This is a genomic window from Rhodococcus sp. SMB37 (genome assembly GCF_004345605.1).
Classification (GTDB): Bacteria; Actinomycetota; Actinomycetes; order Mycobacteriales; family Mycobacteriaceae; genus Rhodococcus.
Window position 1 is genome coordinate 1 of sequence record NZ_SLVY01000013.1, and the last position, 114,230, is coordinate 114,230.

The window sequence follows — 114,230 nt, forward strand, 5'->3', positions numbered from 1 at the left end:
GGTGTAGTCGACCGGGGCGGTACCGATGTCTGGGTAGTTCTCGGTCCAGCTTCCTGCGGCCGGTTTGGTGAAGTGTGGCAAGGCTCTACCTTTCGCTTTCGAACTCGATGCCGAATGTGTTGTAGGCCATGGCCAACAGGCCGTATCCGCCTACGGTGAAGATGAAGTCCATGCGCTGCTGCTCGCTGAGGTGTTCTCCGAGCGCGTTCCAGGTCTGTTCGGACAGCGCGGTGTTCTTGTGGAGTTCGTCGACTGCCGAGAGGAGGCGGTTCTCGAACTCGTCCTCAGCGGTGCCGGCCAGTGCGGCCTCGATCTCCGGGCGGGTCAGCCCGCCTTCTTCCTCTGCCATCCGGATGTGATGGCTGCGCTCGTACTCGCACTCGTACACCTGCGCTACGCGCAGGATCGTCATCTCGCGCAGCCGTGGTGACAGCGTCGACCGGAAGAGCAGGTGCACGCTGAACCCGAGGAACGCTTTTGTCAGGTCCGGGTGGCGGACGAGCGTCGCCATGGCAGTGCCGGCGTCTTCCGGATTGCGCATGTGACGGGGCATCAGCCCCTTCAGTGCGGAATCGACATGCTCGTCCCATTGGTCTGCCGGCAGCGGGGGCACTAGGGCCATGCCGAACTCCTCTTCGTTGAGAATGCCATTCTCGTTTACGAACGGTAGATTCTCACGACTCGCGGAGATAGTCAACATATGGTGGTCAAGTAGCCGTAATTGCAGGTCGTGAGGGTGGGTCCGCCGATGTCCAGGGGGTCGCCCTCCTTCCGATTGTGCAGGCCGGTCGGTTGCGGACGTAGGTCCTTGATGGAATGAGCATATTGATTCTCCGGATGCGAGAAGATAGTTTCCTTAATGTGAGAGCACCTGCGTGTGGTCGTCCATGACTCGACGCGCGCAACCGCCTGCCGAAAGAGAGGTTTCCCGTGACTGCAACCCTGCGCCCTGGTGGGCAACTTGCCAGCACCGTCTGCACTACCCGTGTGGTGGTCGTGCGTGCACCTGCGGAAGGCGTGCAGGAGATCACGTGCGGCGGAAGCCCGATGATCGCGGCTCCTCCCGGCAAGCCGGACTCCAAACCCGACGGCGACGTGGTCACCCTTCTGGGCAAGCGATACGTCGACGCCGCTGGGTCGATCGAGGTGCTGTGTACGTCACCCGGAACCGGCGAACTGTCGTACGGCGGCACCCCGATGACGATCAAGGCAGCCAAGGCGTTGCCCGCCTCCGACTGATTCGCTCGATCGCAGACTGAAGATAGGCCGGACGTGCTGCCGCAGTTGCGCAGTTCGCGGCCCCGCAACGACGGCATGAGGTGTCGACTATGGGTGGAATGAGCTTCGCGCTGAGTGAGGATCAGGAGCTGATCCGCAAATCTGTTGCCGAGTTGATGAAGAACTTCGACGACCAGTACTGGATGGAAAAGGATCTCGCGCACGAGTTCCCGACGGAGTTCTACAAGACGCTCGCCGACGGCGGCTGGATGGGCATCACGATGCCCGAGGAGTACGGCGGTCACGGTCTCGGCATCACAGAGGCCACGATCCTGCTCGAGGAGATCGCACGGTCCGGCGGTGCGATGAATGCCGCGAGCGCAATCCATCTGAACATCTTCGGGATGCAGCCCGTCGTCAAACACGGTTCGGACGAGATGAAGGCGCGCGCATTGCCTCGCATCGTCAACGGCGATCTGCACGTCTGTTTCGGCGTGACCGAACCGGGTGCCGGCCTCGATACGTCACGCATCACGACATTCGCGAAGCGCGACGGTGACCACTACGTCGTCAACGGCCGCAAGGTATGGATCTCCAAGGCTGCCGAGTCGGAGAAGATCCTGCTTCTGACGCGTACGCAGCGTTACGACGAGGTCGAGAAGAAGACCGACGGCATGACGCTGTTCCTGACCGATATCGACCGCAGCAAGATCGACATCCGTCCCATCCGGAAGATGGGGCGCAACGCGGTCACCTCCAACGAGCTGTTCATCGACAACCTCCGGATCCCGGTCGAGGACCGAATCGGTGAAGAAGGGCAGGGGTTCAAGCTGCTGCTCGACGGTCTCAATCCCGAGCGCATGTTGATCGCATCCGAAGCTCTCGGCATCGGCCGTGTCGCGCTCGACAAGGCCGTGAAGTACGGTAACGAACGCGAAGTGTTCGGGCGCCCCATCGGCATGAACCAGGGCATCCAGTTCCCCCTCGCCGATGCGCTTGCACACCTCGATGCGGCCGAACTCGTCCTGCGCAAGGCCACCTGGCTCTACGACAACGGCAAGCCGTGCGGCCGCGAGGCCAATACCGCCAAATATCTCTGTGCGGAAGCAGGTTTCGCCGCCGCGGATCGGGCACTGCAGACCCACGGCGGAATGGGCTATTCCGAGGAATACAACGTCTCGCGATACTTCCGTGAGGCACGCGTGATGCGCATCGCCCCGGTCAGCCAGGAGATGATCCTGAACTACCTGGGATCCCACACCCTCGGACTGCCGAGGAGTTACTGATGGAGGCCCCGCTCGCCGGGATCACCGTCGTGACCCTTGAACAAGCGGTCTCCGCGCCGATGTGCACTCGCGTCCTCGCCGACTTCGGTGCGCGCGTGATCAAGGTCGAGAATCCCAAGGGCGGCGATTTCGCTCGCGACTACGACGACGTCGTCAACGGAATGGCCGCGCACTTCGTCTGGGCCAACCGCGGCAAGGAATCGATCACCCTCGATCTGAAGTCCGAAGGCGGTCTCCGGGCACTCCACACACTGCTGGCGCGCGCAGACGCCCTCGTATCGAACCTTGCACCTGGAGCCATGGCGCGGCTGGGACTTTCGTCCGAGGATCTGGCCGAAAAGTATCCGGACCTGATCGCAGTCGAGATCGACGGATATGGCCCCGACGGGCCGCTGTCGCACAAGCGCGCCTACGACCTGCTCATCCAGGCCGAGTCGGGAGCGTGTTCTGTCACCGGCTTCCCCGGGCAGCCCGCGAAGCCGGGTCCGCCCGTCGCGGACATCAGCACCGGACTGTATTCGGCGCTGTCGATTCTCGCGTTGCTGTGCGGACGGGAACGCAACCGGGGTCGCGGTGGTGGACTGTCGAAGGTGTCGGTGAGCCTGTTCGACACGATGGCAGACATCATGGGCTACCCCCTGACGTACACCCGTTACTCGGGTGTCGAACAGCAACCGCTCGGAATGAGCTCGCCGGCCGTCGCGCCGTACGGTTCGTATCGCACCGCCGACGACCGGATCGTCGTACTCGGCACGACCAACGACCGTGAGTGGCAGCGTCTGGCGCGCGAGATCATCCAGCGCGACGACCTCGCCGACGACGAGCGGTTCTCGACCAACACAGGACGGTGCGAGAACCGCGCCGAGCTCGACGAGGCCATCGCCGCGTGGTGCGCACAACACCCGCTCGACCACGTACAGAAGATTGCCGACGAGGCGGGTATCGGCAATTCGCGATACAACACGCCGCGCGAGGTCATCGATCATCCGCAGCTGGCCGCCCGTAATCGTTGGCGGACTGTCGGGAGCCCGAACGGGCCCGTGGAGGCAATTCTGCCGCCACCGGTGATCGAAGGCTACGAGCCGCCGATGGCGCCGGTACCCGGCCTCGGTGAGCACACGGACGCTGTCCTCGCGGACTTCGGTCTCCGCCGCGATGAGATCGACCGCCTGCGTGAACAGGGCGCGATCGGGTCGGTGAAGTGATGATCGATATTCGACAGATGGCCGGCAAACACACTTGGAACCAGGAGAATTCGAATGCGTGAAGTGGTCATTGCTGCGGCCGTCCGGACCCCGGTAGGTAAGCGCAACGGTGGGCTGGCCGGAGTGCACCCGGCAGACCTGTCGGCGCTCGTACTCGAGGCGCTGGTCGAACGCACCGGCCTCGATCCCCAGATCGTCGACGACGTCATCTGGGGTTGCGTCTCTCAGGTGGGCGACCAGTCGAGCAACATCGGCCGCTACTCGGTGCTCGCCGCCGGATGGCCGGAGTCGATCCCCGGCACCACGATCAACCGGGCGTGCGGGTCGAGTCAGCAGTCGATCGATTTCGCGGCTCAGGCGGTGATGTCGGGGCAGCAGGACGTGGTTGTTGCCGGCGGGGTCGAGGTCATGAGCCGGGTCCCACTGGGCTCGGCGCGCGCGTCCGGGCAACCGTACGGACCCCGGGCGCTCGCGCGCTACGACGGGTTCGCGTTCAACCAGGGAATCTCCGCCGAGAAGATCGCCCAGAAGTGGGGATTCTCGCGTACTGGACTCGACGAATACTCGACGACCTCGCATGAGCGCGCCGCCGCGGCGCAGGATCGCGGGGCGTTCGAGGCGCAGATCGTGCCGGTGGTCACCGACGAGGGCACGGTCAGCGCTGACGAGGGTATCCGTCGTAGCACCACGGTCGAAAAGCTCGCGGGACTCAAGCCTGCATTTGCCGACGACGGCGTGATCCACGCCGGAAACTCGTCGCAGATTTCCGACGGCGCCGCTGCGCTGTTGGTGACCACGCCGGAGAAGGCTCGGGAGCTGGGCTTGACCCCGCTCGTCCGTTATCGGGCGGGTGCGGTGGCGGGCGCCGATCCGGTACTCATGCTCACCGGCCCGATCCCGGCTACCGAGAAGGCGCTCGGGAAGGCGGGGATCGGCCTGAAGGATGTCGGAGTCTTCGAAGTCAACGAGGCATTCGCGTCGGTTCCGCTGGCGTGGCTCGCCGAGACCGGTGCCGATCCGGAGCTGGTCAACCCCCTCGGTGGGGCGATCGCGCTCGGGCATCCGCTCGGAGGTTCCGGTGCCGTACTGATGACTCGGATGATTCATCACATGCGCGACAATGGAATTCGATACGGCCTCCAGACCATGTGCGAAGGCGGCGGAACCGCGAACGCCACCGTCGTCGAACTGGTGGGAGCGTAGGGTTTCACGCAGTGTGATCCAGTCAGGAAAATTCTCGGCCTGAGACCCTTGTCACATTCGGAAAACCGACCTAATGTGTGTTCAGTAGGTTGGGGACGTGAAGGAGAGGGGCAGCGTGCAAAGGGCGTACGACACGCTTCTCGCCAAGGGTGAGGGCCGCAGGGAGCTGATTCTCAGCGCAGCTCAGCGGTTGTTGGCGAGGAACGGGTGGCGCAGCACAAGCCTCGCTCAGATCGCACGGGCCGCGGGCATCACTCCCGCGGGCCTGCTGCATCACTTCCAGTCCAAGGACCAATTGCTGCATGCCGTGCTCGACGCGCGGGATGCAGACGATGATGCACGTGCTGATCGTTCGGGAGATCCCATCGAGCAGATCAGGGGCCTGTACTTGCGTTTCGAGAAGTCCCCTGACCTGGTCGGGATGTTTGCTGTACTCCTGATCGAGAACCTGGAGCCGGATGCTCCGCTGCACGATCGCCTACTCGTTCGACACCGGGCCGCGATCGACACGATCGAGGCGGGAATCCGGCGTGGTCAACATGCCGGACGGTATCGGATGGATGTGAACCCAGCCGTCAAAGCGGTGGAAATCGTCGCTTTCCTCAACGGAATGGAAACCTCATGGCTGCTCGATCGTTCGCTCCCGATAGCCGAGATCTTCGAGGACTTCACACAGTCGCTCGAGCAACAGCTCATGCCCACCAGCACAATCTGAGGCATCGCGTCGTCATCGTCGCACCGCGCGTGGTCGATACCGTGCGCAACGCCGGAGGTTGGCTCTACGACCAGGTCCAGGCAGGTTGGGAAGTCACCGTCCTGACCCGAGAGCATCAAGACATCCGCCCCCTCGAGATCCTCGGAGCCCGCGTCGTCGATCTCGACTCTGCTTTGGCGACGGAGAATGGTCTCGTACCCGAGGCGCTGGTGGCATCGGCCGAGCTCTACTCGTCCGACGAGCGCATCCGAGCGGGCCTGAACCGGGTACTCGAACGAGGATTGACGAAGTTCAGCATGTGGGGCGATGAGATCCCGGCAGATATCGACGCCCGGTTCTCGCCGTCGGAATACTGTATGAGCAGGGCGGCGCAGGTGTTCAAGCGGCATGCGCTCGTTGCAGCGGAAGTCCGTGAGCCCGTGATCGCACCCACCGAATCCTTCCGGACGTCCGGGTTCACCGCATCGCAGTCGGGTCGCCTCACGTCGGTCTGATGTGACCCGACCCGGTCGCACGACGGAACAAGGTTCGACAGCCCAGAAATCACAAACGTCCCGGCTCTCCGATGAGTGCCGGGACGTCGTGTCCGATCGGTCAGGCCTTCTGAAGGTCGATGACCACCTTGCCGACGGCCCTCCCGTCGCCTACAAGGCGGAGGGCATCGACGGTGTCGTCGAGTGAGTACACCGCACCGATGTGCGGCACGGCCCGTCCCGAGACGAGGAGCTCGACCAATTCTTCCTCGCCTCGCCGGTATTCGTCAGGATCCAGATCCTGGAACTGGAACCCCTGAATTCGGATACCTTTCACCAGAACGAGATTGAGCGGTATCCGAGGGATGGTCCCAGATGCGTAGCCGACGGTGACGAAGCGTCCGCCGCGGCGCAGCGACCGCAGCACCGGTTCCGACAGGTCGCCGCCGACGGGATCGACAACGACGTCCGCGCCCTCGGGAACGGCATTCTTCAGCAGGGCACGCAGATCACCCGACCGATGGTCGACGAGATGTTTCGCACCGTACGACGCCGCAACTTCCAGCTTGTCGGATGATGACGCCACTGCGACGACGGTCGCGCCGAGGACCGCTCCGAGTTGGACCGCCGCGAGGCCTACGCCACCGCCTGCGCCGAGCACGACGAGGGTTTCACCCGGCTGGAGCCGAGCCACCGACCGGAGCGTGTGATAGGCGGTCCGGTGCGCCACGCCGAACGCGGCAGCGGTGCGGTAATCCACACCGTGGGGTATCCGCTTCAGCGACGCGGCCTTTGCTGCGATCTCCTCCGCGAACGCGCCGACGATACCGGTGCCACTCACCCGATCGCCGACGGCGAGGTCGCCGACCTCGCCGGCGACCTCCTCCACGACTCCTGCGAACTCGCTACCGGGCACGAACGGTGGGGGCACGCTGATCTGGTATTTGTCGGCGACGACCAGGACATCGGGAAAATTGACCGCGGCAGCACCGACCCTGACCCGCACCTGGCCCGGTTCGAGAATGGGAGAGGGACCTACGCTGATGCGGACCACTTCGGGTTCCCCGTACTCGGAGCAGATCGCTGCGCGCATGCCCGCTACCGCCCTTGCCAGACCGGTGCGCGCTTCTCGATGAACGCGGCGGCACCTTCCTTCGCGTCGTCGCTGGTGAAGACGACGCTCTGCCAATGTCCGAGGCGCTCGTCGGCCCGTGCGGGGTCCGACTGGGCAAGACGAACGAGTTCCTTCACCGCGGACAGGCCCAACGGGGCGTTCGCCGCGACGCGTTCGGCGAATGCCATCGCGGCCGACTGGACGTCCTCCGGTTCGACGACCTGGTTGATCAGACCGAGTTCGTATCCGCGCTGCGCGCTGATCAGGTCACCGGTCAGCGTCAGCTCCATGGCGGCGGCCCGAGGAATCCGTGTCCCGATGTTCGTCCCGCCGCCGGCGGGAAACAGACCCCGTTTCACCTCGGGAAGACCGAACTTCGCAGCGGAAGAGGCGACGATGATGTCGGATCCGAGAAGGAGTTCGAGCCCGCCTCCGATCGCGGTGCCGTTGGCTGCGCCGATCACTGGAATGTCGGTCTCGCCCTTGGCCAGTCGCGCGTAGGCGGCTCCGGGGCCGGAGTCCAGACCGATCTTCTCCCCGCCGGCGAATGCCCGCAGGTCCATGCCCGAGCAGAACGCGCGGTCTCCCGTTCCGGTGAGGACCAACGCCCGGATCTGGGGATCTGCCTCCGCATCCTCGACGGCTGCACCGATTCCGTTGATCACAGCGGCGGTCAGCGCATTCCGTGCTTCGGGGCGGTCCAGACGCAAGAGGAGAACCGCGCCGTGCTGTTCTCGTACGAGTCCCTCCACCGGCGCGCTCATCCCTTGTACCCCGTCGACTCGGCGAGTTCGGCGGCCGACTTCATGAGATCGGTGATGACCGGTCCGTACGACTGCAGCTTTACGTCGTCGCCGGCGCGCTGGAATCCCTGCTCGAGGACGATGGCGAGCTTCCACTTGGCGAGGATGAGGTAGTAATCGATGTCGTCGACCTGACGGCCGGAGACCTCGGAGTAGTGGGCGAGCATCTGCGACCGGTTCGGCATACCGCTCAGGTCGACGTAGCTGACTGCGCTTTCTCCGGGAGCGTCCATGTCCTCGGGCCAGTTCATGAGCATCCAGCCGAGGTCGAGCTTCGGATCGCCGACAGTGCCCATCTCCCAGTCGACGAGGGCCGCGAGCTTCGCGGGTCCACCGTGTTCGTACATCACGTTCGCGAACTGGTAGTCGCCGTGCATCAGGCCAGGGATGTAGTCGAGCGGGCGGTGATTCTGCAGCCACTTGGTGGCGATGTCCATGCCCTCGATCTCGCGGGCCTTGATCCGCTCGAAGAATCGGGTCCAGCGGTCGACCTGCCGATCGTGGAAACCGTCCGGCCGCCCGAGGCCCTCGAGGCCCTGCGCCTTCCAATCGACCTTGGACAGCAGACCGATGCCCTCTGCAAGCTGGTAGGCGAGACCGGCTCGTGCCTTGGGGTCGTTGTCGAACGGAGCGGGCCAGCCGTCCCGGTGGTCCATCGGGGACCAGCCGTCGACGAATCCCATGAGGTAGAAGGCGCGGCCGAGCACCGAGGTGTCCTCGCATGCGGCGATCGCAGCGGTGTGGGGGACGTCGGTGCCGTCGAGGCCCTGGATGATCCGCCACTCGCGCATGATTCCGCTGTCGCGGTCGGCGGGTGCGGCCGCGGGAGGGATCCGGATGACGCTCGTGAAGTCGTCGCGGACCAGCTTGTAGATCTCGTTCTGCGTGCCGCCGGAAAGATAGGTGGCTTCGAGCGGGGCGCCCTTACCGGGCAGTCCGCGCTCGTCCATCCACTCGGCGAGTCGTTTCGTGTCGATCACAGGTTCCCCACTTCCAGTTCGAGGTATTCGGCGTACTTGGCACGGGCTTCGTCCTGCTTACGCGGAATCCACTCCGAGGGCCACAGGTCGTCGGTTGCGGTGTAGTCGCGCAAGACCTGCTTGGCGACGGTGGTCTTGTGGACCTCGGTAGGGCCGTCGGCCAGGCCCATCACGGCCGCGCCGTGGATCATCCGGAAGAACGGCATCTCGTTGGTGACGCCGAGCGCTCCGTGTACCTGCATTGCCCGCCAGGCGATGTCGTGCAGCACGGTCGGCATCACGATCTTCGCCGTCGCGATGTCCTTACGGAGCTTCTTGTAGTCGTTGTATTTGTCGATCTTCCAGGCGGTATGCAGCACGAACAGACGGAACTGTGTCAGCTGCGCGTAGGAGTCGGCGATATAGCCTTGGACGGTCTGCTTGTCGGCGAGGCGGCTGCCGGCGGTTTCACGGCTCAGCGCGCGCTCGCACATCGTGTCGAGAGCTTTCTGGGCGAGGCCGATGGTGCGCATCGCGTGGTGGATGCGGCCGCCGCCGAGGCGGGTCTGGGCGACGGCGAACGCCTGGCCTTCGCCACCGAGGAGTGCGTCGGCGGGTACTCGCACGTCCTCGTAGTGGATGAGCGCGTGGCTACCGCCGTTCATCGGTTCGCCGTACAGACCGACGTTTCGCACGATGTTGATGCCCGGGGTGTCGGCGGGCACGAGGAACATCGACATGCCCTTGTGCACCGGTACCTCGGTGTCGGTCACGGCCATCACGATCAGGAACGAGGCGGTCTTGGCGTTGGAGGAGAAGTACTTCCAGCCGTTGATGACCCAGTCGTCGCCGTCCTTGACCGCCTGGGTGCGGAACTGCGCGACGTCGGCGCCGCCCTGTGGTTCGGTCATCGAGTAGGTGGAGAAGAGTTCGCCGTCGAGCAGCGGTTGCAAGTACCTCTTCTTCTGCTCGGGAGTGCCGTAGTGCGCGATGATCTCGGCGTTGCCGGTATCGGGTGCCTGGCACCCGAAGACGATCGGTGCCCAAGACGAGCGTCCGAGGATCTCGTTGAGCAGTGCGAGTTTGAGCTGTCCGTAGCCCTGCCCGCCGAGTTCCGGGCCGAGGTGTGTGGCCCACAGGCCTTGTTCACGAACCCGCTGCTTGAGCGGATCGATGGCCTTGCGCCGAAGTCCGTCGAGGGGTACGAACTGTTCGTGCTCCCACACCAGGTCCAGGGGCTCGACCTCGTCGCGCACGAAGGCGTCGGCCCAGTCCAGTTTCTCCTGGTATTCGGGGTCGGTTTCGAAGTCCCACGCCATTGCCTGGCTCCTCTCTGATCCAAAGAATATTAATTCCGTCTTTCCAGAATGCTATTCTTACACGACTGAAGACGGTTTGGAACAGTCCGCTACGAAAGGCACCGAGTTGAAAGCCGAAGACCTTTTCCACATGGGCGTCGTGACCGACGACCTGGCCGCGACCAAGGCGGAGTTCTCGCAGCTCTTCGGATACGAATGGGGGCCGGAGGTGGGCGGTGAGGTTGCCGTGAGGCTCCCCACGGGCGATCAAGTTGTCGACCTGTTGTGCGCGTTCTCGATCACCGAACCGCGCATCGAACTCGTCCGGAGTGCAGCCGCGCCCCTGTGGGAGTCGGTCCCCGGAATCCACCACCTCGGCTACTGGTCCGACGACGTCGACGCGGATCGCGACGAGTTCGCCGGCCAGGGCTACAGCACGGAAGCGACCCGCCGAGCGCCCGACGGCAGCCTCTTCTTCGCCTTCATGCGCAGCCCATCGGGGCTCCTCCTCGAATTCGTCACCCGGGTGGCGGAACCCGGCATGTCGCAGTGCTGGGCGGCGTCGCGCTAGGCATATTGCAGGGTCGGCACAGCGGAAACCTGCCGGATCGGCACATCAAAGCTTGCAGGTCGGCACATCAACCAGGCGAACAGGGGAAAGTATGGGCAACGTAGGGATCGTGACCGGCGGCGGACGCGGCATGGGGTTTTCATGCGCGGAGCGGGTGGTCGGCACGGTCGACACACTGCTGCTCGTCGACATCGATGAAGCCTCCGCGAAGGAGGCGGCATCGCAGTTGTCGTCGGAGCGGACGGTGGTGGAGCCGTTCGTCGCCGATGTCGGTGACGCCGCGGCGCTCGGTCGGCTCGCCGATCGCGCGGCCGAGCTCGGGACGCTACGTTCCGTCGCTCATGCTGCGGGTATCTCGCCGACGATGGCCGATTGGCGGAAGATCGTGTCGGTCGATCTCGTCGGCACCGCGCTGCTGGCGGAGGCGCTCCGTCCACTCGCCACCGCAGGCACTGCAATGGTCTATTTCGCCTCCATGGCGCCGTTGATCGGGCGAATGGATCCGGAGCCGGAACTGGGTGCGGTCCTGGATGATCCGCTCGACGGGGAGCTCCTCGACAAGCTCCGTGAGATCGTCGGTGAATCGATCGAGCAACCGGGTATCGCCTACTCGTGGGCGAAGCACGGGGTGCAGCGATTCGCGCGTGCGGAGGCTGTCCGCCTCGGTGCTGCAGGGGCGCGGGCGAACTCCGTGTCGCCGGGACTGATCGATACTCCGCAGGGGCGTCAGGAGGCGGCGAGCAATCCGCGTATCGCCGACATGCAACGCGCGACGCCACTCGGACGACTCGGGCAGGCCGACGAACTCGCAACGGTCGTGGCGTTCCTGCTGTCAAACGACGCGAGCTTCGTCAACGGCATCGACGTTCTCGTCGACGGCGGTGTCATGGCAGCAATTACTGCCCAACGCGAAAAGTCCGCGACATGACCGACTCCATGGGAGTCGGGCTGCACTACGGCGGAGCCGATACGTCGATGCCGCTGGTCGACCTCGCGCGTGCCGCGGAGGCTCGCGGGTTCGAATCACTGTTCGTGCCGGAGCATTCACGTATTCCGAGTGTCGCGAAACACCCTTCCCCGGTGGCGGAGTCCTACCCGACGGCTGCTTCCGTCTGTGGGACCCGCTCGTGAGCTTGTCGTTCGTCGCCGCGGCGACCGGCCTGACCGTCGGAGCCTGCACGGCACTTCCCGGTGGGCACGACCCGATTTCCTACGCAAAGGCTGTGTCCACGCTCGATGTCATGTCGGGTGGTCGTCTCGTGCTGGGCGTCGGATTCGGGTGGAACAACGACGAGTTCGAAGATCACGGGTTCGATGCTCGCGACAAGTACGCGGTGGTCGAGGAGAAGATCGCGCTGATGAAGAACGAGATCGTGGCCTACTCGTAGGACCTCGGACGGTCCGTCTCCGGGCGCAGGCTGCGCAGGAACAGGGTGACCGCTGCACGGGTGTGCTCGTCGGGATTTTCGCGGATGATCCCGAACGATGCGAGGCGCGCCGGTGCGCCGGCCGCCATGCCGAGGAACAGTTCGGCGAGGGCATCTGGGTCGTCGGCCACGATGGAGCCGGTGGCCGCGTGCCGGCGAAGGAGTTCGGCGACCTGTCTCGTGCGCGGCCAGTACCCGGAACCGAGTGCCTTGCGGGCGATATCGGGGTAGCGGGACGCGTAGGCGACCGCTACCTGCTGGAGTTTGATCATCGACGGATCGAGGGCGCGCCGGACTGCGGTGCCGGCGATCGCGGTCAGAGCCTTCTCGAGGTCGTCGAAATCAGGTAGCTCGGGTTCGGGCCAGGGCCAGTCGCTGCGCGACATGGCCCACCCGAGTACTGACCGGAAGACGTCTTCCTTGGTGGGGAAGCGTGCGTACAGGGACGGTTTCGTGGTTCCGGCCGCGGCGGCGATGGCGTTCATCGTCGTGCCCTCGTAACCGTTTTCGAGGAACAGTCGGAGTGCTGACTCGCGAACGGCTTCGTCGAGTTTGCCCGCTTCCTCCCTGGTCGGTCGGCCGCCGCGGCGCCGACCGATGCTGTCGGTGTGTGGCACATCGTTCACCGGTGTCATAGGTGACGAGTGTGCCAAACAAAATTGCCTCTGGACATAAAACTTTCCCGATGAGTATGGTTATCCGTATTCGCTAACTATACCCACAAGTCTAGTTATCTCGGATCTTCCGAAAACTCAACGGCCGGAGGGCACAGTGACAGAAGCGACGATGCAGAAAGACGTCATCGGGACGCTGAACGCGTACTTCCAGGAACGGCGGGAACAGGTCCCCGTTCTGACTCAGCGTGCGAACGATCAGGGCATCACCGAAATCAGTTCCCGCGAGGACATCGTTCCTCTGCTCTTCCCCCACACAACCTACAAGAGTTACCCGGAATCGCTGATCGCCAAGGGTAAGTGGGAACAGATGAACCGGTGGCTCGGTTCCCTTTCCACGCGCCGGCTCGATGACGTCGACGTCTCCGGTGTCACCGATGTGGATGGTTGGATCGCCGCGCTCGAGAAGGCCGGCCACATGGTGTCGAGTTCGAGCGGAACCAGTGGAAAGGGCTCGTTCCTCAACAAGTCCATCCGCGACTTCGAGGTCAACAAGCAGAACCTGCTCGACTGCTTCGACTCGCTGGGGATGCCGCCCGAAAAGGCATGGCACGTCATCCCCGTCGGACCCGACACCGGACAGACCCAGCACGCAGCCGTGCGCGATCTGATCATCAAGTCGTTCTCCAGGTCCGATGCGCTCCCGCTCTTCGACGGGCCCGCGCCGGAAGGGTTCCATCGCTACCTGTCCCGGTTGTCGGCGGTGCGTCGCGCCATGGCCGACGGAACTGCCGCTCCTGACGACATCGCGTCGTTCGAGGCGGAAGCCGCCGAACGTGCGGCGCTCCAGGAACAGAAGCTGAACCACTACGCCGACCAGATCCTCGCGCGTCGCGATGAGAACATCCTGTTCAGCTCGCAGTTCCCGCAGCTGTACCGCCTCGTCGAAGTCCTCCGCGAGCGCGGTGTCAAGGACGGCGACATCACCGGCATCAACGGTTTGACCAGCGGTGGCGGACTCAAGGGCACGAACCTGCCCGACGATTACCAGGAACAGATCTACCGGATGCTCAACATCGCTCCGGAACGCTTCCTGCACTACTACTCCATGCAGGAACTCAACAACCGCATGTTCAAGTGCCCGGAAGAGGGCCGCTACCACGTACCGGACGCAATTGTGCTCCTGGTCCTGAACAAGGACGGCGACGCGCTTGCCGAAGCGTCGGGAAACCTCGTCGAAGGCCGGGCAGCATTCGTCGACACCACCGTCGACGGTCGCTGGGGCGGCACGATCTCCGGTGACAAGATCACGGTCGACCTCGGCCGGTGCCCGTGCGGACGTGACGGCGAGACCGTGATGCCGAACATCGTGCGGTACTCCGACCTCGGAGACGACGACAAGATCACCTGTGCCGGAACCATGGACGCATACGTCCGCGGAATCGTGGGGGAGTAGAACGCCATGACCGCAACTGCACCCGCGCGCACCAAGATCCGGGTCCCGCATTTCGTCCGAGGCAAACTCGTCTGGGGCGAGGACAACGAATATCTCTCCCGCGACTTCGGCGTTCCCTTCGTCACCCCCAAGATCGAATACAACGAACTGTTCGTCCCGCGGACCGAGCCCGGGCCCGCGTTCGACGTGCCGATCACGGAGATCATCGATTTCCTCGTCGAGACCGCCGGACAGCTCACCCTGGAGAAGAACCCCTACCTCCAGGAATCGCTCGAAATGACATTGCAGGTCAGCGCACTGCCCAGGCGGATCATCGAGAACACCTTCCAGCGGCCGGGCCAGTTCCTGACCAGGAAGTCCCTCGAGTACCGGCTCGAACGTACTTTCGGCAGCATCGACGTCCTGGACGGATGGGTCGAGAACACCGACCCCAACGGCAGTGTCAGCAAGATCCGCGCATTTCCCCCGCGACTCGTCCACATGCTCGCGGGGAACTCGCCCAGCGCGGCCATGACGTCGATCGCCGACGCGGCTCTTCTCAAGGCCGTCAACGTGTTCAAGATGCCGTCGGCCGACCCGTTCACCACCGTGGCCGTGCTGCGGACGATGGCCGACATCGGACCCGACCACCCCGTCCTGAAGTCGATCTCCGCGGTCTACTGGCGTGGCGGCGACGAGTCGGTCGAAAGTGTGCTCTACCGCTCGCAGTACTTCGACAAGCTTGTAGCGTGGGGTGGCGGCCCCGCGATCGAGAACGCGGCGAAGTACGCGGGGCCGGGATTCGGCCTGATCTCGTTCGATCCGAAGGTCTCGATGGCGATCGTCGGACGCGAGGCATTCGAATCGGAGGAGACGCTGCGGGAAGTTGCCGAACTCGCAGCGGCCGACGCGACGATCTTCAACCAGGATGCCTGTCTCGCGGCGCGACACATCTGCGTCGAAGGGGACGTCGAACAGGTCGACCGCTTCTGCGCTCTGCTGCACGAGCGTCTCGGCGTGGACCGCGATTTCGCGTCCGCGGTGGGACCGAAGCCCGACTCCGAGATCCGCGAGGCCGTCGAAGGTATGCGGTACCTCGAACCCGATTATCGCGTGTGGGGCACATTCGACGGTTCCGGACTCGTGGTCCGCTCTCCCGAGATGGTCGACTTCCACCCCAATTTCAAGACCGTCAACGTCATTCCGATCGCGAATCTGCGCGACGCCGCGTCCTACGCGACGGTGGCAACTCAGACGGTCGGTGTGTACCCGAGCCACCGCAAGGCCGAGATCCGTGATCACCTCGCGACCGCGGGCGTGCAGCGGATCGTCAAGCTCGGCGGCGCATTGCGCGGCAGCATGGGCGGCCCACACGACGGCATGTACCCACTGCACCGCATGGTGAACTGGGTGGTGGACGACGATGCCTGAGACGACACGACAGTCTGAGACGACACGCAGCGCCATTCCGATGAGGGTGCTCGGACGCTCCGGTATCAGGGTCAGCGAGTTGTGCCTCGGCACGATGACCTTCGGAACCGAATGGGGTTTCGGCACCGACGAATCGACCAGCCGGAAGATCTACGAAACCTACCGGGAAGCCGGCGGAAACTACGTCGATACCGCGAACAATTACACAAACGGTTCGAGCGAGGAGATCCTCGGGCGGCTCGTGGCGCCGGAGCGCGACTCGGTAGTCGTGAGCACCAAGTACACCTTCCCTACCGACTCCGCCGACCCCAACACGGGCGGAAATCATCGCAAGAGCTTGCGCCGCAGCGTCGAGACGAGTCTTCGCCGTCTCGGCACCGACTACATCGATCTGCTGTGGGTCCACGCGTGGGATCAGTGCACGCCGGTGGACGAGACCCTGCGGGCCCTCGACGACCTGGTGCGGTCGGGCAAGGTGCTCGCGGTCGGGGTGTCGAACACCCCGGCCTGGGTGGTATCGCAGTCCGTCGCCATCGCCGAGCTGCGCGGATGGAGTTCGTTCTGCACGATGCAGGTGGAGTATGCGCTCACGGCGCGCACTGCCGAACGCGATCTTCTGCCGATGGCGCGGGCACTGGGGATCGAGGTCTCCGCATGGAGTCCGCTCGGGCGCGGCACCCTCGCCCGACCCATGTCCGAGGAGGCCTTCGCGAAGTTACCTGCGCCCGTGCAGCGCATCCTCACGGTCACGCGGGACGTCGCCGGCGAACTCGGTGTCTCACCCGCGCGGGTCGCACTCGCATGGGTACGCAGGCAAGGGCTTATGCTGTCGATCGGTGCACGTACCGTCGACCAGATCAACGACAATCTGGCGGCATTGGACGTCGAACTCGACGACTCTCACCTGTCGCGGCTCGACGACGCATCGAGTATCCGCCTCGGTTATCCGCACGAATTCCTGCACGATCGCCGGGCGATGTTCACACCGGACGCTCTTCGGGCCTGAGCCCGGCAGCCCCGCGACTGAGGAAGGCATACACGATGGAGACCCTCGAACACTGGATCGACGGAGCCGCCGCCCCACCCCACGGCGGCGACTACCTTCCTGTGACCGACCCCGCGACCGGTCGCACAGTGCGGCAGATCGCGGACGGCGACAGCAGCGATATCGACATCGCCGTTGCTGCTGCGTCGAGGGCGACAACGGAGTGGTTGAAGACCCCGGCGCTGGCACGTGGGCGTCTGATCACCGACCTGGGCCGCGCTATTCGTGCGAACAAGTCCGAACTGGCCGAGCTCGAGGTGAGTGAGACCGGTAAGCCGCTCGCCGTCGCCTCGGGTGAAATCGAGAACTCCGCCGTGTATTTCGAGTTCTACGGTGGACTTGTCGGGATGCCCGTCGGCGAGACCCTCGACGTGGCACTCGACCAGCATGTGTTCACCAAGCGTGAGCCGTACGGCGTCATCGGCGTCATCACGCCGTGGAATGTGCCGCTCAATCAGGCGTCGCGGGCCTGTGCACCCGCGCTCGCCGCAGGCAACACGGTGGTTCTGAAGCCATCCGAGAACACCTCGGCGACCAGCGTGCGGCTCGCGGAACTCGCCACAGAGGTCGGGATTCCCGACGGCGTGGTCAACATCGTGCTCGGAAACGGACGCGACGCGGGTGCTGCGCTCGCCCAGCACCCCGGGGTCGCGAAGGTCGCGTTCACCGGGTCGGTGCCGACGGGTCGCGCTGTCGCGGGGATCGCCGCGGAACGGATCATTCCTGTGACTCTCGAACTCGGCGGCAAGTCGGCGAACATCATCTTCGCCGACGCCGATCTCGATGCCGCCGTTGCCGGGGCGCTGGCGGCGTTCACCGGGAACGCGGGGCAGGTGTGCTCCGCCGGTACCCGCCTGCTCGTGCACCGCGAAGTGCACGATGAGGTCGTACGCCGACTGGTCGGCGCTGTGGCTGCCATCCAGGTGGGACGCGACATGGGTCCGATCATCACTCGCGAACAGTTCGGGCGCGTCCAGGAATACTTCAAGGTCGCCGAATCAGAGGGCGTTCGAGCCGAGACCGGCGGCACTGTCTCGGCACTCGCCGAGGAGACCGGCGGCTTCTACATCGATCCCACCGTGTACACCGGAGTGGACAACTCGATGCGCATTGCGCGCGAAGAGATCTTCGGTCCCGTCGTCGTGGTGATCCCGTTCGACACCGACGATGACGCGGTCGCGATCGCAGATGACTCGGAGTACGGTTTGATCGCAGGTGTGTGGACCAGGGACGTGTCCCGGGCGCTCGCTGTCAGCGACCGCTTGCGCACCGGCCAGGTTTTCGTCAACACGTGGTCGACGGCATCGGTGCAGACCCCGTTCGGTGGGTGGAAGAACAGTGGCTACGGGCGCGAGAAGGGCGTCGAAGCGCTGCACCACTACGGGCAGGTCAAGTGCGTCACCGTCAAGCTCTGACCGCGCACGCGGTGCTGCTGTCCATTCTCGGAAGGAACATTTGATGACCCAGGACCCAGCGGTGAGCGGAGCGTCTGTCGACGACGCGCACCGCGCACTCTTCGACGCCGGACTCACGGTCCGCAGGGAAGTGCTCGGCGACGCCTACGTCGACGCTGCCCTCGAACGCAACGCAGGCTCGGACGGGGAGTCGTTGCAGGAGTATGTCAGCGAATTCGTCTGGGGCGGTGTATGGACGCGCGACGGTCTCGAACGCCGCGACCGATCGCTGTCGACGATCAGCATTCTCATCGCGCTCGGCCATCTCCAGGAACTGGCGACGCACGTGCGCGCGGGGCTCGGCAACGGCCTGACCCGCGAGGAGATCACCGAGACCGTCGTCCACGCGACCGCATATGTGGGTTGTCCCGCGGGTATATCGGCGATGCGGGTGGTCCAGGAAGTGCTGGTCGCCGAACTCGGCCCGCGCACCGGGGAGGGCAACGCATGACCGCCGGCCCGGAGACCTCGACGGTCAGGATCGTGCCGTTGCCCGGCAAGACGGTCGGTCACATCGGACTCGGCGCGATGGGGCGGCCCATTGCACAGAATTTCGTTGCCAGCGGGCAGTCCACGGTGGTGTTCGACGCCGATCCGATTTCTCAGGAACGGTTCCTCGACGACCACGCCGGTATCCGCGGTGCAGCGAGTCTCGCCGACTTCGCGGACTGCGACGTCGTGGTCCTGGTGCTCCCGACGAGCGACATCGTCGACGCCGTCGTGCTCTCGGACGAAGGTCTGCTGACACATCTTCGGCCCGGTAGCACGATCATCGACATGGGATCGAGCATCCCCACACGCACCCAGGCACTTGCCGAAGTGGCGGCCGCGAAGGGTATCTCTGTCGTCGACGCCCCGGTCAGTGGCGGTGTCGCGCGTGCCCGGCAGGCCGCGCTCGCCGTGATGGTCGGCGGAGATGCGGCCGCGGTCGATTCGGTGGTTCCCCTGCTGCGGGCGACGGGCAGCGACATCATCCATGTCGGTCCGGTCGGATCCGGTCACGCAGCGAAGGCTCTCAACAACCTGATGGCCGCGAACAACGTGCTCATCGCGGCGGAAGCGCTTCTCGTCGGCCGGAAGTTCGGGATCGATCCCGCCACGCTGCTGGGCGTGCTCAACGCGAGCAGCGGACGAAACCAGGCCACCGAGACGAAATTCGAGAAGTTCGTGTTGTCGCGGTCGTTCGACTCCGGGTTCGCTGCGCGCCTGATGCGCAAGGACATCGGAATTGCACTCGACCTCGCGCACGATCAGGAGATCTCACCGCTCCTCGGGGAGGCAGTGGGACGGTTGTGGAATGCGGCGGTCGACGAACTCGATCCTGCCGCAGATCAGACGGATGTGGTGAGGTATTTGGAGGAACTCCACCACGTGTCGCTGGGAGACCCGGCCGGTCACTGAGATGAAGAAAAGCCTCGCTCTCCAGGGAGCGAGGCTTTTCGGTCGGAGATAGTGCCCGGTGTGATCGCGTTGACCCGGATGCCATTTGTCGCTCAGGCCTTCAATGAGCGGTGCCACGCGAATTGTACTTCTGCAATCAGGAATGACGTTCTACAGTTGAGGTCATCCGACCTCGGCGACGCCGTCGAGCGGCCGACGTGAGAGCGAGAATCTGTGACGGGGACCGATATTCGTTTGACACCCACTGCGCATGCCCACGCGCGCCCGGATGCTCCGGCGATCGTAATGGGTGCGAGCGGCGAGACTGTGACCTACGCCCAACTCGAGGAACGGTCGGTGCGGTTCGCCCGCGCGCTCCGGGCCCGCGGGATCATGCCGGGGGATCACATCGCGATCCTGATGGAGAACAACCGGCCATTCCTCGAAATCTGCTGGGCTGCTCAGCGCTCCGGCTTGTACTACACCGCGATCAACCGGCATTTCAAGGCCGGCGAGGTACAGCACGTACTCGACGACTGCGGCGCCACCGCGCTGATCGCCGGCGACACCGTGCGAGACACCGTCGAGCAACTCGACCTCGCCAAGATCCTCGTCCGGGTCTGCGCGTTCGGCGACATGCCGGAATTCGAACGCTACGACGACGTGCTCGCCCGCGAGCAGTTCGAGCCGATCGACGAATCCGAGGGACGCGAGATGCTCTACTCGGGCGGCACCACCGGATTCCCGAAGGGCGTGCGCAAACCTCTACCCCGCACCGAATTCGGCGATCCGTCGTCGCCGCCCGTGCAGATCGCCATGGGGCTGGTGAGGGGAGGCCCACAATCGGATGTGGTCTACCTGTCGCCGGCGCCGCTGTATCACTCGTCGCCGCTGGTCTTCTCGATGTCCTGGCAACGGCTCGGCGGCACCGTCGTGGTGATGGAGAGCTTCGATCCTCGGCGCTGTCTCGAACTCATCGAGAAGCATCGCGTCACCCATGCCCAGTTCGTCCCCACGATGTTCGTTCGCATGCTCAAACTCCCCGAGTCGGAACGCTCCCGGTACGACCTGTCGAGCCTCCGCTCGGTCATCCATGCTTCCGCGCCGTGCCCGATACCGGTGAAGCGGCAGATGCTGGAGTGGTGGGGCCCGATCATCGACGAATACTATTCGGGAACAGAAGATATCGGAACATCGGTGATCACCGCCGCGGAGTGGCTCGCACATCCCGGATCCGTTGGGCGGCCCATGCAGGAATGTCACATCGTCGGTGAGGACGGCGAAGAGTTACCCGACGGGGAGGTCGGGTCGATCTACTTCGCCGGCGGCCGCCCGTTCGAATATCACAACGACCCCGAGAAGACCGCGTCCGTCACGAACGACAAAGGCTGGCGCACCCTCGGCGACATGGGATATCGCGATGAGGACGGCTACCTGTATCTCACCGATCGGGTCGCATTCATGATCATTTCCGGCGGCGTCAACATCTATCCACAGGAGACCGAGAACCTGCTCGTCACACACCCCGCCGTCGCGGACGCCGCGGTGATCGGGGTGCCCGACGACGAAATGGGTGAGTCGGTCAAAGCCGTAGTTCAGCTACTGGATCCGTCGTCGGCCGGCCCACACGTGGCTGCCGAGCTCATCTCGTTCTGCCGTGCCGAGCTCGCGTCCTACAAGTGCCCGCGCAGCATCGATTTCGTCGACGAACTCCCACGCGACCCCAACGGAAAGCTGTACAAGCGTCGGTTGCGCGACGACTACTGGGCCGGTCACGAGACCCGGGTGATCTGAAACCTGCCGGTCAGGCTCGCGCGCTGATCGCGGTGTCCAGCACACCGAGGTCGGCGCCGAGTTCGGCGACCGTGTCGCGCACGACCGAGACATCCTTCGAGATGAATTCCCCGACCGAGCTGCGGAACGCCTCGACGGACCCGCGCATTGCGACGTTCCCCATCACCTTGCACGACGAACTTCCGTGGGGAAGAGCGGAAAACAGTGCCTCCGGCGCAACGCCGAGTCGTTGCCCGAGCGCTTCGGCCTCGGCCAGGAGCCCGATCTGAGCCGCGAACAGGGCGTTGTTCACGAGCTTGACGCGCAGTCCGTTGCCGCTCGGCCCGACGTGCAGTACCGGGTCGCCGTAGGCATTCAATACCGGGACGACCGCGGCCACATCGGACTCGGGGCCGCCGACGAAGAGCGTGAGGTTGCCCGCTGCGATGTCGTGCGGACCGCCGCTCACCGCCGCATCGACGACCGCGACCGCCAGCGGTTCGGCCACCGCGACAAGATCTTCGATCGTCTTCGGGCTGATGGTGGTGTGGATGACGAGGGATGATCCCCGTGGCATCGCCTGCAGGAGTCCTCGTTCGAGGCAGACCTCGCGGACCTGGGCGTCGGTGAACACGCACACCGTCACGAGATCGACGTCGACGCCCACCTCGGAGACGTCGTCGACCGCTTTTGCTCCGGCGGCTTCGATCGCGGCGCGCGACTCGTCGGACCGTCCGAGCACCCGAACCTCGTGGCCTGCGTCGAGGAGACGCTCGACCATGGGCATGCCCATGCGGCCTGCACCGACGAACCCGACGCGGCTCATCGCTGGTATCCCATCATCTCGAGCGTAGCGTCGGCCGTGCTCAGTGACACTCCCGCGGAGGCTCCGGCATTGTCGGCGAGACTTGCAACGAGTGTGACGTCCTTTCGGAGGAGCTCACCGGCGTGCCCTGCGATCCGTTCGAGGCCGCCGGCAGAGACGACACGGCCCAGCGCGAAGCTGTTCGCCGTGCCGTGCGAGACGACCTCGCCGAGCTTGGCGGGATCGACGCCGAGCGACCTACCGAGTTCGAGGGTGCTCGCCGCAGTCGACAGGTTGGCGGTGAAGAGCAGGTTGTTGAGCAGCTTCGCGACCTGCCCGGCACCCAGGTCGCCGAGGTGGACGACGGGGTTGCCGTACGTCTCGAACACCGGCCGGGCTGCTTCGACGGTCTTGTCGTCGCCACCGAGCATGACGAGCAGTGTGCCTGCTGCGGCACCCATGCCGCCGCCGCTGACCGGTGCGTCGATGATCGACACACCCTTCTCACCGGCTACCTCGGCGAGTTCCTTACAGGTGTCGGGGTGGATGGTGCTGTGGATCGCGATGATGCCGCCGTCGCGTAGTCCTGCCAGGATCCCGTTCTCGCCGGTGATCACCGAGCGTACGTCGTCGTCGCTCACCACACACAGGCACACGAGGTCGCTCGCCTCCGCGAGTTTCGCGGGCGTGTCGGCGTATTTCGCGGCGGTGTCGGCGTACGGCGCCAACGACTCCTCCCTGCGAGCCCACAACGTCACTTCGTAGCCGGCTTCGACGATGCGGCGCGCCATGGGGCCGCCTTGGCTACCGAGACCGATGAATCCGACGCGCATCATGTGTCCTTACCCTGGTGGCCCCGCCGAGCGAGGCAGTCGTCGATGAAGTTCAGAACCGTCCGGTGGTACTCCGGCGCGGCGTTGCAGATACTGAGGTTGTGGCCTCCTCCGGCGATCCGGGCGGTGGCGACACGAGGGGACGCGGTGAACATCGCAGCGACGTCGTCGAGTGCCTGCGGGTCACTGCGCCACACCCGCTCGTACTCGGCTGTAGCGTAGTGAACGGGAACACGCACACGAGCCGCCAGCGGGGGGAAGGTCTCCGTGGGCCAGATGGCTGTGACATCGGCCTCGTAATCGGGTGTGCGAGAACCGATTGCCGCACCGCCCATGATGTCCGCCGGGTAGAGGTCCTCCGCCGGCGTCCAGATCAGTTCGCCCACGCCTTTCGCCTGAGCGTAACGCTCACGCGTGCCGAGGATCCCGACCGCGAGCGCGTGGTGTTCGCGACCGGTACCGGAAATCGCGAGGCCGAGCAGATCGTGGCCGTGGTCGTCGGTGGCCATCCGAACCGCCAGTTCGCTGCCGACCGAATGTCCCCACAGGAACAGGCCGCTCCTGCAGGCGCTCGAGCCGATAACTGCATCCACCGCGGCGTAGGTGAGGTCGGCCCGACGCTGTGAATCGCGAAGCTCTTCGGCGAACGGCCGCGAGGCGCCGTAGCCGGGACGGTCGAGTGCGAGCACCGTGTACCCGTGATGGGCAGCAGCGCGCATCATCGACAGTTCAGGGTGTCCGGGGCAGTCCCAGTAGGCGGAGAAAGCGGCACCTCCGTGAAGCGCAATGATCACCGCCCGTGGTTCGGGGGCCTCGAGGAGCACTCCCGAGATCGGGATGCCCTCGATATCGACGACGCGGGAGACGGGTGAGGAACTCCACGCGTCGCCGACACCGGCCTCCTCGATCGCTGAGGACTGTGGGGTGGTGAAAGTCATGAGTCCGTCCGAAGAAGCATCGCGCCGCCCGGAGAGAGCCCGCCGGTCGCGGCCACGGCGACACGTGCACCGGCGACTTGCCGCGGACCGCCTTCGCCGCGCAACTGTGTCACGGCCTCGTGGATCAGTCCCATGCCGTGAGTGCGCCCGTGGGACAGCTGACCACCGTGCGTGTTGAGGGGGAGGATCCCATCGCGAGCGATGTTCTTGCCGCCCGCGAGGAAATCCTTCGCTTCGCCGATGCCGCAGAATCCGAGTCCTTCGAGCCACGACAGGCAGTTGAAGCTGAAGCCGTCGTAGAGCTCGGCCACATCGACATCTTCGGGTTTCATGGATGTGCGCGACCACATGTGGGCAGACGGCCCGAGCGAATGCGGCTCGTGCGTCAGCGTGCTCTGATCCCAGTCCATTCGTTCCATGATCTGGGTACCGACGGCCTCGACGAGTACCGGAGTCTTCGGGAGGTCGCGTGCCGCGTCGACGGCCGAGACGATGACGGCGATCGAACCGTCACACGGGACGTCACAGTCGTAGAGCCCGAAAGGTGTGGTGATCGGACGGGCCGACATGTAGTCGTCCATCGTCATCGGGTCGCGATAGATCGCGGTCGGGTTCAGCGCCGCGTTGGCGCGCTGGTTGAGCGCGATCCACCCGAGCGTTTCGCGATCGGTTCCGTAGCGATGGAAATGCCGCTGCGCGTTCTGCGCGAGGGTGTGAGCGGCGGACGTGGCACCGAACGGCATGAACCAGTTCGGGGTACGCCCACCGGACGGGGGAGCGATCTCCCCGCGCTTCATCAGTTCGCTGTAGGTCGCCTCCCACAGCGTGCGGTAACACAGCACATGCCGCGCGGCCCCACTGGCGACCGCGATCATCGCGGCGATCACCGATCCGCCGGGGCCGAACGTCTCGATACCGCCGTTGTGCCACGTAGGCCGCAAGCCGAGCGCGGCTTCGACCTGCGTGATGCCACCCTCACCGAACCCGCCGACGTTTCCGCCGCCGGGATAGCTGGCGATGCCGTCGATGTCGTCCATCGTCAGACCCGCATCGGCGACCGCTCGTTCGCACGCATCGATGGTCAGGTCGATGGGTGACCGCATCAGCCGCCGGCCGATGTCGGACATGCCGATACCGGTGAGCGCGACCTTGTCCTCGTACTTGTCCTGCGTGGCCGGGGGACGCACGTGGAAACGGAACTCGCCCGGCTCGATCTCCTCCTGGGGGAGGGGCGAGAGTTCGCCCTGCTCCTGTGCCGGACGGAAGAGCGGAAGCCACACGTCCGCGTCCTGTTGGAAGACGACTTCCATGCGCATGCCGAGTTCGAGCGTCTCGGGGTCGCACTCGACGATGTTGGTCGTGAGCCGGACCCGAGGGTCTTCCTCGATCGCAACCTGTGCGACGACATACGGCGCCGGCATACCGGGCACTGCGAAGCGATGGTTGACCGTGAACCCCGCGAGGGTTGCGAAACCCGATACCTCTCGGACACCCATCCGGTGCTCCCGGCAGTACCGGCAGACCGGTTGCGGCGGATGGATGAGAGCCGAGCACGACTCACATTCCTGGATCCGCAGCACACCGTCGGCGCCGGCTGTCCAGAAGAATCGGTTCTGCGAGGTGAGTTGAGGTAGGGGACGTCCCGAGGCTTTCGCCGCAGATGTGTCTCCGGTCTGATCGACCACCGCTGTCTCGGCCACGTGCGTCGAGTTCCTTACTGTCTGTGCCGGGGGCGCCGCTGCGCGTCGAAGCGGCGGCGCCCCCGGGGTGAAATCGGTTGCTGTGGGATCAGTTACCCATGTTCGCAGAATCCTTCTTCCGTGTGATCGGATCTGCGAGACGCTGTTCGTCGCAGATCTTCTGCAGCCTCTTCAACGTGTCGTCGAGATTGTCGCCGAGACGCGGTCCGGGGGTGAACGTTGCCGGCAGATGCCGCATGCCCTGGATCACGCCGATCGTGTCGTAGTGCACGGTGCCCTCGACGTCGACCTTGTAGTCCGGCATGCGATCGAGAACGGCGAGCAGCATCCGCTTGAACACCATGCGTGCCATGTTGGATCCGACGCACCGGTGAATTCCGAGCCCGAAGCTGAAGTGACGGTTACCCCGTCGCTCGAGATCGATGTTGTTCGGGTCGTCGAACAGCTCGGGATCGCGGTTGGCCATGGCCCACGACAACCACAGCCGGTCGCCTTCCTTGAATTCGGTACCGTCGAGTTCGTAGTCGGAGGCAAAAGTGCGGCCGTCGCCCGGCGCGGGAGTGAAGTAGCGCAGGAACTCCTCGGTTGCGGGATTGAGGAGCGTGTCGCGCTCCTCGCTCAGACGAGTCCGCTCGTCGGGGTTGAGCCCCAGCCACTCGAGTGAATGAGCGGTGAGGGCGGTCGTCGTGTCGAATCCGCCGCCGATCAGGAGGCTGAGGATACCCAGCAGTTCCATGTCGTCGGGCTTCTCGCCGAGGACCTCGACATTTGCGACCGCGTTGATCAGTCCGGGACGGGGATTCTCCCGAATCTCGATCAGACTCGTGAGCAGGTCGAGCCCCATGGCGCGGTGCATTTCATTGATGCGCGGGATATCCGGGGAGTCCGGCGGGGTGTAGACCGCGGCGTGGACCGGCTCGTTGTAGATGACCCACTTCTCGACGGGAATCCCCATCATGGCGAGGGTCAGTACGGCGGGCACGATGTTCGCGAGCTCGTCGACGAAATCGATCTTTCCGCTTTCGATCTTCTCGTCGATGGCTGCGCGGACGACCTCGTCGACGAAGGGAATCCACCGGTCGACAGCGGCGGGGGACAGATAAGGATTGAGCAGCGCCCGAAACTCGTGATGCTCGGGGTCGTCCATCTCCAGGATGCCGCCACGCACACCGGATGCGCGTGAGTTCCAGGGAATCGAGATACCCTTGTATCCCTTGCGCTTACCGTGGATATCGTGGTCGGTGGACACGTCCGGATGGCGTGCGAGGTCGAACACCTGGCTGCTGCCGGCGGCGACCCAGTGGCCGCCATGGGTGTCGGACCATGCCATCGGGCACTTCGATTGCATTTCCTGGGTGACGTCGAGGAAGCGATCCCGGTAGTCCGGTGCGTGCCGGTCGAAGTCGAATTTGGGCGTCTTGCGGGTTGCGTCGGCAACAGGGTCGACACTCATGACTGTCCTCTCGGGAATTTCAGAGAATGGTGATCGCTTGTTCGGGGCATGAGCGAACTGCCTCGCGCACGTTCTCCTCGAGGTTTTCTGGGATCTCGGTGTCGATGGCCGTGGCGTGGCCGTCGATGTCACTCAGCTCGAAGACATCCGGTGCTGCCATGGCGCACAACGTGTGTCCCTGGCAGCGGTCGGGGTCGACTCGCACCTTCATGGCGTTCCTCCCGTTCGAATGGATATTGGTGATGGGCTGTACATTTCGGGGAGTCGGCCCCGGCCCGAGAGCCGGGGCGCGGTCATCAGATGTGGTAGTCGTACCACTTGAGGTAGCCGCCGCCGTCCACACGCATCTGCATGCCGGTGACGTAACGGGATTCATCGGAGGCGAGGAAGAGCACCATGTTGCTGCTGTCCTCGGGCTCGATGAACGGAATCCGCATGGCCTGCTGCACGCCGAAGGCCGGTTCTGCATCCGCGCGGGTCGGGTGTTCGAGATCCGGACGGAACGACCGGTACATCGGCTCACTCTGCAGCATGTCGGTGTTGCAATTGGTGGGGTGCAGTACGTTCGCGCGGATACCGGCGGGGGCAAGGTGGGTCGCCAGGTCGTGGATGAACTGCGACAGGGCACGCTTCGAGAACACGTAGGCGGCGCCGCCGAGGTCCTTGCCCGGCTGGTCGACCTTCGACACATCCATGAGTGCGGCGGTCGAGCCGGTGGCGATGATCGATGCGCCGTCACCGAGGTGCGGCATTGCAGCCTGCACGGCATTGATGGTGCCGACCAGGTTGGTGTCGACCACATCGGCCCAGGCCTGTCGCTGCGGCTCACCCTTCATGCCGGCGACACCGGCCTGCGCGACGACGATATCGATCTTGCCGAGCTCGTCGATGCCCTGCTGGACCGCTGCGCGCATCTGCGCGGCGTCGCGGACGTCGGCCTTGACCGTCACGATGCGACGGCCTTCCTTCTCGACCAGACGAGCCGTCTCGTCGAGATCTTCCTGGCTGGCCATCGGGTAGCCGATGGTCGAGAAGTCCTCGCACCGATCGACAGCGATGATGTCGGCGCCCTCGGATGCGAGCTTGACTGCATGGCTGCGGCCCTGACCCCGCGCCGCGCCGGTGATGAATGCGACCTTGCCTTCTACGCGTCCCACTGTTCGTCCCTTCGATCGAGTATGTGGTTTTCACAGGCCCGATGATGGGCCGGCAGTGTTCACCTACTGCGTATTACGTATTGCGTTTACGTACTGCGGTTTACGTAGTGCTGTTAAGTGTTTCGGCCACCGTTGACGCCGAGGATCTGTCCGGTGATGTACCCGGCTTCTTCCGAGATCAGGAACGCACACGCAGCAGCGATGTCTTCGGGACGGCCGGCCCTGCGGACCGGTGTGCGCTGGATGTGGTCTTCGATGGTGCCGCCGAGCAGGCCCTTGCTCTCGGAGCGGCGGAGCATGGGGGTGTCGACGAATCCGGGCGGGACCGCGTTGACGGTGATCCCGTCGGGCCCGTACTCGAGCGCGAGCGACTTCGTGAGCCCGTTGACGGCAGCCTTGGCTGAGACGTACGCGGACATGAACTGCTGGCCCGACTGCGCGCTCGACGAGGAGATGTTCACGATGCGCCCCCAGCCGGCTTCGATCATGTCGGGGAGCGCGGACTGGACGCAGTGGAAAACACCGCCGAGGTTGACGTCGACGACCTTCTGCCAGGTGGCGTAGTCGATGTTCTTGAATCGCTTGTACAACTCGAGGCCGGCACCGTTGACGAGGATCGTCACGGGACCGAGTTCTTCGCGGACCTGCGCGAAGGCTGCCGCGACCTGTTGTGGGTCGGAGACGTCGACCTTGTATTCGAGTTCTTCACCGGACGGGTTCAGATCGAAGACGGCGACCTGATGGCCGTCCTTGCGCAGACGCTCCGCGATGGCTTTACCGATTCCCGAGCTTCCGCCGGTGACGACGGCTGTTTTCACGCCCATGCTTCGTCACCCACGATCGTGGTGCGGCGCATGAGGCGCTCGGACGACGGATCGTACGGGAGAGCACGGTGCAGCATGCCCGTGTTGTCCCAGACGACGAGGTCTCCGACCGACCACTCGTGTGAGTAGACGAACCGCTCCTGCGTGGTCCACGTGAGGAGTTCGTCGAGGAGTTCACGGCTCTCGTCGGGACGCATGCCCACGATGCGATCGGCCGTTGCGCCGATCACGAGCGACCGGCGGCCGTCGCGGCGATCCCACACGAGCGAGGATTCGTGCTCGGGAAGCCGGCGCCAACCTGCAACCTGCTCTTCGGTGGGGTCGGGGTACACCAGGCGTTGCGCGGCCTCGAAGCTGTGGACGACCCGCAGGCCTTCGTACCGCTTCTTCTCATGCTCGGGAAGGTTCTCGTATGCGGCGTAGGTATTGGCGAATTCGGTTCCGCCGCCGACCATCGCGACGTGGCGCGCAGACAGTGTGGTCGCCTTGGCCGGGACGTCGTTCGTGGTGTCGTCGATGTGCCAGCAGAACGTGCCTTTGAGGTATTCGGCGGTAGGCGTTTTCGCGGGATCGAGTGAGACGGTAAAGATTTCCTGACCCGGCGCGGGCTGCACCAACTTCCCGAGTCGACGGCTGAAGGCCAGCTGGCCCTCGTCGTCGAGGTTCAGGCCGCGGATGAGCAGCACTCCTCGCCATTTGAGTGCCTCGAGCAGCTGCGCCACCACCGAGTCGTCGTCGAGGTTGTCGAGGCCGGTGACTTCCACCCCGAGTGACGGACTGAGTGCTGTTGTCTCAATCACAAGAATCTCCCTTCCAGATGCGAGAACCATACTCTCGTTCGATTGAGGGTTGCAAGACCGGATTTGTCCGGGTCCGGCGGGCGTCTTCCCACCTCAGGTCGGTGGCGCGAATCACGTTCTGGGGTAGGCGTGAGGCGGATGACTTGGTACAGTCGCGTCCAACAGATCTCTGATTCTCAGATGCGAGAATATTATTTCCACCAGTGTGAGGAGACGGAATGTCACCGCAGGACAACGGGTCGACCGCGGTAGTCGACGGTGCTACATCGACGGGCGTGACGAAACCCCTGCTCATCGACGGCGAACTGGTCATGCTCGACAAGACCTTCCCGTCCTACAATCCTGCGACCGGTGAGCTGTTCGGCCACGCTCCGGACGCCGGAGTGGACGAAGCAGAAGCTGCGGTCGCCGCTGCTCGCCGCGCATTCGATACCACCACCTGGGCAACCGACGCCGAGTTCCGTGCCAACTGTCTGGACCAGCTGTACCAGGCGCTGCAGGACAACAAGGAAGAGCTGCGCGAGCTGCTGATGGGCGAAGTCGGTGCCACCCGCGTGCTCACTCACGGCAATCAGCTCGAAGCGCCGATCGAGATCGTCAAATACTACGCCGACCTGCTGCGGACCTACCCGTTGACCGAGGCGCTCGGTGAGATCGAGATCCGCGGACAGCAGCACCGCCGGTGGATCGACAAGGAAGCGGCCGGTGTCGTCGCCGCGATCACCGCGTACAACTACCCGGTCCAGCTCGCGATGGCCAAGCTGGCACCCGCACTCGCCGCAGGTTGCACGGTCGTCCTCAAGGGCGCGCCCGACACCCCGCTCGTCACCAATGCCCTCGGCGAGATCATCAAGGAACACACCGATATCCCCGCGGGCGTAGTCAACGTCCTGTCGTCGTCGGGTATCCCCGTCGGCGAGGTCATGACCACGCATCCGGAGGTGGACGTCGTCACGTTCACCGGCTCCACCCCGGTCGGTGCACAGATCATGGCGGCTGCCGCGGCCACGATGAAGAAGGTCTTCACCGAGCTCGGCGGCAAGTCCGCGCTGATCGTGCTCGACGACGCAGACCTCGACATGGTCGCGCAGTTCGCCGCCTTCAGCGTCTGCTCCCATGCCGGCCAGGGTTGCGCGTTGACCACCCGACTTGTCGTGCCGCGCGAGAAGCACGACGAGATCGTGGCGCGCGTCGCGGGGTTCATGGCCAACGTGCCGTTCGGCGATCCGACGAACCCCAAGATGTACATGGGGCCGCTCATCAGCGCGAAGCAACGCGACAAGGTCGACGGACTCGTGCAGCGCGCGATCGAGGCCGGCGCCACGCTGGCAACCGGCGGCAAGGCCGTCGAACCCGGCTACTTCTACGAGCCGACGCTTCTCGCCAACGTCGACCCGTCGAGCGAGATTGCCCAGGAAGAGGCGTTCGGCCCTGTTCTCGCGGTGATTCCCCACGATGGCGACGACGATGCCGTCCGGATCGCCAACGATTCGAAGTACGGACTGTCCGGCGGTGTGCTCACCGCCGACGAGGAGCGCGGCATCGCGATCGGACGTCGCATCCGCACCGGTACCTTCAGCATCAACGGCGGCAACTACTTCACCCCCGACATGCCCTTCGGCGGATACAAGCAGTCGGGTATCGGTCGCGAGATGAGTGCGCACGGTCTGGAGGAGTTCCTCGAGACCAAGGCCTACGCAGCCGTGGTGAAGGCATGAAGCCACTGGACGGAGTCCGCATCCTCGAGGTCGCGATGTACGGGTTCGTTCCCTCGGCGGGCGCAGTGCTCGCTGAGTGGGGCGCCGACGTCATCAAAGTCGAACACGCGGTCACCGGCGATCCGCAGCGTGGCCTTCGCCAGATCGGCCACATGCGCGTCGAAGGCGATCCGAATCCCAATGTCGAACATGCGAACCGTGGGAAGCGCAGCATCGGCGTCGATATGAGCACGCCCGAGGGCAAGGAACTTCTCCACGACCTCGCTCGGAACTGCGACGTGTTCCTGACGAGCTTCCTCCCGCAGGCCCGGACGAAGTTCGGTATCGATGTCGACGACATTCGGGCCGTGAACCCGAAGGTGATCTACGCTCGCGGAAGCGCGCTCGGTCCACGTGGCGAGGAGTCCGACAAAGGCGGCTACGACATGACGGCCTTCTGGGCGCGAGGCGGTATCGCCGCCTCGCTTACCCCGCCCGGGACAGAAGGCATGATCAGTCCTCCGGGGCCGGCGTTCGGCGACACCATCTCCGGGACGAACCTCGCGGGCGGTATCGCCGCAGCACTGTTCAAGCGTGAACGTACCGGCGAGCCGTCGATCGTCGACGTGTCGTTGCTCAGCAGTGGCGTGTGGGCGATGGGCCACGGGATCGCGTTGTCGGTGCACATGAACGATCACATGGTGGCTCCGGTGCCCGGCGGACACGGTGCGGTGACCAACCCTCTCTCCGGGTTGTACGAGACTGCGGACGGACGCTTCCTGTCGTTCGTGATGCTGCAGCCGACGAAGTACTGGGCCGAGGTGTGCACGCTCATCGAGCGTCCCGAACTGATCGACGATCCTCGCTTCGCCGGAGCGGAGCAGATCGCCGCCCACACCGCAGAAGCCGTCGAACTCATTCGTGAGGCCATCCGCACCCGCACGCTCCCCGAGTGGACAGAGCGTTTCGGAAGCCTTTCCGGTCCGTGGGCGCCCGTGCAGGATTCTCTGCAGGTGGCGAGTGACCCGCAGGTCCGGGCGAACGAGTACATCGTCAAGGCAGGTGAACTCGAATTGGTCAGCAATCCCGTCCAGTTCGACGTCACAGCACCCACCATCGGGGCGGCACCCGAATTCGCCGCTCAGACAGAGGAAGTCCTGCTCGAGCTCGGGCTCGATTGGGACCGGATCATCGCCCTCAAAACTGCCGGCGCAGTTACGTAGTTCGGCAGTAGTCCAGTTCGTCGGGAGAATCCCATGCCATACATTGCTTCGATCGGTACGTACCTGCCGTGTTGGGGTACATCCGACTCCCGAGTACCGGGAGACGACGAGGACGCGATCACGCTTGCTGTCGAAGCAGGTCGCGCCGCGCTCGAATCCGGAGGCTCGGTCGAGTACGTCGTGCTCGTGAGCCGAGACCTCCCGCTCACGGAGAGCAGCAATGCTGCGGTTCTCCTCGCCGGACTCGGGCTCGATCCAGAGCTCGAAGTCATCGAGCGATTGGGTGGGGCTCCCGCGACACTCGACGCCCTCGGCTCGGCCAGGCCCAGAACGCTCGTGATCGGCGTCGACATCGATGGTGCCGGTGCGGCGGCCGCACTCACTGCGGAACGCGGCCTGCAGGTTCGCACCGCCGCACGGGTGTCCCGGAGTCTGCCGGTCCGAACACGGAACAGTTCGGGGGATGTCCACGACTACGGCGATCCACGACTGCTCAAGAAGCGCGGCTACCTCGCCTCCCTGGCGACGGCGTGGGTCGACAGCCCTGTCGTCGTCGCGGGCGTCGGACGCAAGGACGCGGCGCCCCTCGCCGTCGGTGATTCCGTTGCACTTCCCACCACCGGTGCGAGTTCGAGTCTGTTTGCGTTGGCAGCCATGGCGGAAGCCTCGACGACCGGACCGCTGGTAGGGATCGAACAGGCGAGTCTGTCGGGGATCACGGTGGCGGACGGCTCGGCTTCGGTCCTTCGCCGGGAGCGAGCCCCGCAGCCTCTGCCCGAATCCGGCCAGCTCGCGACCGGTGAGATCCCCATCTCCCTTGCCGCGTACGAGCGGGCCTTCGAGGCGAAGGTGCGGTGGGAGGCGGGTAAGTTCTCCGACAGCGACGAACTGGACTTTCCTCCCCGATACCGGGTGGACCAGGACGGAACATTGAAGACGGAGTACACCTTCGTCGAACTGCCTCGCACGGGCACCGTGTACACCGAGGTGACGGTGCACGCCCCGGTGCCCGGGCTGAAGACGCCGTACACACTCGTGATCGTCGAACTCGATGACGTGGGTGTGCGGGCGCTGGTGCGGGTCACCGGTGTCGAGGCAGGCACCGTCGATATCGGTGATAGAGGCCGACTGGTGCTCAGGCGCGTGGCCGTCCGCTCGGGTGTGCCCGACTACGGCTATGCATTCGAGCCCGGCACCGCGGGTGCGGTCGGTACAGGAACGGAGGATGCGGCATGAGGAACGTAGCGATTGTCGGTGCGGGAATGACGCCGTTCGCGGAGCACTTCGCGTTGGGCATCAGGGACCTTCTGCCGATGGCGTTCTCCGAGTGTGCGGCAAGCATCGACAAGGGGCTCGATCTCTCGGATCTGCAGGCTGCCTGGTTCGGCTCGATGGGTACCACCGACGGCTTCCCATCGGGGATCCTCGCCGACACTCTGGGCCTACGCGACATCCCCGTGACCCGAGTTGAGAACTCGTGTGCCACGGGGCACGATGCGATCCGAAATGCTATGTTCGGCATAGCATCCGGAGCCTACGACGTTGCGCTCGTGGTGGGAGCCGACAAGCTCCGAGAAACGGCGTCGAAGGGGATGCTCTGGGAGTGGGAGGCCATGTCCCGCGACATGGCGTGGGACTACCCACTCGGGCTCGCACAGGCGGGATTTGCGCTGCACGTGCGTAGATACCTGCACGAATCGCCGGCGACCCGTGAACACATGGCGATGGTGGCTGTCAAGAACCATCACAATGCGATGAGCAATCCCAAGGCGTGCCGACGATTCGAGCTCACGGTCGAAGAGGCGCTCGCAGCGGACACCGTCGTCACGCCCTTCGGGGTCTACGACTGCGCACCGCAGAGTGATGGTGCTGCTGCGGTGGTCCTTGTCGCCGAGGACGTGGTCGACAGGTTCACCGATCGTCCGGTCTGGATACGTGGAAGTGGCGTCGGACTCGATTCCGTTATGCATCAGCACAAGCGAGACATGACCTCTTTCCCTGCGACAGTGCGCGCGGCGAAGCAGGCGTTTGCGATGGCCGGGATGACCCCATCCGACATCGACGTGGCGGAGGTACATGATTACTTCACGGGCATCGAGCTGATCAGTTACGAGGATCTCGGCTTCGTCGAGAAGTTCGAGGCGTTCAAGCTCATCGAGTCCGGCGGTGCGGCTGTCGGAGGATCCCTGCCGGTGAATCCCAGCGGGGGGCTCAACACCAAGGGGCACCCGCCGGGCGCCACCGGAGTGGCCCAGTGCGTAGAGCTGTTCGAGCAACTGCGTGGCGATGCAGCCAACCAGGTCGACGGAGCTCGGATCGGGTTGGCGCACAACGTCGGGGGTCCCACGGCTGTTGCGGCCGTGACGATTCTGGAGGCAGCAAGAGGCTGATGGCCTGCAACGGAAACCCGCGCACACGCATTGTGTGACGCGGGTTTTCGTCGCACTGTGGGCCTCTTCATCGTGCCCGATCTGCCCGGATCGATGAATTGTTGCCGGGGTGCAAGATTGCCGTTCTGTAATTTGAATACATTGGTTCTTTTTTATGTGAACTGATATTGCCGTTGACGCGAGAACGTCCTACTGTGGGAGCCGTCACAAGTACTTCGTCTCTTGTTCTGGGCGGCACGATTCCTGTATCGCGATGAAAGTTGAGTTCGGATGATTTCCACGGTTTCCAAACGGGTGGGACGCAGCATTCTGGTTGTCCTGCTGGTGACGATTGCGGTCGTCGCCCTGCTCAGCTTCGCGCCGGGATCGGTCGCCCAGGTCATCCTGGGTGAGAACGCCACACCCGAAGCCGTCGCGAAGATGAACTCCGAACTCGGCCTGGATCAGCCCTTCTGGGTTCGGTACATCGACTGGCTCGGCAACGCTCTCCGTGGTGACCTCGGAACTTCGCCGCTCACCGGGCAATCTGTGAGTGAGGCGATCGTCGAGCGCCTGCCCGTCACACTCCAGCTCGCGGCCATGGGTCTGATCATCGCGCTGGTCGTGTCCCTCGTGATGGGCATCGTCTCGGCATCGCGTCCGGGCAGCAAGGTCGACCGGGGGATCAACGCACTGTCTGCGGTGTTCCTCTCGGTACCGGCCTTCATTGCGGGTCCGGTGCTGATCTACTACTTCGCCATCCAGCTGCAGATCTTCCCGGTGATGGGCTGGTCACGAATCAGCGAGGGGCTCGGCGATAACTTGCGCGGTGCGCTCCTCCCCGCGATCGCGATCGCACTCACCGAGATCGCTGCATTCCATCGGCTATTGCGAACCGACCTCATCGGTACGCTCCGCGAAGACTTCGTGGCGTCGGCGCGAGCAAAGGGTATGCCGTCCTGGTACGTGATGATGCGGCACGCGCTGCGGCCGTCGTCGTTCTCCCTCATCACGGTCGCCGGCATCAACCTCGGACGTCTGATCGGCGGCACCGTGATCGTCGAAACACTTTTCGGCCTACCGGGATTGGGGCAGTTGGTTGCCTCGTCGATCACGTCACGTGACGTAATCATGGTGCAGGGCATCGTCGTCTTCATCGCGGTCGTGTACGTCGGTATCAACACCCTCGTCGACCTCAGCTACCAAGTCATCGACCCGCGGGTCAGGAAGGTGGTCGGAGCATGACGCAGGTCGCGCTCGAGAAGCGTGGGGACGGCGTCTCCACAGGAAAGAGCGCCGCGACGTTACCCGACGTCCCGGCCGTCAAGAAGAAGCGTTCGATCCTGGTCTACCTGTCGATCGTCTGGCTGGTGGTCATCATCGGTGCAGCGATTTTCGCGGGCCTGCTTCCCATTGCGCCCTACGATGTCCCGATCGGATCCCCTCGCCAGCCACCGTCGTTCGAATCTCTCGACACGTTCCTCGGAACCGACACTCTCGGCCGATCGATGCTCTCCCGCATCATCTACGGCGCGCAGGTCTCACTCGTCATCGGTGCTGTCGCCGGTTTGACCGGCTTTGTGATCGGTTCGTTCTTCGGCTTGATCTCCGGCTATTTCGGCAAGAAGCTCGACTCCGTGATCACCCTGATCACGGATGCCATGCTCGCGTTCCCCCCGCTGATCCTGCTCCTCGCACTGGCATCGATCCTGACCCCGAGCGTGCCGACCATGCTGCTGGGCCTCGGATTGATGGCTGTTCCGTCGTTCATCAGATTGTCCCGCGCGAATACGCTTTCGTGGTCATCGCGTGAATTCGTCAGGGCTGCAAAGAACATGGGAGCCGGAAACGGTCGCATCCTGTTCCGGGAGATCATGCCCAACGTGATCGCGCCCCTCGCGTCCTATCTCCCCATTGTGATGGCCGCGCTCATCGTCGCCGAAGGCTCCCTGAGCTTCCTCGGCCTCGGAATTCCGCCGCCCCAGCCGAGCTGGGGCGGGATGATCAACGACGGAAAGGACGCGCTGTCCACCTCACCGCACCTGGTGATGGTTCCTTCACTCGTCATCTTCCTTACGGTGTTCGGCCTCAACCAGGTAGGCGATCACCTCCGCACGAAGTACGACCGCACGCTGCACGACTGAGTCATCTCGGCGTGCGCCGGTCGTAGTCCCGAAGTACATGAAAGTATGAGGTCGAGAATGATCCGACACAGACGCATGGCGGCCGCGGTCGCGGTAGCGTGCTCCGCTGCACTGGTCCTGGGTGCATGCGGCTCCGGAGGGGATTCCGGGTCCGAGGCCAATTCGACTGCGGCCACGGTGGAGGCGGGCGATCCCGTCGCCGGCGGCACAGGCCGTGTCCTGCAATCGGGCGAACCGCGGTCGCTCGATCCTGCAGCCCTGTCCAACACGTGGGCGCACCAACCACTTCTCGGCAACGCGCTCTACGGCACGTTGATGATCACGAACAACGACACGTTCGAGCTCGAATACAAGATGGCCACGGACTTCTCGAGCGATGACGGTGGTAAGACCTTCACCCTCTCCCTGCAGCCCGATCTCGTGTTCAGTGACGGGACCCCACTCGAGGCCGAGGCTGTGAAGTACAACTGGGATCGGCTCAAGGACCCTGCCTTGGGATCCACGACCATTCGCCAGGCCTCGGAGGTCGAATCGACCGAGGTCATCGATCCGCACACGCTACGTGTGACTTTGGTCGATCCGAACCCCCAGTTCGGCCAGGCGGTTGTTGCCGGAGCACTCAATTGGGTGGCCGCGCCGGCAGCACTCGAACAGGGCCGAGAGGCCTTCGACGCAAATCCGATCGGTGCGGGTCCGTTCACCCTGGTCAATTGGGCTCGTCAGGACGCGATCGAACTCGAGAAGAATCCGCAGTATTGGGATGCCCCCAAGCCGTACCTCGAGGGACTGGTCGTTCGCACGGTGGCAGACTCCAATCAGCGGTCGAACACCATGACGACCGGCGGTGCCGATATTGCCGCGGAGACGAACTGGTCCAACATCAACAAGGCCGAGGCCGCAGGCCTGCAGTACGTTGTGACCTCTACTGGTGGTGGTCAGTACGCCGGTATGAACCAGCGTCGTGCACCGTTCGACGACGAGCGTGCGCGACGTGCGGTGTCTCTGGCAGTCGATCTCGATGCCGTGAACACCGTGGTCTACAACGGCGAGGGAGAGGTTCCCACCACGTTCTTCCCGGAGGACTCCCCTTACTACGCCGATATTCCCCTCGGTGAGACGAACACTGAACAAGCGCAGCAACTGTTCGATGAGCTTGCAGCAGAAGGTAAGCCAGTTTCGTTCACCTTCCTGTCGTACCCGACAACGGAAAGCCGCGTTCTTGCAGAGGCGATCCAAGCGCAGTTGAGTGCATTCGAGAACGTCGAGATGAACGTCGAGGTCACAGACTTCGCCGCGGTGACCGCGCGAGCGGGTGCGCGTGACTTCGACATGATCATCTCGTCTGCGATAACCCAGGACCCCGATTACGCTCTGTCGACCGCCTTCGCTTCCGGCTCGTCCGGAAACTTCATGGGCGTCAATAATCCTGATCTGGACACAGCGTTGCAAAGCGGTCGCTTCGGTGAGACCCAAGAGGAGCGCAAGCAGGCATACGACGAGGTGCAGCAGATTCTCGCCGATTCTGTGGTGGGCATCTGGTATACCCGGGGGGTGCCTGCGGCGACCTTCAGCGCGGATATGCATGGTGTGCAGCTCTTCAGTCTCGGATCGAACCTTCCCGAAGAGCTCTGGATCAGTAGTAACTAGCCGACACGACTGAAAGGGCCGGCTCACCGTGAGTACTCAGCCGCTTCTCGAAGTGAGAAATCTACGTGCCTACATCGGCACGCCGCGAGGCACCGTCCGCGCTGTGGACGATGTGTCGCTGACCCTGGACTCCGGACAGGCGCTGGGTATCGTCGGTGAGTCCGGCTCCGGCAAGTCGGTCATGGCCCGCGCGATCATGGGTCTGATGCCACCGCGCTCCGGTCGCTCGGGGGAGGTGACCTTCCAGGGGCGTGATCTGTTGTCCCTGAGCAAGAAGGAAAAGCTGGAGATCTGGGGTAACCAGATCGCCATGGTCTTCCAGGATCCGGGACGCTCCCTCAATCCCGTTGTGCGAGTCGAGCGGCAGCTCACCGAGGGGATGCGACGACACCTGGGAGTGAGCAAGTCCGAAGCCCACGATCGTGCCCTGAAACTCCTGGACGAAGTCGGTGTACCCGATCCGGAGCGGAGGCTGCGTAACTATCCGCACGAGATGTCCGGTGGCATGCGTCAGCGTGTGATGCTTGCGATTGCCTTGGCGTGTGAGCCGGATCTTCTGATCGCGGACGAGCCGACCACAGCCCTGGACGTGACGGTGCAGCGTCAGATCCTCGACCTGCTCCGGCGCGTGCAACGCGATCGGAACATGGCGATGATGCTCATCAGCCACGACCTCGCCGTCGTCGCCGGTCGTACCGACCGGGTGGCTGTCATGTACTCGGGCCGTCTCGCGGAGGTGGGCTCCACCCGAGAGGTGTTCGACGCGCCGATGCATCGATACACCCATGCGCTCCTGGGCGCGACACCTTCGATCGATCATGAGCGGCATTCCCCTCTGCGTCTGATCCAAGGGTCGCTTCCCGACCCGATCTCGCCCCCCGAGGGGTGCAGGTTCGCTCCTCGCTGCTCGCACGCGGAGGACGCATGCACGTCTGCGCCGATCGAGCTCGAATCCTTCGGCGTCGATCACGACGTCGCGTGCGTGAACCCCGTCAAGGTTCCGGTGGGGTCTGTATCCGGAGGTGAATCACATGGCAGGTAGTGGTACCGCGCATCTGCGCGGAGATGAAGCTTTGCTCTCGGTGCAGGACCTCGTCGTCGAGTATCCGTCGAAGGCCGGCACGGTGCAGGCTGTGTCGAAGATCAGCTTCGATCTGCTTCCCGGCGAAACACTGGGCATCGTCGGTGAATCCGGGTGCGGGAAGTCGACCACCGGCCGGGCGGTTCTCCGCCTCGACCAGGTGACGGCAGGCCGGATCCGGTTCGGCGAGGAGTGGATCGAGGACGTGAGCGAGAAGCACATGCGCTCGCTGCGCCGCGACATGCAGATGATCTTCCAGGACCCGGTGTCGTCCCTCAATCCGCGTCGCGCGGTCAAGGACATCGTCGTCGAAGGGCTGACGGTTGCCGGCGCAGATGCCGAGGAGCGCGGGAAGAAGTCTGCGTCGATGCTCGAACAGGTGGGGCTTTCGGGTGAGCGGTTCGCGGAGATCCTTCCCAGGCAGCTGTCCGGTGGCCAAGCGCAGCGTGTCGCGATTGCACGTGCACTCGCGCTCGGGCCACGCCTTTTGATCTGCGACGAGCCGGTGTCGGCGCTGGACGTCTCGGTGCAGGCTCAGATCCTCAACCTCATCGAAGAACTCAAGGAAGAGTTCGACCTGACGGTCGTGTTCATCGCCCACGATCTCGGTGTGGTTCGCACCGTGAGCGACAACGTGATGGTGATGTATCTGGGCAAGGTCTGCGAGTTCGGCGACTCCATCGAGCTCTACGACGATCCCGCACATCCCTATACTCGCGCACTGCTGGACTCGGTTCCATTGACCGATCCCGACAAGGCTTTTGCGGGACCGGCGCTGGCCGGTGATGTGCCCTCGCCGCTGTCCCCGCCGACGGGGTGCCGCTTCCGGACACGGTGCCCGCACGCACAGGACCGATGCGAGAAGGAAGAACCGGAAATGCGGGAGGTGCGTCCGGGCCAGTACGCTGCGTGCCATTTCCCGCTGCCCTCCGTCGTGGGACGCAAGAATCTGTTCGAGATCGAGACGATCGACCTCGAGAAAGCCGAGGCGTCGTAGGCGGCGTGCCGGTGGAGAGCACTGCATCGAAGGGTGGTGCAGTGTCGGACGGTGGAGCCGGTCCGACCATCTGGGTGCTGGTCTTTGCCGGCACTGTCACGACCCTCATGTCGACGCTGGTGGTGCCCCTTCTGGGTGAACTGCCGACGATTCTCGGGACCGGTCCGTCCAATGCGTCCTGGGTCGTGACGGTGACATTGCTGTCCGGCGCGATCGCGACTCCGGTGACCGGCCGACTCGGCGATATGTACGGGTCGCGCCGGATACTCCTGCTGTGCACGATTCCTCTGATTATGGGGTCGTTCGTGTGTGCGATGTCGTCCACCCTCGGCCCGATGCTCGTGGGCCGCGCGCTGCAGGGCGCCGGTTTCGGAGTGGTCCCGTTGGGAATCAGCGCGCTACGCGCTGCGGTCCCTCCGGAACGCCTCGGTTCGTCGATCGCCATGATGAGCGCATCACTCGGGATCGGTGGAGCCCTGGGACTGCCTCTCGCTGGGATCATCATTCAGACCATGAGCTGGCGAATGATGTTCTGGGGAGTGGGAATTCTGAGCATCCTGGTTGCAGTTCTCATCGTGTGGATAGTCCCGGACACTCCGGTCTACGGGACTCGCGGCCATTTCGACGTGTTCGGGGCCGTGGGCGTTTCCATGGCGTTGGTGTGCCTTCTGCTGCCGGTATCCAAGGGTGGTGACTGGGGGTGGGCGAGCCCGATCACCATCGGACTGTTCGCGTCGGCGGTCGTCATGTTCGTCGTATGGGGATGGTGGGAGTTGCGAACCCGGCATCCCCTGATCGATCTGCGAATATCGGTGGGGCGACCTGTCCTGGTGACCAACGCGGTCACGACCCTGATCGGCTTCTCCATGTATTTCCAAGCGCTGCTCGTTCCGCAGATACGGCAGCTTCCCGAAACCACCGGATACGGACTGGGACAGTCGATGATCATGATGGGACTGTGGAGTGCCCCCGCAGGCCTGGTGATGATGGCCGTTGCACCGCTCGGGGCCCGCCTGACGACAGCGCGTGGGCCCCGGAGTACTTTGCTAGCAGGATGTCTCATGATGGCGGTTGCCTATGGCTCCTCGGTATTCGCGATGAGCAACACCTGGGGGCTGTTACTGATCACCTGCGGCGTTGCCGCGGGAATCGGGTTCGCCTACGGTGCAATACCGACACTGATCATGGGCGCGGTACCTCAGTCCGAAATCTCTTCGGCGAACAGCGTCAACACACTGTTGCGTTCTGTGGGTGGTACCGCGTCCGCTGCCGTCGCAGGTGTGGTGTTGGCGCAGATGAGCGTCGCGTTCGCGGGGAAGATCATCCCCAGCGAACAGGGATTCTTGACGGGATTGATGATCGGTGCTGTCACCGCGTCGGTCGCGGCGGCAGTGACCCTCGCCATCCGCTTCCCAGCTTCGGATGACACGAATTCGGATGACGTAATGACTACGGCTCGACCATGAGGAACGAGGATTGATGACCAGCCAACGACGAGGTACCGCAATCGCGATGTCCGACGACGAGCGCGACGAGTTCCTGCAGAATCAGCCGGTGTGCCGGGTTGCGACCCTCGGCTCGGGTGGACCCCACCTGAGTGCACTCTGGTACGTCTGGGACGGAAAGGCGTTGTGGCTCAATTCCCTGGTCCGTAGCCAACGCTGGACCGACATCGATCGCGATGCACGGCTCGCCGTGATCGTCGACGACGGGGGCGCCGACTTCATGAGCCTTCGCGGTGTGGAACTACGCGGGCGTGCAGCGGTTGTCGGTGAAGCGCCGCGGCGCGGCGACGATGTCGACGAACTCGCCGAACCCGAACGGCTTTTCGCTGAAAAGTATGCAGGCGGCCGCGCTTTCACCTACGACGGGCGGCATGCGTGGCTGAAGCTCGTGCCGACGAAACTCGTGAGTTGGGATTTCGGCAAGATGCGCAAGTAAGGCCGGGTGAGCGTTGCTCCGGCGTGGCGATGCGCTACCGGAGGCGAGACCGCGGTGTCGTACGGGGGCCGTACCGGAGCAACGCGTCAGGCCGAGAGCTTGCTGAGTGGGTGCCGAGGCGAGACGAACTTCGCCCGGTCGCGGTCGGCGACCGACCGGATGTCGATAGCGCCGATCCGCTCGTCGCAGACCTTGACGAGTTGGTCGAGGATCACCGGGTCGAGCCGATTCCACCGGTCCCGTGTCAGAAGCACGCGTAGCCGGTGGAAGAACTCCGGTGGGGTGATGCCGAACTCGACGAAGATGTCTTCGTCGGGACCGCCGTTCCAATGCCTCCACTTCAAGGCGAAGGCCAGCATTGCAGCTTCGTCCCTCATCGTGCCTCCTCCTGTAGTGCGGTGGGTGATTCGACCTACCGCAGTTGGTCTTTCATGACTTTTCCGGTGGCGCCCAGTGGTAGCGCATCGAGATACTCGACGAAGCGGGGCGCCTTGAACCCCGCCATGCGGTCGCGGCTCCATGCGATGAGGTCGTCGGCCGGTATCGGATTGCTCGAGACGACGAATGCCTTGCCCACCTGGCCGAGCCGGTCGTCGGGAACACCGATCACGGCGACCTGGTCGACGGCAGGGTGTTCGAGCAGGAAGCCCTCGATCTCGGCGGGGTAGGCGTTGAAACCACCGACGATGAACATGTCCTTCTTGCGGCCGACGATGCAGAGCCGCCCTTCGTCGTCGAGCGTGCCGAGGTCGCCGGTGTGCAGCCAACCGTCGTCGTCGATCGCCTCCGCGGTGCCCTCTGGATCGTCGAGATAGCCTTGCATGACGTTGTAGCCGCGGATGAGCACTTCGCTGTCGTCGGCGATGCGGATCTCGATGCCGTCGCAGGCCTTGCCGACCGTGGTGGCGATCTGTTCGAATGTGTCGCCGCGACGCGACGCGGTTGCCGTTCCACCTTCACTCAGGCCGTATCCGGTCATGATCGTCTCGAACGGCAACTCCTTGCTGATCCGCCGGATGAGCTCGACCGGAATATCGGCAGAGCCCGTGACAGCGGCGCGCAGAGACGAGATGTCGTGTGTGGTCGGGGAGGTAAGCAACGACTGGTAGAGGGTCGGGGGGCCGGGGAGCATCGTGACCTTCTCACGTTCGACGAGTTCGAGCACTCGGTCGACGTCGAGTACGGGTATCGGCAGGACCGTGGCGCCGCGGATCATCGAGGCGATCAGTCCGGCCTTGTAGCCGAACATGTGGAAGAAGGGATTGACGATCATGTAGCGGTCGCCTTGGCGGAGGTCGGCGAGATCGCACCATTCCGAGAACATTCGCAGGGTCTGCTTGTGGTTCATCATGACGCCCTTCGGGCGGCCCGTGGTGCCCGAGGTGTACATGATGTCGGCGATATCGTCGGCCCGCACACTCACTTCGAACGGCTCTCCGCTGGAGAGGAAGTCGGACTTCAGATCGAACACCGGGACGGGTTCGGTGACCGTGAAGTCCTGGCCGAGGAAACCCTTCTCGACGAGTACGGCCTTCGCTCCGCTTCGGCGGATGATGTCGGCGGCCTCGTCCTCCCGGTAGCGGGTATTGATCGGGACGAGGACTCCGCCGGCAGTGAGCAGGCCGAACGCGGCGATCGCCCATTCGGCCGAGTTGGGGCCCCAGATCGCCACCCGATCGCCCTTGCGGATGCCGGCGTCGGCGAAAGCGCCGGCGGCTCGACGTATCCGGTCGGTGAGATCGGTGAAGGTGATCCGGAGGTCCCCGTCGACGACCGCTTCGGCATCGCCGAAGCGGTCGCCTGAACTCAGGACCATCTCGGGGATGGTCTGCCAGTTCATACCTTCAGGAGCCTTGCAAGGTTGCCACCCATGACCAGCTTCTGATCCTCGAACGGGAGGTGCTGGATGTGGTCGATGTACGTGGTCGGTTCGGCGAGCCCTTCGGGGTGTGGGTAGTCGGACCCGAACAGCACGCGTTCCGCACCGATGAGGGCGGTCAGCTTGCTGAAGTCCTCTTCCCAGAACGGGCTGACATGGATGCTCTTCTTGATGGCAGCGACCGGGTCCTGCATGCCGAAGCCCTCGGGTGCCTTCTTGAAGGTGTCTTCGAGGGTCTGGAGCACGTGCGGGAGCCAGGATGCGCCGTTCTCGATGACCGCGATCCGCAGTTCGGGGAAACGGAAGAGCGCACCGTGGCACACCCAGGAGCAGACCGCGTCCTGGATCGGGCGCCACTCGCTGACCATGCGGAACGCGTTCGTCACGAACGGGAGCATTTCCGCGCCCGTGCCGTCCCACTCCTGGTTGTAGCGGGCGTAACCGCTGTCGGAGGAGTGCTGGGTGACCAGGACGTCGAGTTCGACGACACGCTTCCAGAACGGGTCGAACTCGGGGAGCGCGAACGACCGCGGTCCCTTGAATCCGGGCACCGGTGCTGGGCGCACGAGGATGGCCTTTGCGCCACGCTCGACACACCACTCGAGCTCTTCGATCGCCTTCTCGACGATCGGGAGGCTGATGACGGGAACGGTGAAGATACGTTCCTTGTAGTTGAATCCCCAGGTCTCGTACAACCACTGGTTGAGCGAGTGGACGACCGCGTGGATCAGATCCGGATCGTCGCGCATGCGCTCTTCGACGAGGCTGGCGAGCGTCGGGAACATCAGGGTGCGCTCGATCTGGAGCTCGTCCATCAGCTCGAGACGTGCGGCCGGCTCGCGGAAGGCCGGGATCGACTTCATCGGCTTGCCGAAGATCTCCCGCTTGCTCTTGCCTTCGGGGTTGCCGTTCTTGAAGTAATCCTCCATTGCACCTGGTCGGGCGACGACCTCGAAGGTGGGGTTGGGGATGTACTCGCTGATCTGGTTGCGGATCGCGATCTTGGTACGGCCTTCGACCTGAACGTACTTGATCGCACCCTTGTACTTGTCCGGGAGGAACTTCGTCAGCGCCTCTTCGGTCTCGTACAAGTGGTTGTCCGCGTCGAACAGCTGGTACGGCAAGTCTTTCGCTGTCATCAGAAATGCTCCTTCTCTCGTTGTGAGAATACTATTCTCTTCCGATGCGTGCCGCAATATCCTTTCGAACCAAGAACTTCTGGATCTTGCCGCTTGCGGTGCGGGGGAAGTCTGTGACTTCGTGCAGCTCCTCGGGCCACTTCTGCTTCGCGACTCCAGCCTGGGCGAAGTGCGTCCGTATGTCGCCGAGGGTGGGCAGGGTGTGTCCCGGGTGCAGCCGAAGGACCGCCGCGGCGTGCTCGCCGAGTCTCTCGTCGGGAGCAGAGACGACTGCGGCTTCCGCGACCGACGGGAGTGCGAGCAGAACCTCCTCCACTTCGAGGGCGCTGATGTTCTCCCCACCGCGGATGATGAAGTCGGCCTTGCGGTCGGTGATGGTGAGATAGCCATCGTCGTCGAGCACTCCGATGTCACCGGTGTGGTACCAGCCCTCGTCGTCGAACGCCTTCGCGGTCAGTGCGGGATCGGTGTAGCCGGCACACAGGTCCGGTCCGCGGCTGAGGATCTCGCCGTCGTCGGTCAGCCGGATCTCCACGCCGGGTGTCGGGTTGCCGTCGGTGTAGAGCCGCTTGTCCTCGGGATCGGTCGACAACGAGCTCGTGATCGACGGGTGTTCGGTGCTGCCGTACGCGCGGAAGACCGTGATGCCGTAGTCGGCGAGCCGGCGGGTCACCGCCGCCGGAACCGTGGATCCGCCGAGTCCCGCGTACTTCATGAACGGGATGTGCCGCTCGGGGGAGAAGTCGGGATGGTCGACGAGGCTCGTCATGAAGTAGGTGGCACCGCCGCCCACCACGAGCGCGTCGCTCTCCATGAGTTCGAGCGCACGCTGAGGATTCCACACGTCCAGCAGATTGATCGGGCTACCGTCGAGGATCGGGATGAGGAAGGCATTGACCATGCCGATGAAGTGGCCGACCGGCGCGGCCGTCAGCTGCTTGCCGCGGTCGGCCGGGTAGCGCGCGGCGAGCTGCCGGGTCTCGCATCCGATCGTGCGGTGGCTGTGGATCACGCCCTTGGGATTGCTCGTGGTGCCGGACGTGAACGCCAGCAGGGCGGGACCGGCCGTGTCGGCGGGCAACACGCCCTCGAACGGTTCGTCGTCGAGCAGGTTCTCGAACGAATCCTGCCCCACGACACCGACGATCGGGATGTCGGCGCAGAGGTCGGGCTGGAACTCCATGTTGCCGAAGCGCTCCGCGCTCACGAACGCCTTCGGTTTCGCCTCGCCCAGGATGTAGGAGAGTTCCCTGCGTCCGTAGAAGTGGACGATCGGCACGATTGCGGCGCCGAGGAACGACGAGGCCCAGAAGACCGCCGCGGCCTCCATCCAGTTGGGGAGCTGGAACGCGACCGTGTCGCCTGGACCCACGCCGCGCTTGTGCAGACCGGACGCGAGACGCCGCGCCACGAGGTCGACGTCGGCGAACGTTCCCTCCCAAGGTCGTACGTCGGAGAAGACCCGGAACTCTGCGTCCGGAGCGGACTTCAGGCCTCGAGCCAGAAGGTCGCCGAGTGTGTCGCGCGTCCACCACCCTTCGTTTTCGTAGCGTTCGACAAGCTCGGGGGGTATCTGCCGCATCTGTTGCGCTCCAGGTAGTCAGGAGCGTTGCGCTCCAGGGGATCAGGAGCGTCGCGCTCCAGGTGGTCACGGAGCCGCGCCGAGGTACACCGCGGCGTCGGCGGAGTTCCTGCCGGCCTTCACCGGCATATGAGCATGTTATTCTCTCGAAACAAGAATTCCAATATCACCTGGGAGAATTACCCTATGGTCGAGCTCGAACTGGACGAGGGACTCGCGGTCCTGACGATCGATCGTCCGCAGGCGCGCAACGCGATTTCGCTCGAGACGATGGATCGTCTCGATGAGACGCTCGACAAGGTGGGCGATGCTCGCGTGCTGGCCATCACCGGCGCCGGCGACCGTGCGTTCGTGTCCGGGGGCGACCTCAAGGAGCTGGCCAAGCTGCGGACGGTGGACGAGGCCGCGGGCATGGCACGGCGCATGCGGACGATCTGCGACCGGATCGCTGCCTTCCCGGGGCCCGTGGTCGCGGCACTCAACGGCCATGCACTCGGAGGCGGCGCGGAGTTCGCCGTGTCGGCCGACATCCGCATCGCAGCCGACGACATCAAGATCGGATTCAATCAGGTCTCGCTCGCGATCATGCCCGCGTGGGGTGGAGCGGAGCGGCTCGCTGCACTCGTGGGTCGGGGGAAGGCGCTCATGCTCGCAGGTTCCGGCGCGATCCTCGGTGTCGAGGAAGCTCATCGTGTCGGTCTCGTCGATCAGGTGCTGCCGCGTGATACGTTCGACGAGGGCTGGCGGTTGCTCGCGCGCTCACTCGTCAACGAATCCTCAGGGTCGATCAAGCGCGTCCTGTCCGGCGCGACGCCGGAAGAAGCGATCGATGCGTTCGCGCAACTGTGGGTTGCCGATGCTCATTGGGAGGCTGCCGACAAGGTGATGAACCGGGGGAAGTGACCTTGTAGGTCCGTGAACCCGGACACATTTTCGAGCGGCGCCGTCGGAATGCCTGATCCCCCCTGATGTGCGTGTGACTCGTGTGGGGCAATTTCGGACATTCCGTCTACTCACGCGTGAGTAGACGTCAAATCGACACGCCGTAGATAAACGCGAAACACGTACTCTGTGATGGATTCGTAACCCTTTCGTTACCGAGAGGCCACTCAGAGGAACGCCGCTTTGTCTTACACAGCCGAGAATTCTGCTTCGACCGTCATGCCCCGACGCCGACCCGCCGCCGCGCGTATCGGGAGGTGGATGTCGGTGGTCCTCGTTACCGGGGCCGTCACGGCGGCCGGAACGACGGCTGCCAACGCCACAGACACCACCGCCGGCACGTCGGCCCGCACACAGGCCGGGCTCTCGTGGACGGGGAGCAGCGAAGCGCTGTCCACGGCGCCGCAGGTACTGTCCATCCCCGGGGTCGACGCCTCGAGCTACGCGGAGAAGCTGCGCAAGGCCACCGAACGCGAACAGCAGCGCATCGCCGAAGCGGCAGCGGCTCATCAGGCCGAGCTGGACCACATTGCGCGGGAGGCGGCGGAGCAGGCCGCGCGCGAGGAGGCCGCGCGTCGCCCGGCATCGGTTTTCCCGGCCGCCGGCGTCTTCACCTCCGGCTACGGTGCCCGGTGGGGAACCAACCACAACGGCATCGACATCGCCAATTCCATCGGCACACCGATCCTCGCCGTCACCAACGGTCACGTGATCGAGACCGGCCCCGCTTCGGGATTCGGCCTGTGGGTCCGCGTACAGCAGGACGACGGCACCGTCGGCGTCTACGGCCATGTCGACCAGTCGTTGGTATCGGTCGGCCAGCAGGTCAGTGCAGGCGACCAGATCGCCACGATGGGCAATCGTGGACAGTCCACCGGACCGCACCTGCACTACGAGGTTCACCTCGCCGATGGCACCAAGATCGACCCGCTTCCGTGGCTCGCCGACCGCGGCATCCCGGTCCCCGGCGCCCACCGGTCGTAGGACGGTCCCCGGCCGAGACGAGAAGGACCCCGAGCACCCGTCATAGGGTGCTCGGGGTCCTTCGTACTCGGGTCACCAGATCTTCACGCGCTCCTCGGGTTCGAGGTAGAGCCCGTCGCCCGGCTTCACGGCGAACGCAGTGTGGAATGCATCGATGTTGCGCACGACACCGTTGCACCGGAACTCCGGCGGGGAGTGCGGGTCGACTGCGAGCCGTCGCGTCGCCTCCTCGTCGCGCACCTTCGTACGCCACACCTGCGCCCATCCGAAGAACACCCGCTGCAGACCCGTCAGTCCGTCGATGACCGGGGGCTCCTCGTCCCCGACGGCAATCTCGTAGGCCTTCAACGCAATCGACAGTCCGCCCAGATCGCCGATGTTCTCACCGATCGTGAAGCTGCCGTTGACGTGCTTGCCGGGAAGCGCCTTCGGCTCGAACTCGTCGTACTGGGCGATGAGGGCGGCGGTGCGCTTACCGAATTCGGTGCGGTCCGAGTCGGTCCACCAGTTCTCGAGGTTTCCGTCGCCGTCGTACTTGGCGCCCTGGTCGTCGAAGCCGTGACCGATCTCGTGTCCGATGACCGCGCCGATCCCGCCGTAGTTCGCGGCGTCGTCGGCCTGCAGATCGAAGAACGGTGGCTGCAGGATCGCCGCGGGGAAGACGATCTCGTTCATGCCCGGGTTGTAGTAGGCGTTGACTGTCTGGGGAGTCATGAACCACTCGTCGCGGTCGACGGGGCCGCCGAGCTTGGCGAGTTCGTGGTCGTACTCGGCGGAGTAACCGCTGCGGTAGTTGCCCACCAGGTCGTCCGGGGTGATCGTGACCGCCGAGTAGTCCCGCCATTTGTCGGGGTAGCCGACCTTCGGGGTGAACTTCTCGAGCTTTCGGAGAGCCGCCTGACGGGTCTCCGGGCTCATCCACTCCAGATCGGTGATGCTCTGCCGGTACGCCTCGGTGAGGTTCTCGACGAGCACCTGCATCCGGGTCTTCGCCTCGGCCGGGAAATGGCGTTCGACGTAGAGTTTCCCGACGGCTTCACCGAGAAGGTCCTGCACGAGTGACACGCCGCGCTTCCAGCGTTCGCGAATCTCCTCGGCGCCCGTGAGGGTGCGGCCGTAGAACGCGAAGTTCTCGTCGACGAACGCGTCGGTCAGGTACGGGGCACGTGCGCGCAAGATCCGCCACGACGCCCACGCCTTCCAATCGTCGAGCGACTCGTCCGCCCACACCTGCGTGAACACGTCGAGGAAACTCGGCTGCCGCACTACGATCTCGGCCCACTGCTCCGCGGTGGCGCCCGTCGCGGCGATCCAGCCGGGCCAGTCGAAATCGGGGAGATCGGCGAGCACCGACTCGAGGGTGACGAGGTTGTACGTCAGATCGGCATCGCGACGTTTGACGACGTCCCAATGCCCTGCGGCAAGCTTCGACTCGAGCGCGAACACGCGCTGCGGATCGTGATCGAGGCCCGCGAGCGCGAACATCCTGCCGATGTGCGCGACGTACTCGTCGCGGATCTCGGCGTACTGCTCCTCGCGGTAGTACGACTCGTCGGGCAGGCCGATGCCGCCCTGCGCGATGTGTATCAGGTAGCGCTGGGAGTTCTTCGAATCGGTGTCGACGTAGTGGCCGAACGCGCCACCGACACCCACCCGCTGCAACCGTCCGAGCACCGACGCGAGTGCGGCGCGATCGGCTGCACCGGCGACCGACGACAGTTCGTCGGCGATGGGCCCGAGCCCGGCGGCCTCGATCGTGTCGGTGTCCATGAAGCTCGTGAACAGGTCGCCGATCTTCTGCGCATCACTCCCTGGTGCGGCGTCGGAGTCGGCAGCCTCCCCGATGATCGTTCGCACATCGGTCTCGGCCTTGTCGGCGAGGGTGCGGAAGGCGCCGTCGAGGGCGCGGTCGGCGGGGATCTCGTGTTCGGTGAGCCAGCGGCCGTTGACGTGCTCGAACAGGTCGTCCTGGGCGCGTGTGCCCTCGTCGACGTGGTCGAGATCGATTCCGGATCGGGTCTCCGAGTGCGCAGTGGTCATGCCGTCCATCCTTACACTCGTAACAGTCCTGATGCAGTAAGCGCTCGAACCCGGAGAACATGCACACGCCGTCCGCCCGATCCCTACCATCGGGTCGGGAACCTACGGACGGGAGAAGAACACGGTGGCCAGCGGTGACGAGGCGGCGTCGAAGACGCCGCTGCGCACGGAGATGATCGTCGACAAACGATTCCTGCCCGTCGCCGACCTCTTCTTCCGGATGTTCGACAAACCCGGCCAGGGCGGCGGCGCGATCGCCGCGTACCTGCACGGCGAACCCGTTCTCGATGTCTGGGCGGGATGGGCCGACAAACAGCGTCGCTGGGCCGGCGACACGATCGTGCTGTCGTTCTCCACCGGCAAAGGTGTCGCCAGCACGGTGCTGCACCGTCTCGCCGAGCGAGGCCTGGTGTCGTACGACGCACCGGTTGCGCAGTACTGGCCCGAATTCGGTGCGGCCGGGAAAGAGAACATCACCGTCCGTGAGCTCATGTCGCATCGCGCGGGTCTGCACAAGATCCGCGGACTCGTCCCGGGCCGATACGGTCTCCTCGACTCGGAGAAGGTCGCTGCGGCGCTCGCAGCAGCACCACCGGACGCACGCAGGCTGACGGGGCCGGGCTACCACGCCGTGACCTACGGAAACCTCGTCGCGGAGGTCGCCGCGCGGGTCTCGGGTATGGCGTTCCAGGACCTCGTCCGGCAAGAGATCGCCGAGCCGCTCGGCGCGGAGCAATTCGGGGCGGCGGAGTTCTGGTATCGCGTGCCGCCCGAGCAGCGGCACCGCATCGCGCGACTGTTCCCCAAGGTCAACTTCCTGCCCGCACCGTGGGCGACCGCAGGCGCGGTGATGTCGCGGATGCCTGTCGTCAAAGGTCTCGCCGAGGCCGGGATGGCCGACGGATTCGACGAGGTGATGCGCAGCCCCCGGGCCCACGACGCCGTGATGCCGGGCTGGAACGGCGTGTTCACCGCCCGCGCACTCGCCCGGATGTACGGCGCGCTCGCGAACGGGGGTGCACTCGAAGGTGGTGACCACCGGTTGCTGACGGAGGAGAGCGTCGAGCAGTTGCTCGAGGTGCAGACACGTCGTCGCGACTACGTCCTGGGCTTTCGTCCCAACTGGCGGCTCGGCTACCACCCCGCCTGGGTGGCAACGCGGCAGCAGCCGCTCAGGTCCATCGGACATTATGGTTTCGGGGGTTCAGGCGCGTTTGCCGATCCCGAGACCGGACTGTCGTTCGCGTTCGTGACCAACCGGCTGGGCAACGCCTACACCACGATCTCCGACGGACGGTTCCCGCGGCTCGGGGGCGCAGTGGTCACCGCAGCTCGGCGGGGCTAGCGAACAGCGGGGCCAGCGAACAACTGCACGCTCGCGTACGCCCGCACGTACACGGTGCCGTCCTCGCCGGTCAGCAGCGTTTCCAGCGATGCGAGACGCCGTCCTGCCCGCACCACGTCGGACTGCACCTTCACGACCGGTCCGGGCACCGTGGGAGAACGCAGGTAGTCGAGGGTGATCTGAAGGATCCGGTACTGCCCGCCCGCTTCGGTGAGGCTCTGCGCCGCGAGGCCGGTGACGATCTCGGCGATCGAGAGCAGCACTCCGCCCTGGATCGAGCCGAGGAAGTTCGTCATCCACTCGTTCGGCGTGACGGTGGCGCGCACCGCGCCGCGTTCGACGGTGTCCACCCGGAGGTCGTGCATCCCGGCGAGTGGGCCTCGCGGCAGCGTGCCGGCAGCGATGCCGCTGACGACGTCGAGTCCCGGTTTCGAGTCGAGGACATCGTCGTCGATCCAGGGTTCGTGTTCGTCCGGGGCCGTCGGGAACGAGGACGAAGAAGCGGCGCCGTCGGTGGGTGTGCGCCCGACGACGATGGTCCGTCCGGTCAGGTGCAGGACGAGGTTGCCGTTCTCATCGAGGATCTCTGCGGCAGACAGACCTGAGGTGTCGTCGAAATGCATGCTGCGTCCGACACCGGAGACCTGTCCGGTGCGCGGGAACGGATTCGCGGTCGACACGGTCAACTGCGCGAGCACAGCCTGTGCAAGGACACCGGTGGTGTGCTGACGGGCGACGCCGGCGGGAGCGGCTCCGACGATGTCGGACAACGCGCCGAACGCCGAGATCGTGACCTGGCCGCGGTGGTCGAAGAACTTGGTGCCGACCGTTTGCGTCACCGACACCGAGTCGGGTGGGCACACGCTCACTCCGACCCCCGAGTAGGTGGCCGGTCGGTCGATCGGGAACGTGGCGATTTCGAGCGTCATACCCCGATTCTCGCTCAGAGGCCGGTGGGCAGCTCAGTGGGACTCGTGCGCGAGGATCGCGGCCTGGATCCGCGACTGCAGATCCAGCTTGTGCAGAACCCGCGCGACATGCGTTTTGACAGTGGTTTCGCTGACCCCGAGGCGGGTGGCGATCTGCCTGTTCGACAGTCCCTCGCCGATGAGGTCGAACACTTCGCGCTCGCGGCCGGTGAGAGTGTCGAGCGCGGGAACCGGCGCGGGCGTGTGCTCACGCACGGCGGCGAACGCGTCGATCACCGTGCGGGTGACCTCGGGCGCGAGCACCCCGTCGCCCGCGTGCACGGCGCGGATCGCGTGCAGGAGGGCATCGGCCGATGCGGATTTGAGGAGGTAGCCGCCCGCGCCGGCTCGGAGACTGTCGAACACGTACTCGTCGATCTCGAAGCTGGTGAGCACGAGGACCCGGCTATCGGTCTCCGAGGTGATGATGCGGGTCGCGGCGATGCCGTCGGTTCCCGGCATCCTGATGTCCATCAGCACCACGTCGGGTTTCAGTGCGCGCACCTGGGACACGGCGACGGCGCCATCGGCTGCTTCACCGACCACCTCGATGTCGGGGTCGGAGTCGAGAATCATCCGCAGGCCGCTGCGGATGGCGGTGTGGTCGTCGGCCAGTAGCACGGTGATGGTCCCTGGGTCTCCGATCGTCACTGAATGTCTCCTGTCCGCAGAGGCAGATGCACTTCCGTCCGCCACCGCTTCTTCCCGTCGCTGCGCTCGCCCGGGTCCTCGACGATCTGCGAGCGGGCACGGCCACCGATGGCTGCGGCGCGTTCGGCGATGTTGCGCAGACCGTGCGAGCCACCGTTTCCGACGTGGGCGGGCTCCGCTCGATCCCGGTCCGGGGGCAGCGGGTTCGACACACGGATCGTGAGTTCGCGATCGTCCATCTCGAGTTCCAGGAGGACAGGGAGTCCGGGGGCGTGTTTCGTTGCGTTCGTCAAGGCTTCCTGGATGATGCGGTAGGCGGTCACGTCCACGTCGGCATCGAGTTCGGTCAGGTCGGGGGCCTCTACGGTAACGATGCTGCCGCTCGCCTCGGCCGATGCCACGAGAGCGGTCAGGTCGGAAAGCCGCCCCGCGGTGGCGGTCTCCTCCCGGGCGTCGTCGCTACGCAGTAACGTGACCATCGATTGCATCTCCCGCAGGGCGTCGACGCTGTTGGCCCGCACGGACTCGAGGACCGACATCGCCTTCTGCGGATCGCGGTCGCGCAGCCGTAACGCGGCCTCGCTCTGGATGGCGATCGCCGACAGGTGCCCGGCAACGATGTCGTGAAGATCGCGTGCGAGGTGTGCTCGTTCGGACGTGATCGCCGCCGCCCGATCGAGTTCGGCGACCTGGGCCAATGCCTGCGCTTTGGCGCGCTCGGCTTCGGCGGCGTCGCGGTGGGTTCGCACCGATCGGGCCCACCACACAGGCAGTGAGATGAGGAGCGCGCCCATGGCCGCGACGAATACCGCCGGCCTCAACTCGCCCGTGTAGATGCCGAAGCCGACGGCGAGTGCTGCGATCGGGACGATCGGTGCCCGCTCCAGGAACACACTCGTCCGCGCACTCCCGTACAGCGCGGCTGCGAACAGCAGGTCGCCGTATGCGAGCCAGACCGGCAGGGAGATACCGAGCGCGAAGTCGACGGCGACGGGCACCGAGGCCAACGCCAGACCGAGTAGTGGGTGCGACCGGCGCAGGAGGATCGGTACGCACACGGCAGCGAGAAGCACCAGTCGCACCTGCACCGACGTCTCGTCGTGGGCAACCAGGGCACCGAGGTCCAGCAGATACAGCACCCCGCCGCACACGAAATATGCGAGTGCGATGAGAGCGGGTGCGTATCGGTCGATCACGATGCCATTCGATCACAACGACCTGCCCGAACAGGCCGGCGTCATCCGAAGTGATGACGCTCTGCGACCCGATCGGCGGACGCGGCGACGAGTCTCCCGACGACATGCTCGAATCATGTTCGCCAGCCATATCACCGCATTCATCATCGCCAGCGAGGTCGGGTTCTGGGTGGTCCTCGCTCTGGGTCTCGTCGTCCGTTATCTGCTGCGTCTTCCGAAGGCCGGTGCGGTGGTCCTCGCGCTGATTCCCGTCATCGACGTCGTGCTGCTCGTTGCCGTTGCACTGGACCTTCGGAACGGCACCGAGGTCGGCTACATCCACCGCATCGCCGGGATCTATCTGGGAGTGAGCGTCGCGTTCGGACCCAGCATCGTCCGCTGGGCCGATCGTCGATTCGCTTACCTGTTCGCCGGCGGCGAGAAACCCACACCTGCGCCGAAGGAAGGACCGGAAGCGTTCCGGCACGAGATCGCGAGTTTCGGGCGCTGGCTCATCGCAGCCGGTATCAGTGGAGCGGCCATTCTGGGGCTCGGCGCGACGGTCGCGAACGACACGCAGAGCGCTGCCCTCAACGCCGTGTTCCCGACGCTCGGAATCATCACCGTCATCTGGTTGATGACCGGGCCGGTATGGGTTCTGAGCAAGATCTGATCATCGCGATGAGATTTCCGTCGGCCGCCGGTCTGTCTACTTCGAACGCTCACCGGCCCGATGCCCACCGACCCCAAGGAGATTCCGATGTCCCGCATGCTCTTCGCCAACCTCGCCGTCGAGAATGTCGCCGCGACCCGCGCATTCTTCGACAAGCTCGGCTTCACCTTCAACGAAATGTTCTGCGACGAGAACACCGCGTGCCTGGAGATCAACGAGCAGTCGTTCGTGATGCTGCTCGAGAAGCCGCGATTCCGCGATTTCATCAACGACGACATCTGCGACACCTCGACGGCACGAGAGGTGCTGATGTGTGTGTCTGCGGACAGTCGCGAAGCAGTGGACCAGTTGGTCGACTGAGCGGTCGCCGCGGGCGGCAGTGAGTGGATCACGGCCGGATCGGAGCAGGCGAACGCGGAGATGGGCGAGTTCTCGCACAGCCGCGCATTTCGCGACCTCGACAACCACGTCTGGGAGGTCATGTGGATGGATGTCGAGGCCGCTGCCCAGCAGTGGGCGCCCGAGGGGGAGGATGGTGCTCAGGCCTGAGTGTCGGGAACTGCTCAGGCGTTCAGCTTCGGGCTACCGGGATCTCCGGTAGCCCGAAGCGCGCGAACAAGCCGACGAGGTCGTCGCTGAAGAAGACCGTCGCGTGCGCGACCTTGCCGTCGACGATGTCGAGCACCTGGAGCTGAAACGGACGATGCTGCCCATCCTCACCGCGCATGTAGAGTCCGAGAGCCGGCTGTCCGTTCGCCACCGTGGGGAGCAGGACCTGATCGCCCGGGCCTTTCGCCGGGCAGTTGCACTTGATCAGAGTCACGATGGCGTCGGCGCCTTGATACCAGCCGTCGAACGGCGGCATTTCCCAGATTGCGTCCTCCGTGAGCATCGTGACGAGCGAGTCGATGTCGTACTTCTCGAACCCCTCGACCCACCGCTTCACGAGCGCGCGGGTTTCGGCGCTGTCGGGTTCGCTGAGTTCGACGTTCGAGGCCTGGGAGTCGCGTAGCTGCGCGCGGGCGCGTTGCAGCAGGCTGTTCACCGCGGCGGTGGTGGTATCGAGTGCGGCGGCGACTTCGCTTGCCCGCCATTGCAGTACGTCGCGCAACAGGAGTACGGCGCGTTGCCGCGCCGACAGGTGCTGCAGCGCGGCGACGAACGCGAGCCGGATCGAATCGCGTGACGCGACGATCGTTGCGGGATCGCTCGGGTCGTCGGTGTGGCCGTCGTCGGTGTAACCGCCGGGGATCGGCTCGAGCCAGGGGATTTCCTGACGGGAGACGAGGTCGTCCGTCGGATCGGAACTCGGTGCACCCAGCCCGGTGGGCAAGGGTCTGCGTTTGCGTCCGTCGAGCGCCGTGAGGCACACGTTGGTGGCGATGCGGTGCAGCCACGTACGCAACGACGAGCGCCCACCGAAGTTGTCGTATCCGCGCCACGCCCGCAGGTACGTTTCCTGCACCAGATCTTCGGCGTCGTGGAGGGAACCGCTCATCCGGTAGCAGTGCGCGAGCAGTTCGCGTCGGTACGGTTCGGCGGCATCCATGAATGTGGCATCGCCGAGGCCACTCGGTGTCGTCTCAAGGAGCTGTTCTGCCATGGTCCCCACCCTCGGTCGACTGCCTGAACAACTACCTGCCCGAGAGTAGTCCCGGGCACCGACACACAACAGACCGAGAAGTCTTCCGAAGGAGGCCACGGGCACTTCGATTGTGACGGTTCTCCGGGTAGCGTGCACGAAGCCGTGTCCTGGTGGGGGGCACGATGGGATGGATTGGGGCGGGTGTTGCACGAGAACACCGGACGGAACGGTGCGTCGGATGGGGCGGGGCCTGTGGGTCCGTTCGCGGGTGGGCCGCCTCCGGACGCGCTGCATGTCGAGTCTCCGCCGCTCGAACGGTTCGGGCTCGCCGAACTCGGACGCGCGGTCGTCGTCGCCTGTGCTCTCGTCGCCTTCGTGACGTGGGCGATCCTGCGGTGGTCGGTGCTGCGGCCAGTGGGGCGTGCAGACGGTCGCAGCATCGTCGACGCCGCGGCGCACGGCACGGTCGATGCATTCGAACACCTCGGACCCACGTTCGTGAAGCTCGGACAGCTCGTCGCGTCGTCGCCGGGCCTGTTCCCGGCCCCACTCGCCGACGCCTGCCTGCGCATGCTCGACGACGTGCCCACCTTCCCTTCCGAACAGGCCCGCGCGGTCATCGAGAAAGACCTCGGGCACAAGATCGGCGAGATGTTCTCGTCATTCGACGATGTTCCGCTCGCGGCGGCCTCGGTCGCGCAGGTTCACGGGTGTGTGCTCCGGGACGGCCGCGAAGCCGTGATCAAGGTGCAGCGCCCCGGGATCGCACGGCGGATGCTCGTCGACCTGCGCGCTGCATACGTCGGCGCCAAGATCCTGCGGATCTTCGAATTCTTCAGGATCGCGAACACCCCCGCGATCATCCGCGACCTCTACAACGCGACGATGACCGAACTCAACGCCGCGGTCGAGGCCGACCGGCAGGATCGCTTCCGCAACAACATCGGGGCCTTCGGCGACAACCGGTTCGTCACCGTGCCCGACGTGTACTGGAATTGGTGCGGTCCTCGGGTGATCTGCATGGAACGGCTGAAGGGCACCCCGCTCGACCGTGTCGTGCCGGGGGCGGACGGTCTCGACACTGCGCTGCTGGTTCGGCGCGGCGTGAAGGTGTGGATCGAGGCGGTGCTGTTGCACGGCCCGTTCCACGGCGATGTGCACGCCGGGAATCTGTGGCACCTCGACGACGGACGGGTTGCGCTGCTCGACTTCGGGATCGTCGGTGAACTCCCCGAACAGTGGCGGACGGTGCTTCGCGAGCTGTTCCGCTCGGCATTGCTCGACGGTGACTTCTCCTCGGTCGCGAAGAGTATCCGGGAGCTCGGGGTCTCGGAGGATCTCGATGTCGACGACGCCGAGGTCGGGAGGCAGGTGGCGGAGACCTTCGCGCCGCTGCTGGGACGTGATCTCTCGGAGCTGCGGCTCAGTGCGTTGATCGGTGCGCTCGTGTCGCTGGGACGTCAGTGGAACACCTCGAGTCCCGAGGAGCTGGTGCTGTTCGGTAAGCAGGTCGGCTACTTCGAGCGCTACGCGACCGCACTCGCACCGGGCTGGGTACTGGGCCGCGACCCGTTCGTCTTCCGCAACGTCTTTCCCGAGGAAGTAGCCATAAGAATCGCCGAATCGGGCGTGAGGCTGCCCGACTGAGCGAAATGCCCCCGTGCCCTTTACAGTCCTTCGCGCACGCCGTAATTTAACGATCGTTCGACCCAGATGGCTGGGTTCGACCGTCGACGGCATCGCTACGGAAGGATCACGACCCCATGAGTGCATCGCAGGACGTCGTACTCGCCGAACGGGACGGCCACGTCGTCACGTGGACGATCAACCTTCCCGAGGCGAGGAACCCGATCTCCGGAGACGACGTCGTCGAACGCCTCGTCGGACTCGTCGACGAGGCGAACGGCGACGTCGAGACCCGCGTCGTCATCCTCACCGGCGCCGGCTCGGCATTCTCCGCGGGTGGCAACGTCAAGGACATGGTCGATCGCACCGGCATGTTCGCCGGTGCACCGCATGCACTCCGCGACGGGTATCGCCGCGGAATCCAGCGGCTGCCCAAGGCGATCTTCCACTGCGAGGTCCCCATCATCGCGGCCGTCAACGGACCCGCCGTCGGCGCGGGCTGCGACCTCGCGATGATGTGCGACATGCGGGTCGCCTCGACCAAGGCATTCTTCGCGGAGAGCTTCGTCAAACTCGGCATCATCCCAGGCGACGGTGGCGCATGGCTGCTGCCGCGCGCGATCGGTGCTGCCCGCGCCGCCGAGATGGCCTTCACCGGCGACCGCGTCGATGCCGCGACCGCGCTCGACTGGGGCATGGTGTCGCAGGTCACCTCACCCGAGCAGCTGCTCGAGACCGCACGTGCGCTCGCCGATCGGGTCGCCGTCAACCCGCCGCACGCGCTGCGCATGACCAAGAAGCTGCTCCGCGAAGGACAGCGCGTCGATCTCGACACCCTCCTCGAGCTGTCCGCGTCGCTGCAGGCGCTGTCACATCACACCGAAGACCACCGGGAAGCGCTCACCGCGTTCATGGAACGCCGCCCGGGCAACTTCACCGGTAACTGAACTCCGAGACCGAAGGAAGACAACCGTGAAGAGGACAATCCTCACCGAAGAGCACGACGCGTTCCGCCAGATGCTGCGCGACTTCATCGACCGCGAGGTTGCGCCCCACCGGGAAGAGTGGGACGAGCTCGGGCACCCGCCGCGCGAGTTCTTCCGCCGACTCGGAGAACTCGGCATCCTCGGTGTACAGGTGCCCGAAGAGTTCGGTGGCGGAGGCGAATCCAGCTTCATCTACAACACGATCGTGTTCGAGGAGGTCGCCCGAGCCGGTGTGTCCTTCGGCGGCTACACCGTCCACGCGTGCCTGATCCTGCCGTACCTGCTCGAGTACGCCACCGACGAACAGAAGAAGCGCTGGCTCCCTGGCTTCTCGGACGGCTCGATCATGACCGCGATCGCGATGACAGAGCCGGGCACCGGTTCCGACCTCGCGAACATCGCGACCACGGCGAAGCTGTCGGAAGACGGCTCGCACTACATCGTCAACGGCGCCAAGACCTTCATCACCGGTGGTGCCACCGCGGATCTGATCCTCACGGTGTGCCGTACCTCGCCGTACGATCCGGAGAACCGCCGCGGCGGTCTGTCCATCATCGCCGTCCCGACCGCGACCGAAGGCTTCGCCGTCGGCCGCAAGCTCAACAAGATCGGCCTGCACCAGCAGGACACCGCCGAACTGTCCTACAACGATGTTCGGGTGCCGGTCGAGAACCTCCTCGGTGAGGAAGGAGCCGGCTTCGGCTACCTCGCACACAATCTGCCTCAGGAACGCCTCGCCATCGCACTGAACCAGGTGGGTTTCGCCGAGGCCGCGATCTCGCATGCGATCGCATACACGCAGGACCGCAAGGTGTTCGGCAAGCCGGTGGCCTCGTTCCAGAACTCGAAGTTCGTGCTTGCCGAGTGCTCCGCCGAAACCCAGGCGGCGCGCGTCTACGTCGACCATTGCCTCGAACTGCTCGACCGCAAGGAACTGTCGGTCGCAGATGCCGCGCGCGCCAAGCTGTTCTGCACGGAGGTCGCGGGCCGTGTCATCGACAAGTGCCTGCAGCTGCACGGCGGCTACGGCTACATCACCGAGTACCCGATCGCGCGGCTCTACGCCGACACGCGCGTCACTCGGATCTACGGTGGCACGAGCGAAGTCATGAAGACGATCATCTCCAAGGATCTGGGGCTGTAATCATGTACCCGGGCCGCTACGCAGTAACGCACCCGGATCGGCCCGCGGTACACGAGGCCGCAACCGGGCGGACGATCACCTATCGAGAACTCGAGGAGGCGTCCGTCCGGTTCGCGCACTGGCTGCGCGCGCGCGACGTGGGTGTCGGCGACCATGTCGCAGTGATCACCGTCAACGATGCGACCGTATACGAACTGTACTGGGGTGCACTTCGTTCCGGCGTCTACATCACCTTCGTCAACTCGCACCTCGCAAGCGCCGAGGCCGCGTACATCGTGGACGACTGCGACGCGAAGATCCTGTTGGTATCAGCTCCCCTCGCGGCGCTCGCCGAGGAGATTGTCGCATCGACACCAAAGGTGGAGCATCGCGTCGCCTTCGGCGGTTCGATACCCGGTCATCTCGATTACGAGACCGAGGTCGAGGGCCTGTCCACGGTACCGCCCGCCGATCAGCCGCGGGGCAGCGACATGTTGTATTCGTCGGGAACCACGGGGCGCCCCAAAGGGATCAAGCCACGCCTCAGCGGTGTGCAGATCGACGAGGATCCCGGGATCCCGCTCATCGATATGCTGCGGCACTTCGGATTCGACGAGGACACCGTCTACCTGTCGCCCGCGCCCATCTACCACTCGGCGCCGTTGCGCTACAGCGTGCTCACACAGGGGATGGGCGGCACCGTCGTTCTGATGGAACGCTTCGACGCGGAGGAGTCGCTTGAACTGATCGAACGCCATCGCGTCACCCACAGTCAATGGGTTCCCACTCATTTCGTGCGTCTGCTGCGGCTCCCCGCAGAGATTCGGAACCGGTACGATCTGTCGTCGTTGCGCTGCGCGATCCACTCGGCGGCGCCGTGTCCCGTCGAGGTCAAGCAGCATCTCATCGAGTGGTGGGGCGAGATCGTGTACGAGTACTACTCGGCTACCGAGGCGGTCGGTAGCACCGTCATCACACCGCAGGAGTGGCTCCGCAAGCCCGGAAGTGTAGGCCGCACAGGCGGGCCCGGAAGCAGCGGGGTCGCGCATATCTGCGCCGGCGACGGTAGTGAACTGCCGGCGGGGCAGGCGGGCACCGTCTACTTCGAGAAACCGGTGCAGAATCTCGAGTATCACAAGGACCCGATCAAGTCCGAATCGGCGCGACATCCGTTCGAGACGAACTGGGCGACCAACGGCGACCTCGGTTACCTCGACGAGGACGGCTACCTGTTCCTCACCGGCCGCGACAGGTTCACGATCATCTCCGGTGGCGTGAACATCTACCCGCAGGAGATCGAGAACATCCTCGCCCTGCACCCGGGTGTCGGCGACGTCGCGGTCGTGGGTGTGCCCGATGCAGATCGCGGTGAACGCGTCGAAGCGTTCGTGCGGCCCGCGGACGGCGTCGCTCCCAGCGATGACCTCGAACGCGAGATCATCGTTTTCTGTCACGAGCGGCTGTCGAAGTTCAAATGCCCGCGCAGGGTTCGCTTCGTCGACAGCCTGCCGCGCACCGCGACCGGCAAGATGGTCAAGGGCGCCCTGCAAGACCTCATCGCCGAATATGCCGACTCAGGGGCGCCGTGATGGCCCCGTCTCCCAAGCAGCGGTTGTTCATCGATGTGGGGCGCAAGGAGTTCGCGCGCAACGGGTACGGTGCCTCGTCGATCCGCACGATTGCGCAGGAAGCGGGTGTGAGTCTGTCGGCGTTGTACTACCACTACAAGAACAAGCAGGATCTGCTGCTTGCGATCCTGCTGGACGGCGTCGACACGTACGACGCGGTGTGCGACGCCGAACTGGCTGATGCCGGAGATGATCCCATCGCACAACTGCGCGCGTTCGTGCGGGGAAACGTCAAGTTCCGGACCCAGTACCCCCTGCAAGGTCAGCTGATCGCGACCGAGGTCCGCAACCTGGAACCCGACGGAGCGCGGCAGTACGACGAGCGTCGACGTGCGGGGCGCAAACGGATGCGCGGCATCATCGACGACGGTGTTCGTCAGGGGCTGTTCACCACGAAATACCCCGACGACTGCCGCAGGTCGATCTTGGCGATGGTGTCGGCGATCGCAAACTGGTACGAACCGGCCGGCTCCGATACCCCGGACGAGATCGCCGAACGCTACGCCGACATGGCAATGGATTTGTTGTGCCCGAGCGGGACGAGCACTGCCCCGCACGACGGAAGAGAATCACGATGAGTACACGACTGGTCCCGCAGGCGGGGACACCCGATCCCGCGCTTGCCGAACTGCGCGCGCAGGTGCGGGCCTTCCTGAAGGTGCAGATCGAGGCCGGTGTGTTCACGCCCGGAATCGACACCTGGCTGACCCAGTGGAACGTCGACTTCACCCGGGCACTCGCCGCCGAGGGATGGGTCGGCATGACGATCCCCACCGAATACGGAGGCCATGGTCGCACCTTTATGGAGCGGTTCGTGGTCACCGAGGAACTCCTCGCAGTGGGAGCCCCGGTGGCCGCGCAGTGGGTCGCGGACAGGCAGGCCGCACCGTCGCTGCTGAAATACGGTACCGAGGCACAGAAGCAGAGGTTCCTCCCCGGCATCGCGGCGGGCGAGATCTGCTGGGCCATCGGCATGTCCGAGCCGGACTCCGGGTCCGACCTGGCCAGCGTCAAGACGCGGGCCGTGCAGGTCGAGGGTGGTTGGAAGCTCACGGGAACCAAGCTGTGGACTTCGGGTGCTCATCACGCCGACGCGTTCTTCGGTCTCGCCCGCTCGGCTCCGCTCGACCCTGCTCACCGGCACGACGGCCTGAGCCAGTTCATCGTGCTGCTGGATTCGCCGGGCGTGACCATCCGTCCGATCCTGTCGATGTCCGGCGACCACCACTTCAACGAGGTCTTGCTCGAGGAGGTCTTCGTCCCCGATGACCTCGTCCTCGGTTCGGTCGGCTCGGGCTGGGAGCAGGTCACGAGCGAACTCGGCTTCGAACGGAGCGGACCGGAACGCTTCCTGTCGACGTTCGGTGTCCTCGAGGGGCTGGTCCGCGGAGTCGGGTCGGGGACCGTCGAACCCGACACCCGGATCGGCGCGACCATCGGCCGGATGGTCGGGCTGCACCGGATGTCCACTGCCGTCTCCGAATCGCTCGAACGCGGAGAGAACGCGGAACTCGCGGCATCGGTGGTGAAGGTGCTCGGCACGAAGATCGAGGGTGATCTCGCCGATCTCGCCGACGAGCTCGTGGGGTACAGCGCAGCGGACGAAGAATTGTCGGAACTCATCCGGGCGGGGGTCATGCAGCGTCCGGGCTTCACACTGCGCGGGGGCACCAGCGAGATCCTGCGCGGGGTCATTGCACGAGGATTGGGACTGAGATGACCGACAACACGACCAGAGACAACACCGAATTGCGCGACTTCGAGCGGATGCTCGCCGAAGTCTTCACGGCCGGCGACGACCATCGCATCGGTGCGGTCATCGAATTCGACCGCGCCCTGTGGGGCACGTTGAGCGAGTTGGGGCTCGCGCGCCTGACCGGCGACGAATCCGTCGGCGGCAGCGGTGCCGGCTGGACCGAGGCAGCACTGCTTCTCACCGCGGCGGGTGCGGGTGCGGTGGCGTTGCCGGTCGCCGAGAATGATCTGCTCGCCGGGTGGCTGCTCGCGACCGCCGGACTCGAGGTGAGCGACGGTGTGCGCACCGCCGCCGTGCTCGACGGCGACGGCACTGCCCGATTCGTGCCGTGGGCGCGCAACGCCGACTCGATGGTCGTCCTGTGGCCCGGTGCCGACGGCGCGTGGAGGGTCGCCGACATTCCGCGGCGACAGATCGAACTCACCGAGGCAGTGAATCTCGCGTCGGAGCCGCGCGACCACATTCGCGTCGATATCTCAGGAGTCCCGGGTGCCGAGGTGTCCGCGTCGGTGGCCGAGGAGTTCCGCTACCGGGGTGCATTGGCGCGGACACTCTCCTCGGTGGGGGCGATGGATCGGATTCTGGAGCTCGTCGTCGAACACGTCACGGCGCGTGTCCAGTTCGGTCGTCCACTCGGAAAGTTCCAGGCCGTCCAGGCGCTCGTATCCGATATCGCCGCCGAGTCGGCGCTCGCGCGAGCGGCAGCAGATGCGGCGGTCGCGGCCGTTGTCGACAACGGATTCGGCAGTGGCGCCACGCGATTCGCAGTTGCGGCGGCAGCGTCCTGCACCGGTCATGCGGCGGCGGTCGTCACTCGCAATGCGCATCAGGCACTCGGCGCGATCGGCTTCACGATGGAACACGAACTGCATCGGCACACGAATCGCATCCTGTCGTGGCGCAGCGAGTTCGGAACCGTTGCGTCGTGGGATGCGGAACTCGTCGCCGCGGCGGTGGCGACAGGGGAAGTGTGGTCTTTGATCACTGAGTGATGCAGGTAACAATCCTCTAGTGCGGTCGGTGTGGCAACGTCAGGACATCCGCGATGAGCGGCCATGTCTGGGAACGGAGCTGAAGTGGACACGATCGACACCGGCCTGTTGATACTTCGGGTGCTGCTGGGACTGACGATGGCGGCACACGGGTACGGCAAGCTCTTCCGAGGTGGCCGTATTCCGGGCACGGCCGGATGGTTCGACGGCATGGGGATGCGACCCGGCAAGGTGCATGCGTGGCTGGCCGCGCTGACGGAAGTCGGTGCCGGCCTCGCGCTCGCGGCCGGCCTGCTCACCCCGTTCGCTGCGGCCGGGTTCGTCTCGCTGATGTTCGTCGCAGCATGGACGGTGCATCGAGGCTCCGGCTTCTTCGTGACGGCCAACGGGTGGGAATACAACCTCGTTCTGGCCGGGGGAGCTGTGGCCGTCGCGATCATGGGAGCCGGTAGCGCCAGCCTCGATCATCTGATCTTCGGGCACAACCTTCTCGACGGATGGGCCGGTGGCGCCATCGCGCTGGTCGGTGGCCTTGCTGCGGCCGGGGCCCTGCTCGGCGCGTGCTACAGGCCCGCGCCGAAGCCGGATGACGAGTCGGTATCGGTGTCCTGACGTCCTCGTTCGGAAGGCCGACTACCGCAGGTAGAGCCGCACCTTGTCGATCTCGTTGCGGAGCAGGTCGATCTCGTGAGCGGTCGGGGGCTCGGTCACCGTCAACTCGGGGGAGACCCGCAGATCCCATCCGGTTGCCGCGCGCACCTCATCGACGGTGACGCCGGAGTGGATGCTGGTGAGTTCGAGCTCGTCGAACGGCCCGCTGCGGGAGAGCACGCCGAGGCTCACAACAGTCGTCGAGAAATCCGGTACTTCCTCATACCCATCGATATTTTCTTCCCACCTCCTTCGCCTCAACAATCCTCGTGTATCCAGGGACGACCCCTTCGCGCACACCCGCCGCGCCGAAGCGGCGCCGGCCGAACAGAACATGTCGGTACCCCGCGTTATCGTCACCGCCGAGACCTCACACCGACATGACCGGACACACAACCGGCGCCAGCGGGCCGGTCGATGACAGCGGCCCGGGGGACGACGAGAGGGGACGCGATGGCCGGCACCGAACCGACCACCCGGCGCCAGTTCGCGTTCACCACCCGCCCCCATCTGGCGGTCGACGACACCACCGGCGACCCGATCGGACTCGACGACCTCGACATCCGCGTGGGGTGGCTGCTCGACCTGATCACCGCCGCCGAAACGGAACTACTCACCAGGCTGTGGCACCCCGACACCTTCGACCTCCTCGCCTCCGGGCGTGATGGTGACGGCCGCGCCCTGCCGAAACACGGGCACGTTGCCGCCGCCCGCCTCGGCTGGACCCCCACCTACCCCAACGGGTGTTATGTGCCGTCGCGGGTGTCGCGGGTGGTCACCGCGCACGCCACCGCGACGTTGCGGACCTGCGGGTATCGAGATGCCGCGATCGCGTCGCTGTCGGCCCGGTTCGATCCGGCCACCGGACGCCTGCGCGCCCCGGTCGACGGAGAGGTGTCTGTGCCGTCGGGGTTCGCCCGCGGTGTGCGGCGGCAGTTGGTCGCCTGTATTGGCCGCTCGGACGCGGCTGCGGGTCAGGAACCCGCGAGCGACGCATCGACGTCCCACGCGGCGGCGACGGAGGAAACACAGTCCACGCGGCTGCGGATCACCGACATCCAAACCCCACCACAGGTCACCGCGATGGCCCGCCTGTCCGCCGCCGATCGGCAACTCGCCGAGCTCACCGTCACCGCCGACACGATGGTGTTGACGGTGAAACTCCCCACCACCGCGACCCCTACCGGGCGAGCACAGTGGCAACGCGTGCGGTTGACCGCCGCGCTCCCACCGCACCTGCATGGCCGGGCGGTCACCGCGTGGCATCTGCCGACCCTGACCCTCGACGGCCGAGGACTGTTGCTGCGCTGCGCGGCCACCGAAGCCGTCCCCGCCGGCGACCTGGCGGCGGGAACGGTGGCGGTGGGTGTGGACTGGTCACCGTCCACCCTCGGGGCCGCCGCGATCACCACCGACACCGGCGACGGGTTGGTCTCCGATTTTCGGGGTTACACCTACGACGACCGCGGCCTCGGTATCAAGCTGGCCCGCCTGCAACAGGAAGGGCAACGGCTGCACCGCAAGTCGGCTCGAGTGCGCCGGCTCGCCGAGAACGCACCACCTGAGCTCCGCAGCAAATTGGAGGCGAAGATCGCGGTGCTCGACGAGAAGCGCACCGCGGTCGGCGTCAAACGGGGGAAGATCAATCGGGAACTCGCGTTCCATTTCGCGCGTCAGGTCACCGACTATGCGGCCGCCGCCGATGCGACGGTGATCGCGGTCGAAGACTTGTCCACCCTCGAACCGCGCGGGCGTGGCCGGGTGAACAACAATCGGGCCGCGCAGTCCGCGCGCCGCAAAGCTGCCGACGCGCTGGCACACACCGCCGCGCGGGTGGGTGTGGTGGCGGTGACGGTGCCGGCGCGGGGATCGTCCGCCTTGTGTCCGGGCTGCAATGCGCCGCTGGCCCGCCCGGGTGGCTATCACGATGCGTGGTGTCAGTCCTGCCGACTCGGTGGGAATCGTGATCATGTGGCGGGGGTGAGCCTCGCCAAGCGTGCTCTCCTCGGGCGAGGTGCTGCGGTCCGCACCCGTGTCGGGGGTCTGGAGATCCGCACCACTATGTATGCGCCGGTACGCCGGTGTCGGGACAAGACCGGCCCTACCCCGGGGAGGCCGCGGCATCGGCGGGTCCGCCGCAGTGTTGCCAGGCCGACCTCCGCTGAGGGGGTGAATAAATCGAAGCCTCGTCCTGCATCGCAAGCGTCGGTGTGGGACACGGTCGAGTCCGCGGCATCGCAGGATGTCTCGGGTAGCCGTGAGGAACGTGGATCTGGACCGCCTGGCACGTAGGTGGCAGGAAGTATCAGATTTACGTAGACGCTGGTGAACACCTTGGTGACGCCTCGTCCCTGGGGCACGATGCCGACACCGGCGTCGCGGGCCCGAACAGGGCTCGGGGACGTGCAGAAGTCGAGCTCGGCGGGAACGCGCTCGGGTCATGCCGGCGAATCACAACGAAGACCTCGCCCGCGTTCGGCATGATCTCCACGGCCCCACCCGCCCCCGGAAGTCGCACGGTGGGTTTGTCCAGTCGCCGATGAAGCTCGTGTTCAGGCTGCCGTAGCGGTCGATCTGGCCGGCACCGAGGAATCCGACGTCGACATTGCCGCCCTGCAGTACATATCCGAACAGCGATGCCATGGAGACCACGGATTCGGCGCCGGACACCACGACCGAATCGGCGATCCCCTCGGCCATCGCCTCCGGATGCGCACCACATACGCCGGACTCGTAGATCAGTTCGATGTCCGGGTTCGAGGTGCGGCAGGCCAGATCCACCGCGAGGGTGGGGAGGCCGTTGTGTCGACTGTGACATGTGTAATAGATGTAGTCCAATACAAAGTGTCGCCACCTTTATTGCGTTTTGCGTAATAAAGGTGGCGTGGAGATACATCAGATCCGAGCGTTTCTGGCCGTGGCGGAAGAACTGCACTTCGGTCGGGCCGCGCAGCGTCTGCATGTGGCGCAGCCGCCGCTGAGCCGGACCATCAAGCAACTCGAGAAGGAACTCGGAATCACCCTGTTCGAGCGCAGCACGCGCAGTGTGCAACTGACGGAGGCAGGACAGGCCCTCATCGAACCCGCCCGGGCGATCCTCGATGCGGTCCGTCTCGCGGAGATGGCGGTGACTGCTGCAGGACGCGGCCGGACAGGCCGCGTGCGAATCGGATTCGCCGGCACCTCGCACCACCTGGTCGGACGGTGGGCAAAGCTGGTGCGACGCACGCATCCCGGCATCGAGTTCGTGCTCACGAGTTCGGCGTACGCGAGTGAGGTGCTGAACCGGCTCTCGGAGGGCACCCTCGACATCGGCATCGTCCGGATGCTGTTCTTCCCCCCGGGGATCGCGTCGAGGGTGATCGCACGCGAGAATCTCGTCGTCGCATTGCCGAGGGAACATCGACTGGCGGGACAAGCGGCGGTGCAGCTTGCCGACCTGGCAGGTGAAGGATGGGTGATGCTGCCCTCCGAATCAGGGTCGATGCTGCGCGAACTCCTGTTGCGTCTTGCGTGCGACGCCGGCTTCACCCCGAGAATCGTGCAGAGCGCACCTGATTCGCTGTCGCTGGTGGCGCTCGTCTCGGCTGGAGTGGGTTGCACGTTGACGGTGTCGTCGGTGGCTCGGCACGTCGTCAATCCGGAGGTCGTGTTCGTGCCGCTTGCCGAGCAGGGGCCGATCGACGTGTGTCTGGTGTGGCGTGAGGGCGACACCAGCGCGGCCCTTGCTGAGGTGCTCCGGCTGTCCGAGGAGGCGTTGCCCACTCCGATCGAGTGAGCGGTGCCTGCCGTCGCGAGGACTGGCAGGAACCGCTCAATTGGACTCTCGAATTATGTTACGGTGCAGACTGTTTCGGACTTCTCGGCCGGAACGGTATCGACTCGGATGAGAGTTCACCGCCTTCTTCCCTGCGCTCGAGGTCGTCCTTGTCGGCCTGCTCCGCGTGCGACAGCGCCTTCGGGTCGTAACCCGGTGCGATTGAGCAGCATGAGCGTGCACACCGGAGATACCGCAGCGTATGAGGCCGCGACCTGAACGAGGGGGAGGGCGCCTGCGCCGAGCAGAATCGGTGTGTGTCGGTCTGGTGGTAGACATACAGCCGAGCGCAGTTCAAGGAGGACAGACGTGACAGACGAGGCGGATATGTCAGGCGACGCAACCGACAGGAATGGTTCGGGCAGGGTGGAACTACCCCTCGAGGGCGTCACCGTGGTGAGCCTCGAGCAGGCGGTCGCAGCACCTCTGGCGACCCGGCATCTCGCCGACCTGGGCGCGCGGGTGGTCAAGGTCGAACGGGTCGGCGACGGCGACTTCGCTCGCGACTACGACAGTGCTGTCCTCGGCCTCGCCGCGCACTTCGTGTGGCTCAACCGCGGCAAGGAGTCGCTCGCGGTGGATCTCAAGGCTCCGGCCGGAATCGACGCGGTGAAGTCGCTCATTGCCGGCGCCGATGTGTTCGTGCAGAACCTTGCGCCCGGGGCCGTCGAGCGACTCGGTCTCGGCGCCGACGAGCTGCGCGCCGAGCATCGGGAACTGATCGTCGTCAACATGTCCGGGTACGGAACCGAGGGGCCGATGCGTGACCGGAAGGCCTATGACCTGCTGGTTCAGTCGGAGTCAGGGCTGTGCTCGATCACCGGCACACCCGAGACCGCCGTCAAGACGGGCATTCCCACGTCCGACATCGCGGCGGGCATGTATGCGCTGACCTCGATCCAGGCCGCGTTGCTTCGCCGGTACCGCACGGGCGTGGGTGCGACGATCGATGTCTCGATGTTCGATGCGACCGCCGAGTGGCTCGGGTACCCGATGTACCTGCAGATGTACCAGGATCGGCAGGTGCCGCGGATGGGGCTCGGGCACACGTCGATCGCCCCGTACGACAAGTACCCGACCGCCGACGGAGAGATCCTCATCGGTGTGCAGAACGACCGCGGTTGGCGGACATTGACCGAGGTGCTGGGGATGCCCGAGCTGGCGGACGATCCGCGCTATGCGACCAATGTCGAACGGGTCGCGCGCCGAGGCGAGGTCGACAAGCTCGTCGGTGACGCGACCAGCGCGTACGTCGGTGCGGAGCTCGACGACAAGCTTGCCGCGGCCGGCATCCCCGCGGCGCGTCTGCGTGACCTGTTGGGTCTGATCGAGCATCCGCAGCTGAGTGAGCGCGATCGGTGGCGCGAGGTGCAGACCCAAGCGGGCCCTGTGCGCGCGATCCGCCCGCCGATGAACTTCCGCGACGTGGAACTGCCCATGGGGCCGGTTCCGGGACTCGGGCAGCACACCGATGCAGTCCTGGCCGGGCTCGGGCTGACCGACGAACAGGTCGCGGGCCTGCGTGAGTCAGGGATCGTCGGGTAGGTCGCCACCGCAAATATCCGGCCATATAGGTATGGGGAGTCGTACGTATTGGTGATTCGGATCGAAGGTGCAGCACTGAGCGATTGACGCCCAGTGCGTACATATCTAAAAATGGCCGTACAAATTATGTACCAGAGGAGCAGGCCATGACCCGAGCGGCACTCGTCGCCCCCGTTCGTACCGCCGTCGGCCGTTTCGGCGGCTCGTTGAAGGACGTCTCGGCGGTGTCTCTCGCGACCACGGTGATCAAGGAGGCCGTCGCGCGTTCGGGTATCGACCCGGAACTCATCGAAGAGGTTGCGATGGGCCAGTCCTACGCGAGTTCGGAAGCGCCGTGCATCGGCCGGTGGGCTGCGCTCGACGCGGGCCTGCCGATCTCGGTTGCCGGCATCCAGACCGACCGCCGCTGCGGCACCGGTCTGCAGGCCCTGGTGACCGCCGCGATGATGGTGCAGACCGGTGCGGCGAATGTCGTGGTTGCCGGAGGTGTGGAGTCGATGAGCAACATCGAGCACTACACGACCGGTGCCCGGTGGGGTGCGCGCTCGGGTGGCCTGAATCTGTACGACCGCCTCGACCGCGGCCGTGAACGGTCACAGCCCGAATGGCGATTCGGCAAGATCAGCGGAATGATCGAGACGGCCGAGAACGTCGCGGAACAGTGCGGGATCACGCGCGAGGACTCCGACTCACTCGCAGCGGAGAGCCATCGTCGCGCCCACGCCGCGTGGGAGGCAGGACGTTTCGACGACGAGGTCGTCGGAGTCGAGGTCAAGGACCGCAAGGGCAACGTCACGGTGGTCGCACGGGATGAAGGTATCCGCCCCGACAGCACCCCGGAATCCCTCGCGAAACTCCGGTCCGTCACCCCTGGCGGTGTGACCACCGCCGGTAACGCCAGCCAGCAGAATGACGCGGCCGCAGCGCTTCTCGTAGTGGCCGAAGACAAGCTCGACGAGTACGGACTCGAGCCGATCGGCTTCCTCGAAGGCTGGACCGCGGCCGGATGCGACCCGGCGACCATGGGACTCGGCCCAGCAGCGGCAACCCGAAAGCTGTTCGATCGCACGGGCCTCGGATTCGACGACTTCGACCTCGTCGAACTCAACGAAGCATTTGCATGCCAGGTTCTCGGTGTGCTGTCGCAGTGGGGCTGGGACGATCGAGACAAGCTCAACGTCAACGGATCCGGCATTTCCCTCGGGCATCCGATCGGCGCGACGGGTGTCCGGATGACGACGACTGCTCTGCACGAACTGAAGCGCCGCGGTGGTGGCCGTGCGTTGGTGACGATGTGCATCGGCGGTGGCCAGGGCATGGCCGCGTCGATCACCACGGCCTGAGAGAGGATCGACATGCCCGGACTGGACGACAGGGAATGGATGCTTGCCGCGCGCTGCCGGGGTTCCGACACGTCCGTCTTCTTCCCCCAGAAAGAGTCGGGGCGAGGTCCGGCGGCCGGCGCGGAACGCGACGCGAAGAAGATCTGCCGCACGTGCCCGGTGATCAGCGAGTGCCGCGACCACGCGCTTCGGAACGCCGAACAGCACGGTATCTGGGGCGGGATGAACTACTCCGAGCGTCGCGCGGCCGACCGAGCCAGGAAGCTGGGCCGGCTCAGCCCTGTATGAGCGCTGCAGCGAGTTGTTCGAGCCGCTCCACGTTGGCGGCCATGGCGTCGCGCCAGACACCCAGTCGGTAGGTGACGATCTCGCCTTCCCTGTCGGGGTGCTGCTCGATGAAATCGGAGAAGGGCGAGCTACCGGTACCGACCTTGGCCCACTGCCGGACGACGGCGCCGTCCGCCGCGGGATCGACCTCGAAACCCCAGAAGGCGATCGGTGCCTCGGCGGGGCCCACACGCCATACCCAACGACGCCCGTCCTCGACTTCGGTGACCTCCGGTTCGGTGTGCCATTCACCCATCTGCGGACTGTGGTTGTATCCGCGGAATTTGGCTCCGACCGCGACCCCGTCGGCTCCGTCCAGCCATTCCACACGCTGTAGTTCGCCCTCGGCGCCGGTCGGCAATTCGATGTCGGTGACCAATGCCCAGGCCTGTTCCGGACTGCAGGGCAAGGTCCCGGTGACTTCGACGGTCGGGGTGTCGCGCAGACGCACGGATACTCCTTCGGGGTCTCGATTCGATTTTCGACGGTGCGCCGATGCTAACCGAGACTCGGCCCTACTCAGCCGACGTTCGTCACCGGGATCAGTCCGCCGGTGATGGGTGACCCCGCATCGGACAGTAGGAACTCGATCACCTTTGCGACGTCGGCCGGCTGTGACCACCGGCTGGTGTCGGCGTCGGGCATCGCCGCGCGGTTGGCGGGGGTGTCGATGACGACGGGGAGCAGTGCGTTGACGCGGATGTGGTCGTCGAGGTACTCGACCGCCATGGTCTCGACCAGCGCTGAGACCGCGGCCTTCGAAGCGATGTAGGACGCGCCGCCCGAGAACGGATTGTGAGTCGCGGCAGCGGAGATGCAGACGATCGATCCGCCGCCGCGACGGATCAGGTGGGGCAGCGCGGCCTGGCTGACGGAGTAGGCCGTGCGTACGTTGAGGTCGAACTGGGAATCGAGTACGCCGATCGGAGTCTCGTGGACTCGCGGACCGGAGGAGAATCCGCCGACCAGGTTGACGACACCGAACAGGGGGGCGCCGGGGTCGTCGGCCGCGACCGCCAGGACATCCTCGAGTTGCTGTTCGTCGGAGAGATCGGCCTTGACGAGGTGCAGATTCGGATGAGTACCGACCCGCTCGAGTTCTCCGGGGGCCACCCACGGGACCACGACACGCCAGCCGGTGTCGAGAAGATGCGCGGTCACAGCGGCTCCGAGACCGCCGGTGCCGCCGCTGACGAGTGCGGTGCGAGTCATGGCCACCGTCCTTCCGAGTGTTGTCGAGGTCTCGCGTGTTGATCCGGTCCTGTCCGGTGCGGGACTGGTAACGACCCTATCGTATAGGGAAATGACATTCTCGAAAATCTCACTAAGTGGGAAAAGGGTGTCCTTCGCTCGGCGATCGGCATGATGAGTGGCAGGTTCATCGTCGAAGGGACATCACGTGACCGACATCGAAGCAGAGTTCGTCGAAATCGGTGGCCTCCGGGCATTTCTTGCTCGCCCACTCGGCGGCAGCAGCGGGGGAATGCTGCTGCTCCCCATGATCACCGGCATCAACCACCAGGTGCGCGAGTACGCCGAGGACATCGCAGACACCGGCGTCACCGCAGTCGTGTGGGACCCGTGGCACGGGCACAGCGCCGACGACACCCCACGGGAAAAGCTGGTGGAGTGGATGGGCGAACTCCAGGACGACACCGTCCTCGCCGAGTCGAACACCCTGCTCGAGCACGCCTTCGGCGAACTCGGACTGTCGAAGATGGGGGTGATCGGCTGGTGCCTCGGTGGCCGACTGGCACTGATCCTCGGCGGCGGCGACCCGCGGCTGTCGAATGTGGTTGCCTACCACCCGTCGCTCTTCGTCCCCGCGCCGCCGAATCACACGGTCGATGCGGTCGAGTCCGCGTCACGCATCACCGCACCGGTGATGATCCTGCACGCGGGCGCCGACACCGTCATGTCACCCGCGACGTTCGGCGAACTGCAGAGCGCGCTGCAGAATCGCACCGCGGGCGCGAGCATCGTCTCGGTCTTCCCCGGAGCCGAGCACGCATTCAGTAGTCGGGCCCGGCACACGAATCCGATCAACGCCGACGCGTACGCATTGTCCTGGCCTCAGGTGCTGCGTTTCCTCGGCGACACGGTGCTGGGCTCCTGACCGGGAGAATCCACAGAAACTGCTGGAACCGGTTGCACGCGCGCCGTAGAAGACGACTATGGAGCGCAGGCGCCGGACCGCTCAGGCCCGGGGGAAGCGAGACAGGTATGGAGTCGAAGGACACCCGCACGTCACACGTGACCGAGTCCGGCCAGCACGTGACCAGGCACGCGACCGAGCCCGGCCAGCACGTGACCAGACACGTGACGAGGCTGGACCAGGTCGTCATCCGAATCGCCGGAGACTCCGGCGACGGCATGCAGCTTGCCGGCGATCGATTCACAGCAGAAGCCGCGGCCTTCGGGAACGATCTCGCCACGCAACCGAACTTCCCGGCGGAGATCCGCGCACCGCAGGGCACCCTGCCGGGGGTGTCGAGTTTCCAGATCCAGATCGCCGACCACGACATCCTCACCGCCGGAGACCGACCCGACGTGCTCGTGGCGATGAATCCGGCGGCGCTGAAATCGAATGTCGGTGATCTACCGGACGGCGGCATCCTCATCGTCAACAGCGACGAATTCAGCAAGCGCAACCTCGCGAAGGCGGGCTACGACGGTAACCCTCTCGAGTCGGACGGATTCGAGCACCTGCAGGTGCACACCGTCCCCATGAGCACCATGACGCTCGGTGCCGTCGAACCCTCCGGAGTGGGCAAAAAGGAGGCCCACCGCGCGAAGAACATGTTCGCGCTCGGTCTCCTGTCATGGATGTACGGTCGTGCGATCACCACCGTCGAGGCCTTTCTCGAAACCAAGTTCGCATCGCAACCCGACATCGTCCGCGCCAACATCCTTGCATTGCATTCGGGTTGGAACTACGGGGAGACGACCGAGTCCTTCGCGTCGACCTACGAAGTGGACCGCGCCGATCTTCCGCCGGGCACCTACCGGCAGATCACCGGCAACACCGCCCTCGCGTACGGACTGGTCGCCGCAGGCAAGGCGGCAGACATGGACGTGTTCCTCGGCAGCTACCCGATCACGCCCGCGTCGGACATCCTCCACGAACTGAGCAGACTCAAGCGATTCGGTGTCCACACCTTCCAAGCGGAAGACGAGATCGCCGGTATCGGTGCGGCGGTCGGGGCGTCGTACGGCGGTGCGTTGGGGGTCACCAGCACTTCCGGTCCGGGGGTTGCGCTGAAATCGGAAGCGATCGGGCTGGCGGTGATGACCGAACTGCCGCTCGTCGTCGTCGACGTCCAGCGAGGCGGGCCGTCGACCGGGCTTCCCACCAAGACCGAGCAGGCCGACCTCTTGCAGGCGATGTTCGGTCGCAACGGTGAGTCGCCGGTCGCGATCGTCGCGCCGCAGTCGCCCGCCGACTGCTTCGACGCTGCGCTCGAGGCGGCCCGCATCGCCGTGACGTACCGGACCCCGGTGATGCTGTTGTCCGACGGCGCGATCGCCAACGGTTCGGAGCCATGGCGTATTCCGGAGGTCGACGCCCTCACCCCCATCGAACCCCGATTCGCGACACCATCGGGCGGGGACATCGACGGTCACCGGTCCGACGCGGACCCGGGTTACCAGCCGTACGCACGCGACCCCGCGACACTCGCGCGCGACTGGGCGATCCCCGGCACCGCGGGCCGAGAGCACCGCATCGGCGGGTTGGAGAAGGCCAACGGCACCGGGGACATCTCCTACCATCACACGAATCACGAGTTGATGACCCGCGTGCGCGCGGCCCGCATCGCCGGTATCGACGTACCCGACCTCGAGGTGGACGACCCCACGGGCGACGCCGAGATCCTCGTCCTCGGCTGGGGTTCGTCGTACGGGCCGATCGGCGAGGCGGTGCGCCGTGCCCGCCGCAGTGGCCATGCGGTCGCCAGAGCTCACCTGCGACACCTCAACCCGATGCCGAAGAACCTCTGCGACATCCTGAAAGGCTATCGCCGAGTACTGGTCCCGGAGATGAATCTCGGCCAGCTGTCCATGCTGCTGAAGGCGCGGTGCGACGCGGAGATCCAGCCCGTCACCAAGGTCGCCGGCATGGCGTTCCGCGCGGACGAACTACACGAAGCGCTCCTCGAGGAATTCGACGGCACATTGAGCGAGACCGAGAGCGCCAAGACCCCTGCCGCGGCCTCCGCGGCCGTGACGATCCAGCGAGGTGATCGATGATGGGAGACACCACGAACGGCGCCGTGCGCAACGGACGTGCCTACCGGCCTGTCGGAACCCACCTCGGGATCAGCGCCCTCGCCGAAGTGCCGCGCACCGAAAGCCCCCAGAAGGCGAAGGATTTCACTTCCGATCAGGAAGTCCGGTGGTGTCCGGGCTGCGGCGACTACGTCATCCTGGCGACGGTCCGCACCGTACTGCCGCAGTTGGGTCTGAAGCGGGAGAACATCGTCTTCGTGTCCGGTATCGGGTGCTCGTCGCGCTTCCCGTACTACCTCGACACCTACGGGGTGCATTCGATCCACGGCCGAGCCCCGACCTTCGCCACCGGCCTCGCCGTGACCAGGCCCGACCTGTCGGTGTGGGTGGTCACCGGCGACGGTGATGCGCTGTCGATCGGCGGAAATCACCTGATCCATGCCCTGCGACGCAACGTGAACATGCGGATCCTGCTGTTCAACAACCGCATCTACGGGCTGACGAAGGGGCAGTACTCGCCCACATCGGAATCCGGCAAGATCACCAAGTCGACACCGATGGGGTCGATCGATGCGCCGTTCAACACGATGTCACTCGCCCTCGGTGCCGAGGCGAGTTTCGTCGCGCGTGTGCTCGATTCCGACCGTGCAGGGCTCACCGAAGTCCTGCACGCGGCGGCCGAACATCGCGGGGCCGCCTTCGTCGAGATCCTTCAGGACTGCCCGATCTTCAACGACGGTTCGTTCGACGCGCTCCGCAAGGAGAACGCCGAGGACCGCCTCATCCACGTTCGTCACGGTGAGCCGATCATCTTCGGAACCGACGACGAACTCTGCGTCGTACGCAGGGGGTTCGGGCTACGGGTAGCGCCCATCACGGACGTCGACCGAGACGACATCATCGTGCACGACGCTCACAGCGACGACCCCGAATACGCCTATGCGCTGTCGCGGCTGTCGGCGCAGGACCTCACCTACACGGTCACGGGAATCGTGCGCTCGGTGTCGCGGCCCACCTACGACGACCAGGCGCGCGCCCAGGTCGCGGCCGCTGTGAGCGAAGAACGGGCCGATCTGCAAGCGCTGCTCGACGGCCCCAGCACCTGGACGGTATCGTGACGCCCATTCTGTCGATCTTGGAGAGTGATCGGTGACAATTCGATTCGGTGTATTCGTTCCACAGTTCCGTCTCGGCGTCGGCGAGGTGAAGGCCCGGGCAGTGGCTGCGGAACATGCCGGATTCGACTCGTTCTGGCTCATGGATCACCTGTATTCGCCGGGCGGAAGGCCGACGGATTCTCTCGAAAGCTGGACGTTGCTCACCGCACTCGCCGGTGCCACCTCGACCATGCGACTCGGACACCTGGTGGGATGCGCGCCGTTCCGGCACCCGGCATTGCTCGCGAAGATGGCTGCCACAGTCGACCACATCAGCGGCGGCCGGCTCGACCTCGGGCTCGGCTGGGGCTCGGTGGAGGCGGAATTCGAGACCTTCGGAATCGAGGTCGGTACGCGCCGGGAGCGCGCGGAAGCCCTCGACGAAACGCTCGAGATATTCCGGCTGATGTGCACGGGCGAGCAGTTCGAATACGACGGCAAGCACTTCCGGATGCGCGGTGCATACGGGCTGCCGACACCCGTGCAGGACCGGATTCCCGTCCATATCGGTGGTGCAGGCAAGACCTTGACGATGCCGCTCGTCGCACGTCACGCAGACTGGTGGAACTGCGTAGGGCACGCACGGAACCGGCTCGAGGAACTCGCGCCGCTCAAGGGCGATGCCCGGATCTCGGTCCAGTACGCGGTGGGATTCGCGGACACTGCCGCAGACATACCCGACGTGACAGCGTCGGTCGCGCGCAGACTCCCGGAAAGCGGTTGGGGTGCACCACTGATCGGTACGGGTGATGCCCTGACAGAACAGATCGTGCTCGAACACAAGCGCGGTGTAGAGCTGTTCGTGCTCCGCTTCCACGACTTCGCACCGCCGGAGACATTCGAACGGTTCGGACGCGAGGTCATCGCTCCACTCCGTGCTCAGGGCATCCTGTAGACGCAGCGGCCACCGATCCAGGTGGCACGCACCCTGCTTGCATCGGGATCGCCGAGGACATCCGCGAGCGGCCCGTCGAGCAGGACGAGATCGGCCTCGGCGCCGGTCGTCACCCGGCGTGCCGAACCGCCGGGGTCGTCGAGAGGTGCAAGGTAGCGGTCGAGCGCGTCGGCCGGCGTGATCCGCTCTGCCGCACCGACGATGTCCCCGGTGGGGCAGAGCCGGGTGACGGCGGCCGCCATGACCTGCCACGGGTCCACAGGGCCGTACGGGGCGTCACTCGACAACGCGACGGGGACTCCACCGTCGATCAGACTGCGGCAGCGGTAGAGATCGGGCAGGTCCGCGGCATCGACGTCGCGCAGATACGCGTCGCCGCGGTCGGCAAGGAATCCGGGCTGCGTCACCACACGGATTCCTCGTCGTCGCAGGTCGTCGATGGATTCGGCCGGGACGAGGGCACCGTGCTCGATTCGGTCGCCGGGACGGGAGCCGATCTCGTCGAAGACCGCGAGGAGGATCACGAACGCCTCGCGGCTGACACAGTGCACCGCGACGGCGCGATCTTCCGCGTGGACACGACGAATGCAGGAGGTGAGATCGTCGATGTCGGGGAGAGCCGAGTCGGCGATGACGATCTTGTACGGTCCGACAGTGCAGTCCGGCGCACCCGGCGTGAAGTGGTGCGGTGCGCCCAGCAGATGCAGACGCTGAGGAAGCGCACCGCTGACATGCGAATCGACGAGGGCAGCGACCGTGCTCGATGTCAGATCGGGGGTCGCGTCGGTGACGCCGGTGATACCGCAGCGTGCGAGCTCCGCGCCGATCGCATCCAGCTTCGGAGGAGAGGTGGCAGGGAGTCGTTCGCGCAACCAGGTGTCGGCCCGCCATATCCGGCCGGTGGGGCGGCCGGTGCCGTCGCGCTCGACGCCGGGATGATCAGCCGTGTCGAGCCGGGCGAGTCGAGCGGCTTCGGAGTTCAGTGCCCACATGGCACCGCTGCGGTGTTGGATGCGTACGGGCCGCCTGCCGTGCAGACCATCCAGGACCTCGGAATCGAGCATCCCGGCGACCGACTCGAAGTATCCGACACCGCGGATCCACCCCTCGCCGGCAGCGCTGCCGAGAGCGCGCGCGAGATCGTCGGGCGAGGTCACATCGGGTGGCCCGCATTGCAAGGAGACGCGATCGGCCGCCAACGCGTGCAGGTGGATATGGTGATCATGGAGGCCGGGGATCAGTGCGCCGCCCTTGCCGTCGACGATGTCGCACCGCTCGGATGCCTCCAGCTCCCTTCCGATCTGCGCGACCACACCGCTCCGAAGGAGAACGTCGAGGCCGGGATCGCCGTCGACCTCGACGTTGTGCAGGATCACATCGGTCATCGGATGCCCAACTCGGAGAGGATCTTCGATGTGTCGCGTCCGGATTCGGCGACGTCACCCGCGGGCTCGCGACGCTCCGGTTCCGCGAGTGCGACAGTGCCGGACGGGGCCTCGACCCACCAGCGTCCTCGGAGCGAATGGCACATTGCGTCGAGTGGAGGAGACGAACGATACATTCGCTCAGAATCGTCTAGGTGGTGCGTCAACGTCGACGAAACGACGGCCGACATCGACACGTCCCAGAGGACTCCGCTGCCGTCTGCGGGTGCGGACAGTGCGAGAGCGGCCGCTGTGAGGCCGGTGAGGGGGTCGGCCAGGGCGTCGCCGACGAACACCGGGCCCTGCGCGTCGTACGCGATCAGCCCCGCAGACGCCGCGATGTCGTCGCCGAAACCGATGCGGAACGAATCGCGGCCATGCGCGGTGATCGACACCCACGTGCCGCCGCTTGCGACGAAACGGTCGGCGTCCAGGCCGAATCCGGCGAGTGCCCGCGGGCGGGATGCTTCGATGATGATGTCGGCTGCCGTCACCAGTTGCGCGAGTTCTCGGCGCTCTGTGTCGTCGCCGGGATCGAGCACCACCGACTCGTGCCCGCCGTGCAACAGGCGGTAGAAGTCGGCGTTGCCGAGGCGTGCGCCGTCCGGCCGCGTCGGGGTCTCGACCTTGACCACGCGGGCGCCCGCGAGGCCGAGAATGTGTGAGCACAGCGGACCGGCCCACAGTGAGCTGAAATCGACGACGAGCAACCCGTCGACCGTGCGAGGAACGAGGGGCTGTGGTGCTTCCGCGGGGACCGGCGAGACCGGGCCTGCCGCAATGCCGAGCGGTTCCGCGAGTTCGAGGAGGTCTTGGCCGGTGTGGTCCGCAAGCCACGAGGTGACGGCAGGCCAGGGGTCTTCGCCGACGTCGGCACCGACCAGCGCGCCGAGAAGTAGTGGATCGTCGGGGCGAGCGCACGAGACCGCGGCCCAGCCGTCGGCGGTGCGCAGCAACCTGCAGGAGCCGCCTGCCGAGACGGCGCCGGCACGCCGGTGTCCGGTGAACGCGGCCCGCTCGGACAGCAGCCGTGCCCCGTCGAGCCGTACCGTTCCGTTCGTCGCGGCCTCGATCCGTGCTGCCATCCCACGCGCGATGGTTGCGGCGCGTCCGGGTGGGATGAGGGGAGGGCCGCCGGGCCTGCCGGTCAGACAAGCGATTCCGCTCTCGGCCCAGTCGCGCGCGGAGTCCGCGGACGGGGATTCGAACACGTTTGTGATGCTACATTGCCCGGGACGGTCGGGCAGCGAACACAAGGGCGGAACTGATGGGCACGAACACGATCTCCGTCGTAGAGCTTGCAGACGGCATCGCCGATGCACCGGTTCTCGGCGACGGGGCTGTGGTCGTCCACCCGCTCCTGATCGTCGACCTCGACGACGCGCCCGACTCGGTGATCGAGCGCGCAGCAGAGCGTGCGAGGGGGAGTGATCACCTACTCGTCGGCAGATTCACCGGTGCGTCGATCGATGACACCGCCCTCGCGCCTCTCCTCGGGTCTCTCGATCTGACCTACTCGATGGGTCCCGACCCGCGATCGTCGTCCGTGGTCGGCACGGACGACCTCGATGCGAGCCTGTCCGCGTTCGGTGACGCCGTCGCGCAGAATCCACACGCGTCGCTGGTCGTTCGGCATGTGCTCCGCGCCGCCGACACCGTCGGGGTGGCCGCCGCGATCGACATCGAATCGCTCGGGTACTCGACGTTGCAGGGTGGCCCCGAGTTCCTTCGGTGGCTCGACGAGCGCGGACCTCGCCCGCTTCCGCCGCCTGCACCCGCCGACCCGGTCCTCGTCGCGCGGGAGAGCGGCACACTGCGGATCACGCTCAACCGGCCCGAGCGGCGCAACGCCTACGGGACGCAATTGCGCGACGCGCTGGTCGAAGCGCTGCGCCTCGCCGAGCTCGACGACAGTATCGAGCGTGTGGTGGTGGACGGGGCGGGTCCGTCGTTCTGTGCCGGCGGCGACCTCGACGAATTCGGACGCACACCCGACACCGCCACCGCTCATCTGATACGCACTCGTGGTGGCGCCGGACGCCTGGTGGCGCGGCTTGCGGATCGGACCGAGGTGCGCGTGCACGGGCACTGCGTCGGTGCGGGGATCGAGATCCCGGCCTTCGCGAATCGGGTGGTCGCGGCTCCGGGAACGGTCTTCCGGCTTCCTGAGGTGTCGATGGGCCTGATTCCGGGAGCCGGGGGGACGGCGAGCATTCCGAGGAGGATCGGCAGGTGGCGGTCGATGCATCTGTTCGTCACCGCGAGTGCCCTCGATGTCGATCGTGCGCTTTCCTGGGGGCTGATCGACGAGATGAGCGGCGCAGACCGGAAGTGAATAAGTTGTTCACAACCAAACGTTGACAACAAACTGTTGCATAGTGATTCTGGGTGTATGACCGACAAGGAATTCACTCCCCCGAACCCCAGTGCCGAGCGCGCTCAGCGCGAGTATGCCGGGCTGTTTCGAATCGCCGAACGTCACGGGGTCACCCCGGAGCAACGTGCCCGCCAATCACATCCGTACATGCTCGACCCATTGGGTGCCGTCCGGATCGTCGGGGCACTTGCGGGCGGTGTCCATTCCCCGGATCAGGGTGAGCCGGATGTGGACGAGGCCGACATCACCGCCGCGCTCGGGCTCATACCCAAGGTGAGGGCAGAGGTGGACCAATTGGAGGCGTTGATTCTCGGGATAGCGCGTGAGCGCGGAATGACGTGGCAGGACATCGCGTTCGGACTCGGACTCGGCAGCACTCAGGCCGCCAGGCAGCGCTACGAGAGGCTTGTGAAACGGACCGGTGCCCACAGCTCGTGACCGAATCGTGGACGTCCGGAGCCGCGACGGTCTACGCCATGAGGGCGCTGAAACGCCAGTCCAGAACAGGTGCCGGGTCGGCGTCGACGCGGTGTGCGTAGACGAGCGACCGCAGATTCAGGACGCCACCACCCTCGGCGAGGGGTTCAGCGGACTCGACGTGCAGGTCGCTGGTGAGGGTGTCGCCCTCGTGCACCGGCCCTGTGTGATCGCACGACTTCCAGCCGAGCACCGTCACCAGATTCGGTAGTGCCCGCGACGCCTGCGACAACGCCAGGCCGATCGTGTGCCCGCCGTACACCAGGCGGCCCGCGGCCCCGACTCGTTCGTCGTGGTGGGTCGCTGCGATGTTCAAGCTGAGCCGTGCCAGTTCGGGTGCGCTCGAAACAACGTCGCCGCTGGACTGCAGCACCGATCCGGCAAGTGACACGTCGAAGTGCGCGCCCGGTACCGAGGTGCGGTATTCGTCGAGGTTCCATCCTTCGGGGACGGCCCATTGCGGATCGTCCTGGGGTCCGATCGCCGACAGGTCGTCGGTGTGCACCACTCGGTTCCGGTCGGGACGCTCGCTCAGCGGCAGCATCGCGCAGCGGTAGAAGTCGAGGATTGTCCTGCCGTCCTGGTCGACGGTGTTCATGCGCAGCGCCGCGAGACCGGTGGGTTTGCGGCCAGGCTTGGCCGAGTTCTCCTTCAGACCCACGACCTCGGTGGTGGTGTACAGGGTGTCGCCGATGTAGGGGAACCGGCGGAAGCGTAGGCCGCGGTAGAAGAGATTGGCCTTGACGTGGTGCGTGACCAGCGTCGACTGACCGATGGCGATGTCGGTGACGAAACCGGCATGTGCGACCGGGCCGCCGGAGACCCGGTCGGAGAGGTGTTTGTCGAGGGGCAGACGCAGACGGTCGCCGAGGATCGACTGGTGCGCGGCAGCGAGCCCGTCGGTGAGAGTGACGGCAGGTGCGGTGTCGAAGACCTGGCCGACGGTCAGTTCGTCGAAGTACGGTCCGCCGACCGACGCGTGGTTGCTGGACATGTTCAGGCTCCGATCTTGGTGAGGGTGCGGCGGGCGGCGACGGCGACGGCCTCGTCGAGCATCTGACCGTCCAGCTGTGCGGCGCCGGCGCCGCGGGCCTCGGCTTCCTCGAGAGCGGCGAGAACCTTGCGGGCGGCCTCGACCTGTTTGTGGGTGGGAGTGAATGCTGCAGCAGCGGATTCGATCTGGGATGGATGGATGACCCACTTGCCGTCGAATCCGAGATCGGAAACCCACTGCGCGGAGTGACGGAATGCGTCGTCGTCGGCGATGCCGAGGAACGGACCGTCGATGGCCTGCACGCCTGTGGAGCGCGCCGCGTGCAGGATGCGGTCCTGCACGTACAGCCAATGCTCGGGTAGTGCGGTGCGTGTGCGTCCCAGTGCGGCACCGAGGTCGGCGTAGCCGATGATCACGCCCGCGATCCGTGGGCCCGCGGCGATCTCGTCGATGTTCCGGACGCCTGCCGGGGTCTCGATGAGGGCCTGGATCCGGACGTCGGAGTTCTCGCCCAGGATGCGGTCGGCCTCGACGAGATCGTCGGCGCTCTCGACCTTCGGGAACACGATCGACGCGAGTGCGGAGCCGAGTTCCGCGCACGCGCGCAGGTCGTCTTCGAACCACTCGGTGCCGCGCCCGTTGATGCGTACCGACACCGTGCGGTCGGCGCCGTGCTCACGGACCAGAGGAACGATGAGATCGCGCGCGGCGGGCTTCCGGTCAGGAGTGACCGCGTCCTCGAGATCGAGGACGACCTCATCGGCGGCGGAGGTCAGGGCCTTGCCTGCCTTACGATCATCGGAGCCGGGGGCGACGAGCACCGCTCGCCGGCGAAGGTGTTGCTCGGAAGTCACGGGGAACCTCGTGGAGTTCGACGGGTGGGGAACATCGATAAATGTACGGCCATTGTGGCGTGATGTGCCACTTCTATAGGTATCGGTAGCGACACGGATCACTGATATCACTGGTTCGGAGTGCTGGCATGGAGGGGTCAGCGATTGACAAGCGCTGGTGCGGATACCCAAAATGGCCGTACAAAGTGTGCGTCCCTGTCACCGGGACCCGCGACGAGCCTAAGGACTTCCGTGAGCCATCTGAACGACGAAGAGACATTCCTGGTCAAGACCGTCCGTGACTTCATCGACCGCGAGGTCAAGCCGTCGGTGCAGGAAGTCGAGCATGCGAACGAGTACCCCGAGAAGTGGGTCGAGCAGATGAAGCAGATCGGGATCTACGGGCTCGCGGTGCCGGAGGAGTACGGCGGGTCGCCGGTGTCGATGCCGTGCTACGTGCAGGTCACCGAGGAACTCGCCCGCGGCTGGATGTCTCTGTCGGGTGCGATGGGCGGGCATACGGTGGTTGCGAAGCTGCTGGTGTTGTTCGGTACCGAGGAGCAGAAGCTCAGGTATCTGCCCAAACTCGCGACGGGGGAGATCCGGGCGACGATGGCGTTGACGGAGCCCGGTGGTGGGTCGGATCTGCAGGCGATGACCACCACTGCCAAGCGTGACGGTGATGATCTGGTGATCAACGGGTCGAAGACGTGGATCACCAATGCGCGGCGTGCGGGGTTGATCGCGTTGCTGTGCAAGACCGATCCGCAGGCCAGCCCGCGGCACAAGGGTATTTCGGTGGTACTCGTCGAGCACGGTCCGGGGTTGACGGTCTCGCGGGATCTGCCGAAGCTCGGGTACAAGGGCGTCGAGTCGTGCGAGCTGAGCTTCGATGGTTACCGGATCTCGGCGGACGCAGTCCTCGGTGGCGAGCCGGGCAAGGGTTTCGGGCACATGATGAAGGGTCTCGAGACGGGGCGGTTGCAGGTCGCCTCGCGTGCGCTCGGTGTGGCTGCGGCGGCGCTGGAGGATTCGTTGGCGTATGCGCAGCAGCGCGAAAGCTTCGGGCAGCCGATCTGGAAGCACCAGTCGATCGGTAATTATCTGGCGGAGATGGCGACGAAGTTGACGGCGGCGCGGCAGCTGACCCGGTATGCGGCGGAGAAGTACGACAGTGGTGAACGCTGCGACATGGAAGCGGGTATGGCGAAGCTGTACTGCTCGGAGATCGCGATGGAGATCGCGCTGAATGCGGTGCGGATTCATGGTGGTTACGGGTATTCGACGGAGTATGACGTGGAGCGGTATTTCCGTGATGCGCCGTTGATGATCGTGGGTGAGGGGACCAATGAGATTCAGCGTAATGTGATCGCGTCGCAGCTCGTGGCGCGTGGTGGGCTCTGACGGTCGCCCACTAGGATCATGTCCGCCATGGACAGCAGAACACGTGAGACGGAACCCGCATACGCGCAACTCGCGCGTCAGCTGCGCGACGCCGTCGAAGCCGGTCGGTACAACGACGGTGTGCGCCTGCCGACGGAAGCGGAGCTCGCGGAGCAGCACGGGGTGAGTCGTCAGACGGTGCGTCGGGCATTCCAGGATCTGGTTGCAGACGGGATCGTCTACCGCGTGCCCGGCCGGGGTACGTTCGCGAACGAGTCGAGCAGGCGTTATCGTCGACAGCTCGGCTCGATCGAGGATCTGCTCGCATTGTCGGCGGACACGGTCATGGAGATCGTTTCGCCGCTGCGGCGCGGGGTCGATATCGATGCGGCGAGTCGTCTGCGCCTCGACACCGATCTGCTGTATTCCGTGGTGTTGCGACGTGTGCACGATGGGATCCCGTTCGTACACACCACGATCCACCTTCCCGACGAAGTTGCGGCAGATGTGCTGGACGAGCCTGCACTGCAGCTCGGTGCGTCCAGCCGCAACACCGTGATCGGGTTGCTCGAGCCGTATCTCGACAGCCCGATCGTCGAAGCTGCGCAATCGATCACCGTCGCGCCGGCATCCGAGCAGGTCGCGAAGGTTCTGAACTGCACTGTCAGGCACCCGCTGTTGCGGGTCGATCGGTTGTACTCGAACGAGGCGGGGGTTCCCACCGAACTGTCGGTGAGTTACTTTCTGCCCGAGCACTACACCTATCGCGTCACCCTCCGGCGTTCCGGACGCTGACGCCACATACCAACTACAGGAGTCGAACATGCGGGTCTTCAACGGAATCGACGAGGTCGAGAAGGCGGTCGGCGAGACCATCGGCCAGAGCGACTGGCTCGAGATCACCCAGGAACGGGTGAACCTGTTCGCTGAGGCAACCGGCGACCATCAGTGGATCCACGTCGATCCCGAGCGAGCTGCAAGCGGCCCATTCGGCGCGACGATTGCCCACGGTTACCTCACGCTGTCGTTGCTTCCCGTGCTCGGCGCGCAGATCTTCTCGCTCGAGGGCGTGAAGATGAAGGTCAACTACGGTGCCAACAAGGTGCGTTTCCCCACGCCGGTCCCGGTGGGTTCGAAGGTTCGTGCCTCGGCCGAGTTCAAGTCGTTCGAGCGCACCGCGAAGGGCGCCAACCTCATTGTGGGCTACACCGTCGAGATCGAGGGCGGCAGCAAGCCGGCGCTCGTCGCCGAGACGATCGTCGTCCTCGTTCCCTGACCCGTCAGGGATTTTCGATACTGGGTCTTTCGATACGGAGGATGCGGTCGTCGTCGTCCGAGGGTTCCCCGCGACCGTCACGGTTCGACGTGGTCAGCCACAGTGAGCCGTCCGGTGCGGCGACGACGGTCCGCAGTCTCCCGTATTCACCCGTGAAGAACTCGGTGGTGCTGAAATCTTCGGTACCTGAATCCGTGATGCCGATGCGCCACAGTCGTTCTCCCCGCAGTGAGGCCATCCACAGGTTGCCGTCGTCGTAGGCGATTCCGGAAGGCGATGCCTGCGAGACCGGCCATGTCACGACCGGGTCGATGTACTCGTGCGCGCCACCGGTGCCCTCGACCTCGGGCCAGCCGTAGTTGCCGCCCGCCACGATCTCGTTGAGTTCGTCCACATCGTTCTGTCCGAATTCGGACGCCCACAACCTGCCCTCGTCATCGAACGCGAGGCCCTGCACATTCCGGTGACCGAGCGAATACACCGGAGAATTCGGGTCGGGATTATCCGGCGCCGGCTCACCGTCCATCGTCACCCGCAGGATTTTTCCACCGAGCGACGCCGGATCCTGCGCGAGAGGTCGATCGCCGGCCTCACCGGTCGCGGCGTACAACATGCCGTCGGGCCCGAACTGCAACCGCCCGCCGTCGTGGACTCGTGCGGCGGGGATGCCCTCGAGGATCACCTGATGGTCGGTGAGTGCCGCCCCGTCGTACGTGGCGCGCAGAATGCGATTGTCGGACGACGTTGTGACATAGAGGAAGACGAGACGGTCGGTGTCGAAGGTGGGCGAGACCGCGATGCCGAGGAGGCCGGATTCGCCCTGCGCGACCACCTCGGCGATCCTATCGACCTCCCGAACCTGCTGGTCTGCGCCGATCTCGAGTACTCGGCCCGTGTCGCGTTCGGTGACCAGCGCTGCCCCATCGGGAAGGAAGGCGATACCCCACGGTGTCTCGAGACCGGACGCGACGGTGTCGGTGACACGCGGTGAGGGTTCCGTAGGCGCAGGCACAGGAGCCGAGGGGGTGGGCGTCGCGGGTGCTTCCTCCGGAGAGGAACACGCGACCAGTGGAACCGCCAGGGCGGTCAGGGCGACGCGACGTAACAATACGGGTGTCACGTGTTGCATCCTCGCGCAGCGACCCGCCATCGGTCCACTACCGCATCGGCGTGGCGCCCGTCTGTCACAATCAGCTCATCTGCGAGATTGACCGTGTTGCAGACATGATTGGGAATCACTCGAACTCGTTGTCCGAGGTCGGGACGGGTGGATGTATTCGGCCACTCCACCGTGGCGTGATGCTCCGACAGGGCAGTGATCCGCGCGTCCGGTTCACCGAGAATGCGACCGTATCCGGTGGCCCACGATGCGCGGTCGGCCCCGAGCGTCTTGCTTCCGGAGTCGAGCACGACCACCTCTCCGCGAGCCGACACCACTGTCGCCAGCGCGGTGAGTGCGATATCGGCCTCGGTCACCGAATCGAGTTCGAGTTGCTGAGCGTCACCGAACACGTACACACCGGGGCGTAGTTCGGTTGCAACGCTGGGTGTCTCGATCAGCGCGGTAGGCGACGAGCCGCCGCTGATCACCACCGGATCGATCCCGGCGTCGCGCAATGCCGCAGCCGCGACGGCGAGCGCTTCGGATTCCTCGGCAGCGGCGACATGAGGCAGACCCGGACCGTACGAGTGGCCGGGGAAGGTGAACACGCCGAGCACATTCAGGCCCAGCGCGTGTGCCTCACTCGCGACCACGCCGGCCTGTTCGGGCGCGACGCCGGTCCGGTGGTGTCCGCTGTCGATCTCGACCAGCACGCCGATCGAGGTGTCGCAGTGGTCGGCGAGTGTCCGAGCGCCGACCGCGGAGTCGACTCCAACCGTCAGCTGCACGGTCTCGGACAGAGCTTGCAATCGTGCGCCGCGCGCCGCGTCGACCCAGAGCGGATAGGCGATGAAGATGTCGTCGAACCCGGCCTGCGCGAAGGCTTCTGCTTCGGACACCGTCGCGACGGTAAGTCCTCGCGCGCCGGCGGAAAGTTGGAGATGGGCGATCTCGATGCACTTGTGGGTCTTGGTGTGCGGTCGTACATCGAGACCGCGTTCGCGTGCTGATGTTGCCATGCGTGCGATGTTGCCGTCGAGGACGGCGCGGTCGACGAGGAGTGCTGGCGTGGCGTCGATGGAGGGAAAGGCGATCATCATCTTGACCGTAGTCGCACGTGGAGCGTAGGGGGACTACCTGGCTCCGCGTTTGCCGGTCCGCTGCGTTCCGCCCCTGGGGGTGATCACGCGCGGAGGCGCTGTTCGTGTCATCGAGCGCTGCTGGTCGATCCGGGTCGGGTAAGTGGTGTGTTGCTTTCGCATAGGGGCATCATCTTTCGGGATGTGAGGAAGCCGGGTGTCGGACTTTTCGGTGAGTGTGCGTCGATTCAGTCGTGGACGATTCAGTCGCGATCGAACCAGGTGAGCTGCATGCCGCTGTCGAATTCTCGGCGTCGAACCACACGGAACCGAGTCGGCCTGAAGTTCCCGGCCAGCGCCGAGATGCCGCCACCCGCGATCACCGGGTAACTCTTGAACATCAGTCGGTCGATTTCGTCGACGAGCTGACCCGCGAGGTTTCCACCTCCGCAAAGCCAGATGTCGAGCCCCTCCTGCCTCTTGAGTGTGCGGACCAATTCGACCGGATCGGTGTCGACGACCTCCACTTGTGGGTTGTCGACCGGTTCGAGTGTGCGCGAGAAGACGTACTGCTTCATGTGGGCGTACGGGCTGGTCATGCCGCCGGCCTGGTAGGTGCTGCGGCCCATCAGCACGGTGTCCCACGCCTGGTTGGGGGTGTCGGCCGGCATATCGATCTGGGCGCGCAACTCGGTCGGGATCGATTCCGGATAGCGCTCACGGATCCACGACATGTCGTCGCTCATCGGGTAGAAGTCGAATTCTCCTTCGGGCCCTGCGATGTAGCCATCGAGAGAGACTGCCGCGTAGTAGACAAGCTTTCGCATAGTTACCGAACCTTTCGTAGTACTATGTATGAAGTGGTTTGAACGTAGTACTACGGATGGAGTGGTGTCAAGTGGTTCGTACGAATCCTGAGCGGCGACAGGCCCTGCTGGATGCATCGATCGAGGTCCTGGCCCGAGAAGGGGCGCGAGGATTGACGTTTCGGGCGGTGGACAAGGAGGCTGCGGTACCTGCTGGTACCGCCTCGAACTATTTCTCCAACCGCGACGACCTGCTCGTTCAAGTGGGGCACCGCTACTACGAGCGACTCGTACCCAGTGACGAGAGAATGGAGCAGTCGCACCAGCTGCAGACGCGCGAGTCCATGACCGAATTGATGACCGAGGTGGTCGAACGGGTTTCCGGCTTCCGCACGGGCTATCTCGCGATCCTCGAACTCCGGCTCGAGGCGACCCGGCGACCCGAGTTGCAGGCCCTGCTCACCGACCGGGTGCGCGCTGATCTGGACTTCAATATCAGCAACTATCGAGAGTCCGGATTGCCCGGCGGTGAAGATGCCGTCGTGCTCCTGTATCTCACATTGAACTGGCTCATCCTCGACCGTCTCACGCTCCCGGGGATCTTCGACGAGAAGCGCGCCGCCGATCTGGTGCGGACGGCCGTCGACCGCGCGATCCCGGGCAAGGACTGACTATCCGCCGGGATGTGAGCGCCGATCGTCGGGTGGCGAGCGTTTGCAGCGTCCGAGGCGCAGGGGTACGCCACGAATAACGATGTGATAACGGTGTGAACTTGGAGAGTGGGTGTCCTCTTTTTGGGTCTACGCTCGCCGCATGATCAGTGGCGTGGATCACAATGATGGAGTCGGTGGCGATGGATACGACGTCGTCGTGCGCGGCGGACTCTGGTTCGACGGAACAGGCGCACCCGGTGTCGTGAGGAATCTCGGTATCCGCGACGGAGTCGTCGCGACCGCAAGCGCCGACGAACTACCCATCGATCCCGGCACCGATGTGATCGACGCGCACGGCCGGTGGGTCATGCCCGGCTTCGTCGACACCCACACCCACTACGACGCGGAAGTGCTTGTCGGACCGGGGTTGCCCGAGTCGGTGCGACACGGGGTCACCACCGTGCTCATGGGCAACTGCTCGCTCTCGACCGTCTATGTCAATGCGCTCGACGGTGCAGATCTGTTCAGTCGGGTCGAGGCGCTGCCCCGCGACCACGTGCTGCGCGCGCTGGATTCCGCGAAGAGGTGGGCCTCGCCGCGTGAGTACGTCGATGCTCTCAACGAATTGCCCCTGGGGCCCAATGTGACTGCATTCATCGGTCATTCGGATGTGCGTGCCTCGGTCATGGGGCTCGGACGATCCACCGAACGTGTCGGCAGGCCGACCCGATCCGAGCTCGTCGCGATCGACGATAAGGTGAACGAGGCGCTCGACGCCGGATTCCTCGGAGTCTCCACGATGACGAACCCGTGGGACAAGATGGACGGCGACCGCTACCGCTCTCGCACGCTCCCGTCGACGCACGCCTCGTGGTCGGAATTCCGTCGGCTGCATCGTATTCTGCGGCGACGCGGCCGCGTGCTCCAGGCGGTGCCGAATCTCAACACCAAGTACGATGTCGCCTTCTTCGCGCTGGCGAGCACCGGCCTCGGCCGACGCCCGATGAAGGCGTCGGTACTGGCTGCCGCCGACACCAAGGCCGAGCGGTGGGTCAACCGGATCTTCGGCCCGATCGCCTACGCCGCCAACCGCATCGGCAAGGGTATGTTCCGCTGGCAGCATCTACCCACCACCTTCGAAGTGCATTCCGACGGCATCGATCTCGTGGTGTTCGAGGAGTTCGGATCGGGCCGTGCCGCGCTCCATCTGAAGGAAGAGTTGGGGCGCAACGACCTACTGGCGGACGAATCCTACCGCCGGTGGTTCCGCCAGGACTTCGAGAAGAAGTTCTCTCCCCGAGTGTGGCACCGCGACTTCGACGATACCCGCATCACCGAATGCCCCGACCGCTCGCTTGTGAGCCGATCCATCGGCGACGTCGCCCGCGACAGGAACCTCCACCCCGTCGATACTTTCCTCGACCTGGTCGTCGAACATGGACGGCAGTTCCGGTGGCACACCGTGATCGCGAACGATCGGGAGAAGGTTGCGAACCGTTTGATCCGTACCCCGGGTGTCACGGTCGGATTCTCGGACGCAGGTGCGCACCTGCGCAATATGGCCTTCTACAACTTCGGGATCTGCCTGCTGCGGCGAATCCACGACAACGAGAAGCGGGGCACCCCTGTGATGCCGCTCGGGGAAGTGATCCACAAGCTCACCGGTGAACTCGGCGACTTCTACGGGATCGACGCGGGACATCTACGAGTCGGCGACCGCGCCGACTTCGTGGTGATCGACCCGGCGGGTCTGAACGATGATGTGGACGCGTACCACGAAGCGACGATGGACGAGTTCGGTGGACTCAGCCGGATGGTCAACCGCAACGACGACGCCGTCACCGCGACCGCGGTGGCCGGGAAAGTGGTGTTCCGCGAGGGTAGGTTCGTGCCCGGCTACGGGACCAGTGTCGGGACCGGGCGGTTCCTGCGCGCGGGTGTCGAGGAGCGTGGCTTGGCGCCGGCCCGAGCAACTCCGGTGGCCCACCCGTCGTGACGACCCCGGCCCGTGCCCGCCGCACTCAGCAGCAGCGGCGGGAGGAAACGATCGGACGGATTCTCGACGCGACCATCACGTCCCTCACCGAACTCGGCTATGCCGCGACCACGATCGGTGAGATCTGTTCGCGGTCCGGGGTCTCGTCGGGCGGAGTGTTCCGGCATTTTCCCACCCGTCTGGACGTGATGGTCGCGGCTGCCGACGAGGTCAGGAACCGGCAGCTCTCGAACTTCCGGGCGGGGCTCGAATTGCTCGGAGGTCTCGGCGCCGACCCGGCCGGAATCGAGACCGTGCGCGCGTGTCTGACGTTGCTCCGCAAGGCCACGAGGGCGCCTGTCAACGCGGCCTGGTACGAACTGCTCGGTGCTGCCCGCACAGACGTACACCTGCGTGAACACCTCGCGCCGATGGCTGCTCGCTACCACGCCGCGATCGCCGAGTTCGCGCGTGCGCTGCCCATCGCCGAGCGTTTCGAGGCCGCCGAGTTCGACATGATTCTGTTCTCCCTCGTCCACCTGTTCGACGGTGAAGCACTCGTCGCAACCGTGCATCCGCAGCCCGAACAGGAAGAGCCGCGGATCGAATTCCTGGCCCAATTGTTGGTGAGCGTCACACTTCGCATAAGTTCGGGTAATGAGCAATGAGAACGGTCCTGCTCCGCAGTGGTTCGTGGATGCCCTCGCTGCGCCCGTCGAGACCGGAACCTATACGGTGTCGGGTGCGACGATCTCCTACCGTGCGTGGGGGAAAACGGGCTCACCCGGTGTAGTTCTCGTCCACGGCGGTATGGCGCATTCACGCTGGTGGGACCACATCGGACCACAGCTGGCGGTCGGTCGTCGCGTCGTCGCACTCGATATGAGCGGACACGGCGACAGTGACCGTCGCGAGTGCTACAGCCTCGAGCATTGGGCCGACGAGGTCCTCGGTGCGGCCGAGCACGGCGGGATTTCCGGTCCTCCCGTTCTGGTCGGCCACAGCATGGGCGGAATCGTCTCGTTCGTGACGTCCGCACTGCACGGTGACAGGCTCGCCGGTGTCGTCATTCTCGACTCCCCGATTCGCGATATGACCCCCGAGGAACTCGAGATGCGTGCGAAGACCGTCGCGAATGCCGGGCCGCCGAAGGTGTACCCGTCGGTCGATGCCGCGGTTGCGCGGTTCCGGCTCGTACCGCCGCAGGACGAGGCGGCGCCGTTCGTGTTCGACCACATCGCCCGCACCTCGTTGAAGAAGGTCGACGGGGGCTGGTCGTGGAAGTTCGACAATCTGCGCATGGGTCGTGAGGCTCGCCGCAGCCTCGAGGAGCTGCACCAGGCCTGCCCTCTCACGTACTACCGATGTGAGAACGGGATCATCCGGGAACCGTTGCTGTCGCAGATTCGGGAGCAGCTCGGGCCTGACGCGACGATGGTGGAATTACCCGTTGCCGGGCACCACCCGATGTTCGATCAGCCGCTGGCCCTGGTCACTGCGGTCCGGACCGTGCTCGCCGGGTGGGGTCGCTGAGCCGGTGAATCCTCTCCGACCGGTGGCGATCCGCCTCGGCTCGAGGCCGTGGCTTCCACGCTACGCGTGTGTCATCGTCGGGGTGGACCGCGCCATCCAGAAGCTGACGAGGGGCCGGCTCACGCTACTGACGGCATCCGGGCTACCTGAACTGATGCTCACGGTCGTCGGACGGAAGACCGGGCTGCCGCGTACAACGCCGTTGCTCTGTGTGCCGCACGACGGGGGCTGGCTGGTCGCGGGATCCAATTGGGGCAACCCCGACCCGCCCGCGTGGGTGCACAACCTGCGTGCGGCCGACGGTGCCTCCGTGCGGTTCCGAGGCACCGACACGGCCGTGTCGGTGCGGATCGCCGAAGGCGCCGAACGAGAGGCACTGTGGCGTGTACTCGTAGCGACGTGGCCGAACTACGATCTGTACGCCGAACGGATCGAACGCGAGATACCCGTGTTCGTCCTGATACCGAAGTAAGTGGACACACGGGGGGTTGTGACGGACACCGGTGTGGCCGAACGCGACGCAGAGCGAAGATCGGCGACCGGCACGGCACAGAGATCGACGAGCGTCACGTGTTGATCGTTGCGATCTTGGCAGTGGTTGTGGGTGCGCTCGTTGTCCTGATCGTGGCCGGTGCGCCGCGAGAACTGGTCGGATTCACATCGGCGAGTCTCGTCACCCTGGTGGCCGCGGGCGTCATCACGAGTATCGGGCGTTGGAAGGTCAGTGTCCACACCACTGATCGGCCGGTCGCGGGTTCATCTCGGTGATCACACACGTGGCCAGCTCATCGTCGGCGCCGTCGCGGGAGCTGTGGTCGACGGAGCGGCCTACGCGTCGATCGCCTGGCGTGGCGCGTGGCCGTCACACAGCTCGGCCGTCAAACAGGCTGGTGTGCGTCGGCGTCTTCCATACGAATCGGCGTGCGGCGCTCGCGGAGCAGGTGACGCGCCGCCCAGTCGAGCCAGAATCCGAGGAAGCCGATCACGACGATCACGGCCATCACCTGATCGTAGGCGAGTTGGTCGCGTGCGTTGAGGATCTGGTAGCCGAGTCCCGAGCGCACGCCCAGCATCTCGGCGGGGACCAGCACGACCCATGCGATCCCGAGCCCGACACGCAGACCGGTCTGTACCTGGGAGCGGATCGAGGGAAGTACCACCGTCGTGAGCAACTCGAAACGTGTCGCGCCGAAGGACCGGGCCACCATGAGGTGCCCGGGGTCGATGGCGTGCACACCGGCAGCGGTGTTGATGACGATCGGCCATATCGCCGCTGCCGCGATCAGGAAGAACACCGGCTGGTGACCGATTCCGAAAAGCGCCACCGCGATCGGAGCCCACGACAGCGGCGAGATCATCCGCAGGAACTGCATGACCGGCATGGTCGCCTGCTCGACGACCGGGTTGAGTCCGATCAGCAGCCCCAGTGGAATGCCGAGTGTTGCGGCGATCAGCAATCCGACGAGGAGCCGCCACAGGCTCGCGAGCATGTCGGGTAGCAGCACTCCACGGGCGAACAGATCCACGATGGCCGGGCCCACATACTGCGGCGCGAATTCGCGCACGAGCGAATCGGGTCCGGCGACGACGGTGGTGACCAGCCACCACAGCGCCACGGCGATGACGATCGCGATGGTCTGCGGCAGGAGCGGAAGACTCCGGGCGGACCGGGTCGGGGTGCTCACGTGGGGTCGACCTCCTCGATGCGGGTGAGATCGGCGGGTAGCCCGAAGGCATCGGTGCCGGGAATTCGGGTCAGTGACGTGCGGACGAAACGGTCGTCGACGAGATCGTGGTGTACCGTCGCCGGGTCGATCCGCGACAGGAAGCCGGTGTTGCCGTCGACGACCGTGCCGTGCATTGCCTCGACCAGTGCGGTGGTGAAGCTGGGGAACGGAAATGGCTGGTACCCGATCTGCTGCGGTGCCCACTGAGGATGCCCGGTGCCGACGTCGCGCCCCGGATAGGTCAGGGCCGTCGTGATCGCGGGAAGCGGTTGCGGCAGATAGTGATCGGATAGCATCGCTGCGGCGGCCGGGCGATCCGCCCCGATCTGCAGCTGGGCGGACACCACCGAATCGGTGAGAGACTGCACTGCCTCGGGATTCTCTTCGATGATGTCCTCGTGGACGAGCAACGCGCAGCACGCGTGATCGCGCCACAGGTCGCCGAGGAAGCGGTGGATCCGGCCCACGCCGCGGAGCTCGGCGGCGGCGTTGAACGGGTCCGCGACGGTGAACCCCGCGATCGAGCCGTTGGCCAAGGCGGGAATCATGTCGGAGGGGCCCATGACGACGAGCCCGACGGTGCGCGCGGATCTCGACGGCGCCTGCCGCACCACGGGGGTCAGGCCGTGTTCGCGCAGCAACTGTTGAACCACGATGTTGTGGATCGACCACCAGAACGGGATCGCGATGGTCTCACCCGCGAGCTGTCCGAGATCGGTGATGTGCGGGGCGACGGTGAGCGCGGAACCGTTGGTGTGGTTCCAGCCGAGAATGCGGGCGGAACTTCCCAGGCCGTAGCGTAATTGGACGGCGAGGGGCATCAGCAGGTGCACGACGTCGACCTGCCTGCTGACGAATGCCTCCGCGAGCGACGCCCAGCTGCGGAACAGTACAGGTTGCGCGTTGTCGACGATGCCGCTCGGATACAGTCCCGCGCCGTGTGCGACGAGCAGCGGCGCTGCATCGGTGATCGGCAGGTAGCCGATGCGGAGTTGTCCCGTGGTGTTGGTGCGGTCTGTTGCGGCGGTACGCACCAGGTCGGCTGCGCCGAGAACGCCGCCGGCAGCGGCGAGTCCGAGCGCACCCTGCATCAGGGTCCGCCGCGTCAGTTTCCCATTCACGATGGAGTCAGCGACGAATCGCGGTAGTGCTCGAGGATCTCCGTGCGCAGTGGCGCCCGTTCGTCCTGGTTGACGTCGGCGATGCGCCACTGCTGCCGCACCGTGCCACCTCGGCCGAACAGTGCGATGCGGTCGGCGAGGCGAAGCGCTTCGTCGAGGTCGTGGGTGACCAGTACCGTCGTGAAAGCGAGGTCCCGGGCGAGGTCGCCGAGCCACGACTGTAGGTCGGAGCGTGTCGCGGGGTCGAGTGCACTGAACGGTTCGTCGAGCAGCAGCAGGCGGGGACGCACCGCGACCGCGCGGATCACGGCGACACGCTGTGCCTGCCCGCCCGACAGCTGATCGGGGTAATAGCCGGCGAGGCCGGACAACCCGAACCGGGCAAGCAGTTCATCGGCGTACGCGATGTCGAATCGTTCTCGATGATTCTTGAAACGCCCGCCGAAGGCGATGTTTTCGCGAACGGTGAGCCACGGCATGAGATAGGGCTGCTGGAACACGACACCTGTGTGCGGGCGGGTGTCACCGTCGGTGCTCGGCCAGTCGATCTCTCCGCGATCGAGATGACCGAGACCCGCGATGATCCGCAGGAGCGTCGACTTCCCGCTACCACTGCTGCCGAGCAGGACGAGGAATTCACCGGTGGGGACGTCGAGGTCGAGTCCCTGGAGGACGGGTTCGCGTCGACCCGCGAAACTCTTGTAGGCGCCCGCTATTCGAACTTCGAGAGTTCCCACCGCAACTGTCCTTCCGACGGAGATTGGATGGGGAGGAACGCGGCCTCGCGGAAGCGCCTGTTCGTTGCGCTCGAGGAGGCGTATCCGGCACCGCCGCGCAGCGTCGCTTCGAGACGCGTCGCGGCAACTGCGACGACCGAGCCGTCGAGACGCAGGCGGATCAGATCGGCCGCGGGCACCGAGGACGGTGCGGTGGAGAATCGGTACAAGCGCTCCCGTAGCGATTCGTGTTGCTGTGCGAGAAGCTGGTATTCGCCGCTGAATTGCTCGCCGAGACCGTGCAGGCGCGACGACGCCTCTGCGAGCGATGCTCGGGCGATGCCCGCGCAGAACGACGTCTGCAGAAGCAGGAAAGTGGGGCGGATGACGCCACAGAATTCGGTGAGGTCTTCGGAGATGATGTCCGAAGCAGGAATTCGAACGTCTTCGAATGCGAGCGACGTCGAGGAGGTGGCGCCCAGCGCGAGCAGTTCGGGTGACGAGTTGATGAGGATGCCCGGTGAATCGGCATGCACCACGGCGATGACGTGACCGCCGTCAGTGGTGCGTGCAGGGAACACGATGAGTGATTCCGGAAAGACGTTGGAAGCCCAGTGGATCGGTCCGGAAACGGTGAGTCCGTCGTCGGTGCGTTCTGCGACGAGCGGGAGTTCGCCGAGTCCTGCGAGGTACTTGAGTGCGGCCGCCATGGCGGTGACACCTACACGCCGGCCCGATGCGAGCTCGTCGCAGTACCGCGTGCGGAGGTGTTCCGGTGCGCGGTCCAGGTATTCGAGTGTCATGCGCTGAGCCCACAGCGAGAACCCGACGGTGAGGGATTCTGCGGCGATCCCGTCGATGACCGCGACCATGTGGTCGAGACACTTTCCGCCGAGCCCGTTCTCGAGCAGGCCGAGCTCGCCGATACGTGCGAGGTCGGTGCGGATGTCGGTCTCGCCGCGATCGAGAGCTGCGGCACGGTCGCGTACGAATTCGGCGATCGTGTCGAGCTGCTCGTTCGGGTTCTGAATGGCCGCGGTCATCGGATGCCTATCCTTCGAGAGAGTGGATGCGGTCGATCGGGGTGCTGACGGCCTCGCGAGCGCGGACGATGGCGTCCTCGTCGGGGGCGTTGTAGAAGCACAGGCACTTGTCCATGTCCTCGCGGACGTAGGTGCGCAGGAAGCTCACCTCGGGGACGTTCGCGTACTTCGGCGAGTTGGCCTTCTTGCGGGCGAGGTAGGTCTCCATGTCGATGGTGTCGGGGATGTCCCACTCCACGAGGTAGCCGGCCTCGGGGCGCGCTGCCTTGATCTGGTCGAGATCGGCACCGACGAGTCGAACTTCGTTGGGGCCCACGATTTCTGCGACGTCGAGGGTGGTTGCTTCGAGCTGTGCTGCGCGGCATGCGTTGAACTCGGCGACAACGAAGATGCGCGTGCCGCCGGAGGTCACCTGCGATTCGATCAGTTCGCCACCGCCGGCAGCGACCGCGGTGTCGAATGCCTTGATGGCGGCTTCGGCCTGACCTTCGGAGGGTACGAGTTCATAGAGATACAGCGACATGGAGTCACCTTCCGGGTAGAGCGGTGTGGGCACGCTGACGGCAGGGGTGAACGCAGGCGTACGTCAGGAAGTGACGGGCCGGGTGGGGCGGGGGCCGGTCAGCGCATGAAATGACGACAACACGCAGCACCGGTCACCCGCACGAGATCCACGTGCAGGCGACGGGTCAGAAGACAGCGTGTCACGGGAGACACGATACATCTGAATAGAACGATCTGTCTATCGCGACGATCCGATAGGCTTTTCTGCGTGCGCACCCCAGTCGAAACCCCCGCCAAGCGGCCGCCCGCGGAACGACTCCTCGACACCGCCAGCGCACTGTTCGCCGAGTTCGGCATTCGCGCGGTGGGTGTCGATCGGATCCTCGCCGAGGCGGGGGTGGCGCGCGCGAGCCTGTACTCGTCCTACGGCTCGAAGGACGGCCTCGTCCACGCCTACCTCGACCGTCTCGACCATCGCGATCGCGTCCGATGGAACGACGCGGTCGCGGGCATCGACGACCCCGTGCGCCGAATCCTGACATTCTTCGACCTTGCACTGGCCTCGGCGCCGGGCAAGAACTTCCGGGGATGCCAATACGCGAATGCGGCCACGGAATTCCCGGAAGAGCGGATCGAGCCGGTCCTGGCGCATCGAGAGTGGCTACTCGACACTCTTGTGGGATTGCTCGACCGAGCAGGTGCAGCAGATCCGGGTCTCATTGCCGAACGCGTGCGGTTGATCTACGACGGGGCGCTCGCAGGGTCCAAGTTCGAACACTCGATCGAGCCGATCCGCCGCGGCCGCGACCTCGCTGCCGAACTCATCGAGGCAGTTCGAGGTGCAACACGGGCGCACGCCGACGTGTGAGTGCACGGAAACCGGTGCCGGCGAACGCGATGGTAACGAGCACTCCGATCGCACCGGCGGCGCCGGTCGAACCCTCTTGACCTCCGACCGCGTAGTCGGCCAGGACGCTGCCTGCGAGCCTATGCTCCTGAACGTGGCGAGCCATGCAGTCCCCGGTTCGTGAAGCCGGTGACGCATGTGGGGCGTCGGTCTGTGTGGTCTCGCATCCGCGCAGCGTTGCGGCTTCGAGCGCGTCGGGTGTGTCCGCAGCGGAGCCGGACAGGGTGAGGGTGGACAGGATGCCGGCGACGCCGAATGCGGCGAAGCCGAGTGCGGCCATGAGACGGGTGTGTGTCGCGCCCGCCGCCGCAACCACGACAACCCCGGTGACGAGACCTTCGAGCAGCACGATCGGCGCGTGGGCGCCGTAGAGGTAGGCGAGTGTCGACAGCGGCATGTGCGCAGCGCCCGACATCGCGTAGACGACCACGAATCCGGTGACCGCGGCGAACACCGACGCGCAGCCCGCGCCGAATGCGATGGTGAAGGTGCGTGCAGTAGGTGACATCGTGCCGTGAAGGGCGGTGTCGCGGCGGGCGAGGAACGTGCGAAAAGCGACGGCGGTGCCGTATCCGCCGGCGACCCCCGCGAGAGCCATGACGGTGGTGTTCGCCCCGAGCGCGGTGAGGCCTCCGTCGGCGAACGCGAATGCCTGGACGGCGAGCACGAACGTCAGGCACAGCGCGGCGGTGAAGGGACCGAGGAGCAGTGCCGCCACGGCGCCACCGAGGACGTGGCCGCTCACTCCGGGCAGGACCGGGAGGTCGATCATCTGCATCGCGAATACGAGTGCGGTCACGAGTGCCGCGGTCGCGGCGGACCTTTCGGTCAGCTCGGTCCGTGCGCGCCATGCGGCGAGCGCGACACCGATCACGGCGACGACGTAGAACAACACCGATGCACGCGGGGTGATCAGTCCGTCGCTCATGTGCATGGCCAGGGTGTCCACGGCCATGTTCTCGACGGACAGGCTCTCCACGATCACGATGCCCCCTCTCACGTTCGTGGGCGCAAGGCTAGCGCCGGTACGCGATATCCGAGCGACTTTCGTCAGGTCGGTTTCGTGTCGACCGTATACACAAACAGGAACATGTTCTATATTTCGTTCATGTACGAGTGGTCCGACACAGACCTCATGTTCCGCGACGCGCTGCGCGGATTCATCGAGAAGGAAATCCGCCCCCACGTAGACAAGCTCGAGTCCGGTGAGCTTCCGCCGTTCGACATCATCCGCAAGATGTTTGCCGCATTCGGTATCGACGAGATGGCCCGCGAGTCCCTCGAGCGGGCCCTCGACAAAGAGGAGCAAGGGGAAGGTGCGTCCGGTGGTTCCGGCGGCATGGGTGGGTCGCCGGGCATGGCAGCGCTGCTCAATATCGAGATCGCCGGGGTGAGCCTGGGGCTCGTCGCATCGATGGGGGTGAGCCTCGGGCTCACCGCCGGCACGATCCGCGGTCGCGGCACCCTCGCTCAGAAGAAGCGCTGGCTGCCCGAGTTGGTGACCTTCGAGAAGGTCGGCGCCTGGGCCATCACCGAACCCGATTCGGGATCCGACGCATTCGGCGGCATGAAGACCACCGTGCGCCGCGATGGTGACGACTACATCCTCAACGGTCAGAAGACCTTCATCACCAACGGCCCGTACGCCGACGTCATCATCGTCTACGCCAAGCTCGACGACGGCGACGCCACGGTCGACCGACGCGACCGTAAGGTTCTCGCGTTCGTGCTGGACAAGGGGATGGAGGGGCTCACACAGAGTCCGCCCTTCAAGAAGATGGGCATGAACTCCTCGCCCACCGGTGAGCTGTTCTTCGACAATGTGCGCATCACCCGCGATCGTCTGCTCGGGGAAACCGAGGACGGCGGGAAGAGTGACGGCAAGAGCAGCGCGAAAGAATCCTTCGCGGCAGAGCGGATCGGTATCGCCTATCTGTCGCTCGGCATCATCGAGCAGTGCCTCACCTTGTGCACCGAGTATGCGAAGTCGCGCAAGTTGTGGGGCACCGCGATCTCGCAATTCCAGCTCATCCAGCTCAAGCTCGCCGAGATGGAGATCGCCCGGGTCAATGTGCGGAACATGGTGTTCAGCGCGATCGAACGTGCACAGGCGGGGAAGCCGGTGAGCCTGTCGGAGGCCTCGGCGATGAAGCTGTACTCGTCGCGCGCCGCCACCGAGGTCGCGATGGAGGCGGTGCAGCTCTTCGGCGGTAACGGCTACATGGCCGAATATCGTGTCGAGCAGCTCGCGCGCGACGCGAAGTCACTGATGATCTACGCGGGGAGCAACGAGATCCAGGTGACTCACATCGCGAAGGGGCTCCTGGCAAATTGACCGATATGACTGTTTCGGGGTGAATTTCCGTAGATGCGGGTGCGGTTGGTAATACAAAAACCGCGCCGATGGATACCGGGTAGTGGTAATCGCCCGGTGTCTTCGCATATCTTGGCACGTGGGTCTACGGACCGAGAGTAGTTTACCTGCGACAGGTGATAACTATTAACTGATGTGCACAAGTATCGGGGAGGATCACGATGCACGGGGGAGAGAATGGGCCGCGAGACCGGCCGATAATCCGGTTCGACGACCGGCCGACCACGCCGATCAGTATCGACGGCCGGTCGGCACGCGCCGAACGCACGCGCCAAGCGGTCATCGACGCGCATATCGCGTTGATCCGTGATGGCGAACTCAAGCCGACCGGCGCGCAGATCGCCGAGCGGGCACGAGTCTCACTGAGGTCACTGTGGGGCCACTTCGGCGACCTGGAGACGCTCTTCTCGGCAACGGGGGCCGAGTTGATGCGTCGTCAGGACGACGCGCACGAACCGGTGGACCCGAGTCTGCCGCTCACGGAACGCATCGACCGGTATTGCCGTCAGCGTGCCGAGGCACTCGAGTACATCGCGCCTTTCTCGCGATCGGCAGAGGTTCGGGCGCCGTTCTCGGAGGAACTGCAACGCAACCGTCACCGCTATCTCGAGCGAGCGGAGATCGAAGTCCGGATACTGTTCGCTCGGGAGTTCACCCGGGTCGACGACACGGCGCGCGTTCAGATCGTCCAGGCGATCGCCATCGCGTCGACGTGGCCCGCCTGGGTCTCGCTGCGCGACGTCGTGGGTCTGTCGGTGCCGGACTCGACCGAAGTGATGAAGCGGATGATCAGCGCTCTGGTGGAGTCGGTCATGGCGCCGGCACCGCAACCGTTGGCTGTCTGATCGGAATCCGAGAGTAGTTCACGGTCCGGTGTGCGCCGCGAGGAACGGTCCGATGACCGACAGCACCTCGGGCGCTGCCGCGACCGTGCCTGCGTGATCGACACCGCGAAGGATCGCCAGTCGCGCACCGGGAATCGTGCGCGACAAGGAACGGGTGTCGTCCACGCGCAGGTGATCCTCGGAACCGGCGACCGCCAGCGTCGGCACTGCCACCTCGGCGAGTGCCGCGTCGTCGATCCCCGGTTCGCGATCCGACCGGCGGAAATACGCGACGAGTGCGTCGGCGTCGTTGGCGCGGAATGCGGCGGCAGTGGTGGGGTCCACCGGCACGTCCCGATGGACGCCCCACTCCGCGAGGAACCCGTCCATTCCCTTCTCCGCGAGCACATCCACGCATCCCGGAAAGAACAACGAGTCCATTGCCCCGCGCTGCGGACGGGCGCTGCCGCCGAGCGAGATCAGGCTGCGGAGCCGCTGCGGCGCGGCAACCGCCAGCGCCAGGCCGGCCCGCGCGCCGAACGAATACCCGAGGTAGTGCACCTGCTGAACACCGGCTGCATCGAGAACCGCCATCAGGTCGCCGACGATCGCGTCCATCGCGTAGGCGTCCTCGTCGTGGGGTGTGTCGCTGCGCCCGTGGCCGCGCAGGTCGGGCAGGAGCAGTCGATAGTGCTCTCGCAGTACCGCCGCGTACCCGAGTCCTCGCCACACCGCCGACGACAGTGCGCTGCCGTGCACCAGCATCAACGCGGGTGCGTTCTCGTTGCCCGACCGGGCGGGCTGTGACGAGAACGCGATGCGGGTGCCGTCCGCGGGATTGGTCGTGTAGCTCACCCGTCCAGTCTCGCGCACTCTTCCGGCGCCCCGGCGTCCCCTGGAACAACCGACCGTGTCACTCCGATCTCGTCGAGGAATCGCTCGTCGTGGGATACCACCACGAGCGCGCCCTCGAACGCCTGCAATGCCTGGGTCAGGTGCGCGAGGCTCGGCAGATCCAGGTTGTTGGTCGGTTCGTCCAGGATCAGCAACTGCGGAGCGGGATCTGCTGCGAGGAGAATGGCCAACGCGGCGCGGAGCCGCTCGCCACCCGACAGGACTCCCACGGGCACGTCGGCGTCGGTGCCACGGAACAGGAAGCGCGCCAGACGTGCCCGCACTTCCTGTGGAGGCAGGTGCGGTGCGCGTAGTTCGGCATTGGCCACCACGGATGCGGTGTCGTCGAAGATGTCGAGGCGCTGGGGGAGCAGCGCATACGGCACCAGCGGCCCGGCGTCGACGATCCGCCCCAGCAGTGTGGTCTTGCCGGAGCCGTTGGGTCCGCGCACCGCGATGCGTTCCGGTCCGACGATCTCGAGCGGCCCATCGGCGACCCGTCGCCCCGGGTGCACCGAGGTGTCGGGCAGGTCCACCCGGATCTCACGGTCGTTGCGCACCGCATCCTGTGCCCGATCGAGCTGGGCCCGGGCGGATTCGAGGTTTCCCTCGTGCTCGCGGCGATATTTACCGGCGGACTCCTGTGCTTGTCGTTTGCGCATGTTCATGATGATCTTCGGCTCACGCTTGTTCTCGAACATCTTCTTGCCGTAGCGCGCTCGCCGATCGAGTGCAACGTGTGCGGCGGCGAGCTCGCGGGCCTGCCGACGAACATCACTGCGCGCGTCCCGCACCGCGGCCTGAGCCGCCTCCTGTTCGGCTTCGATGATCTGCTCGTAATCGCTGAAGCCGCCGCCGAACATGCGGAGACTGCCGTCGCGCATTTCGGCGATCGTGTCCATCCGATCGAGCAGGTCACGATCGTGACCTGCGATGATCACGGTCCCCGGAAATCGGTCGAGGGCATCCTGCAGGCGTTCGCGAGCGGCGGTGTCGAGATTGTTGGTCGGCTCGTCGAGCAACAGCACTCCTGGTTCGGCGAGTAGCCGCGCGGTGAGCCCGAGCAGGACGGTCTCTCCGCCGGAGAGAGTTCCCACGGTGCGGTCGAAATCGTTTTCGTCGTGCAGGATTCGATCGAGACCGAGCCGGTGCATGGTGGCGAGCGCGCGCTCCTCGACGTCCCACCGGTCGCCGACGGTGCCGAAGTCGTCGCCGGTACCGTCTCCGGATTCGATTCGCCGCAACGCTGTTCGCACTGCGTCGATCCCGAGGACGGTCGCCACGGACACAGCAGGGTCGAGTGTGATGTCCTGTGGCAGGTACGCGACATGTCCGGACGTGGTCACCGATCCGCGTGCTGGTGTGAGCTGTCCTGAGATAAGTTGTAGCAGTGTGCTTTTACCGCTTCCGTTACGTCCGACAAGCCCGGTGCGGCCGACGGTGAACGTTGCGTCGAGACCGTCGAAGACGCGGGTGCCGTCGGGGTGCTCGTACGTGAGCGCAGACAGCGTGACACTGCTGGATGCAGAAAGGGGTACAGACATGCAGACTCCTGGAGGTGAGAGACGGCCCGCACGCATCGTGCGGTGAGTCGAGAACCTCTACAGGAGCAATGCCTTCTCCGAACGCCGGGAACAGATGCGACTCCTACGATAAAGGCAGTGTCGGCGGTCGCGCAAGCGATTTGATTCCCTGTGGGACGCCACACAGTTCGGTTGTCGCACAGTTCACCGGATCGTGGTGCCGGGCGGCGGCACCGTTCTCGGATCTCCGGCATGATCGTGACCATGCATATCGGTCGACGGATGGTCACGCTCGTAACAGCGGCTTGCCTCACTCTCGGCGTGGTCGGTTGCGCGACGGGGCCGGATCAGCCCGACACGGTCGCTGAGGAGTTTGCTGCCGCGCTGGAGTCCGGTGACGCGGTGTCCGCTGCTGCGCTGACCACGGATCCGGCTGCCGCGGAGGAGATGATCTCGGGTCTGTTCGAGGGGCTGGGCAACGACGATCCCACCGTGACGGTCGCGGGCATCGGTGACGGCGACACCTTCGATCTGGACGTGTCGTGGAGCTTCGGCGAAGAGCAGGACTGGTCGTATCGCACGACCGGCTCCGCGATGGAGGATCCGGCAGAAGAGTCGGATGACGACGACGGATGGAGGGTCCGGTGGGACCCGGCCGTACTGGCTCCGCAGCTGAGCGAGGGCACCTCACTGCGCTACACCCCGACGACCGGCACGCCGCCGACGATCTTCGACAGCGCGGGTCAGCCGCTGATGAGCGAGCAGATCGTGACGCTCGTCAACCTCGATTCGTCTGCCGACCCCGCTGCGGTGGCGCCATTGCTCGCCACGGCTGCGCCGACGATCACCGCGGACTCCCTCGCTGCCGGCCTCGAGGAGGCGGCCGGTGCACCGATGACCGCGGTGGTCCTGCGCGAGGCGGATCTGGCTCCTGTGGAGGATCAGCTCTCCGGGCTGCCCGGCGTGACGCTCGCGCCGCAGCCGCGGTTGCTCACTGCCAACCGCGATCTGTCGTCACCTGTGTGGTCGGGCCTGGATGAGATGTGGCACGAGAATCAGGCCGCGACCGCGGGCTGGGCGGTGCAGTCGGTGGCCGCCGACGGCACTGTTCGATCGATCGCCGGCGTGGACCCCACCGAGGCCCCCGACCTGCACACCACCATCGATCCGGATCTGCAGTCTCGGGCGGAAGCCACGCTCGCGTCGTTCGACCGGCCGGCGGTGATCGTCGGGATCGACGCCGACACCGGCGCGGTGCGCACCGTCGCGCAGAACGCTGCGGCCGATCTGGAGGGCCCGGTCGCGCTCACCGGCCTGTATCCACCGGGTTCGACGTTCAAGGTCGCGACGACGTCGGCGGCCCTGCAGGCAGGGCTCGCCGAGCCCGACACCGTGCTTCCGTGCCCCGGGGTCGCGACGATCGGCGACCGGACCATTCCGAACGACGAGAGCTTCGATCTCGGCGAGGTGCCGCTGCACACAGCGTTCGCGAACTCGTGCAACACCACGATGGCCGGACTCGCCGTGGACATGCCTTCCACGGCGCTGGCCGAGGCTGCGTTGCAGTTCGGACTCGGCGTCGACTACGTCACGCCCGGTCTCGTGACCGTCACCGGAAACGTCCCGCCGATGGAGTCGGGCGCGGCGCGTGTCGAGGGCGCGATCGGGCAGGGACAAGTGACGGCGTCGCCGTTCGGGATGGCGCTCGTCGCCGCGTCGATCGCGGGTGGGAAGACGCCGTTGCCGACGATCGTCGAGGGGCAGCCGGCGACCGCCGATCAGGAGGTCGCACCGGCCCCTGCTGAAACAATTGCCGCACTGCGAACGATGATGCGAGAGACCGTAACCGACGGCACGGCGAGCGAGCTGAGCGACTTTCCCGAACTCATCGGAAAGACCGGAACCGCAGAGTACGGTGACAACAACGGGGCAGCCGACAATGTGGACGGGGCACACGGCTGGTTCATCGGCGCGCAGGATAACCTGGCGTTCGCAGTGTTCGTCGCGGGTGCAGACAGTTCGGCTCCCGCTGTGGGGGCGGCCGGACGGTGGCTGGGGAGGTGACCTTCGCGGATGTAGCGCAATCGTGATCGCATCGTAGACGACTCGTGCTTGTGGCCGATGTTGCTGGAGTGAAGGTTGGGGAGTATGGGATTTCGGGAGTGGCAGCGCCGGCGAGGCGTTCGCACCGTCGTCCTCGGTACTGCCGTGGCCGTGGCCGTGGCACTGGGTCTGAATACCTTCGTGTTCAACGACCCGCGCAGCGATGCGGAAATCCTGGTCGACGATTTCGTCGAGGCGCTCAACGACCGTGAACCCGGCGACGCAGCCGAACTCACCTCGTATCCGAACGCCGCCGAGCCCGTGCTGGCGCAGATGTTCGATGGGCTGTCCGACGGCAGCGTCGACTACGACGTCACCCAGCTCGTCGAGCTCAACGCGGACTCCGGGTACTTCACACTCACCGCAGACTGGAATTTCGGAGAGAACAAGGACTGGCACTACCAGGTCGACGGTTCCGTCCGGAAGCTGGCCGTCGGCTGGCGCGTGTCGTGGAGCCCCGATGTGGTCGTGCCCGACCTCGCGGGCCGGACGGTCCACCATGTGCGTACGGATGCCGCACCGCCCATGATCTTCGATGGCACGGGCAAGCCCCTGATGGAGGAACAGACCATCAATGCGATTGTGCTCAATCCCGCATTCATGCCCGATTCCGTCGCCAGCACGACGCGGCTCGCCGAGATCCTCGCGCCGGTCGCGCCCGTCATCACCTCCGAGCTCATGCAGCAGCGGCTCGCCGCCGATCCCGGAGCTCGTATCACCGCGGTCAAACTCCGCGACCAGGACTACCAGTTCCTCGAAGACGACATCGTTGCGGTGCCGGGCGTCGAGGTCATCAAGACGCCCACGTTGGTCAGCTCCGACCGGCGGGTCTCGACGCCGCTGCTCGATTCGCTCCGCTCGGCGTGGCAGCTCGAACGCGACCGCACCGCCGGATGGGCCGTGACGCTCGAAGACCCCGAACAAGGGCCGATCCAGGTCGCAGGGTTCCAGGGGCCCCCGCCTCCGGATCTGACGGCCACCGTCGATTCGCACGTGCAGCTCGCGGCCAAGGAAGCCGTCGTCACCGTGGGTACTCCTGCGGCGCTCGTCGCCATCCAGCCGTCGACCGGCGGAATCCTCGCTGCAGACGTCAACAACCAGGCCATGGAACTCGGGCCCGTGGCCACTCGGGGCCTGTACTCGGCGGGTTCCGTCTTCGATCCTGTGCGGCTGGCGGCAGGACTCGACCGCGGTGTCGCTCCCGATTCGGTGAACACCGAGGATCTGGCAGAGACCGCAGGCCGCCTCGGGCTCGGCGTGGAGTACTCGGTGCCTGGCTTCGAATTCGAGACCGCACAGATCGGGCACGGCCGGTCCGGGGTGGTGCAGTTCACCGGCGACGGCGACGACGAATTACTCGTGAGTCCGCTCGGCGCTGCGTTACTCGCCGCATCGATCGCGCGCGGCGAGGCTCCCGCGCCCATGCTCGTGCAGGGGCAGCCCGCGTCGGTCACCGATGCACCCGAGCCGTTGCCGTCGCAGGTGACCGACGCTCTGCGCGGACTGATGATCGACAACGTGCAGAACGGTCCCGCGTCCTTCCTGAAGGGGCACCCGGGTCTCGCCGGAATCGCCGCCTCTGCCGGCGACGATCGCTGGTTCTTCGGCTATACCGGAGACGTGGCGTTCGCGGTGTTCGTTGCCGACGCCGACGGCGGCGACCGCGCGGTGAAGATGGCCGACAGATTCCTGACCGAATTGGCGAAGCCGCCCGCGTGATCCTCGCGCGCGCCGGTGCCGACCGACATCTTTGACCTGGGTACCGGTACGTTCGATCATCGTGACGATTGTCGATGTACTGCTGCTCGTCGTCGCAGGGTTCTTCGCCGGCGTCGTCGGGTTCGTCACCGGTCTCGCGTCACTCGTGTCCTACCCGGCGTTGCTTGCGGTGGGGTTGTCGCCCGTAGCCGCGAACGTCACAAACACCGTAGCGATGGTCGGTGTCGGCGTGGGTGCGCTCAGCAATTCCGCTCGTGAAGTGGTCGACACGGGGCCGCGGGTGTGGCGGTGGACGGCATACGCGGCGCTCGGTGGCCTCACCGGCGCTGTCGTGCTCCTCGTCGCGCCACCGGGGTCGTTCGAGGCCACGGTGCCTTTTCTCGTCGCGTTCGCGTCGCTGGCCCTGCTTCTGCAGCCGAAGATTCGTGAACTGGCCGGTGGGCGTGATCTTCCCCGCGTGTTCGCCGCCGCACTGTTCGTCGTCGCGATGTACGGGGGCTATTTCGGAGCGGGTGCGGGAGTCATCTTCCTTGCGCTCACTCTGATCTGTACCTCCGAGTCGATCTGGCGCGCGAGCATCCTCAAGAGCTATCTGCTCGGCGTCGCCAACCTGGTCGCGGCGATCGGTTTCGCGTTCTTCGGACCGGTCCACTGGATCGCTGCGGCGGCCATGGCGGTGGGGGCCTTCGCCGGCGGCTGGTGTGGTCCTCCACTGGTCAAGCGGATCCCTCCGAACCTGCTGCGGGTGGCGGTGGCCATCGCAGGGTTCGGTCTCGCCGCGTGGCTTGCCTTCGGCTGACTCGGTCCTTCAGATGCACCCAGTACGGTCCGCACGTCGCTAGTGCACGCCGTGCATGAGCTTCCGGATGCGCGGAGTGAGCGCGATCAGGATCGTGATCACCCGGTGCTCACGCGACGGCGGGTGACGACCCGGGCGATGACGCGCCACCCGATGAGCACGGCACCGAGGAACAGCGTCGCGACGATGACGAAGGCCGTCGCGGTGCCCTGACCGGTCAGGGTGCGCAGCAGCATTCCGCCGACGAGCGTACTCACCCACAGGACCAGGCCCGTCGGGACGGCTGCGTAGGCGTCGAACTTGTCGCGGTAGAGCCATGCGGTGAGGAACCACCCGATGGTGAGCCCTCCGAGGAACGGCCAAGCCGTTCCGGCCAGGCCCACGAGGTCGAGCCCTTCGTCATGGCTGGATCGTCCGAGTGCGGCGAAGACGATGACCAGGATGACGTCGATGACCAGCGCGGGTGCGTACTTTCTCACGGGTCCAGGGTATCCCCGGTTCTCGTGGGCCAGGCCAGAGGCATCAGGCCTGCTGAATGGCCTCGATCTCGATGTTGAGGGTGATCTTGTCGCCGACGACTGCTCCGCCGCCTTCGAGGGGCATCTCGATGGTGATGCCGAAGTCCTTGCGGTTGATCACGGTGGTGGCTTCGAAACCGGCGACAGCACCCTGGCCCATGCCCGGGTTGACGCCGTTGAACTCGAGCGTCAGCTCGATCGGGCGGGTGACGCCGTGCAGAGTGAAGTCGCCGGCGAGGACGTAATCGCCGCCCTCGGCCCGCACACCGGTGGTGGCGAAGGACGCGACGGGGTAGTTCGCGGCGTCGAAGAAGTCGGCGGACTTGATGTGTGCGTCGCGGTCGGCGTTCTTGGTGTTGATCGAGTCGACCTGGATCTCGGCGGTGGCGGTGGCGGTGCCGTCCTCTGCGACGACGATGCTGCCGGAGAAGTTCTCGAAGGTGCCGCGGACTTTGCTGACCATGAGGTGGCGGACGGAAAAACCGACGCTCGAGTGGACGGGGTCGATGGCCCAGGTGCCTGCGGTGAGGCCGGGGAGGGTGGTGGTGCTGGCGGTCATGTGGTGCTCCTTCGGGTTGTTCCGATTAGCTCGTTGAATATTCAACTGCCTACGCAAGTAGCATGGCACAATCTAGTTGAGTTCGCAACTACTTTTCCGCGGACGGATTCATTCGGGCTGCAGAACGGTGCGTGCTGCGCCGGAGGCTGTGCCTTCCACGTAAGGGCCCGAGTTGTCCGTGCCGGGGGCTGTACGTTCGGCGACCGGGTCGATCTCCGTGCCGGCCCTCGCTCCGCGATACAGAACCGCGACGGTGATCCACCCGATCACCGCAACGAACACGACGCTCACCGCCCGGTAGACGAACACTGCGGCGAGGGCTTGCGATGCGCTCAGTCCTGCCGCGGTGAGCGTTGCGATCAACGTGCCGTCGACGAACCCGAGACCCGCGGGTGCCAGCGGAACACTGCCGACCGCCTTCGCTGCGGTGAACGCGATGATCAGGCCTGCCAACGAGGGTGTGCCGCCGACCGCCCAGCACGCGAATCCGAGACAGATCATGTCGAACACGCGATTCAGACCCGACCAGGCGGACGCGGCCAGTATGTCCCGTCGACGAAGCTGCACCGCTTCGAGCTGGGACAGGGCGCGTTCGAACACGGCGACCCCGGCGTCGGCCGGCCTCTTTGCCAGCCGGTTGAACCGCTCCAGATTCCATGTGACGAAGGTCTTGACCGACGACGGATTCTGCGCGACATATCGCAGGCCGAGAAGTAGTGCACCGGCCGCCGCGATCGACAGCAGCAAGGTGACGGGACTGATCGACGAGCCGACGGCGAATGCGCCCACGACCCCCAGCGCAGCGAGTGCGGCGGTGGAGGTGACCCCCGACACCGCGAGCTGCCAGGACGCGACCACCGGGGTCGCGCCCCAGCGGCGTGTCTGTCGGTAGGTGAAAGCGGTCGAGAAGACGAGACCTGCGGGGAGTGTCACTGCCA

The 114,230-nt window shown here is 65.3% G+C and carries 110 protein-coding genes and 3 pseudogenes (1 of these 113 running past the window's edge); 67 read left to right on the forward strand and 46 right to left on the reverse strand.

Features of this window, described 5'->3' with window-relative positions:
• Positions 1–85: 85 nt before the first annotated feature.
• A complete protein-coding gene (locus EV641_RS19650; RefSeq protein WP_132473982.1) occupies positions 86–622 on the reverse strand; it encodes a carboxymuconolactone decarboxylase family protein in 537 nt (178 codons plus the stop codon).
• A 308-nt stretch (positions 623–930) separates the two neighbouring features.
• On the opposite strand from EV641_RS19650, the gene EV641_RS19655 reads away from it, so the two are divergent.
• From EV641_RS19655 to EV641_RS19680, 6 genes are all read left to right on the forward strand, one after another.
• Positions 931–1,239, forward strand: coding sequence for a hypothetical protein (locus tag EV641_RS19655; protein ID WP_054712261.1), 309 nt, complete (start codon positions 931–933; stop codon positions 1,237–1,239).
• Positions 1,240–1,337: 98 nt separating this feature from the next.
• Entirely contained in the window at positions 1,338–2,504 is a 1,167-nt protein-coding gene (locus tag EV641_RS19660; RefSeq protein ID WP_132474158.1) for an acyl-CoA dehydrogenase family protein, read from the forward strand.
• A complete protein-coding gene (locus EV641_RS19665; RefSeq protein ID WP_054712265.1) occupies positions 2,504–3,709 on the forward strand; it encodes a CaiB/BaiF CoA-transferase family protein in 1,206 nt (401 codons plus the stop codon). Before EV641_RS19660 ends, EV641_RS19665 begins: the two co-directional genes overlap by 1 nt.
• 54 nt (positions 3,710–3,763) lie before the next feature.
• Positions 3,764–4,912, forward strand: coding sequence for a thiolase family protein (locus EV641_RS19670; RefSeq protein WP_132473984.1), 1,149 nt, complete (start codon positions 3,764–3,766; stop codon positions 4,910–4,912).
• Positions 4,913–5,027: 115 nt separating this feature from the next.
• Entirely contained in the window at positions 5,028–5,627 is a 600-nt protein-coding gene (locus EV641_RS19675) for a TetR/AcrR family transcriptional regulator (RefSeq protein WP_132473986.1), read from the forward strand.
• Positions 5,628–5,656: 29 nt separating this feature from the next.
• Positions 5,657–6,121, forward strand: coding sequence for a hypothetical protein (locus tag EV641_RS19680; protein WP_054712271.1), 465 nt, complete (start codon positions 5,657–5,659; stop codon positions 6,119–6,121).
• A gap of 100 nt (positions 6,122–6,221) precedes the next feature.
• Here EV641_RS19680 and EV641_RS19685 read toward each other — a convergent pair whose 3' ends face one another.
• The 4 genes from EV641_RS19685 to EV641_RS19700 are packed head-to-tail and all read right to left on the reverse strand — an operon-like array spanning position 6,222 to position 10,295.
• Positions 6,222–7,193 (reverse strand): NADPH:quinone oxidoreductase family protein, encoded by a 972-nt coding sequence (locus EV641_RS19685; protein WP_132473988.1) that lies wholly within the window; start codon positions 7,191–7,193, stop codon positions 6,222–6,224.
• A gap of 5 nt (positions 7,194–7,198) precedes the next feature.
• Entirely contained in the window at positions 7,199–7,978 is a 780-nt protein-coding gene (locus tag EV641_RS19690) for an enoyl-CoA hydratase-related protein (protein ID WP_054712274.1), read from the reverse strand.
• Positions 7,975–8,967, reverse strand: coding sequence for a phosphotransferase family protein (locus EV641_RS19695; protein WP_054712358.1), 993 nt, complete (start codon positions 8,965–8,967; stop codon positions 7,975–7,977). Before EV641_RS19695 ends, EV641_RS19690 begins: the two co-directional genes overlap by 4 nt.
• Positions 8,968–8,993: 26 nt before the next feature.
• A complete protein-coding gene (locus tag EV641_RS19700; RefSeq protein WP_132473990.1) occupies positions 8,994–10,295 on the reverse strand; it encodes an acyl-CoA dehydrogenase family protein in 1,302 nt (433 codons plus the stop codon).
• A 130-nt stretch (positions 10,296–10,425) separates the two neighbouring features.
• On the opposite strand from EV641_RS19700, the gene EV641_RS19705 reads away from it, so the two are divergent.
• From EV641_RS19705 to EV641_RS29300, 4 genes are all read left to right on the forward strand, one after another.
• Positions 10,426–10,845 (forward strand): VOC family protein, encoded by a 420-nt coding sequence (locus EV641_RS19705; protein WP_241997362.1) that lies wholly within the window; start codon positions 10,426–10,428, stop codon positions 10,843–10,845.
• Between the two features lie 91 nt (positions 10,846–10,936).
• Positions 10,937–11,773 (forward strand): SDR family oxidoreductase, encoded by an 837-nt coding sequence (locus EV641_RS19710; protein WP_132473992.1) that lies wholly within the window; start codon positions 10,937–10,939, stop codon positions 11,771–11,773.
• Positions 11,770–11,976: an LLM class flavin-dependent oxidoreductase gene (locus EV641_RS29295; protein ID WP_054712281.1), complete on the forward strand. Its 207-nt coding sequence runs from the start codon at positions 11,770–11,772 to the stop codon at positions 11,974–11,976. The genes EV641_RS19710 and EV641_RS29295 overlap by 4 nt, the downstream gene beginning before the upstream one ends.
• Complete coding sequence (locus EV641_RS29300) at positions 11,973–12,233, forward strand: LLM class flavin-dependent oxidoreductase (protein ID WP_054712283.1); 261 nt, start codon at positions 11,973–11,975, stop codon at positions 12,231–12,233. Before EV641_RS29295 ends, EV641_RS29300 begins: the two co-directional genes overlap by 4 nt.
• Here the strand turns inward: EV641_RS29300 and EV641_RS19720 are convergent.
• Complete coding sequence (locus EV641_RS19720) at positions 12,224–12,907, reverse strand: TetR/AcrR family transcriptional regulator (protein WP_132473996.1); 684 nt, start codon at positions 12,905–12,907, stop codon at positions 12,224–12,226. The two genes, EV641_RS29300 and EV641_RS19720, sit on opposite strands and share 10 nt — an antisense overlap.
• A 136-nt stretch (positions 12,908–13,043) precedes the next feature.
• Between EV641_RS19720 and EV641_RS19725 the strand changes: the two genes are divergently transcribed.
• The 7 genes from EV641_RS19725 (at position 13,044) to EV641_RS19750 (ending at position 21,425) form a co-directional block, all read left to right on the forward strand.
• The gene (locus tag EV641_RS19725) at positions 13,044–14,342 is read left to right on the forward strand and encodes a hypothetical protein (RefSeq protein ID WP_132473998.1); all 1,299 of its coding nucleotides are present in this window, start codon (positions 13,044–13,046) and stop codon (positions 14,340–14,342) included.
• A gap of 6 nt (positions 14,343–14,348) precedes the next feature.
• Complete coding sequence (locus tag EV641_RS19730) at positions 14,349–15,752, forward strand: acyl-CoA reductase (protein WP_054712286.1); 1,404 nt, start codon at positions 14,349–14,351, stop codon at positions 15,750–15,752.
• Positions 15,745–16,758, forward strand: coding sequence for an aldo/keto reductase (locus EV641_RS19735; protein ID WP_132474000.1), 1,014 nt, complete (start codon positions 15,745–15,747; stop codon positions 16,756–16,758). Before EV641_RS19730 ends, EV641_RS19735 begins: the two co-directional genes overlap by 8 nt.
• A gap of 35 nt (positions 16,759–16,793) precedes the next feature.
• Positions 16,794–18,212 (forward strand): aldehyde dehydrogenase family protein, encoded by a 1,419-nt coding sequence (locus EV641_RS19740; RefSeq protein ID WP_132474002.1) that lies wholly within the window; start codon positions 16,794–16,796, stop codon positions 18,210–18,212.
• Between the two features lie 43 nt (positions 18,213–18,255).
• Complete coding sequence (locus EV641_RS29305) at positions 18,256–18,702, forward strand: carboxymuconolactone decarboxylase family protein (protein ID WP_158289197.1); 447 nt, start codon at positions 18,256–18,258, stop codon at positions 18,700–18,702.
• A complete protein-coding gene (locus EV641_RS19745) occupies positions 18,699–19,652 on the forward strand; it encodes an NAD(P)-dependent oxidoreductase (RefSeq protein WP_054712290.1) in 954 nt (317 codons plus the stop codon). The genes EV641_RS29305 and EV641_RS19745 overlap by 4 nt, the downstream gene beginning before the upstream one ends.
• A 228-nt stretch (positions 19,653–19,880) precedes the next feature.
• Positions 19,881–21,425: an acyl-CoA synthetase gene (locus EV641_RS19750; RefSeq protein ID WP_132474160.1), complete on the forward strand. Its 1,545-nt coding sequence runs from the start codon at positions 19,881–19,883 to the stop codon at positions 21,423–21,425.
• Between the two features lie 10 nt (positions 21,426–21,435).
• On the opposite strand, the gene EV641_RS19755 is transcribed toward EV641_RS19750, so the two are convergent.
• The 9 genes from EV641_RS19755 to EV641_RS19795 form a co-directional block, all read right to left on the reverse strand.
• Positions 21,436–22,230: an NAD(P)-dependent oxidoreductase gene (locus EV641_RS19755; RefSeq protein WP_054712296.1), complete on the reverse strand. Its 795-nt coding sequence runs from the start codon at positions 22,228–22,230 to the stop codon at positions 21,436–21,438.
• Positions 22,227–23,042, reverse strand: coding sequence for an NAD(P)-dependent oxidoreductase (locus EV641_RS19760; protein ID WP_054712365.1), 816 nt, complete (start codon positions 23,040–23,042; stop codon positions 22,227–22,229). The genes EV641_RS19755 and EV641_RS19760 overlap by 4 nt, the downstream gene beginning before the upstream one ends.
• Complete coding sequence (locus EV641_RS19765) at positions 23,042–23,980, reverse strand: alpha/beta fold hydrolase (RefSeq protein WP_132474006.1); 939 nt, start codon at positions 23,978–23,980, stop codon at positions 23,042–23,044. Before EV641_RS19765 ends, EV641_RS19760 begins: the two co-directional genes overlap by 1 nt.
• Positions 23,977–25,680 carry an OB-fold domain-containing protein gene (locus EV641_RS19770; RefSeq protein WP_241997364.1) on the reverse strand — a complete coding sequence of 568 codons (1,704 nt, stop codon included), beginning with the start codon at positions 25,678–25,680 and terminating at the stop codon, positions 23,977–23,979. Before EV641_RS19770 ends, EV641_RS19765 begins: the two co-directional genes overlap by 4 nt.
• A gap of 88 nt (positions 25,681–25,768) precedes the next feature.
• Positions 25,769–27,133: a cytochrome P450 gene (locus EV641_RS19775; RefSeq protein ID WP_054712306.1), complete on the reverse strand. Its 1,365-nt coding sequence runs from the start codon at positions 27,131–27,133 to the stop codon at positions 25,769–25,771.
• Positions 27,134–27,152: 19 nt separating this feature from the next.
• Positions 27,153–27,344 (reverse strand): ferredoxin, encoded by a 192-nt coding sequence (locus EV641_RS19780; protein ID WP_054712309.1) that lies wholly within the window; start codon positions 27,342–27,344, stop codon positions 27,153–27,155.
• An 85-nt stretch (positions 27,345–27,429) separates the two neighbouring features.
• A complete protein-coding gene (locus EV641_RS19785) occupies positions 27,430–28,290 on the reverse strand; it encodes a mycofactocin-coupled SDR family oxidoreductase (protein ID WP_132474008.1) in 861 nt (286 codons plus the stop codon).
• Between the two features lie 113 nt (positions 28,291–28,403).
• On the reverse strand, positions 28,404–29,108 hold the full coding sequence (locus EV641_RS19790) for an SDR family NAD(P)-dependent oxidoreductase (protein WP_054712371.1): 705 nt from the start codon (positions 29,106–29,108) through the stop codon (positions 28,404–28,406).
• Positions 29,105–29,914 carry a TauD/TfdA family dioxygenase gene (locus EV641_RS19795; protein WP_054712374.1) on the reverse strand — a complete coding sequence of 270 codons (810 nt, stop codon included), beginning with the start codon at positions 29,912–29,914 and terminating at the stop codon, positions 29,105–29,107. The genes EV641_RS19790 and EV641_RS19795 overlap by 4 nt, the downstream gene beginning before the upstream one ends.
• Positions 29,915–30,132: 218 nt before the next feature.
• Here EV641_RS19795 and EV641_RS19800 point away from each other — a divergent pair, with 218 nt between their 5' ends.
• From EV641_RS19800 to EV641_RS19850, 11 genes are all read left to right on the forward strand, one after another.
• Positions 30,133–31,632 (forward strand): aldehyde dehydrogenase family protein, encoded by a 1,500-nt coding sequence (locus tag EV641_RS19800; protein ID WP_132474012.1) that lies wholly within the window; start codon positions 30,133–30,135, stop codon positions 31,630–31,632.
• The gene (locus EV641_RS19805) at positions 31,629–32,834 is read left to right on the forward strand and encodes a CoA transferase (RefSeq protein ID WP_054712312.1); all 1,206 of its coding nucleotides are present in this window, start codon (positions 31,629–31,631) and stop codon (positions 32,832–32,834) included. The genes EV641_RS19800 and EV641_RS19805 overlap by 4 nt, the downstream gene beginning before the upstream one ends.
• A gap of 33 nt (positions 32,835–32,867) precedes the next feature.
• Positions 32,868–34,070, forward strand: coding sequence for an OB-fold domain-containing protein (locus EV641_RS19810; protein ID WP_054712318.1), 1,203 nt, complete (start codon positions 32,868–32,870; stop codon positions 34,068–34,070).
• Positions 34,067–35,224 carry a beta-ketoacyl synthase N-terminal-like domain-containing protein gene (locus EV641_RS19815; RefSeq protein ID WP_132474014.1) on the forward strand — a complete coding sequence of 386 codons (1,158 nt, stop codon included), beginning with the start codon at positions 34,067–34,069 and terminating at the stop codon, positions 35,222–35,224. The genes EV641_RS19810 and EV641_RS19815 overlap by 4 nt, the downstream gene beginning before the upstream one ends.
• A gap of 270 nt (positions 35,225–35,494) precedes the next feature.
• Positions 35,495–36,448: an ABC transporter permease gene (locus EV641_RS19820; protein WP_132474016.1), complete on the forward strand. Its 954-nt coding sequence runs from the start codon at positions 35,495–35,497 to the stop codon at positions 36,446–36,448.
• Positions 36,445–37,347, forward strand: coding sequence for an ABC transporter permease (locus tag EV641_RS19825; RefSeq protein ID WP_132474018.1), 903 nt, complete (start codon positions 36,445–36,447; stop codon positions 37,345–37,347). Before EV641_RS19820 ends, EV641_RS19825 begins: the two co-directional genes overlap by 4 nt.
• 57 nt (positions 37,348–37,404) lie before the next feature.
• Complete coding sequence (locus EV641_RS19830; RefSeq protein ID WP_241997365.1) at positions 37,405–38,994, forward strand: ABC transporter substrate-binding protein; 1,590 nt, start codon at positions 37,405–37,407, stop codon at positions 38,992–38,994.
• 28 nt (positions 38,995–39,022) lie between these two features.
• Entirely contained in the window at positions 39,023–40,036 is a 1,014-nt protein-coding gene (locus EV641_RS19835; RefSeq protein ID WP_054712321.1) for an ABC transporter ATP-binding protein, read from the forward strand.
• Positions 40,026–41,072, forward strand: coding sequence for an ABC transporter ATP-binding protein (locus EV641_RS19840; RefSeq protein ID WP_054712324.1), 1,047 nt, complete (start codon positions 40,026–40,028; stop codon positions 41,070–41,072). Before EV641_RS19835 ends, EV641_RS19840 begins: the two co-directional genes overlap by 11 nt.
• Positions 41,073–41,083: 11 nt before the next feature.
• Positions 41,084–42,538: an MFS transporter gene (locus tag EV641_RS19845; RefSeq protein WP_199233340.1), complete on the forward strand. Its 1,455-nt coding sequence runs from the start codon at positions 41,084–41,086 to the stop codon at positions 42,536–42,538.
• 13 nt (positions 42,539–42,551) lie between these two features.
• The gene (locus tag EV641_RS19850) at positions 42,552–43,013 is read left to right on the forward strand and encodes a pyridoxamine 5'-phosphate oxidase family protein (protein WP_132474022.1); all 462 of its coding nucleotides are present in this window, start codon (positions 42,552–42,554) and stop codon (positions 43,011–43,013) included.
• An 86-nt stretch (positions 43,014–43,099) separates the two neighbouring features.
• Here EV641_RS19850 and EV641_RS19855 read toward each other — a convergent pair whose 3' ends face one another.
• The 4 genes from EV641_RS19855 to EV641_RS19870 are packed head-to-tail and all read right to left on the reverse strand — an operon-like array spanning position 43,100 to position 47,613.
• Complete coding sequence (locus EV641_RS19855) at positions 43,100–43,390, reverse strand: DUF3263 domain-containing protein (protein ID WP_054712336.1); 291 nt, start codon at positions 43,388–43,390, stop codon at positions 43,100–43,102.
• Between the two features lie 35 nt (positions 43,391–43,425).
• Complete coding sequence (locus EV641_RS19860) at positions 43,426–44,853, reverse strand: FadD3 family acyl-CoA ligase (RefSeq protein ID WP_132474024.1); 1,428 nt, start codon at positions 44,851–44,853, stop codon at positions 43,426–43,428.
• A complete protein-coding gene (locus tag EV641_RS19865) occupies positions 44,850–46,031 on the reverse strand; it encodes an amidohydrolase family protein (protein WP_054712339.1) in 1,182 nt (393 codons plus the stop codon). The genes EV641_RS19860 and EV641_RS19865 overlap by 4 nt, the downstream gene beginning before the upstream one ends.
• Positions 46,032–46,062: 31 nt before the next feature.
• Positions 46,063–47,613, reverse strand: a complete 1,551-nt coding sequence (locus EV641_RS19870; protein WP_132474026.1) for an AMP-binding protein — start codon at positions 47,611–47,613, stop codon at positions 46,063–46,065.
• Between the two features lie 186 nt (positions 47,614–47,799).
• Between EV641_RS19870 and EV641_RS19875 the strand changes: the two genes are divergently transcribed.
• On the forward strand, positions 47,800–48,516 hold the full coding sequence (locus EV641_RS19875; protein WP_132474028.1) for an enoyl-CoA hydratase/isomerase family protein: 717 nt from the start codon (positions 47,800–47,802) through the stop codon (positions 48,514–48,516).
• A 300-nt stretch (positions 48,517–48,816) separates the two neighbouring features.
• Entirely contained in the window at positions 48,817–49,539 is a 723-nt protein-coding gene (locus EV641_RS19880; protein WP_132474164.1) for a M23 family metallopeptidase, read from the forward strand.
• A 72-nt stretch (positions 49,540–49,611) separates the two neighbouring features.
• On the opposite strand, the gene EV641_RS19885 is transcribed toward EV641_RS19880, so the two are convergent.
• Positions 49,612–51,579 (reverse strand): M13 family metallopeptidase, encoded by a 1,968-nt coding sequence (locus EV641_RS19885; protein WP_132474030.1) that lies wholly within the window; start codon positions 51,577–51,579, stop codon positions 49,612–49,614.
• 172 nt (positions 51,580–51,751) lie between these two features.
• Between EV641_RS19885 and EV641_RS19890 the strand changes: the two genes are divergently transcribed.
• Entirely contained in the window at positions 51,752–52,924 is a 1,173-nt protein-coding gene (locus EV641_RS19890; RefSeq protein ID WP_132474166.1) for a serine hydrolase domain-containing protein, read from the forward strand.
• Here EV641_RS19890 and EV641_RS19895 read toward each other — a convergent pair.
• From EV641_RS19895 to EV641_RS19905, 3 genes are read right to left on the reverse strand one after another with little or no spacing between them, the layout of a single operon-like run.
• Positions 52,921–53,853, reverse strand: a complete 933-nt coding sequence (locus EV641_RS19895) for a PaaI family thioesterase (RefSeq protein WP_132474032.1) — start codon at positions 53,851–53,853, stop codon at positions 52,921–52,923. The two genes, EV641_RS19890 and EV641_RS19895, sit on opposite strands and share 4 nt — an antisense overlap.
• Before the next feature lie 33 nt (positions 53,854–53,886).
• Positions 53,887–54,543, reverse strand: a complete 657-nt coding sequence (locus EV641_RS19900; protein ID WP_277874515.1) for a response regulator transcription factor — start codon at positions 54,541–54,543, stop codon at positions 53,887–53,889.
• Entirely contained in the window at positions 54,540–55,739 is a 1,200-nt protein-coding gene (locus tag EV641_RS19905) for a histidine kinase (RefSeq protein ID WP_241997366.1), read from the reverse strand. Before EV641_RS19905 ends, EV641_RS19900 begins: the two co-directional genes overlap by 4 nt.
• 115 nt (positions 55,740–55,854) lie before the next feature.
• Here EV641_RS19905 and EV641_RS19910 point away from each other — a divergent pair, with 115 nt between their 5' ends.
• On the forward strand, positions 55,855–56,391 hold the full coding sequence (locus EV641_RS19910; protein WP_132474038.1) for a hypothetical protein: 537 nt from the start codon (positions 55,855–55,857) through the stop codon (positions 56,389–56,391).
• An 87-nt stretch (positions 56,392–56,478) separates the two neighbouring features.
• Positions 56,479–56,940, forward strand: a pseudogene (locus EV641_RS19915) (glyoxalase).
• Between the two features lie 22 nt (positions 56,941–56,962).
• Here EV641_RS19915 and EV641_RS19920 read toward each other — a convergent pair.
• Positions 56,963–57,994, reverse strand: coding sequence for a sigma-70 family RNA polymerase sigma factor (locus EV641_RS19920; protein ID WP_132474040.1), 1,032 nt, complete (start codon positions 57,992–57,994; stop codon positions 56,963–56,965).
• A gap of 183 nt (positions 57,995–58,177) precedes the next feature.
• Here EV641_RS19920 and EV641_RS19925 point away from each other — a divergent pair, with 183 nt between their 5' ends.
• From EV641_RS19925 to EV641_RS19960, 8 genes are all read left to right on the forward strand, one after another.
• Positions 58,178–59,623 carry an AarF/UbiB family protein gene (locus EV641_RS19925; RefSeq protein WP_241997367.1) on the forward strand — a complete coding sequence of 482 codons (1,446 nt, stop codon included), beginning with the start codon at positions 58,178–58,180 and terminating at the stop codon, positions 59,621–59,623.
• A 116-nt stretch (positions 59,624–59,739) separates the two neighbouring features.
• Complete coding sequence (locus EV641_RS19930; RefSeq protein WP_132474042.1) at positions 59,740–60,549, forward strand: crotonase/enoyl-CoA hydratase family protein; 810 nt, start codon at positions 59,740–59,742, stop codon at positions 60,547–60,549.
• A gap of 25 nt (positions 60,550–60,574) precedes the next feature.
• Positions 60,575–61,732, forward strand: a complete 1,158-nt coding sequence (locus tag EV641_RS19935; RefSeq protein ID WP_132474044.1) for an acyl-CoA dehydrogenase family protein — start codon at positions 60,575–60,577, stop codon at positions 61,730–61,732.
• A gap of 2 nt (positions 61,733–61,734) precedes the next feature.
• Complete coding sequence (locus tag EV641_RS19940; protein WP_132474046.1) at positions 61,735–63,300, forward strand: acyl-CoA synthetase; 1,566 nt, start codon at positions 61,735–61,737, stop codon at positions 63,298–63,300.
• Complete coding sequence (locus EV641_RS19945; RefSeq protein WP_054718554.1) at positions 63,300–63,917, forward strand: TetR/AcrR family transcriptional regulator; 618 nt, start codon at positions 63,300–63,302, stop codon at positions 63,915–63,917. The genes EV641_RS19940 and EV641_RS19945 overlap by 1 nt, the downstream gene beginning before the upstream one ends.
• Positions 63,914–65,059, forward strand: coding sequence for an acyl-CoA dehydrogenase family protein (locus EV641_RS19950; protein ID WP_132474048.1), 1,146 nt, complete (start codon positions 63,914–63,916; stop codon positions 65,057–65,059). Before EV641_RS19945 ends, EV641_RS19950 begins: the two co-directional genes overlap by 4 nt.
• Positions 65,056–66,087 (forward strand): acyl-CoA dehydrogenase family protein, encoded by a 1,032-nt coding sequence (locus EV641_RS19955; protein ID WP_132474050.1) that lies wholly within the window; start codon positions 65,056–65,058, stop codon positions 66,085–66,087. The genes EV641_RS19950 and EV641_RS19955 overlap by 4 nt, the downstream gene beginning before the upstream one ends.
• Before the next feature lie 84 nt (positions 66,088–66,171).
• Positions 66,172–66,699 carry a DoxX family protein gene (locus EV641_RS19960; protein ID WP_199233328.1) on the forward strand — a complete coding sequence of 176 codons (528 nt, stop codon included), beginning with the start codon at positions 66,172–66,174 and terminating at the stop codon, positions 66,697–66,699.
• 21 nt (positions 66,700–66,720) lie between these two features.
• Here EV641_RS19960 and EV641_RS19965 read toward each other — a convergent pair.
• Positions 66,721–66,927 (reverse strand): annotated as a pseudogene (locus tag EV641_RS19965) (3-oxoadipate--succinyl-CoA transferase subunit B); the annotation flags it as partial.
• 264 nt (positions 66,928–67,191) lie between these two features.
• Here EV641_RS19965 and EV641_RS19970 point away from each other — a divergent pair.
• Entirely contained in the window at positions 67,192–69,030 is a 1,839-nt protein-coding gene (locus tag EV641_RS19970) for a transposase (RefSeq protein WP_132474054.1), read from the forward strand.
• 26 nt (positions 69,031–69,056) lie between these two features.
• On the opposite strand, the pseudogene EV641_RS19975 reads toward EV641_RS19970, so the two are convergent.
• Positions 69,057–69,537 (reverse strand): annotated as a pseudogene (locus EV641_RS19975) (CoA-transferase); the annotation flags it as partial.
• Between the two features lie 85 nt (positions 69,538–69,622).
• Here EV641_RS19975 and EV641_RS19980 point away from each other — a divergent pair.
• The 4 genes from EV641_RS19980 to EV641_RS19995 all read left to right on the forward strand — a co-directional run bounded on the left by EV641_RS19980 (position 69,623) and on the right by EV641_RS19995 (position 73,731).
• Positions 69,623–70,516, forward strand: a complete 894-nt coding sequence (locus tag EV641_RS19980) for a LysR substrate-binding domain-containing protein (RefSeq protein ID WP_054714522.1) — start codon at positions 69,623–69,625, stop codon at positions 70,514–70,516.
• Positions 70,517–70,882: 366 nt separating this feature from the next.
• Positions 70,883–72,100 carry a CaiB/BaiF CoA-transferase family protein gene (locus EV641_RS19985; protein WP_132474170.1) on the forward strand — a complete coding sequence of 406 codons (1,218 nt, stop codon included), beginning with the start codon at positions 70,883–70,885 and terminating at the stop codon, positions 72,098–72,100.
• A gap of 146 nt (positions 72,101–72,246) precedes the next feature.
• Entirely contained in the window at positions 72,247–73,443 is a 1,197-nt protein-coding gene (locus EV641_RS19990; RefSeq protein ID WP_132474056.1) for an acetyl-CoA C-acetyltransferase, read from the forward strand.
• 12 nt (positions 73,444–73,455) lie between these two features.
• The gene (locus EV641_RS19995) at positions 73,456–73,731 is read left to right on the forward strand and encodes a WhiB family transcriptional regulator (protein WP_132474058.1); all 276 of its coding nucleotides are present in this window, start codon (positions 73,456–73,458) and stop codon (positions 73,729–73,731) included.
• Here the strand turns inward: EV641_RS19995 and EV641_RS20000 are convergent.
• Together EV641_RS20000 and EV641_RS20005 are read right to left on the reverse strand one after the other, a co-directional pair.
• Positions 73,718–74,221 (reverse strand): SRPBCC family protein, encoded by a 504-nt coding sequence (locus EV641_RS20000; RefSeq protein WP_132474060.1) that lies wholly within the window; start codon positions 74,219–74,221, stop codon positions 73,718–73,720. The two genes, EV641_RS19995 and EV641_RS20000, sit on opposite strands and share 14 nt — an antisense overlap.
• 68 nt (positions 74,222–74,289) lie before the next feature.
• Positions 74,290–74,982, reverse strand: coding sequence for an SDR family NAD(P)-dependent oxidoreductase (locus tag EV641_RS20005; RefSeq protein ID WP_132474062.1), 693 nt, complete (start codon positions 74,980–74,982; stop codon positions 74,290–74,292).
• Between the two features lie 187 nt (positions 74,983–75,169).
• On the opposite strand from EV641_RS20005, the gene EV641_RS20010 reads away from it, so the two are divergent.
• The 4 genes from EV641_RS20010 (at position 75,170) to EV641_RS20025 (ending at position 80,049) form a co-directional block, all read left to right on the forward strand.
• Positions 75,170–75,886 carry a dienelactone hydrolase family protein gene (locus EV641_RS20010; protein ID WP_132474064.1) on the forward strand — a complete coding sequence of 239 codons (717 nt, stop codon included), beginning with the start codon at positions 75,170–75,172 and terminating at the stop codon, positions 75,884–75,886.
• 107 nt (positions 75,887–75,993) lie between these two features.
• Positions 75,994–78,018, forward strand: a complete 2,025-nt coding sequence (locus EV641_RS20015) for a 2-oxoacid:acceptor oxidoreductase subunit alpha (RefSeq protein WP_132474066.1) — start codon at positions 75,994–75,996, stop codon at positions 78,016–78,018.
• Positions 78,018–79,115 carry a 2-oxoacid:ferredoxin oxidoreductase subunit beta gene (locus EV641_RS20020; protein ID WP_132474068.1) on the forward strand — a complete coding sequence of 366 codons (1,098 nt, stop codon included), beginning with the start codon at positions 78,018–78,020 and terminating at the stop codon, positions 79,113–79,115. Before EV641_RS20015 ends, EV641_RS20020 begins: the two co-directional genes overlap by 1 nt.
• A 31-nt stretch (positions 79,116–79,146) precedes the next feature.
• The gene (locus EV641_RS20025) at positions 79,147–80,049 is read left to right on the forward strand and encodes an LLM class flavin-dependent oxidoreductase (protein WP_054714519.1); all 903 of its coding nucleotides are present in this window, start codon (positions 79,147–79,149) and stop codon (positions 80,047–80,049) included.
• Here EV641_RS20025 and EV641_RS20030 read toward each other — a convergent pair.
• The gene (locus EV641_RS20030; RefSeq protein ID WP_132474070.1) at positions 80,034–81,434 is read right to left on the reverse strand and encodes an amidohydrolase family protein; all 1,401 of its coding nucleotides are present in this window, start codon (positions 81,432–81,434) and stop codon (positions 80,034–80,036) included. The two genes, EV641_RS20025 and EV641_RS20030, sit on opposite strands and share 16 nt — an antisense overlap.
• Positions 81,431–82,684 (reverse strand): CoA transferase, encoded by a 1,254-nt coding sequence (locus EV641_RS20035; protein ID WP_241997368.1) that lies wholly within the window; start codon positions 82,682–82,684, stop codon positions 81,431–81,433. Before EV641_RS20035 ends, EV641_RS20030 begins: the two co-directional genes overlap by 4 nt.
• A gap of 56 nt (positions 82,685–82,740) precedes the next feature.
• Between EV641_RS20035 and EV641_RS20040 the strand changes: the two genes are divergently transcribed.
• Together EV641_RS20040 and EV641_RS20045 are read left to right on the forward strand one after the other, a co-directional pair.
• Complete coding sequence (locus tag EV641_RS20040; protein ID WP_132474072.1) at positions 82,741–83,808, forward strand: enoyl-CoA hydratase/isomerase family protein; 1,068 nt, start codon at positions 82,741–82,743, stop codon at positions 83,806–83,808.
• Positions 83,809–83,865: 57 nt separating this feature from the next.
• On the forward strand, positions 83,866–84,288 hold the full coding sequence (locus tag EV641_RS20045; protein WP_054720457.1) for a hypothetical protein: 423 nt from the start codon (positions 83,866–83,868) through the stop codon (positions 84,286–84,288).
• Positions 84,289–84,319: 31 nt separating this feature from the next.
• Here EV641_RS20045 and EV641_RS20050 read toward each other — a convergent pair whose 3' ends face one another.
• Positions 84,320–85,321 (reverse strand): MaoC family dehydratase, encoded by a 1,002-nt coding sequence (locus tag EV641_RS20050; protein ID WP_054720458.1) that lies wholly within the window; start codon positions 85,319–85,321, stop codon positions 84,320–84,322.
• 2 nt (positions 85,322–85,323) lie between these two features.
• Positions 85,324–86,175: a CoA ester lyase gene (locus EV641_RS20055; protein ID WP_241997369.1), complete on the reverse strand. Its 852-nt coding sequence runs from the start codon at positions 86,173–86,175 to the stop codon at positions 85,324–85,326.
• 231 nt (positions 86,176–86,406) lie between these two features.
• Between EV641_RS20055 and EV641_RS20060 the strand changes: the two genes are divergently transcribed.
• Genes EV641_RS20060 through EV641_RS20070 form a run of 3 tightly spaced genes read left to right on the forward strand, consistent with a single transcriptional unit; the run spans position 86,407 to position 88,813 of the window.
• Positions 86,407–87,558 carry an acyl-CoA dehydrogenase family protein gene (locus EV641_RS20060; protein WP_132474074.1) on the forward strand — a complete coding sequence of 384 codons (1,152 nt, stop codon included), beginning with the start codon at positions 86,407–86,409 and terminating at the stop codon, positions 87,556–87,558.
• 27 nt (positions 87,559–87,585) lie between these two features.
• Positions 87,586–88,332: a GntR family transcriptional regulator gene (locus EV641_RS20065; protein WP_132474076.1), complete on the forward strand. Its 747-nt coding sequence runs from the start codon at positions 87,586–87,588 to the stop codon at positions 88,330–88,332.
• Positions 88,333–88,360: 28 nt separating this feature from the next.
• A complete protein-coding gene (locus EV641_RS20070) occupies positions 88,361–88,813 on the forward strand; it encodes a MaoC family dehydratase (protein ID WP_054713214.1) in 453 nt (150 codons plus the stop codon).
• 4 nt (positions 88,814–88,817) lie between these two features.
• On the opposite strand, the gene EV641_RS20075 is transcribed toward EV641_RS20070, so the two are convergent.
• The 3 genes from EV641_RS20075 to EV641_RS20085 all read right to left on the reverse strand — a co-directional run bounded on the left by EV641_RS20075 (position 88,818) and on the right by EV641_RS20085 (position 91,821).
• Positions 88,818–89,933, reverse strand: coding sequence for a PQQ-dependent sugar dehydrogenase (locus EV641_RS20075; protein ID WP_241997370.1), 1,116 nt, complete (start codon positions 89,931–89,933; stop codon positions 88,818–88,820).
• Entirely contained in the window at positions 89,930–91,012 is a 1,083-nt protein-coding gene (locus EV641_RS20080) for an alanine racemase (protein ID WP_054713223.1), read from the reverse strand. The genes EV641_RS20075 and EV641_RS20080 overlap by 4 nt, the downstream gene beginning before the upstream one ends.
• Positions 91,013–91,257: 245 nt before the next feature.
• Positions 91,258–91,821 carry a dihydrofolate reductase family protein gene (locus EV641_RS20085; protein WP_132474080.1) on the reverse strand — a complete coding sequence of 188 codons (564 nt, stop codon included), beginning with the start codon at positions 91,819–91,821 and terminating at the stop codon, positions 91,258–91,260.
• A 71-nt stretch (positions 91,822–91,892) separates the two neighbouring features.
• On the opposite strand from EV641_RS20085, the gene EV641_RS20090 reads away from it, so the two are divergent.
• The 6 genes from EV641_RS20090 to EV641_RS20115 all read left to right on the forward strand — a co-directional run bounded on the left by EV641_RS20090 (position 91,893) and on the right by EV641_RS20115 (position 96,729).
• Positions 91,893–92,471 carry a TetR/AcrR family transcriptional regulator gene (locus EV641_RS20090; protein WP_054713215.1) on the forward strand — a complete coding sequence of 193 codons (579 nt, stop codon included), beginning with the start codon at positions 91,893–91,895 and terminating at the stop codon, positions 92,469–92,471.
• 154 nt (positions 92,472–92,625) lie between these two features.
• Complete coding sequence (locus tag EV641_RS20095) at positions 92,626–94,449, forward strand: amidohydrolase family protein (RefSeq protein WP_241997371.1); 1,824 nt, start codon at positions 92,626–92,628, stop codon at positions 94,447–94,449.
• Entirely contained in the window at positions 94,446–95,096 is a 651-nt protein-coding gene (locus EV641_RS20100) for a TetR/AcrR family transcriptional regulator (RefSeq protein ID WP_054713217.1), read from the forward strand. Before EV641_RS20095 ends, EV641_RS20100 begins: the two co-directional genes overlap by 4 nt.
• A complete protein-coding gene (locus EV641_RS20105) occupies positions 95,086–95,961 on the forward strand; it encodes an alpha/beta hydrolase (protein WP_054713218.1) in 876 nt (291 codons plus the stop codon). Before EV641_RS20100 ends, EV641_RS20105 begins: the two co-directional genes overlap by 11 nt.
• 4 nt (positions 95,962–95,965) lie before the next feature.
• Positions 95,966–96,433 (forward strand): nitroreductase family deazaflavin-dependent oxidoreductase, encoded by a 468-nt coding sequence (locus EV641_RS20110; protein ID WP_132474082.1) that lies wholly within the window; start codon positions 95,966–95,968, stop codon positions 96,431–96,433.
• Between the two features lie 98 nt (positions 96,434–96,531).
• On the forward strand, positions 96,532–96,729 hold the full coding sequence (locus EV641_RS20115) for a hypothetical protein (protein WP_054713219.1): 198 nt from the start codon (positions 96,532–96,534) through the stop codon (positions 96,727–96,729).
• Positions 96,730–96,839: 110 nt separating this feature from the next.
• On the opposite strand, the gene EV641_RS20120 is transcribed toward EV641_RS20115, so the two are convergent.
• From EV641_RS20120 to EV641_RS20140, 5 genes are read right to left on the reverse strand one after another with little or no spacing between them, the layout of a single operon-like run.
• Complete coding sequence (locus tag EV641_RS20120; RefSeq protein WP_054713220.1) at positions 96,840–97,646, reverse strand: ABC transporter permease; 807 nt, start codon at positions 97,644–97,646, stop codon at positions 96,840–96,842.
• Positions 97,643–98,809, reverse strand: coding sequence for an ABC transporter substrate-binding protein (locus tag EV641_RS20125; protein WP_199233329.1), 1,167 nt, complete (start codon positions 98,807–98,809; stop codon positions 97,643–97,645). Before EV641_RS20125 ends, EV641_RS20120 begins: the two co-directional genes overlap by 4 nt.
• Positions 98,806–99,525: an ATP-binding cassette domain-containing protein gene (locus EV641_RS20130; RefSeq protein ID WP_241997379.1), complete on the reverse strand. Its 720-nt coding sequence runs from the start codon at positions 99,523–99,525 to the stop codon at positions 98,806–98,808. The genes EV641_RS20125 and EV641_RS20130 overlap by 4 nt, the downstream gene beginning before the upstream one ends.
• On the reverse strand, positions 99,522–100,568 hold the full coding sequence (locus EV641_RS20135; RefSeq protein WP_054713221.1) for an acyl-CoA dehydrogenase family protein: 1,047 nt from the start codon (positions 100,566–100,568) through the stop codon (positions 99,522–99,524). The genes EV641_RS20130 and EV641_RS20135 overlap by 4 nt, the downstream gene beginning before the upstream one ends.
• 7 nt (positions 100,569–100,575) lie before the next feature.
• Positions 100,576–101,091 (reverse strand): DUF4242 domain-containing protein, encoded by a 516-nt coding sequence (locus tag EV641_RS20140; RefSeq protein WP_054713224.1) that lies wholly within the window; start codon positions 101,089–101,091, stop codon positions 100,576–100,578.
• Between the two features lie 249 nt (positions 101,092–101,340).
• On the opposite strand from EV641_RS20140, the gene EV641_RS20145 reads away from it, so the two are divergent.
• A complete protein-coding gene (locus EV641_RS20145; RefSeq protein WP_054713222.1) occupies positions 101,341–101,940 on the forward strand; it encodes a TetR/AcrR family transcriptional regulator in 600 nt (199 codons plus the stop codon).
• Here EV641_RS20145 and EV641_RS29895 read toward each other — a convergent pair.
• The gene (locus tag EV641_RS29895) at positions 101,894–102,964 is read right to left on the reverse strand and encodes an energy-coupling factor ABC transporter permease (protein WP_132474088.1); all 1,071 of its coding nucleotides are present in this window, start codon (positions 102,962–102,964) and stop codon (positions 101,894–101,896) included. The two genes, EV641_RS20145 and EV641_RS29895, sit on opposite strands and share 47 nt — an antisense overlap.
• A 123-nt stretch (positions 102,965–103,087) precedes the next feature.
• Here EV641_RS29895 and EV641_RS20155 point away from each other — a divergent pair, with 123 nt between their 5' ends.
• On the forward strand, positions 103,088–104,314 hold the full coding sequence (locus tag EV641_RS20155) for an acyl-CoA dehydrogenase family protein (RefSeq protein ID WP_054713225.1): 1,227 nt from the start codon (positions 103,088–103,090) through the stop codon (positions 104,312–104,314).
• Between the two features lie 200 nt (positions 104,315–104,514).
• On the forward strand, positions 104,515–105,198 hold the full coding sequence (locus EV641_RS20160) for a TetR/AcrR family transcriptional regulator (RefSeq protein ID WP_241997372.1): 684 nt from the start codon (positions 104,515–104,517) through the stop codon (positions 105,196–105,198).
• Between the two features lie 18 nt (positions 105,199–105,216).
• Here EV641_RS20160 and EV641_RS20165 read toward each other — a convergent pair whose 3' ends face one another.
• A complete protein-coding gene (locus EV641_RS20165; RefSeq protein ID WP_132474090.1) occupies positions 105,217–106,032 on the reverse strand; it encodes an alpha/beta hydrolase in 816 nt (271 codons plus the stop codon).
• A complete protein-coding gene (locus tag EV641_RS20170) occupies positions 106,029–107,615 on the reverse strand; it encodes an ATP-binding cassette domain-containing protein (RefSeq protein WP_054720069.1) in 1,587 nt (528 codons plus the stop codon). The genes EV641_RS20165 and EV641_RS20170 overlap by 4 nt, the downstream gene beginning before the upstream one ends.
• A 261-nt stretch (positions 107,616–107,876) precedes the next feature.
• On the opposite strand from EV641_RS20170, the gene EV641_RS20175 reads away from it, so the two are divergent.
• The 3 genes from EV641_RS20175 (at position 107,877) to EV641_RS20185 (ending at position 112,215) form a co-directional block, all read left to right on the forward strand.
• A complete protein-coding gene (locus EV641_RS20175; RefSeq protein WP_241997380.1) occupies positions 107,877–109,658 on the forward strand; it encodes a penicillin-binding transpeptidase domain-containing protein in 1,782 nt (593 codons plus the stop codon).
• An 84-nt stretch (positions 109,659–109,742) separates the two neighbouring features.
• Complete coding sequence (locus EV641_RS20180; RefSeq protein ID WP_132474094.1) at positions 109,743–111,416, forward strand: NTF2-like N-terminal transpeptidase domain-containing protein; 1,674 nt, start codon at positions 109,743–109,745, stop codon at positions 111,414–111,416.
• A 61-nt stretch (positions 111,417–111,477) separates the two neighbouring features.
• Entirely contained in the window at positions 111,478–112,215 is a 738-nt protein-coding gene (locus tag EV641_RS20185) for a sulfite exporter TauE/SafE family protein (protein WP_054715226.1), read from the forward strand.
• A 98-nt stretch (positions 112,216–112,313) separates the two neighbouring features.
• Here EV641_RS20185 and EV641_RS20190 read toward each other — a convergent pair whose 3' ends face one another.
• The 3 genes from EV641_RS20190 to EV641_RS20200 form a co-directional block, all read right to left on the reverse strand.
• Positions 112,314–112,694: a DUF3054 domain-containing protein gene (locus tag EV641_RS20190; RefSeq protein ID WP_054715205.1), complete on the reverse strand. Its 381-nt coding sequence runs from the start codon at positions 112,692–112,694 to the stop codon at positions 112,314–112,316.
• Between the two features lie 43 nt (positions 112,695–112,737).
• Positions 112,738–113,292, reverse strand: a complete 555-nt coding sequence (locus EV641_RS20195) for a YceI family protein (RefSeq protein ID WP_054715207.1) — start codon at positions 113,290–113,292, stop codon at positions 112,738–112,740.
• Positions 113,293–113,400: 108 nt separating this feature from the next.
• On the reverse strand, positions 113,401–114,230 hold the 3' portion of the coding sequence (locus EV641_RS20200) for a YbhN family protein (RefSeq protein ID WP_054715210.1). It continues 313 nt past the right edge of the window; only the last 830 of its 1,143 coding nucleotides appear in the window; its start codon lies beyond the right edge, outside the window; it ends in the stop codon at positions 113,401–113,403.

What these genes read in the sequence shown, in the direction of transcription:
- EV641_RS19945 (WP_054718554.1), top strand. Translation starts at nt 63,300, where the DNA reads ATGGCCCCGTCTCCCAAGCAGCGGTTGTTCATCGATGTGGGGCGCAAG.
- EV641_RS19910 (WP_132474038.1), top strand. Translation starts at nt 55,855, where the DNA reads ATGTTCGCCAGCCATATCACCGCATTCATCATCGCCAGCGAGGTCGGG.
- EV641_RS19705 (WP_241997362.1), top strand. Translation starts at nt 10,426, where the DNA reads ATGGGCGTCGTGACCGACGACCTGGCCGCGACCAAGGCGGAGTTCTCG.
- EV641_RS19855 (WP_054712336.1), bottom strand. Translation starts at nt 43,390, where the DNA reads ATGAGGGACGAAGCTGCAATGCTGGCCTTCGCCTTGAAGTGGAGGCAT.
- EV641_RS19755 (WP_054712296.1), bottom strand. Translation starts at nt 22,230, where the DNA reads ATGAGCCGCGTCGGGTTCGTCGGTGCAGGCCGCATGGGCATGCCCATG.
- EV641_RS20175 (WP_241997380.1), top strand. Translation starts at nt 107,877, where the DNA reads ATGGTCACGCTCGTAACAGCGGCTTGCCTCACTCTCGGCGTGGTCGGT.
- EV641_RS29305 (WP_158289197.1), top strand. Translation starts at nt 18,256, where the DNA reads ATGACCCAGGACCCAGCGGTGAGCGGAGCGTCTGTCGACGACGCGCAC.
- EV641_RS19775 (WP_054712306.1), bottom strand. Translation starts at nt 27,133, where the DNA reads ATGAGTGTCGACCCTGTTGCCGACGCAACCCGCAAGACGCCCAAATTC.
- EV641_RS19825 (WP_132474018.1), top strand. Translation starts at nt 36,445, where the DNA reads ATGACGCAGGTCGCGCTCGAGAAGCGTGGGGACGGCGTCTCCACAGGA.
- EV641_RS19800 (WP_132474012.1), top strand. Translation starts at nt 30,133, where the DNA reads ATGTCACCGCAGGACAACGGGTCGACCGCGGTAGTCGACGGTGCTACA.
- EV641_RS19830 (WP_241997365.1), top strand. Translation starts at nt 37,405, where the DNA reads ATGATCCGACACAGACGCATGGCGGCCGCGGTCGCGGTAGCGTGCTCC.
- EV641_RS20065 (WP_132474076.1), top strand. Translation starts at nt 87,586, where the DNA reads ATGGACAGCAGAACACGTGAGACGGAACCCGCATACGCGCAACTCGCG.
- EV641_RS20160 (WP_241997372.1), top strand. Translation starts at nt 104,515, where the DNA reads ATGCACGGGGGAGAGAATGGGCCGCGAGACCGGCCGATAATCCGGTTC.
- EV641_RS19985 (WP_132474170.1), top strand. Translation starts at nt 70,883, where the DNA reads ATGTCAGGCGACGCAACCGACAGGAATGGTTCGGGCAGGGTGGAACTA.
- EV641_RS19765 (WP_132474006.1), bottom strand. Translation starts at nt 23,980, where the DNA reads ATGACTTTCACCACCCCACAGTCCTCAGCGATCGAGGAGGCCGGTGTC.
- EV641_RS19885 (WP_132474030.1), bottom strand. Translation starts at nt 51,579, where the DNA reads ATGACCACTGCGCACTCGGAGACCCGATCCGGAATCGATCTCGACCAC.
- EV641_RS29295 (WP_054712281.1), top strand. Translation starts at nt 11,770, where the DNA reads ATGACCGACTCCATGGGAGTCGGGCTGCACTACGGCGGAGCCGATACG.
- EV641_RS19690 (WP_054712274.1), bottom strand. Translation starts at nt 7,978, where the DNA reads ATGAGCGCGCCGGTGGAGGGACTCGTACGAGAACAGCACGGCGCGGTT.
- EV641_RS19735 (WP_132474000.1), top strand. Translation starts at nt 15,745, where the DNA reads ATGCCTGAGACGACACGACAGTCTGAGACGACACGCAGCGCCATTCCG.
- EV641_RS19730 (WP_054712286.1), top strand. Translation starts at nt 14,349, where the DNA reads ATGACCGCAACTGCACCCGCGCGCACCAAGATCCGGGTCCCGCATTTC.
- EV641_RS19815 (WP_132474014.1), top strand. Translation starts at nt 34,067, where the DNA reads ATGAGGAACGTAGCGATTGTCGGTGCGGGAATGACGCCGTTCGCGGAG.
- EV641_RS19930 (WP_132474042.1), top strand. Translation starts at nt 59,740, where the DNA reads ATGAGTGCATCGCAGGACGTCGTACTCGCCGAACGGGACGGCCACGTC.
- EV641_RS20040 (WP_132474072.1), top strand. Translation starts at nt 82,741, where the DNA reads ATGGGCACGAACACGATCTCCGTCGTAGAGCTTGCAGACGGCATCGCC.
- EV641_RS19875 (WP_132474028.1), top strand. Translation starts at nt 47,800, where the DNA reads ATGGTCGAGCTCGAACTGGACGAGGGACTCGCGGTCCTGACGATCGAT.
- EV641_RS20080 (WP_054713223.1), bottom strand. Translation starts at nt 91,012, where the DNA reads ATGATCGCCTTTCCCTCCATCGACGCCACGCCAGCACTCCTCGTCGAC.
- EV641_RS19995 (WP_132474058.1), top strand. Translation starts at nt 73,456, where the DNA reads ATGCCCGGACTGGACGACAGGGAATGGATGCTTGCCGCGCGCTGCCGG.
- EV641_RS19920 (WP_132474040.1), bottom strand. Translation starts at nt 57,994, where the DNA reads ATGGCAGAACAGCTCCTTGAGACGACACCGAGTGGCCTCGGCGATGCC.
- EV641_RS19805 (WP_054712312.1), top strand. Translation starts at nt 31,629, where the DNA reads ATGAAGCCACTGGACGGAGTCCGCATCCTCGAGGTCGCGATGTACGGG.
- EV641_RS20155 (WP_054713225.1), top strand. Translation starts at nt 103,088, where the DNA reads ATGTACGAGTGGTCCGACACAGACCTCATGTTCCGCGACGCGCTGCGC.
- EV641_RS19970 (WP_132474054.1), top strand. Translation starts at nt 67,192, where the DNA reads ATGGCCGGCACCGAACCGACCACCCGGCGCCAGTTCGCGTTCACCACC.
- EV641_RS20030 (WP_132474070.1), bottom strand. Translation starts at nt 81,434, where the DNA reads ATGACCGATGTGATCCTGCACAACGTCGAGGTCGACGGCGATCCCGGC.
- EV641_RS20045 (WP_054720457.1), top strand. Translation starts at nt 83,866, where the DNA reads ATGACCGACAAGGAATTCACTCCCCCGAACCCCAGTGCCGAGCGCGCT.
- EV641_RS19895 (WP_132474032.1), bottom strand. Translation starts at nt 53,853, where the DNA reads ATGACGCTCGAAATCGCCACGTTCCCGATCGACCGACCGGCCACCTAC.
- EV641_RS19745 (WP_054712290.1), top strand. Translation starts at nt 18,699, where the DNA reads ATGACCGCCGGCCCGGAGACCTCGACGGTCAGGATCGTGCCGTTGCCC.
- EV641_RS20135 (WP_054713221.1), bottom strand. Translation starts at nt 100,568, where the DNA reads ATGACCGCGGCCATTCAGAACCCGAACGAGCAGCTCGACACGATCGCC.
- EV641_RS20180 (WP_132474094.1), top strand. Translation starts at nt 109,743, where the DNA reads ATGGGATTTCGGGAGTGGCAGCGCCGGCGAGGCGTTCGCACCGTCGTC.
- EV641_RS20085 (WP_132474080.1), bottom strand. Translation starts at nt 91,821, where the DNA reads ATGCGAAAGCTTGTCTACTACGCGGCAGTCTCTCTCGATGGCTACATC.
- EV641_RS20020 (WP_132474068.1), top strand. Translation starts at nt 78,018, where the DNA reads ATGGGAGACACCACGAACGGCGCCGTGCGCAACGGACGTGCCTACCGG.
- EV641_RS19760 (WP_054712365.1), bottom strand. Translation starts at nt 23,042, where the DNA reads ATGCGCGTCGGATTCATCGGTCTCGGTAGCCAAGGCGGCCCCATGGCG.
- EV641_RS19870 (WP_132474026.1), bottom strand. Translation starts at nt 47,613, where the DNA reads ATGCGGCAGATACCCCCCGAGCTTGTCGAACGCTACGAAAACGAAGGG.
- EV641_RS19660 (WP_132474158.1), top strand. Translation starts at nt 1,338, where the DNA reads ATGAGCTTCGCGCTGAGTGAGGATCAGGAGCTGATCCGCAAATCTGTT.
- EV641_RS19850 (WP_132474022.1), top strand. Translation starts at nt 42,552, where the DNA reads ATGACCAGCCAACGACGAGGTACCGCAATCGCGATGTCCGACGACGAG.
- EV641_RS19670 (WP_132473984.1), top strand. Translation starts at nt 3,764, where the DNA reads ATGCGTGAAGTGGTCATTGCTGCGGCCGTCCGGACCCCGGTAGGTAAG.
- EV641_RS19880 (WP_132474164.1), top strand. Translation starts at nt 48,817, where the DNA reads ATGTCGGTGGTCCTCGTTACCGGGGCCGTCACGGCGGCCGGAACGACG.
- EV641_RS20015 (WP_132474066.1), top strand. Translation starts at nt 75,994, where the DNA reads ATGGAGTCGAAGGACACCCGCACGTCACACGTGACCGAGTCCGGCCAG.
- EV641_RS19940 (WP_132474046.1), top strand. Translation starts at nt 61,735, where the DNA reads ATGTACCCGGGCCGCTACGCAGTAACGCACCCGGATCGGCCCGCGGTA.
- EV641_RS19700 (WP_132473990.1), bottom strand. Translation starts at nt 10,295, where the DNA reads ATGGCGTGGGACTTCGAAACCGACCCCGAATACCAGGAGAAACTGGAC.
- EV641_RS19810 (WP_054712318.1), top strand. Translation starts at nt 32,868, where the DNA reads ATGCCATACATTGCTTCGATCGGTACGTACCTGCCGTGTTGGGGTACA.
- EV641_RS19665 (WP_054712265.1), top strand. Translation starts at nt 2,504, where the DNA reads ATGGAGGCCCCGCTCGCCGGGATCACCGTCGTGACCCTTGAACAAGCG.
- EV641_RS19840 (WP_054712324.1), top strand. Translation starts at nt 40,026, where the DNA reads ATGGCAGGTAGTGGTACCGCGCATCTGCGCGGAGATGAAGCTTTGCTC.
- EV641_RS20070 (WP_054713214.1), top strand. Translation starts at nt 88,361, where the DNA reads ATGCGGGTCTTCAACGGAATCGACGAGGTCGAGAAGGCGGTCGGCGAG.
- EV641_RS19990 (WP_132474056.1), top strand. Translation starts at nt 72,247, where the DNA reads ATGACCCGAGCGGCACTCGTCGCCCCCGTTCGTACCGCCGTCGGCCGT.
- EV641_RS19695 (WP_054712358.1), bottom strand. Translation starts at nt 8,967, where the DNA reads ATGGACGAGCGCGGACTGCCCGGTAAGGGCGCCCCGCTCGAAGCCACC.
- EV641_RS19710 (WP_132473992.1), top strand. Translation starts at nt 10,937, where the DNA reads ATGGGCAACGTAGGGATCGTGACCGGCGGCGGACGCGGCATGGGGTTT.
- EV641_RS19950 (WP_132474048.1), top strand. Translation starts at nt 63,914, where the DNA reads ATGAGTACACGACTGGTCCCGCAGGCGGGGACACCCGATCCCGCGCTT.
- EV641_RS19860 (WP_132474024.1), bottom strand. Translation starts at nt 44,853, where the DNA reads ATGAACTGGCAGACCATCCCCGAGATGGTCCTGAGTTCAGGCGACCGC.
- EV641_RS20140 (WP_054713224.1), bottom strand. Translation starts at nt 101,091, where the DNA reads ATGTCGCTGTATCTCTATGAACTCGTACCCTCCGAAGGTCAGGCCGAA.
- EV641_RS19720 (WP_132473996.1), bottom strand. Translation starts at nt 12,907, where the DNA reads ATGACACCGGTGAACGATGTGCCACACACCGACAGCATCGGTCGGCGC.
- EV641_RS19685 (WP_132473988.1), bottom strand. Translation starts at nt 7,193, where the DNA reads ATGCGCGCAGCGATCTGCTCCGAGTACGGGGAACCCGAAGTGGTCCGC.
- EV641_RS20050 (WP_054720458.1), bottom strand. Translation starts at nt 85,321, where the DNA reads ATGTCCAGCAACCACGCGTCGGTCGGCGGACCGTACTTCGACGAACTG.
- EV641_RS19780 (WP_054712309.1), bottom strand. Translation starts at nt 27,344, where the DNA reads ATGAAGGTGCGAGTCGACCCCGACCGCTGCCAGGGACACACGTTGTGC.
- EV641_RS20005 (WP_132474062.1), bottom strand. Translation starts at nt 74,982, where the DNA reads ATGACTCGCACCGCACTCGTCAGCGGCGGCACCGGCGGTCTCGGAGCC.
- EV641_RS20195 (WP_054715207.1), bottom strand. Translation starts at nt 113,292, where the DNA reads ATGACCGCCAGCACCACCACCCTCCCCGGCCTCACCGCAGGCACCTGG.
- EV641_RS19740 (WP_132474002.1), top strand. Translation starts at nt 16,794, where the DNA reads ATGGAGACCCTCGAACACTGGATCGACGGAGCCGCCGCCCCACCCCAC.
- EV641_RS20105 (WP_054713218.1), top strand. Translation starts at nt 95,086, where the DNA reads ATGAGCAATGAGAACGGTCCTGCTCCGCAGTGGTTCGTGGATGCCCTC.
- EV641_RS19650 (WP_132473982.1), bottom strand. Translation starts at nt 622, where the DNA reads ATGGCCCTAGTGCCCCCGCTGCCGGCAGACCAATGGGACGAGCATGTC.
- EV641_RS19955 (WP_132474050.1), top strand. Translation starts at nt 65,056, where the DNA reads ATGACCGACAACACGACCAGAGACAACACCGAATTGCGCGACTTCGAG.
- EV641_RS20170 (WP_054720069.1), bottom strand. Translation starts at nt 107,615, where the DNA reads ATGTCTGTACCCCTTTCTGCATCCAGCAGTGTCACGCTGTCTGCGCTC.
- EV641_RS19890 (WP_132474166.1), top strand. Translation starts at nt 51,752, where the DNA reads ATGATCGTCGACAAACGATTCCTGCCCGTCGCCGACCTCTTCTTCCGG.
- EV641_RS19865 (WP_054712339.1), bottom strand. Translation starts at nt 46,031, where the DNA reads ATGACAGCGAAAGACTTGCCGTACCAGCTGTTCGACGCGGACAACCAC.
- EV641_RS19820 (WP_132474016.1), top strand. Translation starts at nt 35,495, where the DNA reads ATGATTTCCACGGTTTCCAAACGGGTGGGACGCAGCATTCTGGTTGTC.